Source organism: Streptomyces sp. NPDC050842 (genome assembly GCF_044456565.1).
In the GTDB taxonomy this organism is placed as follows: Bacteria; Actinomycetota; Actinomycetes; order Streptomycetales; family Streptomycetaceae; genus Streptomyces.
The window spans coordinates 169,475-281,619 of sequence record NZ_JBITGA010000009.1 but is presented as its reverse complement, the minus strand read 5'-3'; the positions used below and the strand labels follow the sequence as shown (position 1 = coordinate 281,619).

Here is a 112,145-nt window from a genome sequence, read left to right as displayed (position 1 = left end):
GGCTTCAGCGTGCAGAAGGTCTCCGACATGGAGTGGGTCGTCGAGTCGTACAAGACGGCGATCAAGGAGGCCAAGGCGGTCGGCGACTTCGTCAACGACAACGTCATGGTCACCTCCACCGCGATCTGCGCGGAGACCCACGACAAGGCCGTCGAGATCGCCGTCTCCGGCGGCCTCAACTACCTCCAGTCGCTGCTCTTCCGCTACCACGACACCTTCCCCCGGCCCGAGGGCATCCCCGAGTGGCCCGAGCTGCTCCCCGAGTACTCGGCCGAGATCATCGAACTCCTCATCCAGGAGGAGCTGATGATCTGCGGAGACCCCTCGGAGGTCCTCGCCCAGTGCAAGCGCTGGGAGCAGGCGGGCGCCGACCAGCTGTCCTTCGGGATGCCGATCGGGGTCTCGTACGAGGACACGATGAACTCGATCAAGCTCATCGGCGAGCACGTGATCCCCAAGATCGACACGGACCCGGTCCACCGCACGACCCGCTTCCGCCAGGCCGCGGGCTCCTGACGGCGCGGCGCCAGTCGTACGAACGCGGGGCGGTGTCTTCCCGGATCGCCGCCCCGTACAAGCCCCGGCCGGAGGCCGTTCCGCGGCGGCCCCCGGTCCGGGGCACACCCGCGTCCACGGACAGAAAGGGACCGTCATGCTCGACCACCTGATCACCGGAGCCACCGTCGTGGACGGCACCGGCGCCCCCGCCTTCACCGCCGACGTCGGGATACGCGACGGACGCATCGCCGTCGTCGCCGAACCCGGGACCGTCCGCGAGGAGGCCCGGACCACCGAGGACGCCACCGGCCTCGTCCTCACCCCCGGCTTCGTCGACCCCCACACCCACTACGACGCCCAGCTCTTCTGGGACCCGTACGCCACCCCCTCCATGAACCACGGCGTCACCACCGTCGCCGGCGGCAACTGCGGCTTCACCCTCGCGCCGCTCCACCCGGACCGGCCCGAGGACGCCGACTACACGCGCCGCATGATGTCCAAGGTCGAGGGCATGGCCCTGGCGGCCCTGGAGGAGGGCGTCGACTGGAGCTGGTCCTCCTTCGCCGAGTACCTCGACGCCCTCGAAGGGCGGATCGCCGTCAACGCCGGCTTCATGGTCGGCCACTGCGCGCTGCGCCGGTACGTGATGGGCCCCGACGCCGTCGGCGGCCGGCCCACCCCCGAGCAGCTGGAACAGATGGTCTCCCTCCTCAAGGGGGCCATGGACGCCGGGGCCTGGGGGCTCTCCACCACCCAGTCCTCCACCCACTCCGACGGCGACGGCGCCCCCGTCGCCTCCCGGCACGCCACGCCCGCCGAGCTGATCGCCCTGTCGAAGGCCGTCGGCGAGCACGAGGGCACCCAGCTGGAGGCGATCCTGGCCGGCTGCCTCGACCAGTTCTCGGACGCCGAGATCGAGCTGTTCGTGGAGATGACCGCCGCCGCCGGACGCCCGCTCAACTGGAACGTCCTCACCATCGACGCCGCCGTCCCCGAGCGCGTCCCGCGCCAGCTCACCGCCTCCGAGCGCGCCCGCAAGTCCGGCGGCCGGATCGTCGCCCTCACCATGCCGATCCTCACCCCCATGAACATGTCGCTCGGCACGTTCTGCGCCCTCAACCTCATCCCCGGCTGGGGCGAGATCCTCGCCCTCCCCGTCCCCGAGCGGATCGCGAAGCTCCGCGACCCCGACGTGCGGGCGGAGATGCTGCGGCGCGCCGACTCCAAGGAGGCCGGGGTCTTCCGGCGGCTCGCCCACTTCGGCCGGTACGTCATCGGCGACACGTACAGCGCGGAGAACGAGGGCCTGAGCGGCCGGGTCGTGAAGGACATCGCCGCCGAGCGCGGCCAGGACCCCTTCCAGTGCCTCGTCGAGATCTGCGCCAACGACGACCTGCGGACCGTCCTGTGGCCGATGCCCAGCGACAACGACCCGGCGTCCTGGGCGCTGCGCCGCGAGACCTGGGACCACGAGGACGTGCTGCTCGGCGGCTCGGACGCCGGCGCGCACCTGGACCGGATGTGCGGGGCGCCGTACACGACCCGCTTCCTCGGCGACTGTCTGCGCGGCCGGAAGCTGGTGCCCCTTGAGCGGGCGGTGCGGATGCTGACCGACGAGCCGGCCCGGCTGTTCGGGCTGCGGGAGCGCGGCCGTATAGAGGAGGGCTTCCACGCCGACCTGGTCCTCTTCGACCCGGAGCGGATCGAGGCGGGCCCGGCGACCCTCGTGCACGACCTGCCGGGGGACAGCCCGCGCCTTGACTCGCGCGCGATCGGGATCGTCTCGGTCCGGGTCAACGGCGTGGAGACCATACGGGACGACGAGGTGACCGGCGCGATCCCCGGCAAGGTGCTGCGTTCCGGCCGCGACACGAGGACGGTGGCGACGCGATGAGGACCGAGCGGCTTTTCATCGGCGGGGAGTGGGTCGAGCCCGACGGCGGCCACTACGAGGTGATCGACCCGGCCACGGAGGAGGTCGTCGGTCTGGCGCCCGAGGCGTCGCGCGCCCAGGTGTACGAGGCGGCCGCCGCGGCCCGCGAGGCCTTCGACTCCTGGTCGCGGACGAAGCCGGAGGAGCGGGCGGCGATCCTCGACCGGGCCGCGGACCTCATGGCGCGGGACGCCGAGGAGAACGTCCTGCTCGCGCGGGCCGAGACCGGCGCCACCACCGGCACCGCCCGCGGCATGCAGGTCGCGGTCGGCTCCTCCCGCTTCCGGCGGTACGCCCGGGGCGCGATGGAGCCGGTCGAGCAGGCGCTGCCCCCGCAGATCAACGAGGCAGGGCCGATGGGCAAGGCCGGGGTGTTCGGCGCGGTCGCGGTACGGCGCCCGGTCGGCGTCGTCACCTGCATCACCTCGTACAACAACCCCTGGGCCAACCCGGCGGGGAAGATCGCGCCGGCGCTCGCGATGGGCAACACGGTCCTCGTGAAGCCCGCCCCGCAGGACCCGCTCTCGGTGTACGCGATGACCCGGGCCCTGGCGGAGGCCGGCGTCCCGGCGGGCGTCGTGAACGTCGTCACCGGCTCCTCCGCGGAGTCCGGGCAGGCGGCCGTCGACTCCCCGGACGTCGACATGGTCTCCTTCACCGGCTCCACGGCCGTCGGGCAGGCGATCGGCGAGGTCTGCGGGCGCGGACTGAAGCGGCAGCTGATGGAGCTGGGCGGGAAGGGGGCCGCGGTCGTCTTCGACGACGCGGACCTGGACTCCGCCGTCATGGGCATCGGGACGACCTTCGCCTTCTACAGCGGCCAGATCTGCACGGCCCCGACGCGGGTGCTCGCCCAGCGCGGGATCTACGAGCAGCTGATCGAGAAGCTGACCGGCTTCATGGCCTTCATGAAGGTCGGCGACCCGGCCGTGCAGGGCACGGTGGTCGGCCCGGTGATCTCGGCGGCCCACCGCGACCGGGTGGAGTCGTACGTCGAGCTGGGGCGGAAGGAGGGGGCGCGGGTCGTCGCGGGCGGCGAGCGTCCGGACGTCGCCAAGGGCTTCTACGTGGCCCCGACCCTGCTCGCCGACTGCACGAACGAGATGCGGGTGGTCCGGGAGGAGATCTTCGGCCCGGTCGTCGTGGTCGTCCCCTTCGACGACGAGGAGGAGGGCATCGCGCTCGCCAACGACAGCGACTACGGGCTGATCGACTACGTGTGGTCGGGCGACGTGGCCCGCGCCTTCCGGGTCGCGGCCCGGCTGCGGGCCGGCGGGGTGGGCGTGAACACGATCGGGCGGAACATGGAGGCACCGTTCGGCGGATTCAAGAAGAGCGGGGTCGGACGGGACGTCGGCTCGTACGCGCTGCACGCCTACAGCGAGCTCCAGGCCGTTGTCTGGCCGGGCTGAGGAAGGGTTCGAAAATTCCTCGGGAAAATTTGGAAACGGACATTCAGGGCGCCGCTGCGGTTCCCGCATATCGGACATGGATCGACGGACCTACCAGTTGGTCGGTCCGTTCCGGTCGTCGATCTTTCAATCATTGGCGGGTGTCCGCTTCCACCCGCTCAATGCAAGGCAATGATCGATCAAGTGAGCGGACTTCGATCTTCCGGATATGGAAACCGCAGCATTTAACGTCCTGTTCATGACTCAGGTGGAAGCACGGCCCCAGGCCGGAGACACGGTAAGGCCAGTCGACGCCCAGGGCGGCGCCCAAGCCGTACGCACCAAAGGCCTCGGAGGCAACTCCGTCGGCCTGCTCGGCAGTGCCGTCATCGGCATCTCGACCGTCGCCCCCGTCTACTGCCTGACGTCGACGCTCGGCTCCACGGCCGGCGAAGTCGGCCTGCAGATGCCCGCGATCTTCCTCGCGGGCTTCCTCCCGATGCTCCTCGTCGCCTTCGCGTACCGGGAGCTCAACCGCGTCATGCCCGACTGCGGCACCTCCTTCACCTGGACCGTGAAGGCCTTCGGCCCCAAGATCGGCTGGATGTGCGGCTGGGGCCTCGTCATCGCGACGATCATCGTGCTCTCCAACCTCGCCGGCGTCGCGACCTCCTACTTCTGGCTCCTCGCGGGTGAGATCAGCGGCAGCGAATCCATCGCCGCCCTGGACGACAACAAACTCGTCCACATCGCCACCTGCCTCACGCTCATCGCCGTCGCCACGGCCATCAGCTACCGCGGCATGACCGCCACCAAGGGCATCCAGTACGCCCTCGTAGGCCTCCAGCTCGTCGTCCTCGTCGTCTTCGTGGCGATGGCGCTGTCGAAGGCCGGCGACTTCGAGACCTCGGTCTCCTTCTCCTGGTCCTGGATGAACCCCTTCGCGGTCCAGTCCTTCGCCGCCTTCACCGCCGGCCTCTCGCTCTCGATCTTCATGTACTGGGGCTGGGACGCCTGCATGGCGACCAACGAGGAGACCACCGGCAGCGCGAAGACCCCCGGCCGCGCCGCGCTCATCGCGATGGTCGTGCTCGTCGCCTCGTACCTGGCCACCGGCATCGCCGCGCAGATGGTCGTCGGCTCCGGCGAGGAGGGCCTCGGCCTCGCCAACCCGGAGACCTCCGACAACGTCTTCGCCGCCCTCGCGGGCCCGGTCATGGGCCCCACGCTCGGCATCCTGCTCTTCGTCGCGGTCCTCGCCTCGGCGGCCGCGAGCCTCCAGACGACCTTCATCCCGGTCGCCCGCACGGTGCTCGCCATGTCCACGTACGAGGCGCTGCCGAAGTCCTTCACCAAGGTCCACCCGGTGTTCAAGACCCCCGGCAAGGCCACGATCGTGGCCGGCGTCGCCACCGGCGTCTTCTACACCGTGATGACCCTCGTCAGCGAGAACGTCCTGGTCGACACGATCTACGCACTCGGCCTGATGATCTGCTTCTACTACGCGCTGACGGCCTTCGCCTGCGTCTGGTACTTCCGCGGCGAGCTCTTCCGCTCCGGCCGGGACTTCGCCTACAAGGGCCTCATGCCGCTCCTCGGCGGCCTGATCCTCACGTCCGTCTTCGGCAAGACCCTGTACGACATGTGGGACCCGGCCTACGGCTCCGGCTCCGCCGTCCTCGGCGTCGGCTCGGTCTTCGTCATCGCGGTCGGACTGCTGCTCCTCGGCGTGGTGATCATGCTGGTCATGCAGCGGAAGAGCCCGGCGTTCTTCCGGGGCGAGATCCTCACGAAGGAGACCCCGTTGCTGGTGGTGGCCGACTGACGGCAGCCGTACGTTCCTGAGTCATCCGAAACGCGAAGGTGGCGGCCCGTGGGGGGTCCGCCACCTTCGTCCTCGTTCTCCGGATGATCTCAGTGTCCGGGGAGGAGCCCCTCCACCGCCGCGTTGGCCGGCGGCAGGTCGGGGGTGCCGGCCGGCTTCGCCTTGGGGGCGAGGACGCCGCTGAGTGGGACGACGGAGGGCAGGTTCATGCCGCCGGTGTCGGCGGCGGCGGTCCCGGCGGTGGCGCCCGCGAGACCCGCGGCGGCGAAGGCGGTCAGGGCGGCTGCGGTGAGGATCTTCTTCATGCCGGTCCAACGCGGACGGGACGGATCCGGTTACGACGACCACCCACCGCCCGTGACGCCGACTGCTGGTGCGGGAGGCCGCCCGTACCGTCAGAAGGCCACGCCGGCCGGCTGCCGGACCGTGACGTTGAGCCGGTTGAAGAGGTTCGTGATCGCGACCATCAGCACGATCGACGCGAGCTGCTTCTCGTCGAAGTGATCGGCGGCCGCGTCCCAGATCGCGTCCGGCACGGCGTCCGAGACGTCGGCGAGCCGGGTCGCGGCCTCGGCCAGGGCGAGGGCCGCGCGCTCCTCGTCGGAGAAGTACGGCGCCTCGCGCCAGGCGGCGACGGCGAACAGCTTCTCGTCGCTCACCCCGGCCTTCCTGGCGTTCTTCGCGCCGATGTCGACGCAGAAGCCGCAGCTGTTGATCTGGCTGGCCCGCAGGTGCACGAGCTCCAGGGTCGACTCGGGGACCCCGCCCTGCCGGGCGGCCTTCACCAGGTTCATGATCGCCGGGCCGGCGTCGGGCAGGACGTAGGCGGGGTTGGTCATGCGGGCCTTGGGCTCGTGCAGCATGGTGATCGCTCCTCGGCGTCTCTCGTCGGTCGTTCGTGCGTCGCTTTCACAGCAATGACGGACCGGGCGCCGAGAATGTGACACGGCCGCAGAACTTCTTTCGAAAGAGTCGCTACGCCTCCGCGATGAGGGCGGTCGCGACCGTGCGGAAGCCGAGCCGGCCGTAGAGCCGGGCCACGTCCGCGTCCGACGCCGTCAGGAACACCAGCTCCGCGCCCCGGGCGCGGGCGTCCGCGACGAGCGCGGCGGTCACCGCGAGCCCGAGGCCGCGACGGCGGGCCGCCGGGACGGTGCCGACGCCGACGACCTCGGAGACCGGCCCGACCGGCTGGTGCTGCCCGGCCGAGAGGGCGACGCCGGCGCTGTCGAGGGCCGCCGCGAGCCGGGTGAGACCGGCGCCGATCCGCTCGCCGATCCGCTCGGCGGTGCCGGGCTCCGGCGCCATGCCGAAGGCCGCGTACGGGGCGGCGACGGCGGTCGCCAGGGCGTCGGTGTCGCCGACGTCGACCATCCGGACGGTGACGCCCTCGGGGCCCGGTACGGCGAGGCCGTCGCCCTCCAGGACCATCAGCGGATGCTCGTGCACGGTGAGCCCGCTCGCCTCCACGGCGGCCCGGAGCCCCGGAGTCGTCTCCGCGACCCACTCGAAGGCCTCGGGCACCCCGAGCTCCCGCTGCCGGGCCCGCACCGCCTCCACGGCGTCGAGCGCCACGTCGCCGGAGTGCCCGAGCGTGGGGCGGGCGTAGAAGGGCCAGCCCTCCCCCTCCCGTACGAACAGGGTCAGGGGCCCGTGCGCCTCGGCGCGGGCGGAGGAACGGGGGACGGCGTCGTAGTACGACTCGATTCGGTTCAGCACGCGGACACGGTAGGGGGCGGTGCGGTCGACCGTCTTCGAATATCGGACGGACGGTACGCGCAACCGGTTGTGGCATGAGCCCGTCATCATGGGCGGGAGCGCCAGGGGAACAGCCGAGGGGGAGCCATGAGCCGGACGCACGCCTGCCCGGGATGCGGGCAGGACGACCGGGTGCAGGCCGTGCCCGCCGTGTACCTCGCCGGCCGGGACGCGGTCACCAGCCGCGAGCGGAACCGGGACGGCGACCTGCGGACCGTGAAGCGGACGGTGACCACCGGACTCTCCGACGCGCTCGCGCCGGTGCCCGGGGCACCCGCGCACGCCATCGGCCTGCTCGGCTTCCTCAGCGGATTCGTGTGCGTCGCCGCGTTCCTGGGCTGGGTCTTCGTCGGGGGCGGTCTGGAGTCCGGGCCGGAGCTCGGGCCGGGGTCCGGGGCGGTGTCCGAGCCGGACTTCTCGATGTTCGGGCCTCCGGAGGATCTCGGCCCGGACCTGAGCTACCTGGGCTGGGTCTCGGCCGCCGCCCTCGCCGTCACCCTCCTGGTCCTCTTCGAGGTCCAGCGGCGCCGGACGGCCTTCGCCCACCTGACGCGCGGACGCGCCCGCGCCGAGGAGCTGTGGTCGCAGGGCTGGTACTGCCACCGCTGCGGCACGGTCCACTTCGAGGACGTCCCGGGCGAGGACCGCGCCCCGCTCACGCTCCAGCGCTTCCGCGAGAAGGTCTGGGAGCAGGGAGGCTACGGCGACCTGGCGGCGGAGCGGCGCGCGGTGGACCCGGCCCGTGACCGGGACTGACGACCCGCCCGTGTCGTACCCCTCGGAAAACGGCGCCCCACCCCCTACCGTGCCGCTATGCGGATCTCGACCACGATCTTCCTGACCGACGAGACCATCACCCCCGTGCGGCTCGCGCGCGAGCTGGAGGAGCGCGGCTTCGCCGGGCTGTACCTCCCCGAGCACACCCACATCCCCGTCGACCGGACCACGCCGTACCCGCAGGGCGGCGAGCTGCCCCGGGAGTACGGCCGTCTCCTCGACCCCTTCGTGGCGCTCGGGCAGGCCGCCGCCGTCACCGAACGGCTCGGGCTCGGCACCGGCGTCACGCTGATCGCCGAGCACGACGCGATCGCCCTCGCCAAGCAGATCGCGACCCTCGACCACCTCTCCGGGGGTCGCTTCACCCTCGGTGTCGGCTACGGCTGGAACCGGGAGGAGGCCGCCGACCACGGCGTCGACTGGTCGACCCGCCGGAAGCTCACCCACGACCGGCTGGCCCTGATGCGGGCCCTGTGGGCGCCGGAACCCACGGCGTACGAGGGGGAGTTCGGGCGCTCCGTCCGCGCCTCGCAGGCCTGGCCCAAGCCGCCGCGCGGCGACGCGCCCCGCATCCTGCTGGGCGGCGCGGCGGGCCCGAAGCTCTTCGCGCGGATCGCCGCGGAGGCGGACGGCTGGATGCCGATCGGCGGCCGGGGCCTGACGGAGTCGCTCCCGGTCCTGCGCGAGGCCTGGGAGGCCGCGGGGCGCGACCCGAAGACCCTCCGGCTCGTCCCGTACGCGGTCCTCCCGAACCCCGGCAAGCTCGCCCACTACGCGGAACTGGGCTGCGACGAGGTCGTGCTCCAGCTGCCGCCGGGAGGCGAGACGGAGATCCTGGGGGTCCTGGACGCGTACGCCGCGTACCTCTGAGCGATTGACTTCGGAATACGTTCCGAAGTACTGTCGGTCCATGCTGACCCAGACCGTCTCCTTCTCCGAGCTCTCCAAGAACTCGAAGCGGGTCGCCGAGAGGCTCGACAGCGAGCACCGCCTGCTTGTCACCCGCCGCGACGGGCAGGACCTCTACCTCACCACCGCCGGCTATGACCAGGACCGGGAGGAGACGGCCGACGTCACGGCACGCCTCCTCGCCGCTCTCCTCGCCGCCGACGACGGCGCACGCGTCATAGGGCGCGCCCTCCCCTCGGTCTTCCCCTGGGTGCGGCATCTGTCCGCAGGGGAGCTGCGGGAGTTCGTCCAGGACCTGCTGCACGCGACGCACGACGCCGCACAGCTGGATGTCCACGCGACCCTCCACCGCACGATCGTCGAGTGGCGGGCCACGGCGCGCGTCCTCGCCGACCCGGGCCTCACGGCTCAGCTCACACGGCCGCTCCCCGACGAGGACCACGGCGAGGTGACGGCGCCGTGACGCCGAACGCGGCGACGACGTCGCCCCGCCCCCGGTCGGCCAGGAGTGGCGTCTTCGCTTCGCGACGAACGAGGCCGCCAAGGGCTGGGGCGAACTCGCCGCGGAAGCCCCGGCAACACCCGGCGGTGCTTCGAGGCCCTGCGCGGGAATCCGCTCCGACAGGACGATCCGGACCGGCAGCACAGGCTGCGCGGGCGCCTCGCCACCGCGACCCTCGGCGGGCGGGCCTACCCGCAGTGGGAGTTCGAGGTGACGGCCGGAGGTCGGGTCAGGTACCTCGTCGACGAGCCGCGCAGGACGGTGCACCTGGTGTACGCCGCGCCCCGGCACCCCAAGGACACCGACTGACCGCCCTTCCTACGGGGACCCGAACCCGGCCCGGCGTGCCCGCTCGTATGCTCGGTTCATGACGGATCACCAGGCAGCACGTCCCACCGAGAACGCCATGCGTCGCGCGCTCAAGCGGGCCAGGGACGGGGTCGCGCTCGATGTCACCGAGGCCGCCGTGCTGTTGCAGGCGCGCGGGGAGGACCTGGCGGACCTCGTCGCGTCCGCCGGGCGGGTGCGGGACGCCGGTCTCGAGGCCGCCGGACGGCCCGGGGTCATCACGTACTCGAAGAGCGTGTTCATACCCCTCACCCGACTCTGCCGGGACAAGTGCCACTACTGCACCTTCGTCACCGTGCCCGGCAAGCTGCGCCGGGACGGCCACGGGATGTTCATGTCGCCGGACGAGGTCCTCGACGTCGCCCGGCGCGGGGCCGAGATGGGCTGCAAGGAGGCCCTGATCACCCTCGGCGACAAGCCCGAGGACCGGTGGCCCGAGGCGCGCGAGTGGCTCGACGCGCACGGTTACGACGACACCCTCGCGTACGTACGGGCCATGGCGATCCGCATCCTGGAGGAGACGGGGCTCCTCCCGCACCTCAACCCCGGCGTGCTGTCCTGGACCGACTTCCAGCGCCTCAAGCCCGTCGCGCCGTCCATGGGCATGATGCTGGAGACGACCGCGACCCGGCTGTGGAGCGAGCCCGGCGGGCCCCACTACGGCTCCCCCGACAAGGACCCCGCCGTGCGCCTGCGCGTCCTGGAGGACGCGGGCCGGTCCTCCGTGCCGTTCACGACGGGGCTGCTCCTCGGCATCGGCGAGACCGTCGAGGAGCGCGCCGAGTCGCTCTTCGCGCTGCGGCGCGTGGCGCGCGCGTACCACTCGATCCAGGAACTGATCATCCAGAACTTCCGCGCCAAGCCGGACACGGCCATGCGCGGCATGCCCGACGCCGAACTGGACGACCTGGTCGCCACCGTCGCCGTCGCCCGGCTCATCATGGGCCCCTCCGCCTGCCTCCAGGCACCGCCCAACCTCGTCGACTCCGAGTACGAGCGGCTCATCGCCGCCGGCATCGACGACTGGGGCGGCGTCTCCCCGATCACCATCGACCACGTCAACCCCGAGCGCCCCTGGCCGAGGATCGAGGAGCTGGCCGAGCGGTCCGCCGCCGCCGGCTTCGAGCTGCGCGAACGCCTCTGCGTCTACCCGGAGTTCATCCAGCGCGGCGAACCCTGGCTCGACCCCCGGCTCCTCCCGCACGTCCGCGCCCTCGCCGACCCCGAGACGGGCCTCGCCGCCCCCGACGCGCCCGTCCGCGGCCTGCCCTGGCAGGAGCCCGACGAGGCCTTCACCGCCGCCGGCCGCACCGACCTCCACCGCACCATCGACACCACGGGCCGCACGCACGACCGGCGCGACGACTTCGACGAGGTCTACGGGGACTGGGACGCGCTCCGCGAGGCCGCCGCCCCCGGCATGGTGCCCGAGCGCATCGACACCGACGTCCGCGAGGCCCTCGCCGTCGCCGCCGACGACCCGACGAAGCTCACCGACCCCCAGGCGCTCGCCCTGCTGCACGCCGACGGGCCCGCGCTCGACGCCCTCACCCGGATCGCCGACGACGTCCGTCGGGCGGCCGTCGGCGACGACGTGACCTACATCGTCACGCGGAACATCAACTTCACCAACGTCTGCTACACCGGCTGCCGTTTCTGCGCCTTCGCCCAGCGCCGCACCGACGCCGACGCGTACACCCTCTCCCTCGACCAGGTCGCGGACCGCGCCCAGCAGGCCTGGGAGGTCGGCGCCGTCGAGGTCTGCATGCAGGGCGGCATCCACCCCGACCTGCCCGGCACCGCCTACTTCGACATCGCGCGCGCGGTGAAGGAGCGCGTCCCCGGCATGCACGTGCACGCCTTCTCGCCGATGGAGGTCGTCAACGGCGCGACCCGGACCGGCCTTTCGATCAAGGAGTGGCTGACGGCGGCGAAGGAGGCCGGGCTCGACTCGATCCCCGGCACCGCCGCCGAGATCCTCGACGACGAGGTCCGCTGGGTCCTCACCAAGGGCAAACTGCCCACCGCCACCTGGATCGAGGTCGTCACCACCGCCCACGAGCTGGGCATCCGCTCCAGCTCCACGATGATGTACGGGCACGTGGACCAGCCCCGGCACTGGCTCGGCCACTTCCGGACGCTCTCCCGCATCCAGCAGGAGACGGGCGGCTTCACCGAGTTCGTGACGCTCCCCTTCATCCACACCAACGCGCCCGTCTACCTCGCGGGCATCGCCCGCCCCGGCCCGACCGCCCGCGACAACCGCGCCGTCATCGCCATGGCCCGGCTCCTCCTCCACCCGCACATCCCCAACATCCAGACCAGCTGGGTGAAGCTCGGCACCGAGGGCGCCGCCGAGATGCTCCGCTCGGGCGCCAACGACCTGGGCGGCACCCTGATGGAGGAGACCATCTCCCGGATGGCCGGGTCGAGTTACGGCTCGTACCGCTCGATCCGCGACCTGGAGGCCATCGCGGAGGCGGCGGGCCGCCCGGCGAAGCCGCGGACGACGATGTACGGGGAGGTGCCGGAGGAGCGGCAGCGCACGGCGAGGACGTCGGACGGACACCTCCCGGAACTGCTGCCGGTCCTGCCGAAGGGCTAGACGGTTCAGCCGACCAGCAGGTCCTTCTTCAGCTCCTTGAGCTCCTGCTGGTCGAGGCCGAGGCCCTTCCGCAGGTACGCGCGGAAGGAGCCGTACTCCTCCTCGACCTCGGCGAAGCTCGCGTTGAGGTACGCGGGGCGGACGTCGAGGAGGGGCTTGAAGACGGCCGCCTGCTGGGCCGGGAGGTGGGAGAGGATCGCCTCGTTGGTGGCGGCCCGGTAGGTGTTGCTGGCCAGGTAGTCCGCCATGACCGTCTCCTCGGGGACGCCGAGGGCGGTGAGCAGGGCGGCGTTCGACCAGCCGGTGCGGTCCTTGCCCGCGGTGCAGTGGAAGAGGACGCCCCGGCGGTCGTCGTCGGCGATGCCGTCGTAGACGGCGGTGTAGGCGGTACGGGCGGTGTCGCCGCTCACCATGAAGCGGTTGCCCTCGACCATCATCGCCTCGGCCTCGGCCGGGCTCTTCGGCATAGAGGTGAAGGTGCCGGAGCCCGCGAGGACGTCCGCGACGACATGCGTCGCGCCGGCCGGGACGCGGTCCGGGGCGGCGGTCCGCTCGGACTCCATGCGCAGGTCGAAGACGGTCCGGACATCGAGGCGCTTCAGCTTGGCGAGGTCGGCGTCGGTGAGCTTCTCCAGCGAGTCGGAGCGGTAGACCTCGCCCATCTTCACCCACTGGCCGTCGCGCGTCCGGTAGCCGCCCGCGTCCCGGAAGTTGACGGTGCCCTGGAGGCGTATCAGCCGGTCGGCGAGGCGCAGCGACGTGCCCCGGTCGGGGACGAGGTCGAACCAGCGACGGTCGGCGGCGGCCAGGCCGGAGACGGTGACCGAGCCGGTGGCGCCGCCGCGGGCGACGGTACGGCCGCCGGTGCGGATCGTGACGCCGCGGGTACCGGGGGCGGACCACGTGACGGTGTAGGTGCCGCCGGCGTTCTCGGTGACGGTCGCGGCGGTGAAGGGGATCCGCTGCTGCGCGTGTGCCTGTCCGTGGCGGTGCGCGGAGGCGGCGGGCGCGGTGATGCCGACGAGCAGTGCGGCGGCGAGGGCCGCGGTCGAGAGGGTCTTGACTCGTGTCACGGGGTTCATGCCGTGGATCGTTCAAGCCACGACCGAACCTCGGGTGAACTGCGGTCAAAAGTGGACTGACGGGCGTCCGATCACATAACGCTTCGGCCCCCGAACGCTCGTACCCGGTCGATTACAGTGCGGCAAGGAACCGTCAGCGAACCGCCGACCGGGGGAGGGCACGTCGTGGCCACGACAGCCGCAGCCGTGTGGGGCCGCGCCGAACAGCAGGACTTCCGGGCCCGCGTCAGGGGCTGTCTCCTCGGCGGAGCCGTCGGCGACGCGCTGGGCGCCGGGGCCGACGGCCTGACCCTCGCGGAGACGCGGGAGGCCCACGGACCTGACGGACTGACCGAGCCCGTCCCCGCGTACGGACGGCGCGGCGCCGTCACCGCCGCCACCCAGATGAGCCTGTTCACCGTCGACGGCCTCATCCGCGCGCAGGTCCGCCGCGACACCGGCGCCTGGCACCCGCCGACCGACGTCCACCGGGCGCACCTGCGCTGGGCCGCCACGCAGCGCGACTGGGGCCCCGACGAGCGCCGCAAGGACAACGGCTGGCTCGCCCACGAGGAGTGGCTCTACGCCCGCCGCAACCCGCCCCGCGCCTGCCTCACCGGCCTCGGCGACGAGCTCCTCGGCACCCTCGACAAGCCCAAGAACCCGGAGGCCGCCGACTCCGGTGCGCTCGTCCGCTCGGCGCCCTTCGGGCTCCTCGTCGGCTGGGAGCCGCAGCTCGTCTGCCAGCTCGCGGTGGAGTGCGCGGCGCAGACGCACGGCGCCCCGGCGGCCACCCTCGCGGCGGGCGCCCTCGCGGTCACGGTGCACGGTCTCGCGCGCGGCGCCTCCGTCGAGGCGGCGGTGGCCTCGGCCGTGGAGCAGGTCGCGGAGCGCCCCGGCCACGAGCCGGTGACCGAGGCCCTCACGGGGGCCCTCGGAGCCGTACGGGAAGGGGTGCCGGACGCGGAGCGGGTGGCCGGTCTCGGGGCGGACGAGGACCGGGCCGAGGGGCAGCTGGCGGCGGCCGTCTACTGCGCCCTGGTCGGCGAGGACGTCCGGCACGGGCTGCGGCTGGCCGTGAACCACGACGGGCCCTCGTCGGTCACGGGGGCGCTCACCGGCGCGCTGCTCGGCGCCCTGCACGGCGAGACGGCCCTCCCGCCGGCCTGGCTGGCCGAACTGGAGGGCCGTGCGACGGTCCTTGAGCTGGCGGACGACTTCTCGATGGAGATGACGCAGGGCGCCGCCCTGCACTCCGCCACGGAGGCCTCCCCGGGCTGGCTGGCCCGCTACCCGAGGGGCTGATCCGCGGCCCGCTCGGGCCCGCCCTGCGCCGGTACGGAAGCGGCTCCCGCCCCGTCCTCGTCCCCGTCCGGATCCGTGCCGATCCGGTGCAGGAGCGCGTCCCGCTCCGGGGTGTCCTCCGGCTTGACGAAGCCGATGAGGACGTACAGGACGAGGGAGGTGGCGAGCGGCGAGACGATCTGGATCTGGAGCTCGATGCCGTCGAGGCCGTAGTTGGTGAGCCAGAAGACGAAGAGCCCGGCCGCCCAGGAGACGAGGGCCGCGGTCGGCCCGGACTTCCGGAAGGTCTTCAGCAGGCCCAGCATGAACGGGATGGCGATCGGGCCCATCAGGCCGGCCACCCACTTGATGACGACGGTGATGATGTCCTTGAAGGTGGGGGAGTTGACCTGGGTGGCGACCGCCATCGACAGGGCGAGGAAGGCGATCGTCGACCAGCGCGCGGCGAGCAGCCCGGCCTGCTGGGTCCAGCTCCGCGCGGCCTTGCTGAGGACGGGGGCGATGTCCCGGGTGAAGACGGCCGCGATGGCGTTGGCGTCGGAGGAGCACATGGCCATCGTGTGGGAGAAGAAGCCGACGATGACCAGGCCGAGCAGTCCGTGCGGGAGCAGTTGCTCGGTCATCAGGGCGTAGCTGTCGGAGGCGTCGGGCTTCTTCGGGTCGACGAGCAGCGGCGCGACCCACATGGGGAAGAAGAGGACGAGCGGCCAGACGAACCACAGGACGGCGGAGAGCCGGCCGGAGCGGGTGGCCTCGCGGGCGTTGGGGGTGGCCATGTAGCGCTGGGCCTGGTTCCACATGCCGCCGCTGTACTCGAAGGTCTTGATGAAGAGGTACGCGAGGAGGAAGGTCAGCGTGTACGGGCCTGCGGTGGGCGCCGTGTGCCCCTGGAGCTCGGGCCGGTCCCAGACGTCCCACAGCGCGCTGATCCCGCCGAGCTTGGCGAGGACGGCGACGAGCATGGCGATGCCGGCGAAGAACTGGATGACGAACTGGCCGAGTTCGGTGAGGGCGTCGGCCCACAGGCCGCCGACCGTGCAGTAGATGCCGGTGATGACACCGGTGATGAGGATGCCCTCGTTGAGGGAGATCCCGGTGAAGACGGAGAGCAGGGTGGCGATGGCGGCCCACTTGGCGCCGACGTCGACGATCTTCAGGAGGACGCCGGACCAGGCGAGCGCCTGCTGGGTGGGGAGGTTGTACCGGTTCTTCAGGTATTCCAGCGGGGAGGCCACGTGGAGCCGGGAGCGGAGCCGGTTGAGGCGGGGCGCGAAGAGGTGGGCGCCGATGGCTATGCCGATGGCGATGGGGAAGGACCAGGTGACGTACGAGGTGACGCCGTAGGTGTAGGCGATGCCGGCGTACCCGGTGAACATGACGGCGCTGTAGCCGGACATGTGGTGGGAGATGCCGGAGAGCCACCAGGGCATCTTGCCGCCGGCGGTGAAGAAGTCGGAGACGTTGTCCACGCGCTTGTGGGACCAGACGCCGATCGCGACCATCACGCCGAAGTAGCCGATGAGCACGGTCCAGTCGAGACTGTTCATTGAGCCCCCTCCAAGGGGTCCGGTCCGCCTTGTGAACGCCGTTCATCGTGTGGCGAGTCACAAGGCGGGGACAATGCAATGGAGGGTCAAGGGACAGTAAAATCGTTCTGTTCACTGACCCTTGTTCATATCTATGAATTTATGGAGGGGTGGCGAACGGGCCTCCCGGCCGGTGTCAGCGCATCAACTCCCCGGCGTTGACCAGCAGGGACTGGCCCGTGATGGCCCGCGCGCGGTCCGAGGCGAGGAAGGCCGCGGCCTCCGCCACGTCCCCGTCCGTCGCCAGCTCCGGCAGTGCCATCCGCTCGGTGAGCCGGGCCAGGACCTCCGCCTCCGGCACTCCCTCGGAGTCGGCGGCGAACCGCACGTACGCCTGGACAGGCGGCCCCCACATCCACCCCGGCAGCACGGTGTTGACCCGGATCCGGTGCGGCCCCAGCTCGTGCGCGAGGGAGTACATCGCCGAGGTCAGCGCCCCCTTCGAGGCCGCGTACGCCGCCTGCCGCACCTGCGTGGGGGCGGCGATCGCCGACTGCGTACCGATGAGGACCACGGAGCCGCCACGCTCCTTGAGCGCCGGCAGGCAGGCCCGGGTCATCCGCAGCGTACCGAGCAGATTGACGTCGAGCACGGCCTGCCACGTCGCGAAGTCGGCGTCCTCAAGGCCGCCGAAGTAGGAGTCCCAGGCGGCGACATGGACGACCGCGTCGACCCCGCCGAACCGCTCGACGGCGAGGGAGACGAGGGCCGCGCACTGCTCCTCGTCGGTGATGTCCGTGGCCCGGTACGCGGTACGGCGCCCCTCCGGGTCGATCTCGGCGGCGCACTTGGCGAGGTTCGCCTCGGTGCGTGCGCCGAGCGCCGCGTTGCCACCGTCCCGCACCACCGTCTCGGCGATCCGATGACCTAGCCCGGCCCCGACCCCCGACACGACGACCGTCTTCCCCTGGAGCAGCATCCGGACCCTCCTCGACCCTGGCCAAGCATCTGACGGTCCGTCAGAGTAGGTCTCCGTCACCGACTTGGGAAGGGATACGCGAGTGAGCGATACGAGCGACACGAGCGATGCGTATGCGGAGCTGGCCGCCGTCGGCCCGTACGGCGTGCGCCCCGGCCACGCCCTGATCACGATGGTCGAACCGCACCCGGGCCACGAGTACGCGTACAACCGATGGTACGAAGACGATCACTACATCGCTGGAGCCATGGCCATGCCCTGGATGTACGCGGGGCGGCGCTGGGTCGCCACGCGTGAGCTCCAGGAGCTGCGTCGGCCGGAGAAGTCCGCCGTCGCGCAGCCCGTCACCGCGGGGTGTTACCTCTCCACGTACTGGATCACCGACGGCCGCTACGACGAGCACATGAAGTGGACCGTCGCCATCAACAAGCGGCTCAACCGCGACGCCCGCGTCCACCAGGACCGTACGCACGTCTTCACGGCGTTCCAGGACCACGAGGCGACCGTGTACCGCGACGGAGCGGGCGGCCCGCGCGACTTCCACGCCCTCGACCACCCCTACCAGGGCCTGATCCTCCAGGTCGTCGACACCGAGGGCCCCGAGGCCCGGGCCGCGCTCCTCGACCGGCTGCGCTCGCGGGAGCTGCCCCGGCGGCTGGCCGGCTCGCCGGCGGCGATGGTGACGGTCTTCCGACCGACCCCGCTGCCCGGCGACCGGATGACGTACGTGAAGCAGGTGGAGGGCGTCGACACCCGGCTGACCCTGCTCTGGTTCCTGGAGCGGGACCCGCGCGCGTGCTGGACGGAACACTTCGCCGACCTGGAGACCCTCGCGGGCGCCGGGGGAGACGGGTGCCGGGTGGAACTCGTAGCGCCGTTCATCCCGACGATTCCGGGGACCGACCGGTACGTGGACGAACTGCGCTGACCGAGTCGTCCCGTATCCCCGCCAGGGGGAGGCTTCCCCTTCCCCTTCCCCTCCCCCCCTTCCCCCTTCCCCTGACAGTCTCAAGAGCCGCACATATTGTGGATGTTCGGCCGGAACGACTGCCGCTGCATTGGCTGGGCATGGGGGCGTTGATGGAAGCACAGATGGTGGAACTCGCGCGGGTCGCAGGCACCGCCGTGGTCACACTCATGGCCACGGACGCCTGGGAGCGGACGCGAGACGGGGTCGTGGCGTTGTGGCAGCGCGTCAGCCCGGCCAGGGCCGACGGCGTGGAAGGGGAACTCGAGGCGACCCGGGACGACCTGCTGGCGGCCAGGGAGGACGGGGACGACCTGACCGAACAGGAGCTGCGCGAGGAATGGGTGGGCCGGCTGCGGCGCCTCCTCCGCGAGCAGCCCGAGGTCGCCGACGAGTTGCGCCGGATCCTCGGTGAGCTGGACCCCCGGCCGCAGGACACCGGCGCCGTGACGGTCAAGCTGCGGGCCGAGGCGACAGGCGGCGGCCGCGTCTACCAGGCGGGTCGCGACCAGCACATCACCGAGCGGTGAACGGGCCCGAGCGGGACACCGAGCCGGCGGTGCAGGGCAGGGCGTCGGGCCACGGCCGCGTCTACCAGGCACAGGGCGATCAGTACGTGACCGAGCACCACCACCACTACCCCTCACACGACGCTCCGTCCCTCTTCGGTCCGTCCGTGGGGCGAACCGTCGTCCAGATACCGCAGAGCAGAGGGGGGTCGGGTCCGCCCGCACCGGACTCGGTGCGCATGCCGCTCGTCGGGCGGACCCCGGTGGTGTTGCGAGACCGCCGGGAGCTCACGCGGGATCTCCTGACGGCGGCCGGGGACGAGACCGGGGGAGTGCACGTCCTCCACGGGCTCGGCGGCTGCGGCAAGACGGCGGTCGCGCAGGCCGTCTTCAACGAGGTGACGCGCGGGGGCCGGCGCATAGGCCTGTGGGTCAACGCCTCCGAGCGCTCCACGCTCCGGGCGGGAATGCTGGCCGTCGCCGCGGACCGCGGCGCCGAGGCCGGCGAGCTGGCCGCGGCCCATGGAGGACAGCGCGCGTCGGCCGACCTCGTCTGGCACTACCTCCACTGTTCCTCGGAACCGTGGCTCCTCGTCCTCGACAACGCGGATGATCCGGCCGCGCTGGGGGAAGGCAGTTGGCTGCGGCAGAGTCCGCAGGGCACGGTCATCGTCACCACACGGCAGGCCGGCTCCCCGGTATGGCAAGGAGCGCGCCTGCACCACTTGGGAGTACTGCCGATCGAGGACGCCGCTCTGGTCCTGCGTGACCTCGCGCCGGAAGCGGGATCGACCGAGGACGCGGAGACCGTGGCGCGCAGACTCGACTGTCTCCCTCTCGCGCTCACGCTGGCCGGGTCCTTCCTGTCACGACAACTCCTGGAGAGCTGGTCCATGAGCGACTACAGCCGCCACCTGGACGACAACCCGACGGAACTGATCGACCAGGGAGCGAACCCGGGCAACGCCGAGAGAAACGCCCGGCAACTGGTGGGCCGGACGTGGGAGATCTCGCTCGCCGCCCTCGCGGACGACGGCGTCCCGGAATGCGTCTCGCTGCTGAGGCTGTTGTCCTGCTGGAGCTCCGACCCGGTGCCCCTGTCCCTGATTCGCCCCGCGGCCGTGACGGCGACAGAACTCGGCGCCCTGGACCCGCCGTTGACCGGTCTACGCGTCGAGGCGGCCCTGCGGGGTCTTCTGGACCACTCGCTCGTCTCGCTCGTGAGCCTCGACGTCGCCGGCGAGGCGGTGCGGTGCGTCAAGACCCACGGTGTGGTCCTGGACAGCGTCGCCGCCACCGTCCCGAAGGATCAGCGGGCGCTGCTCGCCACGGCCGCCGCGACGCTGCTCCAGGCCGCCGCCCCTGAAGCCCGTGTCCGGGCGCAGGACGCGTACCCCGTGGGCCACCTGGTGCCCCATGCGGCGAGCCTGCTCGGACGCGTGGAGGAAGCGGGCAGTGCCGGCCACGCGGTGGCCCTCGGTACGCGTCTCGCCGCGCGCCTCTTCGAGGGCGGTGACTTCCGGGCCGCGTTGACTCTGGCGCAAGCCGCCGGGGAGACGGCCGGTCAGTGGCTGGAAGCCGATGATCCGGCGACGCTCCGCGCGGAGCACCGCGCGGCCATGTCGTTGTTCCGGTTGGGCCGCTTCGAGGAGTCGGAAGCGCTGCACCGCCGGGTACTCGACGCCCGGGAAAGGGTGCTGGGGCCCGAGCACGCGGAGACGCTGGAGAGCCGGCAGGACATTCACGAACCGCTCGGCCAACTAAGCCGGACCGAGGAGCGCTTGGCCACCCTGCGGGAGACGGCTGAGATCCGCTCGCGAGTCCTCGGCGCGTACCACCCGGACACGCTTCATACGCGTGCGCTGCTCATCGAAGGCCTCGCGATCGACGAAGCCGTCGACGAGTTCGGCAGGGTGGCGCCGGAGATCGTCGCCGCCTGCGAGGAACACCTGGGCAACGACTCCTTCACCACCGTCACGGCCCGCCACAACTACGCCTTCGGCCTGCATCGCCTCGGCCGCGCGGCGGAGGCGGAAGGGGAGGCCCGTAGGGCGCTGGCGGGCCGCGAGCTCGTGCACGGCCCCGACCACGCGCTCGCCCTCTCCGCGGCCGTCCTGCTGAGTTGGATCCTCGGCGAACTCGGACAGGTCGAGGAGTCCCTCGTACTCGGACGCCGGGTCGTCTCGGGGCAGGAGCAAGCGCTCGGGCGGGAGCACCCGTATCTCCTCACCAACCGCACCGGCCTGGCCGAGGCCTTGGCGGCGGCGGGTGAGACGGCCGAGGCGCAGGCCCTGGCCCGGCAGAACCTGCCGCTGTGCGAGCGGGTGCTGGGGGTGGACGACCCGGTCACGGTCAGGACGCGCGGTCTCGTCGGCTAGCCGCCAGTCGACCAGTCGGCTGGGGGATACAGGACCCCCGGACAGCAACCAGCCCCCTCGGCCGGGACGGCGATCCAGTCGAGAGGGCGTTCCTGGTGGTGCGGTGTGGCGCGGGCGTCAGACGCCGGGGCGGTCGCGCTCGCTGACGTCGAGGACGAACTCCGACCAGGTCTCGGCGGAGAAGCCGAGGCTTGAGCGGGCGACGTCCTTCGAGTCCCGAACGCGGACCAGGAGGTGCCCGTGAGCCTTGACCTCTACGCAGTCGCCATTGACGGCCGAGTACGAGGACTTGGTCCATTCCGTCAGCGCGTCGTGCCGAAACAGCATCGTGACTCCGATGGTTGTGCCAGTGGGGTGGGTGGTGATGCGCGATCCAGCCGCTGCGGCAGCGGCTCTGCCTTCGACGCTACGCTGCAACATCACCGGCGGTGAGACGCGTTCACCCATCCGGATGGCATATTCCATTGAAATCTTTGCGCCGGGGCGCCGGCGGTGTATCGTGCCCGGCCCCGCGGATCCCAATGGTCCCTGCCGGCCCCTCGCGGGTCCCGGCCGGCCCCCGCTAGTCCGACTCCAGCTCCTTGGCCACGCGGAGGATGAACTCCCGGGACTGCTCGGCACTCAGCGCCTTCGCCCTGAGGTGCTCGTACATCACCGCATAGCTCTGGACGTCGTTGGCCTTCTCCAGATAGAGGTCGCTGGTGACGCCCTCCAGGTAGACGACGCTGGCGTCCGTCGCCTCCTGGAACTCCAGGATGGCGAACTTCCCGTACATCCCGGGGTGGGCGCCGACGCCGTACGGCAGCACCTGGAGCGTGACGTGCGGCTTCTCGCTCAACTGGGCGAGATGCCTCAGCTGATCCGCCATGGTCTGGGGATTGCCGACGACGCGGCGCAGCAGGGCCTCGTCGATGACGGCCCAGAACCGCAGCGGGCTGACCGGATCGGACAGGCGGTCCTGGCGCTTCAACCGGATCTGGATGCGCCGGTCGATCTCGCTGGGGGTGGCCTCCGGCCACATCCCCTCGATCACCGCCTGCGCGTACTCACGCGTCTGCAGGAGACCGGGAACGATGAGCGACTCGTACACGCGCAGCGACGCCGCGTCCGTCTCCAGGCCGATGTAGACGCTGTACGGGATGTCGCCGAAGGCGTGCCACCAGCCCTGCTGGCGCGAGTCCTTCGCCATTTGCATGAGCGAGTCGACCATGCGCTCGTCCTCGACCTCGTACACCCCGCAGAGGTCGCGCACGTCGCGCTGGCTGATGGAGCGACGGCCGTTCTCGAGACGGCTGATCTTGGACTGGGAGACGAGAAGGCGCTCGGCGACCTGCTCGGCCGTCATGTTCTTCGCTTCCCGGAGCTTGCGCAGCTCCTGGCCCAAGCGGCGCCGCCTGACAGTGGGGTTGACGTTGGACGCCACGGAAACTGCACCTCCGGCTGCTGTCTGCCTGCGTAGCTGTGAGTATCTACTGCTTGGCAGACTGCCACCAAAGGCCGGGTACGCGCTGGGAAACCGGCACAACGTACGTGTGCGGGGCGGTCGTCACGACCGCCCCGCACACCTGTGCGGCTCCCGGGTGGGGTCCTTCTCGGTTCCTTGCGCGTCGGCTCAGTGAGCCGCCGCGCGGGCCATGGTGCCGCGTGGCTGCGCCGGTACGCCCGCGGTGGGCGCACGGCGCGGCTGTGCCGCCGCACCGTTCTGGACGTCCATCACGGCGTGTGCCACGAGGCCGCCCATCGGGTCGTGCCGGATCAGATCGCGCAGCCGGGACCGCGACGACCGTCCTTCGTTGCCGGGGTACAGGTGCTTCCCGAGACCGACCGCGTGGGCCAGTGCGGCAAGCGCCGCGGTCCGCGGGTCCGGCGGTACGCCGGTGCGGATCGCATTGTCCAGCCGGGAACGGATCTCCCTGCTGATCGCCGTGTCCGTCGCCTGGTAGCGAGTCGTCGGCAACACCCCGCACATCTGGCCCTCCACGGCATGCACCATGCCGCATCGCTCCAGATGCGAGAGATACGTCTGACGGAGCCCCAGTCGGGGTCCGCCGATCCAATGGACGGCCCGAACCGGGCTGCCACGCCTGCGCAGCAGCTCCAGTGCGGAGTCCAAGGTCGGATCTCCGGTCGGCCGTGGCATCACCACGGCGATACGATCCCCGTCTGGGGCTATCCGTCCTGCCAGAGCCAGCTCCACTAGCTGTGCTCCGGCCAGGCCGAGGTCGAGCGACTGCGGCTGCGCTGTGGTACCCGTGGTCGGGTCCAGAGCGAGCAGCAGAAGCTCCTCCGGAATATTTCTGCGGCTCCTGCCCATCCATGCCTCCCCGCGTGGATGAATGACAGGGTGACCCCTCTCACATTCATCTGTCGAGAGTGCCTGGGTGGTTCATCCGGGAACCAGTAGGTATGTCGTTCTCGTCTAGCACGGGAGCCAAGGGGTTCACACAGGACACTGGTAGACGGTTCGGACGTACGCATGACGCATGGAGGAGGCACGGTGGCGGGCGAGTCCCCCGACAAGGCGGAGCAGCAGGGGTCGTCGGAACAGACGGCGGCCTCGGGCGGCGGCGGCCGGGATCCTCGGCTTTCCGTACTCCGTGAGTCAGAGTCGTCCGCGGCCTCGCAGTCGCCGTCGCAGTCGCCGTCGCAGTCGGCGGTTCAGGTGGATCAGCCGACGGCCGTGTTCAAGACGCTGGCTCCCCGGACGTCGGAGGACGACGCACCGAAGCGGGCCGAGTCCCCGAAGCCGGCCGCGTCCCCGTCCACGGATGAGCCCGAGAGCGAGCGCCTGAAGGCGGCTGTGGCGGCGTGGGTCGCCTCGGCGGACGACGGCGACTCCAAGCCCGAGCCCGAGTCCGAGAGCGTCTCTGAGCCCGAGGACGCCGTCGAGACCGAGCCGGAGTCGGACCCGGAGCCGGAGCCGGAGGACGGCGAGTCCGACGCGCCGGCTGACGAGAACGTCGACGAGAGCGCCGGCGAGGAGTCCACCGACGAGGCCGTCGACGAGCCCGTCGAGGACACGGCGCCCGCCGAGTCCTGGTTCGCGGCGCGGAAGCCCAGCGAGGCCGAGAAGCCCGCGGCCGAAGACGAGCCGACTTCCGACGAGCCGACTTCCGACGAGCCGGCTTCCGACGAGCCGACTTCCGGCAAGCCGACTTCCGCCGAGCCGGCCGACGCCGAACCGGTCGACGACGAGCCGGTCGATCAGCCGACCGCCATGTTCAAGATCGTCCGTCCGCCCGTGGCGCCCGCCGTGGACCAGCCGACGACCGCGCTGAAGCTCCCGCCCGGCCTGCGCGAGGATTCCGACAGCGAGCGCACGAGCACCTTCGTGCCGCTGCGCGCGGACATCCCCGCCGAGCGGAAGGCCGAGGAGGCCCAGGCGGCCCAGGCGGCCCCGATGCCCCCCAAGGCGCCCGTGCCCGCCCCCGAGGCCGCGACCGGGTCCCCCACGGCCCCGGCGGCCCCCGTGGCCGCGGAGCCCGCCCCCGCCCCCGTACCGCCCGCGTCTCTCGTCGAGGCGGAGCGGACCCGGCAGCAGCCGCTTCCGCCGCTGCCTCCGCTGGACCTGCTCGCGGAGCTGACGAACACCCCGCCGCCGAAGCCGAACGCCCTGCGGACGACCGCGCGCCGGGTGCGGATCTGGACGCCGCTGGTCGTGCTCCTGCTGATCGTCTTTGCGATCGTGCAGATGGTCCGGCCGCTGCCCGCGCCCGCCCTGACGCTCTCCGCCTCGCCGACCTTCACCTTCGAGGGCGGCGAGCTGAAGATGCCGTGGCCCACCGAGGGCCAGGGCGCCGTCGAGGTCGAGGGCGTCGGCTCCATGGGCCTGTACGGCCCGCAGAAGCCGGCCCCGATCGCGAGCGTCACGAAGACGATGACGGCGTACGTGATCCTCCGCGACCACCCGCTCAAGGGGAGCCAGAAGGGCCCCGAGATCGAGATCGACAAGAAGGCCGCCGAGCAGGGCAAGGCCGAGCACGAGTCGACGGCGGCGGTCCAGGAGGGCCAGACCTACACGGAGAAGGAGCTCCTGGAGCTCCTCATGATCCCGTCCGCGAACAACGTGGCCCGGCTGCTGGCCCGCTGGGACGCCGGTTCGGAGGCCGCGTTCGTCGAGAAGATGAACGCCGCCGCGAAGGACCTGGGCATGACCCAGTCCACGTACACCGACCCGTCCGGTCTGCTCGACAGCACCGTGTCGACCCCGCAGGACCAGCTGAAGCTGGCGAAGGCGGTCATGCAGTACGACGTGTTCCGCGAGATCGTGAACATGCCGAACGTGACGGTCGACGGCATCCCCGGCCGGATCGAGAACAACAACAACATCCTGCTCGAGCCGGGCGTGAGCGGCATCAAGACCGGCTCCTCCACCCCGGCGGGCGGCAATCTGCTCTGGTCGGCGAACACCGTCGTGGACGGTGAGACCCGCCGCATCCTCGGCATCGTGATGGGCGCGAAGGACGCGGACCAGCTCGGCGAGAAGCTCCAGCTCGCCATCGACAACAGCCTGAAGATCATTCAGCAGGCCCAGAAGGACGTCACCTCCGCGGTCGTCGTCGGCAAGGGCCAGGTGCTCGGACACATCGACGACGGGCTCGGCGGCCGGACGCCGGTCGTGGCCACCAAGGAGCTCAAGGCCATCGGCTGGCCGGGCCTCCAGGTGAAGCTGTCGCTCACGAACGGCGGCAAGGCCGTGCCGCACGCCGGCAAGGCGGGCGACATCGTCGGCCAGGTGTCCATCGGTACGGGCGTGGGCAAGGTCAGCGCGCCGGTCGCCCTCCAGGCGGATCTGGTGGAGCCGGGCTTCGACAAGAAGCTCACGCGCGTGGGCTGAGCCGCCACCCGCTCGGCCGGGCGCCCCGGACCTCCGGGGCGCCCGGCTGTTAGCGTTTCCGGGGGACGAGAAGCGAGACGGTACGGGCAGCACGGGAGAGGGCAGCAGTGACCACCGCTGAGCCGACACGCGCGGACCGCGCCGACCACGCCGACGGCGAGGACCACACCGATGAAGCCGACCGAGGAGCGACCCGAGAAGCAGCCCGCACCGATTCCGCCCGCGAATCGCCGGCCTCTTCCCGTTCGCGAATAGTGCTCCCGTCCCAGCGGCCCGCCCCGGAGCCCGAGGCGGCACCACCCGCATCCGCCCCCGCATCCGCCCCCGCATCCGCCCCCGCATCCGCCCCCGCGTCCCCGCCGCCCCGCCGGCGGAAGCGCCGCTACACGGTCATGGCGGCCACCGGGGTCGCGGCCGTCACGCACATCCTCTGGTTCTTCTTCTTCGCGAACAGCGGTGGGGACCTGGCCGCGCAGGACGCGTGGGCCGAGTTCGTCGGACGGCACCCGGACTCCGCGTACAACCTCGCCTGGTACGGCGGGATGCACCCGGTCTCGTACAGCGTCGTCTCGCCGTACCTGATGTCGCTGCTCGGCGTCCGCAGCACGATGATGGTCGCCGGGACGCTGTCGGCCGCGCTGACCGCGCTGATCCTGGTGCGGGTGCCCGCGGTCCGCAATCCGATGGCCTGCTCGCTCGCGGGCGTCTTCGCCTTCCTCTGCAACGCCATGTCGGGGCGGGTGACCTTCGGCCTCGGCATGATGTTCGCGCTCGGCGCGGTCGCCGCCGTCTTCTGCTGGCCGCACCGCTGGCGCCGCAAGCGCTGGGCGAAGGCCGCGGTCGCCGCCCCGCTCGCCGGTCTCGCGACCGCGTGCAGCCCGGTCGCCGGGCTGTTCCTCGGGGTCGCGGCGGCGGCGCTCTTCCTCAACAAGCGGCGCCCGGGCGCGTACGCCCTCGGCCTCGCCCCGGTCGTGGTCGTCGCCCTCTCCTCCTGGCTCTTCCCCTTCTCCGGTACGCAGCCGATGGCGTTCGCCTCGACGGCACTCCCCCTGCTCTTCGGCGTCCTGGTCTTCGTGCTGGTCCCCGGGGACTGGCGGACGGTCCGCACCGCCGCGGCCGTCTACACGGTCGGCACGCTCCTGACCTGGCTGATCGACTCGCAGATCGGCTCGAACATCTCGCGGCTCCCGATGCTCTTCGCGGGTGTGGTGCTGCTCGCCGCCCTGCCGTACACGGCGCCGCGCTCGCGCCGCTGGTACGCGCTGGTGCTCGCCTTCGTCGGGCTGAACTTCTGGATCGGCTTCAAGGGCGTCGACGACGTCATCCGCACCGCCCCGGACGCCTCCTGGGCGCGCGAGCTCGCCCCGCTGGTCAACCAGCTCCAGGTGCGGGACGCGGGCAAGGCGCGGGTCGAGGTCGTGCCGGCCTCCAGCCACCGCGAGTCCTCCGCGCTCAGCCCGTACATCAACCTGGCGAGGGGCTGGAACCGCCAGGCCGACATGGAGCGCAACCCGCTCTTCTACGACGACACCCTGAACGCCGTGAACTACGAGGACTGGCTCCACCGCTGGGCCGTCCACTACGTGGTCCTGCCCACCGGCGCCCCCGACTCGGGCGCGGAGCAGGAGGCGGAGCTGGTCGGCGACGGCCTGCCGTACCTGAAGCAGATCTGGTCGGACGAGAACTGGCGGCTGTACGAGGTCGAGAACCCGACGCCGCTCGCGTCCGCGCCCGCGCGGGTGCTGAGCGCGGAGGAGAACGAGGTCGTGATCCGGGTGGGCAGCCCGGGCCGGGTCCAGATCCGCGTCCCGTACTCGCCGTGGCTCGCGCTCATCGACGAGAACGGCGGCAAGATCGAGGCGCCGCAGGAGACCGAGGCCTCGAAGCTGGCCCGCGAGGAGTCGGAGACGGAGCTCCCGAAGGTCTTCGCCAACGAGGAGGGCTGCCTGTTCAAGGCGGAGGCGGACGCGGAGGGCGACGAGTGGACCGAACTGGTCGCCCCGAAGGCGGGCGTCTACCGCCTGGGTGCCCCGTACGAACTGTCCCGGGGCACGCCCTGCCCGGAGGAACTCCGCTAAAGAGCCATGAACGAGGCGAGCATCCGCCGCATCCCGAAGGCGTGCCCGCCGCTGCCGATGACGAGGAGCCGGTAGAGCCGCCCGGCGACCCCGGGAAAGGCGGCCCGGCTCTCGGCCCGCAGCCGCGCCCGGCCGTCCGTGAGCTCCTCGATCCGGAAGACCAGCGAGTACGCGGAGAACCGGTGCCGCCCCTCAAGGGCCAGCTCCCGCCCCGGCACGACCCGGACCACCCGGAACCCGGGATACGCGGCCCCCTCGACCACCGGCCGAGGCCCACTCGCCACCCGCGGCTCGGCCCGCACGAGCCGCGCGTACGCCCCGAGCCCCCGCTGCGACAGCGAACGCTCCACCCCGTCCCGCATCCGCCGCCACGCCTCTGCGGCCCCGGCCTCGACGATGACGGTGTGCTCGTCGACGTACGGCAGCGTGCTCATGAGCTCTCGTCCCCCCGAGGCGCGAACAAAGCGACGAAGCAACGACCGGAGGCCCTGCCGTCCATCAGGACGACAGGGCCTCCGGCCTGCTACTTCACTGTGCCCCCGGCAGGATTCGAACCTGCGACACCCGCTTTAGGAGAGCGGTGCTCTATCCCCTGAGCTACGAAGGCGCACTGACCGCTGACAGCCTAGCGGATAGGGGTTGCGGAGGTCGCCCCTGTTGCCGCCGGCGGCCGCAGTGCGGTCGTGGGGTGCCCTTTGACGGCGTTCGGGGCGGGGGTCTTCTTCGGCCGTCAGCTTGCTGCAAGGGCGTCTGCAGCAAGCTGACACCGCATGCCGTGGAGTGACCCCTGCCCCGCTGGCATTGTCTTTCTCAGCGGAAACGCAGAGGGAACACGGAAGCGGAACCCAGGGGGAAACAGTGCGGATTCGAATCACTTCAGCGGCTGCGTGTCTGGCTCTGACGATCGCCGGATTCACTGTGGCGGCGGGCAGCGCGGCTGCCGCCGAGCAGAGTGAGGGGCAGAGCGTCGGCCAGGATGCCGGGCTGCACGGCGGGCCGCAGTGGCCCGGGTCGGTGCCGCCGGAGGTCAGCGACCTGATCTGCGAGATCCAGGCCGGCCTGCCGAGCCTGCCGCACATGCCGCACCCGGTTCCGGTCCCGCACTGCAAGCCGGTCAACGGCTGGCAGTAGTTCCCGCCCCTTTCCACGACTGCTGATCCAGAGGGCGAGAGCAGAGATGGTCATGACAAGTCAGCTCCCGAGTGTCACGGAATTCCGGGGAAGTTCGGAAAGCGTTCTCGAAGTCGTCGACCTACGGGTGAGATACGCGGACATCGAGGCGGTGGCGGGGATTTCCTTCTCCGTCGCTCCGGGGGAGATCTTCGGTCTCCTCGGTCGTAACGGAGCCGGCAAGACCAGCACCATCTCGGCCATCGCGGGACTGCGCAGGCCCGATGCGGGTCAGGTCCGCATCCTCGGTGAGGACGCGCTCGCACGGACCGACATCCTGCGCGCCTCCCTCGCCCTCCAGCCCCAACAGGCCAGCCTCTTCCCGAGGCTGAAGGTGCGGGAGACCCTGGAGACCTGGGCCGCGCTGTACCCGGCGCCCCGGGACGTGGACGCCCTGCTCGACGAGATCGGCCTGGCCGAGAAGGCAGGGGCACGCTCCGCCCGGCTCTCCGGCGGTCAGCAGCAGAGGCTGCTGCTCGCCACGGCGCTGGTCGGCGACACTCCCGTCGTCGTCCTCGACGAACCCACCACCGGCCTCGACCCGCACGCCCGGCACGCCGTCTGGGACCTGATCCGCAGGGCCCAGGCCGGCGGCACCACCTTCCTGCTCACGACCCACGCCATGGCCGAGGCCGAGGAGATGTGCGACCGGCTCGCCGTCATGCACGAAGGACGGATGGTCGCGGCCGGCTCCCCGGCGGAGCTGATCGCCCGGCACGCACCGGGCGGCGTCGTCTCCGTACGGACCGGACGGGCCGATCTCGCCGACCGGGTGCGCGCACGTCACGGAGACGCCGTGACAGCTGTCGAGTCGGCCGGTCGCTCGGGCCGTACGCGGTTCGAGGTGACGGCGGACGATCCGCACGCCACCGCCGCGTGGATCACCGGGCTCGACTCCGCGGCCGACGTCCGGCCGCGCCCCGCGACCTTGGAGGACGTGTTCCTCCGCCTCACCGGCACCTCGCTGGAACCGGCATCGGAGCCGGCATCGGAACAGGAGGAGAAGCGATGACCCACATCGGCCTCGGCGCACCACCCGTGTCGACGACGCGCCAGTGGAAGGCGCTCTCCCGGGCCATGACCAGACAGCTCCTGCGCGATCCCGCGGCGCTCTTCTTCACCGTGGTCTTCCCGCTGCTGATGGCGGTGTTCTTCGTCGTCCTCATGCAACTCACCTGGGTACGGGGGCCGTTCGACCTCGCCGTCGTCGGCCCCGCCACCCAGGCGACCGCCCTCCAGGAGGCGCTCGGCGGCGGCAGCACCGCCGTCGCCGTCGCCGAAGCCGGCCCACAGCCGGGCAAGGCGGCGGTCATCGTCCCCGACGCGGCCTCCCGCACCCTGCGGATGGCCGTCGACCCGGACCAGCCCTCGGTGGTCGCCGCCGTGCGCGCCGCGCTGGACGACACCGGCTGGCAGGGCTGGGAGGTCACGGCCGTCGGCAGCGACGGATCCGCGCTCTTCGACCCCATGGCCTTCGTGATCCCCGGCGTCCTCGCCTTCGCGCTGCTGTCGCTCGCCCTGACCGGTACCGCCTCCGCCCTCGTCTCGATGCGGGCCAGCGGCACCCTGCGGCTGCTGTCGACGACACCGGCCCGGCGGTCCGCCGTCCTGCTCTCGCTCCTCCCGGGCCGAGCCCTGCTGGCACTCGCCGTGCTGGCCCTGATGGGAACGGGCGCCGTCGTCGGCGGACTCCTGGAGCCGGCCTCGATGCTGCGGCTGCTGCTGACCACGGCCATCGGCCTGGTCATGCTGCTCGCCCTGGGCTACCTGCTCGGCGGACTGCTCTCCTCACCCGAGGTGACCAACGCGATCTCCGGGCTGCTCACCCCGGTGCTGCTGATGAGCACCGGACTGCTGTTCCCCCTCGAACTCCTCCCCGACTCGGTGGCCGGGCCGCTCTCCTGGACCCCGCTGGCGATGTTCGGAGACGCCCTGCGCCACGACGTGGTCGGCGGGATCACCCGCCACGCCCTGTGGCTCGACTGGACAGTGATGGCGGCGACGGCCGCGGGGCTCACGGCCCTCGCGGCACGGACGTTCCGCTGGGACACGGAGCGTGGATGATGACGCCGTACACGATGACCGGGACCAAGGCCGGGGCCGCGGCCGCCGCGAGCGGTGACAGCGCCGGGCCGGAGCATCCCCCGATACCCGACTCGCTCCTCCGCATCGGTCGACTGGCCTCCTCCTACGGCCTGGTGAACCGGGTGACCCGGCTCCCCGTCGCCGAGGGCGAACCCGACTTCCCGATCTTCACGGCCTCGCTCGGCAACCCCGGCGAAGTGCTCAGCGAGCAGACCGGCTGGGAGCACAACCCCAGCTCCGGGAACTTCGACGGAGCCGGCGGTGACCTCGATCCGGAGCGCGCCGCGCACCTCGCGGTCGCCGAATCGCTGGAACGGTACTCCTCCTGTGCCCGGGACCCCGAGCAGATCGTGTGGGCGACCGCCGCCGAACTCGGCGAGGACGCCATCCCCAGCGACCGCTGGCCCCGGTGCTCGCCGGCCGAACTGGCCGACCCCCGGAGCGGTCTCGTCCCCACCGACCCCGACGGTCCGATGCGCTGGGTCCGCGGCTGGTCCTTCACCCGCAACCGCCCGGTGTACGTGCCGGCCATGCAGGTCTGGCTGAAGAACCCGGTGGAGTCCCGGGCGGAGCGCTACGTCCACCCGGTCTCGACCGGCTGCGCCGCGCACTCCGATCCGGCCGCCGCCGTCGTCAACGGCATCCTGGAGATCGTCGAACGCGACGCCATCGCCCTGACCTGGCTCCAGCGGCTGCGGCTTCCCCGGCTGGAGTTCGACCCGGCCGAACTGGCCCCGGAGTTCCGGGCCTTCGTGGAGCGGGGCAGCAGCGAACGGCTGCGGACCCGGCTCTACGACGCGACGACCGACCTCGGCATCCCGGTGATCTACGGGGTGCAGCTCGCCGACGACGACCGGGTCATCGCCCAGCTCGTCGCGGCGACCGCGGAACTGGACCCCGGCAAGGGGATCGCCAAGCTCTACCGCGAGGCGTCCTCCCTCCGGATCGCGCTCCGCCACATGGCGCGGGCCGCCGAGAAGGACTCCACGGCGCCCGCGGCGGAGGAGGACATCGTCAGCGTCGTCGACGGCGCCCTGCTGTCCGGCCCGCTGTCCCAGCGGCACCGCTTCGACTTCCTGCTGGAGGGCGAACGCCCGGTGCACGGGCTGCGCGACCTTCCCCGGGCCCCGTCCGAGGAGCCGCTGCCGGCCCTGGCCTGGCTGCTGGACCGCCTGCACACCGCGGGCTGCGAGGTCGTCGCCGTCGACCTCACCACCGACGAGGCCGAGCAGGTCGGAGCCACCGTCGTACGGATGCTCGTTCCCCAGCTCATGCCGCTGTCCTTCGTGCACAGGGCCCGCTACCTGGCGCACCCCCGGCTCTACGCGGCACCCGCCGCCATGGGCCACCCGGTACGGGGCGAGGCCGACATCAACCCGCACCCCCAGCCCTTCGCCTGATACCCGACCGTTCCACCCGCCGTGAACGTCCGACGAGGAGTCCGAAGATGACCGATCCGCGCCTGCTGATCCTCGCCGCGGGAGCGTTCGGCGCGGCCGTCGCCGAAGGGCTGGCCGCACGCCACGCCGGGTCGACCGTGCTCGACGTGAACCAGGGCACCCACCCCAGCCTGTGGCCCGACAGCGATCTGATCGTGCTGGCCACGGGAGAGGGCCGGGAGGTGCTGGCCGACATGGTGGACGCCAGCGCCCACGCCTGGAAGCGGCCCTGGTTCCCCGTCCAGGCGGGCCCCCTCGACCTGCGGTGCGGACCGGTGGTCGTCCCCGGCCGCACCGCGTGCCACCGCTGCTACACCCGCCGCCGCGCACAGCACACCGCCCCGACGGCGGACCGGACCCGGGGCGACGGGACCACCGCGCCGCCGGTCTCCGGACACGCCCCGCACCACGTCGCCATCGCCGTGGGCCTCGCGGACCAGGCGGTGCGCGAGGCCCTGGCCGAACCCGGCGAGCCGGGCGCGGCGGAGGGCATCGGCGCCACCGTGCGGATCTTCGGGGTCGTGGAGGGCGCCACGTCCACCTCGGCGGTCGTGGCCGTCGACCGGTGCGGCCGCTGCCGGCCCGCCCGCACGCCCGAGAGCCGCCTGGAGCGGTTCGAGGCGATCGCGGCGGAGCTCGCGGCCCTCCCGGGCCTCCCGGGCCGGTGACCCCGATCCCCGTGCCCGAACCCGTACCGCATCCCGTACGTCCCGCCCACCTCGTACGTCCCGCGCACCTCGTACGTCCCGAACCGGAAAGGAGGCCTCGATGCCGGACCACTCTGTGATCACCGCCGAAGCCATGGCCTCGGCCGCCCTGAACGACCCGCAGTTCCACGTCCCGGCGCGGCCCAGGCTCCGGCGCGGGCTCTCCCTGCACCACACGTCCGAGGCCCTCGTCGTCGAAGGCACCCCCAAGAAGCAGCTGCTGCGCGGCGCCGCCGCCCGGGAACTGCTGCCCCGGCTGCTCCCGCTGCTCGACGGCAGCCGCGGCCACGAAGACGTCGCCGAGGCCCTGGGAATCCCGGCCGGCACCGTCTTCAAGGCCCTCTCCCTCCTCTGGACCTGCGGCCTGATCGAGGAGGCCGCGTCCCCGGCGGCGGCCTCCCGGGCGGCGGCGGTGCCCGAGGACCTCGCCGACTTCCTCTCCCGCATCGGCGACTCCACCGGGGCCAACCACGCCTGGGAGGAGGCCCTGGACCGGCTGGCCCGGGCCCGGGTCGAGGTGTTCGGCACCGGCCCCCTGGCCGCCGCCACCCGCCGCCACCTCGCCGACTCCCTCGTGGACACCCGCACAGGCGGCAGTACCGCGCCGGCACCCGGCACCACCTTCGCGGTCGCCGCCGGACCGGACCCGGCCGCCTCCGCGGCGCTCGCCGCCTCCTGCGCCCGGGCCGGCGTACCGCTGATCCGTCTCGCGCTCACCGGTCGCACCGCCCACCTCGGCCCGTACGTCGACCTCGCCTTCACGCCCTGTCTCGCCTGCCGCACCGCGGAGGACCCGGCGGACGACCGGCCCCCGCTGCCCGGTGACGCCGAACTGGCCGCCGCGCTCTTCGTCCGGGACCTGTTCGCGCTGCTCTCACGGAGCACGCCCAGCCCCCTGCCGTCCCAGTGGCGCACCGTCGACCTGGCGGACCTCTCCCAGCAGCGCCGCTCGGCCGCCACCCGGCCCGGCTGCCCCCACTGCTCGGCGGCACCGGGCGACCCGGTCGCCCCGCCGCTCGCCGCGCGCTACGAGGCGGCGATCGCCTTCCCGCCCCGGGAGTACGCCGACGGCAAGGCCCACCAGGCCCACTACAAGCCCTCGAACATCGCCTTGCAGAACGACGAGAAGACCTGGCCCGTCGCGGCGGCCGTGCCCCTCCCGGCACCCCCGCTGGAGTCCCTGCGCTCCCCGGCGCCCGCCGTCCTCGACGACCGGACCGCCGCACTGCTCCTCGCCGTCACCGCGGGCCGCAGGGCCCTGCTGCCCGGCCGCGTGCAGCGGTGGACGGCGAGCGGCGGCAACATCGGCTCCGTCGTCGCCCACCTCGTGGTCCGCGACGTCCCCGGCCTCGATCCCGGCGTCTACGGCTACGTGGCGTCCGAGCACCGGCTGGCCAGACTCGCCGCCGACCCCCGTGCCGTCTCCGGCGAGGCACCGCTGACGGTCGTCCTCACCGGCGACTTCACCAAGGTCGCCAAGAAGTACGCGGCGTTCGCCCTGCGGATCGTCCTGCTCGACGCCGGCTGCGCCACCGCCACGCTCCGCGCCGCGGCGACCGCGCTGGACCTGCCGTTCGCGATCCGCACCCGCTGGGACGACCTCGCGGTCGCCGCGGCCCTGGGGATCGACCCCGACCTGGAACCGGTCACCACCCTCGTCGACCTGGGAGGAGCCCCGTGAGCGCCCCGCACGAACTGGCCATGGACATGCTGGCGTCCTTCCGCGAGCAGCCCGGCGCCGCCGGGACCACGGCACTCGCCGAACGCCGGCCGCACGCACCGGACCCGGCGGCGCTCGGACCGGCCGTGACGGTCGCCCCGTACACGCACCGGAGCGTGCCCCACGACCTCCTGACCACCCTGGAGAACCGGCGCTCGCTGCGCGGCTTCTCCCCGGAGCCCCTGCCCGCCGGACTGCTGGCCGGCATCATGACCCGAGCCCTGCAGGACGACGAGAACGACGAGGCCGAGACGGACTGCCCGCTCGAACTCACCGTCGTCGCCCACCGGTTGACCGGTGTCACCCCCGCCGTCCACCGCTTCGACGCCGAGGCGTCCACCTTCACCCCGGTGATGGAACTCCCCACCGGAGCGGCCCGCTACGGACTGACGCTGCAGCCGGAGTTCTCCGACGCCGCCGCGATCGTCTCGATCGGAGTGCCGCTGGATGCCGCGGCCCACCGCCACGGCGGGCACGGCTACCGGCTGCTGCTCACCCGCGCCGGCTCCGCCGCGTACGCGATGTGGCTGGACGGCGTCGCCCACGGCCTGGTCGGCAGTGTCTTCGCCGGCTTCATCCCGGCGGCCGTCCGCGGCCCGCTGCTCAGCGACGGAACGAGCCGCCAGCAGATCTTCGCGCTGGCCCTGGGCCTGCCGCCGGCCCCCTGAGACTTCCCGCCCCGACCGGGTGCGGGAGCACCACCCACCGCACGACACCTGAGGAGGTGCCTCGCATGGAGGACATCGAGCTGTACGCCGTCGACGCCGAGGAACTGGCGATCGAGGAGCTGCCCGAGGGCAACGCCCTCGCGAGCTGGGCGTCCGCCGGATCCGCCTCGACCGCGTCCTGCCCGGCGACGTCCGCGTCGTCCGTCAGCAGCGCGTCCACCTACGGGTGATCCGCAGCCCCCGGCCGGCCCGTCCGGCCGTCCGCACCGCACACCGGAAGGAGGTGAACACCATGGAGAACAACCTCGAGCTCTACGTCATCGACGGTGACGAGCTGGCGATCGAGGAGCTTCCGGAGGGCAACGCCCTCGGCTGCTTCTTCTGCGCCGGATCCGCTTCGACCGCGTCCTGCCCCGGTACGTCCGCGGCCACCGCGTCGTCCGCGTCGACGATCGGCTGACCCGGTCGCCACGCACCAGCCCCACGCACCAGCCCCACGCAGAGCAGAAAGGATTCCTCGAATGCAGGACTTCGACGACCTCGAACTGGACCTGTCCGCCGACGAGCTGGCCTCGGACGCGCTCGGTCTCGAGCCCCTGAAGGAGGGCGTCGCCCTCGGCACCTGGGCGACCGCCGGCACCGCCTCGACGGCCTCGTGCCCGACGAGCACCGCCTCCTCCTCCGCGAGCGCCTCCAGCTTCGGCTGAGTCCGTCCGCGGAGCCACCGGCACCACCACACCCACCCGAAAGGAAGCGAACGCCATGAACGAGAACCTCGACAACGAGCTCGAGCTGTGGTCCGAGTCCCTCGACCTGGAGGTCCTCCAGGACGCCGTCAGCCCCGGTTTCACCACCGCGTTCTGCGGCGCCTGCGCCGGCTCGGCCAGCTGCCCCGTCGGCTGTGTCGGCTCGATGAGCAGCGTCTCCAGCCAGGGCGGCTGATCAGCCGCTCGGATCCCTGGGCTCCGGGGTGGTCCTAGTACCCCGGGGCCCAGGGCCCCTGGGGCCTGTCCGGCGGATCATGGCCGGGGCCGCGGGGTCTGGCACGGCACCTCGCCGCGTTGCCGAAACGCCCACATAGCTCCGCTATGAGGACGCTCCGGCGCCTTGCGATGCACCGCGCCAGACCCCGCGACCTATCCGACCCTGATCCGCCGGACAGGCCCCACCCGGTCCGCTTTTCCCGGACCGGACTGAACCACCAGATTAGAGCCAGGCGGCCCGGCACGGTAGCGGACCGGCCGCCGCTGCGGAGGGAGGAACCGCGCCGTGGACACGTGCACCGCACCCAAGCTCCGGGAGGATCTGGAGATCATCCGGGGGATGGACGACCACCCCCTGATGTTCGATCCGAAGGGCGGGACCTACCACCGGCTGACCAAGTCGGCGGCCGCGCTGCTCCGCCAGTTCGACGGAGCCCACTCGCTGGACGAGCTCTCGGCCCTCATGGCCGAGCGCCGGGGCGTACCCGCCGAAGGCGTGCGCGGAGAGCTCGCCGCCTTCGTCGACGAACTGGGCCGCAGCGGCCTCCTCGTCGGCACCGAAGCCGAGCGGGCGCCCAAGAAGCGCGCCGGCGGCCGCTTCGGCACCACCATGCTCATGCCCCGCTTCGTCATCACCCGCTCGCTCCCGACGGTCCTGGAACCGGTGGCCCGGCTGCTGCGCCCCGTGCCGGCCTGGCTGTCGGTCGGCGTCTTCGCCGGCGGCGGCGTCCTCGGCATCCTGCTCGGCCTCTACGCGGTCCTGACCTCGGCCCCGCCGGCCAAGGACCTGCTGGGCACGGGCACCCTCGTCGCCATCGCGCTGATGTTCCTCCAGATCCTGGTGCACGAGAGCGCGCACGCCGTGGTCTGCCAGGTGCTCAAGGTGCCCGTGCGGGGCCTCGGAGTGGCGCTGCTCTTCTACTTCATGCCGCTCGCCTACGTCGACCGCACCGACGCCTACCGCGTCCGCTCCCGAGGCGGCCGGGTCCTGCTCGCCCTCGCGGGCCCGCTCAGCGACGGCTGGTTCACCGGCGCCGCCGCCCTGCTCGTGCTCACCACGGACGGACCGGCCGCGCAGGTGGCCGGGGCGCTGCTGATCTTCCAGATGCTCAACCTGGTCACCAACATCAACCCGATGCTCCCGAGCGACGGTTACGCGGCGCTGGAAGCCGGCTTCGGCCTCGTCGACGCGCGGGGCCGCGCCTTCACCCTGCTGAAGCACCGCCTCCTCGGCCGCCCGCTGCCGGGCTTCCTGGAGCGGATGCCGGCCCGCAGCCGCCGGCTGCACGTCACGTACGGCATCGTGTGCTGCGTCTACACCGTGGCGCTCGGCTACTTCGTCGTCCAGTCGCTGATCTGGTCGTTCGAGCTGGTCGGACGGTCGCTGCCGTGACCGCCCCCGAGATCTCCGGACCGCTCCTGACCCGGGTGGGCGGTCTGCCCACCGAGGCCCTGGACCTCACCGGGTCCGCCACGCGACGGGCCATCGCGGAGGCCGCCGACGCCCACGCGGAACTGGAGCGCAGGCGGCCCGCCGTGGAGGACGCCTGCTTCCCGCTGGTGCCCCTCCTGGACGACGAAGTGCCGCTGCGCCGCCAGGTGCTGGCCGCCAAGCGGGCCGCGCACCGGCTGCGGGCCCTGCCGTGGGGCGAGGAACTGCCGCCTCGCATCGCCGAGTTGGCCGGGCCCGAGGCGACCGCCGGATTCCACGGCTGGCAGACGGCCGTACGGCTGCGTGACGAGGCCGCCCGGCGGCTCGACGTCCTGCTGGCCGAGGACCGTGCGGCGGCCCCGGCGGCACTCGCCGGCCACCTCGCCGATACGGGTTTCGCCCGGGCCGCGGCGCTGGCCGCGCCCGACTGGCTGCGGCACGGCCGCCCGCGCCGCCGCCCCGCCGAGACCCGCAACCTGCGCACGCTCTACTCCTATGTGTCCCGGGCCGCCGTGAAGACCAGCCCGTTCTCCACGCTGACCACTGTCGGAGAGGGCGGCTCGACCGGCGCCGCCGAGGCCGAGGCCCCCGCCGCCCACGCCGACGCGTCCGCCGCCCACGCCGACGCGTCCGCCGTCCACACCGCCGCCCCCGCCGCCCACAGCTACGCCGCCACCGCCCTCGCCCAGCTGGCCCTGCGCTGCCTGGCGCGCGAGGCCGGTACCGCCGGTCTGCTGCGCTACCGGCTCGCGCCGCTCCGGCCCGGTGGTCCCGACGCCCCCGGCGGCCTCGTCCTGCTGCCCGAACCCGTCGCCGACGGCGGTCTGGCCTGGCGGCTCGACCGGGTGGTGGAGGCCGACCACGCGGCGCCCTGGCTGTCGGGCTTCGCGCCCGACGTCGAACACTCCCTGGACGGGCTGCTGTCCGGGCTCGGCGGCCCAGACCCCTTCCGCCGCTTCCGGCGCCTGCTCGACACCGGGCTGATCGCACCCGTACCGCCGTGGCGGCGCGGCGGCGACCCGATGGGCGCCGTGGCGGAGCTGCTCGCGGGACACCCCGAGGACGGGATCGCGGGCGAGGTGCGGGAGGTGAGGGACTCGGCCGCCGCCCTCTCCGCCGCCGGCGAGGACGAACGGACCGAGACGCTCACCCGGGCCCGCCGCACCGCCGGTCGCTGGGCCCGACGGGCCGGTCTCGACCGGTTCGCGTCGGGGGAGGTGCTGTACGAGGACGTCGCGAGCGACCTCGCCCTGCCCCGGGTCCTCGACGTGCCGGAGGTCCGCGCCGACCTGACCGAACTGGGACGCCGCATGCGGCCGTTCGTCTTCCGCTCCCACCTCTACGACGTGCTCGTGGACCGCTTCACGGCCGAGTACGGGCCGGGCGGGACCTGCACCGACGTGCTCGGGTTCCTCATGCGCGTCGCCGTCGACGGTGACGCGCAGCCCGACCTCGACCAGGCCTCCGTCGCCGACCGTGCCGAGCGGGAGACCGCGGGGGCGCGGGCCTGGCTGCCGGTCGGGCCGAGCAGCGCGCCGCCCGCCGCGGCGGTGCTGTTCCAGCTCGCCGCGACCGGCCCGCAGGCCGTGAGCGGCGGCGACTACCGGCTGGTGGTCAACCAGTTCAACCCCGGTACGGGCGGGCTCGTGACCCGCTTCGGGCCGCTGCTCGGCGAAGGCTTCCGCGACCGGCTGCGCGAGCACGTCCGGGCCTGCTGGCCCGGCCGGACCTGCCGGGAACTCGTCCTGTGGACGGAGATCAACACGGCCCAGTCGCGGTCGGCCGGCCTGCTGCCGCCCCTGCTGCTGCCCGGCGAGATCCCGGCCGCCGACGGCCTCGACCTGACCGACACCGTCCTCACGCACGACCCCGGCGACGGCACCCTCGCGCTGCGCGACCGCGCGGGCGACCCGGTCGGCCTCGCCTACCTCGGTCTTGTCCCGCCGCACCTCTTCCCGCCGTTCGCCCGGCTGCTCGCCGTGCTCGCCGACCCGTGGGTCAACGGCTCGCCGCACTCGGACTACGTCCTGCCGTTCGGACTCCAGGAGCAGCGCACCGACGAGGTCGTGCCGACGCCGCGGACCGGCTTCGGCCGCGTCACCGTCTCCCGCGCCTCGTGGGTCGTCCCGGCGGCCGAACTGCCCGTGCCGAGGCCGGGCGAGAGCGACGCCGAGACCGCGCTGCGCGCCGAGGCGTTCCGGCGGGCGCACGGCCTGCCGGAGGAGGTCTTCTGCCACCGGCTGACCGGCTTCGGGCCGGGCGAGCAGGGCACGGACCGCAAGCCCCTGTGGGTCTCGCTGACCTCGCCGCTCTCGCTGTCCGTGCTCGCCCAGTGGGCCGGCCCGGCCACCGGCCACCTGCGCCTGGTCGAGGCGCTGCCGGCCAGGTCCGCGCATCCGCTGCGGGACGCGGCGGGCGGCACGCGGGCCGCCGAGCACATCGCGCTGCTGCGTTGGCGGCGACCGGAGGAGGAAGCATGAGCATGGCGGTTCCCCAGCGGGACTGGTGGTACGTACGGGTCTACCCGGGTGGTCCCCGGATGATGGACGCCGCGGTCCGCACCCTCGTGCCATGGCTGGCCGCACAGGCCGGGAGGCTGGACAGCGAGGAGTGGTTCTTCATCCGGTACTGGGACGCCACCGGCCACCACCTGCGGCTGCGGCTGCGCGCCGGGGCCGACGCGGTGGACGCGCTGGACGCCGTCGCCCGAGAGGAGCTCACCGGTCTGCTGGGCACGCTGGAGGAGCGGCCCGAGGACTCCGTCGGCCTGCTGCCCGGCGCCCTGCCGCCCGGCTCGACGGCCCGTGGCGTCACCCCCGCGCTGTACGCACCGGAGTCGGCCAAGTACGGCGGCCCGGAGGGTGTCGCCGTCGCCGAGCGCATCTTCCACCTGGACAGCGCGTTCTGCGCCGGGCTCGACCTCGCCGCCCTGCCCCGGCGCTTCGAACGGGCCGCGCACGCCGTCTACTTCGCCCGGGCGCTCACCGCGCGGGTGCTGACCGAGGAGGAGCGGGACGTCTTCTGGGTCCGCCATCGCACCCGGTGGGGCTGGCAACTGCGCCTGGCCGCCGGCGGGGAGCAGCTCAGGCCCCTGCTCGGGGGTGTCTCGGCCGGGGTCCGGGAGCAGGGCGTGCCCGCGCCCGGTGCGCGCCAGCGCATCGACGCGCACGCCGACGCGCTGGCCGGACTCCTCCTGCGGGCCCCCGGCTCCCGGGACCATCAGGTGCTCCACCACCTGCACATGGTGATGAACCGGCTGGGCTTCCCGCCCGGCGAGGAAGCGGCGCTCGGCATGCTGGCAGGGCAGACTGCCAGGAAACCGGCGGTTGTTGCCGGTGCGGTGCCCGGATGAGAGGAACACCTGTGACACCTGTGACGACCCTGGCGGGCGACATGATCCTGCTCGCCTTCGACGCGGAGGGCGGCAGGCTTCCGGTCCGGCAGTCCTTGGCTCCGGCGGTGCGCGGTGCGCTGCTCGCCGAACTGCTCGACGGCGGCGCCCTGACGGACGAGGCGGGGACGGCCGGGGCCGTGGGCGAGGCTCCGCAGGACGCCGCGCTCAAGGAGGTGTGGCAGCGGATCGCGGCGGAACCCGGCAGGAAGTGGCTGCACTGGGTCCGCAAGGACGGTCGTGCGTCGATCCACGAGGTGCTGCGGGGCCTGGAGAAGGACGGCCTCCTCGAGCGGAGCACCGGCCGGGTCTTCGGCGTCTTCCCGCTGAACCGGGCCGGCCTCACTCCGTCCGGTCTCACCGCCGCCGGGCAGGTGCGCGCCGCGGTGGCCGCCGCGGTCGAGGACCCGGCGGCCCCCGCCGCCGGCGGCCGCGCCGCGCTCCTCGCCGGACTCGCCCATGCGGGCGGCCAGTTGGGCACGGTCCTGGCCGCCGACCGGCGCCGCGCACTCAAGGACCGGCTGGCGGCCCTGTCCGACGGCGCCGCCCCGGTGTCGGCCGCGGTACGCCGGGCCGTCCAGGACCTCCAGGGCGCGGCCGTCTCGTAAGAGCCGCTCCACGGGTGGGCGGGCCGCGAACGGCCCTCAGATCCAGCCGCGTTCGCGCGCCAGCAGGGCGGCGTGCGGGCGGCTGGACGCGCCCAGGACGCGCAGGAGGTCGGCCACGTGCCGCCGGTAGGTCCGTACCGACATGCCCAGGTCCCGGGCGCCGATCTCGTCCTTGCCGACGTGGCACATGGACTTCAGGACCTGCAGCTCCGTCTCGGCGAGCCCGCCCGGGCAGTCCTGGTCGTCCGCGATGATCGTCGACAGGTCCGTGGCCTGGCACCAGATCTTCTCGAAGAGGGCGAGGATGCCGGCGACGAGGCCGGTCTCCTGGGCCACCAGGGCGCCCCGCGAGGTGTCCTCGGGATCGATCGGGACCAGGGCGGTGCGCCGGTCGTAGACGAGGACGCGCTCCGAGAGGTCGTCCGCCACCCGGATCTCCGCTCCCTTCGCGGTGAGTTCCCGCAGGTAGCCGACGGTCAGTGGGTCGTCGAGGGCCTCCTGGAGGACGACGCTGCGGATCCGGACGCCCCGGCTCAGGCAGCGCAGGTCCAGCGGGCGCGAGTGCGCGATGTTCTCGGGCGTCAGCACCGTGTACGGCTCGACGGACAGGATCTCCTCGCGGGCGAAGAAGGCGAGGTCGTCGATCCGGCTGCGGATCTGCGCCACGTTCTCCATGCGCTCGACGGACTGCGGCGAGGCAAGCGCCGGACTCTGTTCGTCCCGCAGGTCGGCGACCAGGTGCCGGCATCGGGTGACCTCCTGGAGCTCCTGGTGCAGTTCGCGCAGCCGCAGCTCGGTGAGCCGGTCCACGACGATCGCCGGATCGGTCGGGCACACGGTCTGCCGGTCGGTCCCGTACAGCAGGCCGAGTTCGCGCAGCCGGTCCTGGGCGGTGGTCACGGCCTCGCGGTCGGCCCGTAGCAGGAGGTGGATGTCTCCGTCCGTGGTGTCGGGATTCCGCAGGAAGTGTCGGTAGATGCTCTCCTCCAGTGGGGAGAGTCCCAATACGCGCATGCCTGTTACTGCCATGTACGAGCCCCCCGAGCTCTGCTTGCACACCGGCGTCACGTAGCGTCGCTCCGCTGGTCAGGCGGCTGTGGCTACGCGTCCGGATGGTGGGATGGAGAGTAATGCCGGAGTAAACGGACGCCTACCGCAGCGATCATGATGTGACGGGTGTCACGTTGCGGAGAGTGTGGAAGGTGTCGTCGGGATGAGCGGCGTGTAGTCGGCGCGCTGCTCCGGCGCCGCCCGCTGCTCGTGGGTTGACCCCCGTACCGGGGGCGCATAGCGTCGCCGGGCCGGGGTAAGCAAGCGCTCAGGAGGTCTCGTGGTGGTGTCGGGTGGGGTGGAGCGGCTGACCGTCGACGGGGCGCCCTTCGCCGTCGAGGACGGGGTGTACGTGAGCGGGCCGCGGACTCTGCGGGAGTTCGTGGAGGTCGTCTGGGCCTATGGGGACCGGGTGTTCCTCGTGTCCGAGGCCGGACGGACGACCTATCGGGAGTTCTTCGACGCCGCCTGCGGGCTCGCCCGGCGGTTCGTCGGGGAGTACGGGCTGCGCCCCGGGGACCGGGCCGTCGTCGCCATGCGGAACCTTCCCGAGTGGCAGGTCGCCTTCTGGGCCGCCCAGCTCGCCGGGCTCGTCGCCGTACCCCTCAACGCCTGGTGGACCGAGGACGAGTTCACGTACGCCCTGGACGACTGCGCGCCCGCGGTGTTGCTCGTCGACGGGGAGCGCGTCGAGCGGGTGCGGGCCTGGGCGCGGGAGAACCGTGTGCCGGGGATCGTCTTCCAGGGGGAGGCGGAGGAGGGGTTCGTCGCGTACGTCGCCGACCTCGACCCCTATCTCGGGCCGCCGGCCGTCGACGTCCTGCCCGAGCACGACGCCACCGTCATCTACACCTCCGGCACCACCGGCCGGCCCAAGGGCGCCGTCGCCACGCACCTCGCGCAGGCGGGGGCCGCCATGAATCCCCGGTACTTCGCCGCCGCTGCCGCCCTCGCCCGGGGAGAGGTGCCCGGGACCGGGCCCGCGCCCGTCTCGCTGACGACCTTTCCCTTCTTCCACGTCGCCGCGTTCACCTCGTTCTATGCCGTCATGGCGGCCGGCGGGACGCTGGTGATGATGCGGAAGTGGGATGCCGGGCAGGCGCTCGAGCTGATCCGGGAGCATGGCGTCACCCACTACGCCGGGGTGCCCACCACCGCCCTCCAGCTCCTCGATGCCGCCCGCGCCGAGAAGGACGGGCTGGAGAGCCTCGTGCTGCTCAGTACCGGCGGCGCCGCCGCCCCGCCCGGGATCGTCGCCGGGATCACCGCCGCGTACGGTGAGCGCGTCGAGCCCCGCAACGGCTACGGGCTGACCGAGACCTGCGGCGGCGTCCTGTCGAACGTCGGGGCCGAGTACCGCGCCCATCCCGGGAGCGTCGGCCGCCCCTCGCCCGCCACCGAGGTGCGGATCGACCGGCCCGACGAGGACGGTGTGGGGGAGCTGTGGCTGCGGGGGCAGTCGCTTGTCCGTGGGTACTGGGGGAACGAGGACGCCACCCGGGCCGCGTTCACCGGGGACGGGTGGTTCCGGACCGGTGACCTCGCCCGCGTGGACGAGGAGGGGCGCGTCAGTGTCGTCGACCGGCTCACGGACATGGTGATCCGCGGCGGCGAGAACGTGTACTGCGTCGAGGTCGAGGGCGTGCTGCATGAGCATCCGGACGTCCTCGACGCCGCCGTTCTCGGCGTTCCGCATCCCGTGCTCGGCGAGGAGGTCGTGGCCGTCGTGCGGCTGCGGGACGGGGCGGCCGTCGACACCGCCGCCGAGCGGCTGCGGGCGCACGTCGGCGCGCGCCTCGCCGCCTTCAAGGTGCCCGCCCGGGTCCTCGTACGGGAGGAAGAGCTGCCGCGGAATCCGACCGGGAAGCTGCTCAAGCGGGAGCTGAAGGACGCCTTCAGCGGCGGGTGACGCGGATGCGGTACGCGCCGCCCTCGTCCTCGCCGAGGACGCTGATCCGAATGCCCCCGGCCCGGTCCGTGAACGTCTCGCCCGGGCGGTACGGGGCGTCCGACAGCTCCGCGTGGACGTTCGGGCGCCGCGTGCAGCCGCCGCTGGAGCGGTCGCTGTCGGAGACGGTCACCGGGCCGTGGCCGGTGTCGACGTCGGACTCGACCCGGTAGACGAGCACGCCCTGCTCGCAGACCGCCTCGTCGTTGCCCTCCTTGCTGCGCACCTCGATCGCGTACCCCGAGGTGCCGGAGAGCGGGACGAAGGCGAGCTTGGGGCCGCCGGGGACGGCCAGCGGGGTGAGGGTGTAGTCGGTGGAGCCGGGGCCGGACGCGCAGTTGATCTGGTCGTTGTCGAGCCAGCCCAGCTTCCACTTGTGCCAGCCGAGCAGGTCGTTGTTGGCCCCCCAGTCCTCCGACATGATGTCCCAGTGGCCGACGGTGCCGCCGCCGTCCGCGGTGTAGAGGTCGGGCAGGCCGAAGACGTGGCCGTTCTCGTGGGGCAGCACCCGGTAGCCGGTCTCCGCGAAGCTGCCGGAGCCGTCGTCCTGACGGCTGTAGACGAAGGACGTGTTGGCGAGCGGCACGCCGTCGGCGTACGGGGCGTCGTCGTTGCCGGAGAAGGTCACGGACAGGACGGTGTCGAGGGCGGAGGGCCCGGCGTTCGGCGTGACGAGGACGTTGACCAGGTCGTACGCGCTGAAGTCCACCTTCGCGTCGGCGGCCTTCACGATGTCCTCGACGAGGGAGCGGTAGCCCGGCTCGTACGGTGAGCCGCGCTCGATCCCGTACGCGGAGAACGGCCGGGGCATCCGCAGCCAGTCGGTCATCGGGACCTCGGCCTGGTACGTCAGGCGCCCGTACGAGCTGGTGTGGAACCAGTCGGAGGTCTGCGGGAAGAACTCGCGGAAACGGCTCATCGCGGTGCCCTCCCCGACGGCGTCCGTGAAGTCGACCATCAGCGTGAGGGCCTTGATGCGGCCCGTGGAGCGGACGTATCCGGGGGCGGTGGGCAGCCCCTCCGACATCTGCACGCCCAGCGTGGTGGCGATCCGGCACGGCCCGAGCTGCGCGCCGCTCGGCGCGGCGGCCACGGGGCCGGCCGAGGCCGGGGCGGGGTCGGGGAGCGTCGTGCTCGCGGAGGCGAGCAGCGCGAGGGAGAGGGCCGTGGTCGCTGCCAGGGCGACGGGCCTGCGTATCCGTCGGCGGGGGTGCTGCATACGGACGCCTCTCCGGTGGGGGCAGGTCTGTGGCACGGATCTCCTGCGCGGGGAGACGTCCGGGGAGACGTCCGGGGAGACGGACGGAGATCCGTGTCGTGCGATCAGCCTGTGGCGAGTGGGTCGGAGGCGCGCGCCGGGTGGACCGATCGTGTGGGGATCCCCTACGGCGTGTCGGCTGTGACTCACGTCACATCGCGAAGGGGAAATAACCGGGGACCGCGTCCCCGTTTAACCCTGTGTTCCGCGAAGTGGGGAGTCCGTCCCCGGATGTCGATGCGGATGACCGATGACTGTTGTCGAGGAGGTTGTGGCGTGACCCGTACCCCCGTGGCCGGCGCCCCGGACACCGCGCCCGTCCGCCGCGTACCCCGCCCGCGCGCGGACGCCCTGCGCAACCGCGAGCGGATCGTGACGGCGGCCCGCGAGATGTTCGTCGAGTTCGGCCCCCAGGTGCCGTACGACGAGGTGGCGCGCCGCGCCGGCGTCGGGAACGCCACGCTCTACCGCAACTTCCCCGAGCGCACCGACCTCGTCCGCGAGGTCGTCCTCTCCCTCATGGCCCGCGTCACCGAGCTCGCCGAGCGCGCCGCCGAGGAGGAGACCGACACCTTCGCCGCCCTCCGTCGCTTCACCCACGCCGCCGCCGACGAACGCATCGGCGCCCTGTGCCCGATGCTCGACGGGGCCTTCGACAACGACCACCCCGATCTGACCGTCGAGCGCGAGCGCCTGGAGGAGGCCGTCCAGGGCCTCGTCGAGCGGGCGCAGCGCGCCGGCCGACTCCGCTCCGACGTCGGCGTCGGGGACCTGATGGTGGCGGTCTCACAGCTGACCCGCCCGCTGCCGGGCACGCCCTGCGCGAACTTCGACCAGTTCGTCCACCGTCACCTGCAGCTGTTCCTCGACGGCCTGGAGGCGCCCGCGCGCTCCGAGCTGCCCGGGACGGCCGCGACCCTGGAGGACCTGAGACGCGACTCCTGCCGGCGGTCGTGACGACTTCTTAGCGAAGCGCTTCCCCCTTACGTCTTTTACGCCCTTTTTCACCTGTACGCGCCAAGAGGTGGCTACCCCCATGTCCAAAATCCCCGAGAGCCCCGCGAGCCAGGCCGAGGTCGACCCCGGCCGCTGGAAAGCACTCGTCTTCATCGCCCTCGCCCAGCTGATGGTCGTGCTCGACGCGACGATCGTGAACATCGCGCTGCCCTCCGCCCAGCAGGACCTCGGGATCTCGGACGGCAACCGGCAGTGGGTCATCACCGCCTACGCCCTCGCCTTCGGCGGTCTCCTCCTCTTCGGCGGCCGCATCGCCGACCTGTGGGGCCGCAAGCGGACCTTCGTCGTCGGACTGATCGGCTTCGCCGCCGCCTCCGCCCTCGGCGGGGCCGCGAACGGCGAGGCCATGATGCTCGGTGCCCGCGCGCTCCAGGGCGCCTTCGGCGCGCTCCTCGCGCCCGCCGCGCTCTCGCTGCTCGCCGTGACCTTCACCGACGCCAAGGAGCGCGCGAAGGCCTTCGGCATCTACGGCGCGATCGCCGGTGGCGGCGGCGCCGTGGGCCTGATCCTCGGCGGTTTCCTCACCGAGTACCTGAACTGGCGCTGGACGTTCTTCGTCAACATCCCGTTCGCGATCGTCGCCGCCGTCGGCGCGTACTTCGTGATCCGTGAGCCCGCGGGCGGCCGCAACCGCTCCTCGCTCGACATCCCCGGCGTGATCCTCTCCACCCTGGGTCTGGTCGCGCTCGTCTACGGCTTCACGCGCGCCGAGTCCGAGGGCTGGAGCGACGCCGGCACGATCGGCCTCTTCGTCGGCTCCGCCGTCCTGCTCGCGGTGTTCGTGTTCACCGAGTCGCGGGTCAAGTCGCCGCTCCTGCCGCTGCGCGTCCTCACCGACCGCAACCGCGGCGGCGTCTACCTGTCGCTGGGTCTCGCCGTCATCGCGATGTTCGGCCTCTTCCTCTTCCTGACGTACTACCTCCAGATCGTGAAGGGCTACTCGCCCGTCATGACGGGCTTCGCGTTCCTGCCCATGATCGTGGGCATGATCGTCGGTTCGACGCAGATCGGTACGCGGCTGATGACCCGGGTCCCGCCGCGGCTGCTCATGGCCCCGGGCTTCCTCACCGCCGCCGCCGGCATGCTGCTCCTCACGCAGCTGGAGGTCGGCACCTCGTACGCCGGTCTGATCCTGCCCGCGCAGCTGCTGCTCGGTCTGGGCATGGGTACGGCGTTCATGCCGGCCATGTCGCTCGCGACGTTCGGCGTGGACCCGCGGGACGCCGGTGTGGCCTCCGCGATGGTCAACACCTCGCAGCAGGTCGGCGGTGCCATCGGTACGGCCCTGCTGAACACGATCGCTGCCTCGGCGACCACCGCCTACCTGGCCGACCACGCGGCCGGCGCGACCACCCCGGCCGCGCAGAAGCTGGTCCAGCTCCAGGGCATGGTCGAGGGTTACGCCGCGGCCATCTGGTGGGCCGTCGGCATCCTGGTCGTCTCGGCCACGATCGCCTTCGTGCTGATCAACACCGGGAAGCCGGAGATGGGGGTCGTCGCCGGGTCCGGAGCGGGCGCGGACGACGAGGTGAAGGTGCCCGTCATCGCCCACTGACCCCTCGGTGGATTCCGGACCTGCCCTGGCCCCGCGTACTCAGCGGAGCCAGGGCAGGTCCGCGTCCGGGTCCGCCGGTTCGAGGCCCTCGGCCATCACCCGCATGATCGCGCCGAGCTGTTCGACCTGCTCCGGCGCGAGCCGGTCGAAGAGGGCCTGGCGTACGGCCGCCACATGGCCGGGCGCGGTGCGGCGCAGGACGTCCATCCCCTCGTCCGTGAGCCGCGCGAACTGGCCGCGCTTGTCGGAGGGGCAGTTCTCGCGCGTCACCCAGCCGTTCTTCTCCAGCCGGGCGATCGCGTGGGAGAGGCGGGAGCGGGTGATCTTGGCGCTCTTGGCGAGCTCGGTCATCCGGAGCCGCCGGCGGGGCGCCTGGGAGAGCTGGACGAGCAGCCCGTAGTAGATGTGCGGCATCCCGGCGTCCCGCTGCAACTGGCGGTCGAGGTGATCCTCCAGGAGCGTGGTGGCGTGCAGGTACGCGCGCCAGGTGCGCTGTTCCTCGTCGTCGAGCCAGCGCGGTTCGGTCATGTCTCCCATGGGTCCCATCGTACGACTCGTTCTTGAAAGTTGAACTATGTACGTTTACTCTGCAGACATCTAGCTTGAAGTTTCAAGCAAGTTTGAGGTACCACGAGGATGTCGGAGGTCGTCGCCATGGACGCCACGCTGGAACGGATGCCCGCCCTCTACCTGTCCCACGGCGCCCCGCCGCTCGCCGACGACCCCGTCTGGCCCGGCGAGCTCGCCACCTGGTCCGCGGACCTCCCGCGCCCCAAGGCGATCCTCATGGTCTCCGCCCACTGGGAGGAGGCCCCGCTCGCGCTCGGCGCCACCGAGACCGTGCCCCTCGTCTACGACTTCTGGGGCTTCCCCGAGCACTACTACCGGGTCCGGTACGCGGCTCCCGGCGCCCCACAGCTCGCCGAGGCCGTCCGCAAGCTGCTCCGCGGACCCGGCACACCCGTGCAGGACATCCCCGACCGGGGGCTCGACCACGGCGCCTACGTGCCGCTCGTCGAGATGTTCCCGGGCGCCGACATCCCCGTACTCCAGATCTCCATGCCCACCCTCGACCCGCGCCGGCTCATGGACATCGGGCGCAAGCTCGCCCCGCTGCGCGACGAGGGCGTCCTGATCGTCGGCAGCGGCTTCTTCACCCACAACCTCGCCGCCCTCCGCCACACCGGCGGCGGCGTGCCGGGCTGGTCCGCCGAGTTCGACGACTGGGGGCACCGCGCCCTCGCGGCCCGGGACGTCGACGCGCTCCTCGACTTCGAGCGGAAGTCCCCGGCCGGACGCCTCGCCCACCCGCGTACGGAACACTTCGCCCCCCTCTTCGTCACCATGGGCGCGGCGGACGCGGCCGGGGACCTCGACGCCGAGCGGTCCGTGATCGACGGCTTCTGGATGGGGCTCGCCAAGCGGTCCGTCCAGTTCGGCTAGCGGCTACAGGACCGGCGGGTTCAGCTCGATCGAGCGGACGGCGGCGGCCAGCGCGAGCGGGTCGCCGACGTCGAGCGCCGTGTCGGTGAACTTGATCGTGTGGTCGTCGCCGTGCGCCGCCGCCCGCGCGAAGACCTCCTCGGAGGTCAGAACGATCTTCTTGTACGGGAGCGGGTCTCTCGGGGTGTAGGCCGCCGTCACCGCGGCCGCGGCCGCCCAGGCCGCGCCCAGGCTCGGTACCCACAGGTCGCGGGGGAGTGCGGGCAGCGCGCGGAGGACCGCGTTCGGTGCTGTCGCCGCGTGCACGAGCATGATCGGCTCGCCGTGGCCGTGCGTCGCGTACCGATGGGTGGCCGCCGTCACCAGCTCGGTGAGCCGGTCCTTGGCCGTGTCGGGGTCCGGAGCGGTGCCCCAGACGGGGAAGGCCGTCAGCTGGGCGAGTCGGGCACGCATCCCGCCGTCCTGCTCCGGAACCGGCGGTACGGCGTCCAGGGCGGCCGCCGCGCTCGGCGCCACGGCCAGCGGGACGAGCGGCGGCAGCGGCTGGTGGCGGGCCGCCCAGTAGCCGAGGGCGTGCGCCAGCTCGGCGCGGCGCGGCGCCGTCTCGCCGGTCGCCAGCAGCGTCCTTACGGCGTGCCCGGTACGGATGGCGGGGTGCGTCGACCCGGCCGCGATCCCGGGGAGCAGCCGGGGCCACCACTCGGCGAGGACCTCGCGCCACGGGCGGGCCGCGGGGCCGTCGAGCTCCCGCGCGAAGAAGCGCGTCCAGTCGGTGATCCGGGCCGGGTCGCCGAGGGCCTCGCGCCAGTCGTCCACCGTGACAGGGCGGTTCGCGGGCGGGAGCTCCTCCAGCTTGTGCGCGTAGTGGTCGAGCCAGCGGTGCACCGTCTGGGCCTGGCCGTTGCGGACGAGCGCCTCGACGGCCATCGGGGCGTGGTTGGTGAGCCGGCCGTTGCGCTCGGGGCCGGTGGTGTGGAGGCGTTCGAGGGCCTCGTCGAGGATGCCGGTCGTGTCGTGGCCGCTGCCCTCGTGACTCTTGCCGTTCTTGCCGCTCTCGTCGCTCATGGGGACGACGCTAGGGCGGCGCGGGTCGGGGCGTAACGGGCTGGGGACCTAGGCCCCGGGGCTGAGGACGGCGCAGGCAACCTCCACGCCCCCGGCGACGTCTGAAGGGATGGCGCCGCATGTGATCGCGGTCTCACCGACAGTGTGGTCGGAGCCCCCGCGAGCGGCGCCGCATCACCCCCGTGCCCGGTCTGACCTGCGCCTCCGTGGGTTTCCGCAGCATGCCCGAAGGGGCGGCGGCCGCGCAGGATACTGCATGATCGCGAAAATCCATGTGCCGGGTGGGAATTCTGTCCTGATTCCAGTCGTTGTTTCCGTCGGATGCAGGGCACTCGAAAGGGTGTCGCGACCTACTCAGCAAGGGAGCACGCATGGCAACCCGTGCCGTCGCCCGTCGTCAGACCTCCGCCAAGAGCGGGGCAAGCCGGGCCAGCAGCGTTCGCGCCGTGGGCGGGGACATCGCCGACCGCGACCTGGTCGGCATGTACCTCGACGAGATCGCGCGCACACCCCTGCTCGACGCCGCCAAGGAGGTCGAGCTCTCCCAGACGATCGAGGCGGGCGTGTACGCCCAGCAGATCCTGGACGGAGACATAGAGAGCGAGGCGGGCGGCGCGGCCCGTGAGGAGCTCGAAGCGCTGGTCGCCGAGGGCGAGCGTGCCAAGGACCTCTTCATCAAGTCCAATCTGCGGCTGGTGGTCGCCGTCGCGCGGCGCTACCCCCGCAGCGGGCTGCCGCTGCTCGACCTGATCCAGGAGGGGAACGCGGGCCTGGTGCGCGCGGTCGAGAAGTTCGACTACGCGAAGGGCTTCAAGTTCTCCACGTACGCGACGTGGTGGATCCGTCAGGCCATCACCCGGTCGATCGCCGACCAGTCCCGGACGATCCGGCTCCCCGTCCACCTGGTGGAGGAGCTGGGCCGCATCCGCCGCGTGCAGCGCGAGTTCAACCGGGAGCACGGCCGGGAGCCGGAGCCGGCCGAGATCGCGGCGGAGCTGGACACCAAGCCGGAGCGGGTCGTCGACGTCCTCGACTGGGCGCGCGACCCGGTCTCCCTGAACATGGGGGTGGACGACGAGGGCGAGACTCAGTTCGGCGACCTCCTGGAGGACACCTCGGCGATCTCGCCCGAGCAGTCGGTCCTCACGCTGCTGCGCAGCGAGGAGCTCGACGACCTCATCGCCAAGCTCGACCACCGCACGGCCTCGATCATCCGCATGCGGTACGGGATCGAGGACGGCCGTGAGCGGACGCTGACGGAGGTCGGCAAGCAGCACGGCCTGACGCGCGAGCGGATCCGCCAGATCGAGAAGCACGCCCTGCTGGAACTGAAGAAGATGGCCGCCGACACCGGCTTCGACGCGGTGGCCTAGAGCGGCCGGCGACGTAAGGGGCCCGGGGAGTTCCGTCCCCGGGCCCCTTCGCGTGCCGGTGCCCCGGCCCCTACCCCCGTGTGGCCGTCGCCAGGCGGGTCGCCAGCTCGTCCACGTAGCCGTGGAGGGCGGGCGGGCCGTGGATCGTGAAGGGGGCGTCCACCAGGGCCAGGCGGAGCGCCAGCCACTCGACGGAGTCGGTGGAGCGGGTGCGGAGACGGCAGGTCGTGGGGCCCGTCGCCGCCGGGACCAGGTGGGACGGGAGCCTGGCCGTCACGAAGTCGGCCGGGGCCTCGAAGCTGACGTCGAGCTCCAGCTCGGGCTGGGCCCGGGACATGGAGCGGACCAGGAGCTGGGCCGCGTCGCCGGCCGGGAGCTCACGCGGGGTGAAGCGGGCGCCCGTCGCGAGCGGATCGCTCACCCGGTCCACCCGGAAGGTCCGCCAGTCCTCGCGGTCCAGGTCGTACGCGACGAGGTACCAGCGGCGCCCGGTCGAGACCAGCCGGTACGGCTCGACCAGCCGCTTCGACTCGACGCCGTCGCCCGCCCGGTAGCCGAAGCGCAGCTTCTCCCGCCCCGTGACCGTGCCCGCGAGGGTCGTCAGGGTGGCGGGCGCGACCGTGGCGCCGTCGCCCCTGGTCAGCGGGAGCGTCGCGTTCTGGAGGGTGGAGACCCGGTGGCGGAGCCGCGCGGGCAGGACCTGTTCCAGCTTCGCCAGGGCCCGTACGGACGCCTCCTCGATGCCCTCGATGGCATGGCCGGCGCCGGCCCGCAGGCCGACGGCGATCGCGACGGCCTCCTCGTCGTCGAGGAGCAGCGGCGGCATGGCCGTACCGGCGACGAGGCGGTAGCCGCCGACCGCGCCGAGGGTCGCCTCGACCGGATAGCCGAGGTCGCGGAGCCGGTCGATGTCCCGGCGGATGGTGCGCGCGGAGACCGCGAGCCGTTCGGCGAGCTCGCTTCCGGGCCACTCGCGCGGGGTCTGGAGGAGCGACAGCAGATTCAGGAGTCGAACCGGGGTATCTGTCATGTCTCCCAGGATGAGGCCCATCTAGGACATCATTTGACCTAGATGACTTCTATCTTCTTCGTATGAGTTCACACGAAGCCGTCACGGATGCGGCCCCCACGGACACGAGCGACAAGAGGCGGTGGATCGCCCTCGCCATCGTGATGACGGCCGCCTTCATGGATCTGGTCGACGCCACGATCGTCAACATCGCGATCCCCAGCATCGAGCACGACCTCGGCGCTTCCTCCGGGGCCATCCAGTGGATCACCGCCGGTTACGCCCTCGCCTTCGCGACCGGGCTGATCACCGGCGGCCGGCTCGGTGACATCTACGGCCGCAAGCGGCTCTTCCTCATCGGCACCGCCGCCTTCACCATCGCCTCCGCGCTCTGCGGCTTCGCCGCCAACTCGGAGATGCTGGTCGCCTCCCGCCTCCTCCAGGGCGCGGCGGCGGCGATGATGGTGCCGCAGGTCCTCTCGATCATCCACGTCACCTTCCCCGCGCACGAGCGCGGCAAGGTCTTCGGGATGTTCGGCGCGATCATCGGCCTCGGCGCCGTCTCGGGTCCGCTGCTCGGCGCGCTGCTCACGGAGTGGAACATCGCCGGCCTGGAGTGGCGCCCGATCTTCCTGATCAATCTGCCGGTCGGCATCGCCGGTCTGATCCTGGGCCGGAAGTTCATCACCGAGTCGAAGGCGCCGAAGGCGCTCCGCCTCGACATCGTCGGCATGGTCCTGGTGGCGGCGGCGCTGCTGATGCTGATCTACCCGCTGACGCGCGGCCGTGAGCTGGACTGGCCGCTGTGGGGCCATCTGATGATGATCGGCAGCCTGTTCGTGTTCGCCGCGCTCATCGCGTACGAGAAGTACAAGGCGAGGAAGGACGGTTCGCCGCTCGTCGAGCTGTCGCTGTTCAAGGTGAAGAGCTTCGCCGCCGGTATCGCCGTGCAGCTGACCTTCGGTGTCGTGCTCGGCATCTTCTTCCTGGTCTGGACGCTGTACATGCAGATCGGCCTCGGTTGGACCGCCCTGAAGGCGGGTCTCACCGGCGTGCCGTTCTCGGTCGCGGTCTCCGTGGCCGCCGGTCTCTCGGTGCAGAAGCTGGTGCCGCGCTTCGGCCGCAAGGTGCTCCAGGCGGGTGCGCTCACGATGATCGCGGGCGTTCTCCTCTACTTCTTCGTGGCGGGCCGGTACGGGACCGGGATCGAGTCCTGGCAGATGATCCCGCCGCTGGTGGTCATGGGTCTGGGCATGGGCCTGATCGTGGCCCCGCTGACGGACGCGGTCCTCTCCGAGGTGCCGCGTGAGCACGCCGGCTCGGCGTCGGGCCTGATCAACACGACGGGCCAGATGGGCAACGCGCTCGGGCTCGGCCTGGTGTCCGTGGTCTTCTTCGGCGTGGTCGACGACTGGGACCTGGCGAAGGCTCCGGCCGAGGTGGGCGCGGCGTTCACGGACGCCTTCCAGAACTCGCTCGGCTGGGCGGCGGGCGTACTCGCCGCGATCTTCCTGGTGATGTTCGCGCTGCCGGCGAAGCCGAAGCAGCACCTGGAGGGCGGCGACGACGAGGGTGACGGCGACGGCGACGCCGTGATCGAGAAGGAGCCGGTGCTGGCGCACTGAGCCCCTCAGGCGGAAGGGCCCTGGCCCCGGGAATCGTCCCGGGACCAGGGCCCGTCGTCGTATCCGGACAGGACTGACGGTCAGCTGCGGTTGACCACGCCGCCGGTCTTCAGGTCACCCTTGAACGGGATGGCTCGCAGGGCGCCTGGTGTCGGGGTCGACTGCTGGATCCAGGGTTCGTTCCAGACGAAGGTCTGACCCATGATGGCGCCGTGGGTCTGGTACACCTCCCCGGTGGTCGTCACCACCTTGACGAAGGCGTCGTCGCCCTGAGACTCGATGGCGATGCCACAGGCGTTGGCCGGGTAGTTGACGGGGGTGTTCTCGTTGGGCGGGAGGAGCGCGTCGGTGAGGTCGTGCCAGGTGATCGTCCCGCCCGGAACGCTCGCCTTGCCGGCGTAGGCGACCCCGTTCGTGAGGACGGCCTGGAAGTCCTCGGTGGCGGACGGGCTGTACGTGTCGATGTCGGAGCAGGGCCCGGTGGGCCCGGTGGCACCCGTGTCGCCCGTGGCTCCGGTGTCGCCTGTCGCTCCGGTCGTGCCGGTCGCTCCGGTGTCACCCGTCGGGCCGGTGGGGCCGATGTCGCCCGTGGCGCCTGTCGCGCCCGTCGCACCGGTTTCGCCTGTGGCGCCGGTGGTGCCGGTGGTGCCAGTCGCTCCGGTTTCGCCCGTGGCCCCAGTGGCCCCAGTGGCCCCAGTGGCTCCGGTGGCGCCGGTCTCGCCTGTCGCACCCGTGGCTCCGGTCGCACCGGTCGCACCGGTCGCACCTGTGGAGCCGGTAGCGCCCGTCGCGCCCGTCGCGCCCGTGTCTCCCTTCGGGCCGGGCGGTCCGGTCGGGCCAGGCGGGCCTACCTTGCAGTCGTCGCCGCCGGCGGGGACCGCGCGGAGGGCGCGGGGCTCGTAGCCCTCGACCAGGGGCTGGATCTCGTGGTCCAGGAACGCCAGGAGGCCGTCGGCCTCCGGTGCGCCGCCCTGGACGGCGTGGCGCGGGCCGCCCTGGTGCTGCTCCCACGGCGGAGGGCCGTCCTCGTGGTGCGGGGGCGGGCCGTCCGGGTGGTGCGGGGGCCGGTCCTCGCAGTGGTCGCCCGGCGGCGGGCCCGCCGCCGCCCTGCCCGGGGCGTCCCAGGCGGCAGCCGCCGGTGAGGCGAAGCCCGTGAGGACGAGGGCGACGGAGGCGATGGCCCCGCCGACGTGCCACGGGCGGCGTCGGGGCAGGGGACCCAGCGGGGACCTGGTCCTGGCATCAGGACGCATGCATGCTCCTTCTTCCACCGACCGCCCTGCGGCGGCCGGTCCGAGTGATGTCCGGGAAGCCCGTTCGTGCTTCCCAGTCGGATCATCGGATCGCGCTTGCGAAGGCTTGACGGTCTCGCGGCACTCCCAACGGCATGGCGTATCGCTGCTAGCCGAATGGATGCGTACGCGAAGGCGAATCTCGACCCGCCCGTCGGCGTGCCGACACCGCCTCCTCGGTGGGCGCCCGTAGGGTCGCCCACCCCCCGACAGCTCCCCCGTCCCCACTGGAAGTGGTGTTGCCGTGCAGCCGTCCATCTGCCTCTGCATGATCGTCAAGAACGAGGCCAAGGTCATCGAGCGGTGCCTCGCCTCCGTACGCGGTCTCGTGGACACCTGGGTCATCTCGGACACCGGTTCCACCGACGGGACCCAGGAGCTGATCCGTACCGCCCTCGCGGGCATCCCGGGCGAGCTGCGGGAGGAGCCGTGGGTGAACTTCGGCCACAACCGCAGCCTGAACATCGCGCACGCCCGCGGCCGCGCCGACTACCTGCTGCTCCTCGACGCCGACCACGTCCTGCGACAGGACGGCCCGCTGCCGGAGCTGACGGCGGACGCGTACATGATCCGCCACGAGGGATCCCTGGAGTACCGCATCAAGCGCCTGGTCAGGGGCGGTCTGCCGTGGCGGTACGAGGGCGTCACCCACGAATACCTGACCGCCGACCGGAACCACGCGCAGCGGAACCTGGACGCCCTCGTCATCCAGGACTACGCCGACGGCGGGTCCCGCCACGACAAGTTCGAGCGGGACGCCCGTCTGCTGGGCGCCGAGCTCGAACGGGACCCGGCCAACCCCCGTACGGTCTTCTACCTGGCCCAGACCCTGCGGGACATGGGCCGCGCCGACGAGGCCGTCCCCCTCTACGAGCGGCGGGCGGCCATGGGCGGCTGGGGCGAGGAGGTCTACTACTCCCTCCTCCAGTCCGGCGTCCTCCGGGCCGAGTCCGGCGACTGGCCGGCCGCGATGGACGCCCTCTCGCGGGCCTGGGAGTCGCGGCCGGAGCGGCTGGAGGCCTGTTACGAGCTGGCGGCGCGGCTGCGGAAGATGCGCCGCTACCGGGCCGCCCACGCCGTCGTCTCCGCCGTCCGGGACGGGAGGCAGCCGGACGACCTGCTGTTCATGCAGCCGTGGGTGTACCGGTGGGGGCTGCTCTTCGAGTACTCGATCACCGCGTACTGGACGGGCGACCACGCCGCCTCGCTCGCCGCCTGCGACCGGCTGCTCGCCCTGCCGGACCTGCCCCCGGCGTACCGCGAACAGACCCGTGCCAACCGGGCGTTCGCCGTGGGCAAGCTGGCGGAAGCCGGCGTCGACGTCCCCGAGCCCGCCACTCCCGACCCCGGCCCCGACCCCGCGCCCGCGCTCGTCTGAGAAGGCGCGGGAGCGCGGCCGGGGAGCGGGCGTCAGCGGACCCGCGCGCGGGTCTCCATCGCCGCGCGGGCCGAGCGCTCGTCCTCGTACACCTCGCACATGTGCCGGCCGTCCGGGGTCGCCGTGTGCTCGATCTCCCAGAGGCTGATCTCGCTGCCGTCGAGCAGCAGGAACTGGTGCTCGTAGAGGGTGAAGCCGGCGTCCCGGCCCCCCTCCACCGCGCACTGGCGCCCGAAGGCCTGCGTGATGTGGTGGGCGAAGGCCAGGCGGAGCCGCCGGGCCGTCCGCTCGCCCGGCCGGTCCACGTTCTCCGCGCGCCGCAGGACGCGGCGCGCGTGGTCGGCGGAGTTGTCCGGTACGTACATCCGCGGCTGGGCCGGTATGGGGCGGGCGAGCAGGGCGCTCAGGAGCGCCATGTCATCGTCGTCGTCACTGTCGAGGGCGGTGCCGTCGGCGCGCTCCGCGGTCCAGCCCGGCAGCGGTCCGGCGGGCAGGCGTGAGGCCGCGAGGCGGGCCTCCGACTCCTCCGCGTACAGCTCGTGCTGGTCGGTGCCGTCCCGTCCGGTGTTGTGGGTGAGCTCCCACAGGCTGAGCGCGCTGCCGTCGGCGAGCAGGTAGGTGTGGCGGTAGGTGGTCCGGTGCAGCGACGCGCTGTGGTGCGAGGAGTGCAGCGCGCTGGAGTGGGCGAGCGCCGTGCCGAGGCGCTCGACGGTGGAGTCGGGCAGGTCGAAGGAGTTGAGCGCCCTGCCGAGGAGCCGTTCAAGGTGCGTCTCGGTCGTCTCGTACGGATCGTGAGGATCCTGCGGATCGTTCAAGAGGGTCTCCAGGCCGTCGCCGCATGTCACTTGGTGCTTGCTAAACGTAGTCCCTGGGTCTGACATCGTGTCCTGGGTTCAGCAAAACGAAGGGCGCGCACGGGAAGTTCCCGCATGGTCCTGCGTCAACTCCCTTGTGGTTACCGGGAGTACGGTGCGGCTTCGGGTGATTCGTCGGGCAGCTCGCCGTACAGCTCGCCGTACGAGGGGAAGTCGCCGCCCGGGCCGCGCAGCCCGCCCGGGGCCGCGCGCACCGCCCGCACGATCGCCCGGGTCACCAGGTCCGCGCCGGCCGCCAGGATCTCGTTCAGGGCGAGCGGACCGGGCTCCTCCGGCAGCTCCCGCCGCCCGGTGGCGAGCGCGAAGACCGTGTCCCCGTCGTTCATCAGGTGCACCGGACGCACGGCGCGCGCGATGCCGTCGTGCGCCGTGCCCGCGACCTTCTGCGCCTGCGCGCGCGTGAGCACCGCGTCCGTGGCGACGACGGCGAGCGTCGTGTTCAGCGGGGGAGGGGCGCTCGCCGCCCGGGCCTCCGCGAGCCTCCGCAGCGCCGCCTCGTGCACCGCCTCCGCCGGGAAGCGGGGCCTGCCGCCCTCGAACCAGCTCCCGTACGGGACGCCCGTCGCCGGATCGACGGCCGAACCGACCGCGTTCACCACGACCAGGGCGCCGACCGTGATGCCCGACTCCAGGACCGCGCTCGCCGTCCCCACCCCGCCCCGCAGCCCGCCGACGACGGCCCCGGTGCCCGCGCCGACCGCCCCGGTCTCCACGCGCGCGTGGTCCCCGCTCGCGTCGGCCGCCTCCACGGCCGCCCGGCCCGTCGCCGCGTCCGGCCTGGCCGAGAAGTCGCCGCCGCGCCCCAGGTCGAAGACGCACGCGGCGGGCACGACCGGCACCACATGGGACGGGTCGGGACCCACCCGCACACCCCGGTGCCGCTCCTCCAGCCAGGCCATGACCCCGCCGGCCGCGTCCAGCCCGTACGCGCTGCCGCCGGTCAGGACGACCGCGTCGATCCGCTGGACGACGTTCCGCGGGTCGAGCGCGTCCGTCTCCCGCGTGCCCGGCCCGCCGCCCCGCACGTCGACGGCCGCGACGACCCCGCCCACCGGGGCGAGGACGACCGTGGTGCCGCTCAGCGCCCCGGCCCCGGCCACGCGCGCGTGCCCCACGCGCACCCCGCTCACGTCGGTGATCGCGTCCATCTCACGGCCGGGCCTGCTGGTCTCCTCGCGCGGTGTCATGTCTCCTGCCTACCACGCGCTTTGGCCTCTGGCAGGGCCTGTGCCCACGTCACCGAGGCCAGGGTGCATGGGACGGATCGTCGCGCAGGGGGAGGCGGTCCGGGGCTCAGGCGGTCGGTGTCCGGGTCGCCGGGTTCCGGGCGGTCAGGGTCACCCCGGTCGCTACGGTCGCCGCCGCGACGAGGCCCGCGACGAAGACCGCCCAGCGGCCCGCGAACGTACACATCAGGAGGGCCAGCGAGGCCACGGGCAGCACCAGTTGCTGGGCGATGCCGATCTTGAAGTAGCGCGCGTGCAGCAGCCAGACGGAGAGCAGGAAGATCGCCGACGGGATCGTCACGGCGGCGGACGCGGCGAGCGTGGAGATGTGGGCCTCGCCCACGGCCTGTTCGACGGCGATCTCCAGGCCCGCGCCGACGGCGGCGGCCGAGGCGAAGATGACGTAGTGGCCGTAGCCCCACAGGAAGCCCTGGCGGCTGGAGATCAGCCGGTCGTGGGCGGGCACGACGAAGTAGATCCACCAGGCGGCGAAGACCAGGAGCAGGCCGCCGACGGCGATCGGCAGGAGCTCGCCGAGGGCGTCGTTCTCGACGACGCCGGACTTCACGGCGACGGTCGCGGCGGCGACGGTCTCGCCGAGCACGATGATGGTGAACAGGCCGTACCGCTCGGCGATGTGGTGCGGGTGCCAGGTGCTGGGGGCGTCCTTCTCCGCGTACACGGGCACGGCCATCTCCGCCAGCGCCATGACGAGGAAGATCCAGCCGCGGGCCGGCTCGGGGGCGAGGACGAGCGCGAGCCAGCCGATCTGGACGGCGACGACCCCGCCCGCGTACCGCCGGCACATCGTCCGCTCGGCGGGGTCGGTGGCGTGGTGGGCGGCGCGCAGCCACTGGAAGGCGAGCGCGAGCCGCATGACGAGGTAGCCGAGGTAGACGACGAGGAAGTCGTGCTCCTGGAAGGCGCGCGTGATGCCGGCGGCGAGGACGAGCACGCCGGCGATCTGGACGAGCGTGACGACGCGGTAGAGGACGTCGTCGTTGTCGTAGGCCGAGGCGAACCAGGTGAAGTTCATCCACGCCCACCAGATGGCGAAGAAGACCATCGCGTAGTTGAGGATCCCCTCGCCGGCGTGGTTCTCGGCGACCGCGTGCACGAGCTCGGCGCCGGCCTGGGCGACGGCGACGACGAAGCACAGGTCGAAGAAGAGTTCCAGGGGGGTGGCGGCCCGGTGGGACTCCTCGCGGGAGCGGGCGGTGAGGGGGAGGAACGGTTGCGTCATGCGTCCCAGCACAGCAGAGCGCCCCGCCGTATGCCACGCGGTACGGGGAGGGTGTCGCCGTACGGGTGGGAGCGGCGCTTCGTCACGCGACCCGTGCGGCCGGCGCCGTCCCCGTGGTCTTCCCGGCCGGCGCCCCCGCGGAGGCCTGCGCGTACCGCGCCGTCACCAGCTCGGCAAGGCGCGGATGGTCGGCGAGCGGCTCCCCGACCGCCCAGGTGTCCGGGACCGACCAGAGGGCGCGGGTGAAGCGGCCCGGGGCCAGCAGGTGGGCGGCGAGCACGACACGGCGGAAGCCGCAGTGGACGGCACGTACTCGGTGGTGCCGCGCGTCCCCGGCGGCGAGATCACCGCCGAACAGCTCATCGTCATCGGCGAGGTGGCCCGCGACCGCGGCCTCTACAGCAAGATCACCGCCGGTCAGCGGATCGACCTCTTCGGCGCGAGGAAGGAGGAACTGCCCGCCATATGGCGGCGGTTGATCGCCGCCGGATTCGAGTCGGGGCAGGCGTACGGAAAGTCCCTGCGGACGGTCAAGTCCTGCGTCGGGTCCCGGTTCTGCCGCTTCGGACGTCGCCGGCCCCACCGAGCGGACCACCGCCGTGTGGAAGGCCATCACGGACAAGTTCCCGGAGGAGCGCGCCAAGGGCGTCCACGACGTCTCGTACGACATCCCCTCCACCATCACCGCCCACGCCCCCGGCTGGATCGACCGCGACAAGGACCTGATCGTCGGCCTCCAGACCGACGCCCCGCTGAAGCGCGCGATCATGCCGTACGGCGGCTGGCGCATGGTCGCCGGCGCCCTGGAGACCTACGGCTACCCGGTCTCCTCGGACCTGGAGAAGGTCTTCACCGAGTACCGCAAGACCCACAACGCCGGTGTCTTCGACGCGTACACCCCCGAGATCCGCGCCGCCCGCAAGGCCGGCATCGTCACCGGCCTCCCCGACGCCTACGGCCGCGGCCGCATCATCGGCGACTACCGCCGTGTCGCGCTCTACGGCGTCGACCGCCTGATCGCGGTGAAGAAGGAGGAGAAGGAGGAGCTCAACGCCCTCCCCGCGGAGAACCGCTCCATCGAGGAGACCATCCGTCTCCGCGAGGAGCTCTCCGAACAGATCCGCGCCCTCGGTGAACTCAAGGCGATGGCCGCCTCCTACGGCCACGACGTCTCCGCCCCCGCCGGCACGGGCCGCGAGGCGATCCAGTGGCTGTACTTCGCCTATCTCGCCGCCGTGAAGGAGCAGAACGGCGCCGCGATGTCCCTCGGCCGGACGTCGACCTTCCTCGACGTCTACCTCCAGCGCGACATCGAGGCCGGTCTCCTCACCGAGGAGCAGGCCCAGGAGCTCGTCGACGACTTCATCATCAAGCTCCGCATCGTCCGCTTCCTGCGCACCCCCGAGTACGACGAACTGTTCTCCGGCGACCCGACCTGGGTCACCGAGTCCATCGCCGGCATGGGCGAGGACGGCCGGTCGCTCGTCACGAAGACCTCCTTCCGCTACCTCCAGACGCTCTACAACCTCGGCCCGGCCCCCGAGCCGAACATGACGGTCTTCTGGTCGCCGCAGCTCCCGCAGGGCTTCAAGGAGTTCTGCGCGAGGGTCTCCATCGACACCTCCTCCGTCCAGTACGAGTCGGACGAGCTGATGCGCCCGCGCTTCGGCGACGACACCGCCATCGCCTGCTGTGTCTCCGCGATGCCCGTCGGCAAGCAGATGCAGTTCTTCGGCGCCCGCGTGAACCTCGCCAAGACCCTCCTGTACGCGATCAACGGCGGCCGCGACGAGAAGTCCGGCGCCCAGGTCGGCCCCGCCAGCGGCCCCCTCACGGCCGAGGTCCTCGACTACGACGAGGTCATGGCCAGGTTCGACGCGCAGATGGAGTGGCTCGCGAGCGTCTACGTCCACGCCCTGAACGTCATCCACTACATGCACGACCGGTACGCCTACGAGCGCATCGAGATGGCGCTCCACGACCGCGACGTGCGCCGCACCATGGCCTGCGGCATCGCGGGTCTCTCCGTCGCCGCCGACTCCCTCGCCGCCGTCAAGTACGCCAAGGTCGCCCCGGTCCGGGACGAGACCGGTCTCGCGACGGACTACGTCATCGACGGCGAGTACCCGGCGTACGGCAACAACGACGAGCGCGTCGACGAGATCGCCGTCCAGCTGGTCGAGGAGTTCATGCGGAAGGTGCGCAAGCACCCGACGTACCGCGACGCCGAGCACACCCAGTCCGTCCTGACCATCACCTCCAACGTCGTCTACGGCAAGAAGACCGGCAACACCCCCGACGGGCGCCGCGCCGGCGAGCCCTTCTCCCCGGGCGCCAACCCGATGAACGGCCGCGACACCCACGGCTACGTGGCCTCGGCCCTCTCGGTCGCCAAGCTCCCGTACGAGGACGCCGAGGACGGCATCTCGCTCACCAACACCGTCACCCCCGACGGCCTGGGCCGCACCCCCGAGGAGCGGATCAAGAACCTCGCGGGCGTCCTCGACGGCTACATGGCGAGCGACGGCTTCCACATGAACGTCAACGTCCTCAACCGCGACGTGCTGGCGGACGCCATGGAGCACCCGGAGAACTACCCGCAGTTGACCATCCGGGTCTCCGGATACGCGGTCAACTTCGTCCGGCTCACCCGCGAGCAGCAGCTCGACGTCATGAACCGCACCTTCCACGGCTCCCTGTAGCCCCGCCGAAGCACCCGGGGCCGGTGGCCCTCACTCCCGGCCCCGGGGTCGCGCCCGACACCCTCCGAAGGAGGTCCTGCCATGACCGGCCGCACCATCGGACCCGCCACCCCGGCCGCCGCGGCGACCCACCGGCCCTCCGAGGGCTCGGTCCACTCCTGGGACCTGTCCACCGGTGTCGACGGACCCGGCACCCGCTTCGTCACCTTCCTGTCCGGCTGCCCCCTCACCTGTCTCTACTGCCACAACCCCGACACCTGGAGGATGTGCAACGGCAGGCGCACCTCCGCCGACGACGTGATCGCCGAGGCGGGCAAGTACGTCCGCTTCATCGCCGCCTCAGGCGGCGGGGCCCACCATCTCCGGCGGGGAGCCGCTCCTCCAGCCCGCCTTCACCGGCGAGCTCCTGCACCGGATGAAGCACGAGCTCGGCCTCCACACGGCCCTCGACACCTCGGGCTTCCTCGGCGCCCGCGCCACCGACGCCCTGCTGCGCGACACCGACCTGGTCCTGCTCGACATCAAGTCCTGGGCCCCGGACACGTACAAGAAGGTCACCGGGCGGCCGCTGCGGCCGACCCTGGACTTCGCCCGGCGCCTCGCCGACCTCGGCCAGGAGGTCCACGTCCGCTTCGTGCTCGTCCCGGGGCTCACCGACGACCCCGCCAACGTCGAGGGAGTCGCCGCCTTCGCCGCCGGCCTCGGCAACGTCTCCCGCGTGGACATCCTCCCCTTCCACAAGCTCGGCGAAGCCAAGTGGCAAGCACTCGCCAAGCCGTTCACCCTGCACGACACCCCGTCCCCGACGCCGGAGCAGGTCGCCGAGGCCCGCGAGGTCTTCCTCTCCCACGGCCTCCACGCCGTCTGAGCGACGCCCTCACCCTGCCACCTCGCAAAACAGGACGAAACGGTACGTACGCCCTTACCGTGGCCGCGTGACCGAGCCACCGAAGACAGCCGAGCCGAGCCCCGCCCCCGGAGACCCGGCCTCGGCCCCAGGCGACCCCGCCTCCGGCGCCGCCATGCCCGGGGACCCCGCAGCCACCGGACCCGGGCCGCAGACCCCCGCCGACGTGCGCCGCCGCGCGGTCCTCGCGGGCACCGCCGTCTCCGTGCTCCTGATCCTCGCGATCGTCTTCGGCAGCCGCCTGCTCCGCGACTTCGACTCGGCCCTCCTGCCGTACGCCGTCGCCACGGTCTTCCTCGCCTTCGGCGTCGCCTACCGGTACACCGTCTGGGTCTCCGCCCCCGGCGCCCGCCGCCTCTTCAGGCAGGGCTGGCGGTCCTTCTTCTCCGCCGCGAACCTCCGCAAGGCGCCCACCGCCCTGCCCCGGATGATCGCCACCTACCTCGGCTTCCAGAAGTTCCTCGGCGCCCGCTCCCACGCCCGCTGGGCCGCCCACCAGCTCGTCTTCTGGGGCTGTCTGCTGGCCGCCGCGATCACCTTCCCCCTCACCTGGGGCTGGTTCACCTTCACCTCGTCCACCGGCTCGGGGCCCGGCTACGAGATGCGGATCTGGGGATTCAAGGTCGTCGGCTTCGACGCGCTCAGCATCCTCGGCTGGCTCATGTTCCACGGCCTCGACATCGCCGCCGTCCTCGTCATCGCCGGCGCCTCCTACTTCCTCTGGCGCCGCATGAAGGACCGCGCGGCCATCACCGGCCAGCGGTTCGCCTACGACCTGGTGCCCCTCCTCGCCCTCATCGTCATCTCCGTGACGGGGCTCCTGCTCACCTTCTCGTCGATCTTCCTGCACGGCGGCGGCTACGAGTTCCTCGCCATCCTCCACATGGTGTCCGTGGTCTTCACCCTCATCTACATCCCCTTCGGGAAGTTCTTCCACATCGTCCAGCGGCCCGCGGCCGTCGGCATGCAGCTCTTCAAATACACCTCCCGCGGCAAGGGCGGGTCCGACGACACCGTCCTCGCCTGCCGCCGCTGCCAGGAGCCCATCGACACCGCCCCCTACGTCGAGAACCTCCAAGGCACCATGCGCGACCTCGACCTGGGCTTCGACGAATGGGCCGAGTACTGCCCCCGCTGCAAGCGCGTCCTCCGCGGCAACGCCTATCTCGACCACGTGAAGAAGGGCTTCAAGTGACCGCGACCGACCCGACGACCACACCCGGGCAGCCGCTGCCGCTCGACCCCTCCCTCGCCCCGCCCGGCACCCGCGCCTTCCGCGACGCCGGGGGCATCCCCGCCGACCGCTGGCACGCCGACCAGAACGGCGAGACCCTCGTCCCCACCCACTGCTGCTTCTGCGGAGTCCAGTGCGGCATGTACCTCCGCGTCGACCGCGGCGGCAAGGTCTTCGGCGTCGAGCCCCGCAACCACGACATCAACCGCATGCGGCTCTGCCCGAAGGGCATCAACGCCTACCAGCAGGTCAACCACCCCGACCGGCTCACCGCACCCCTCATGCGAGCCCACCGCGACGAGGAGTTCCGCGAGGTCAGCTGGGAAGAGGCCCTCGACCACACCGTCGCCGAGATCCGCCGCATCCAGGGCGAGTACGGCAACGACGCCTTCGGACTCCTCGGCGGCGCCAGCCTCTTCTCCGAGAAGACCTACCTCGTCGGCAAGTTCGCCCGCGTCGCCCTCAAGTCCCGGCACGTCGACTACAACGGCCGCCTCTGCATGGTCTCCGCCGCCGGCGCCAACAAGCTCGCCTTCGGCATCGACCGCGCCGGCAACCCCTTCTCCGACATCCTCCTCACCGACTGTCTGCTCATCGCCGGCTCCAACGTCGGCGAGTGCTTCCCGGTCATGACCCAGTACCTGTGGGGAGCCCGCGACCGGGGCGCCACCCTGATCGTCGTCGACCCCCGCGAGACGGCCATCGCCCGCACCGCCGACGTCCACGTCGCGATCAAGCCCGGCACGGACTCCGCCTTCTTCAACGCCGTCCTCCACGTCGTCGTCGCCGAGGGCCTCACCGACGAGGCCTACCTCGCCGCCCACACCACCGGCTGGGCGGAGGTCAAGAAGACCGTCGCCGACTATCCGCCCTCCCGCTCCGCCACGATCTGCGGCGTACCCGAGGAGCAGATCGTCCAGGTCGCCCGCATGTTCGCGGGCGCGGGCAAGGGCATGGCCTGGCACGCCCGCGGCGTCGAGCACCACTCCCAGGGCGTCGAGAACTGCCTGTCGATCATCAATCTCTGCGTCGCCACCGGGCACATCGGCAGGCCCGGCGCCGGCTACGGCACGATCACCGGCCAGGGCAACGGTCAGGGCGGCCGCGAACACGGCCAGAAGTCCGACCTCCTGCCCGGCGGCCGCTCCATCACCAACCCCGAGCACCGCCGCCAGATCTGCGAGATCTGGGGCGTCGACGAGGCGGAACTCCCGCTCGCCGGCACCTCCATGATGGAGATGGTCTGGCAGATGCAGCGCAAGGAGATCCGCGGCCTCGTCGGCATCTGCAACAACCCCTTCGTCTCCCTCCCGAACTACGCCACCGTCAAGGACGGCTACGACGCCCTCGAATTCCACGCCCAGTTCGACTTCTTCCTCTCCGAGACCGCCGCCAATGCCCACGTCGTCTTCCCGGTCACCGTCTGGGCCGAGGACGAGGGCGTCATGGCCAACGCCGAGGCCAGGGTCGTCAAGCACAACAAGGCCCAGGAACCCCCGGCCGGAGTCCGTACCGACACCTGGGTGATGTGCGAACTCGCCAAACGGCTCGGCGCCGGCGACAAGTTCGCCTTCCCGGACTCCCGCTCCGTCTTCGAGGAGCTCCGCGTCGCCTCCGCCGGCACGGTCAACGACTACTACGGCATCACCTACGAACGCCTGGAGGAGACCGGCGGCATCGCCTGGCCCTGCCCCACCACGGAGCACCCCGGCACCCCGCGTCTCTTCGAGGACGGGACGACCTACCACCCCGACGGCAAGATCCACATGCAGGTCGTCGAATGGCACCCGCCCATGGACCCGTACAGCGAGGAGTACCCCCTCTCGCTCACCACCGGCCGGACCGTCGCCCACTTCCTCTCCGGCAACCAGACCCGCAGGCTCGGCGCCCTCGTCGAACAGACCCCCCGCCCCTGGGTCGAGGTCCACCCCTCCCACGGCTTCCGCAACGGCGATCCCGTCCGCGTCGTCACCCGCCGCGGCAGCGAGGTCTTCCCCGCCCTCGTCACCGAGGCCATCCGCCCCGACACGGTCTTCATCCCCTACCACTGGCCCGTCCCCACCTCGGCGAACGCCCTCACCATCGACGCCCTCGACCCGCGCTCCAAGATCCCGGAGTACAAGGTCTGCGCCGCCCGCATCGAGGCCGCCGAACACGTCGACGACGTCCCCGCGCCGCCCACCGCCCCCGGACAGCAGGCCTACCCCGAGACCCAGGTCTCGCGCCTCGACCCGCTGCCCCCCACCTCCCCCCAGGGCCGCGGCACCGCGGAGAGGAGCTGACCCGCACATGATGGGCCGAACGATCTTCATCGACCCGGGCCGCTGCATCGGCTGCCAGGCCTGCGTCTCCGCCTGCCGCGAATGCGACTCCCACCGCGGCAAGTCGATGATCCACCTCGACTACCCCGACGAAGGCCACTCCGTCGCCTCCCTCCCCACCGTCTGCATGCACTGCGAGGACCCTGTCGCCCCCTGCGCCGAGGTCTGCCCCGCCGACGCGATCCTCGTCACCGCCGACGGCGTCGTGCAGCAGGCCGACACCACCCGCTGCATCGGCTGCGCCAACTGCGTCAACGCCTGCCCCTTCGGCGTCCCCAAGATCGACCTCCAGGCGAAGCTCCAGATGAAGTGCAACCTCTGCTACGACCGCACCGCCTACGGCCTCGCCCCCATGTGCGCCACCGTCTGCCCCACCGGCGCCCTCTTCTACGGAACCCTCGAAGAGCTCCAGGCGGAACGCCCCGGCGTCCAGGTCGCCGACTCCTTCACCTTCGGCACGACCACCGTCACCACCGGCGTCGCGATGGTCGTCCCCGCCGACAAGGTCCAGTGGCCGGTCCCGGGAGGTCTGCCCGTCGTCGAGATCAATGGAGTGGACGTGAGCGAAGCGAACTCGAACAAGGGTGGCGGCGGGCGACGGGAGGGAGTCCGATGAGCGTCACCGACCCCCAGCCGCCCGCGCCGGACCCCCGCGCCGACGCGGCCCAGGAGGCGCTCCGCGACCGGATCGCCGCCGACTCCCTCACCACCCGCCGCGACTACCTGCGGATCGTCGCCACCGTCTCCGGCGGCCTGGCCGTCGGCGGCATCGCCGTCGCCTCCGGCATCCTGCACCGCCACGGCGACAGCGACGGGGCCCCCGAGATCAAGAAGGTCGCCGACCGGATCGAGCCGGGGGAGTCGCTCGCCTTCCGCTACCCGGGAGACGAGGACCGGGCCATCGCCGTCCGCATGGACGACGGCACCCTCACCGGCTACTCCGCCGTCTGCACCCACCTCGCCTGCGCCGTGCTGTGGCGCAAGGAGCGGGGGAGCGAGGGAGAGCTGTACTGCCCCTGCCACGAGGGGATCTTCGACGCCCGTACGGGAGAGGTCACCGCCGGCCCGCCGCCGAGGGGCCTGCCGAAGGTGATCCTGATCGAGCAGGTCGACGGCAGTGTCTGGGCGATCGGCACGGCCCGCTCGGGCGAGAGCGCCGTCGAGGGCTTCTGCCGCCAGAACGGCGAGGACCGTCCGGGCTGCCCCGGCTTCGGCGCGGAAGGCCCGGCCGCCCCGGCCGCCCCGGCCGCCCCGACGGCCCCGGGCCGGAAGACGGCCGAGAGGAGTGAGCGGACATGAGCGAGACCCCGTTCCCGAGGGACCCCGGGGCGCCCGAACCCCCGCCGCCGCCCGCGTACACCCCCGGCAGTGCCCAGCCGCGCCTGAACCGGCCGGTGCACGAGCGCTATCCGCAGATCCGGCCCACCAGCGGCTACGGCGACCCCCGGATCCGGCACACCGGTCCGGGCCCGGGAGCCGGCACGGAGCAGGAGCCGGAGCGCTCCTCGAAGCTGTCCGCGCGTCTCGCGCTGGCACTCACGGTCGTCATCGGCCAGCTCTGGGGGCTGACGATCGTGGTGGACGAGTGGATGACGGGCGACACCGGCACCGCGTGGTGGGGCGCAGGCTTCCTCGTCCTGTCGTTCCTGGTCGTGCTCGGCATCTGGCTCATCGACCCGAAGGACCGCTGACCGAAGGCCCCCTGGCCAAAGGACCGTTGGTCAGAGGAGCATGAGGCGGGGTACGGGCCGGGGGGAGCGGCGTACCCTGAAGGTATGAGCACCGCCCCCGCCCACGGACCGCGAGACGCGAAGCGAACCGGCTCCCGACCCACCCCCGAGAACACACCGAAGCCGGTACTCGTCTTCGACGATCCGCTGGACCAGCAGTCCGCGGACGACACGGACCGCGGGTGGGGCGAGCGGCCTCCGGCCGCCAGCGACAGCGCCGCCGACCTCGCGCGCTTCCTCGACGAGAAGCCGCCGCACCACCTCTGAGCCCGGCACGCAGTGCCGGTCAGGAGGTGGAGTGCGTCCCCGAGGTCGTACCGGAGCCCGACCCGTTGGAGCTCGGTGTGGCGTTCGTGCCCGCACCCACGAACGGGCCGCGCTGCGCGACGAGGTGGTCGCGGATCTCCTTGAGCACCTCCAGCTCGCTGATCTCCATGGTCTCCGCGATCCCTTCCTTCGCCTTGTCGTGCGCGGCACGCTTGGCGAGGACCTTGGCCATCGGCAGGACCATCAGGAAGTAGACGACGCCCGCGGTGATCAGGAAACTCAGGACCGAGCTGAGGACCAGGCCCCACTGGAGCTGGACGCCCTGCACCTCGCCGTTGACCACCGCGCAGGTGCCCTTGATGCAGGACGCGTAGCTCTCCAGGTCCTTCGTGCCGAAGGCACCGACCACCGGGTTGATGAGGCCCTTGACCATCGAGTTCACAATGTTGGTGAACGCGGCGCCGATCACGACCGCGACCGCCAGGTCGATCACGTTGCCGCGCATCAAGAAGGCCTTGAAGCCTCCGAGCAAGCTTTCCTTCTTCTCGGCCACCAAGGTGCCTTTCGTTCTCGTCATGTGTGCTGCGTGCGGAGCCATTACGCCGTGAACGGCGCAGAGGCGTCCAATCCGTACACACGGACCGGTGACTTGACAGTGAGTGCGTGCGAATCAGCACAACGTCACCGCCAGTTGGGACGTGACACCGGCACCTGCCAGCGCCGCGGCGGTGGACCGTGGCACGGACAGGACGACGAGTGCCCCTCCGTCCGAACGAGTTTCGCCCGAGCGCGGAACTTCGGCCACTCGGGCGCCCGTCGCCACCACGCGGGCCTCACCACCGCCGCCCATCGGGGAGTTGGGCGCGGCGATCACGTCGACCCGGTCGCCGGCGCGCAGCAGCCGTACGGTCTCGGCGTCGGCGATCCGTACCGGCGCGGACACCAGCCGGACGGCGACCGGGGCGGGCGGCCGCGCCCGAGGTGTCACGGCGGCCCCGGCCGGCGAGGCCCCCGAGCCCGAGCCTGAACCCCAGCTCGCCGCCACCAGGGCGGCGACCGTCAAGGCGAGCAGCGCCAGGGGAGCGCGCCACCCCCGCCGCAGGGCCCTGAACGGCCCGCGCCGCGCGCCGCGGCCCCGTACCGGCTCGAAGACCGGCACGACGCACGGCGCCGGAACGGAGGAGGGGGAGGAAGGGAAGGAAGGGGAGGAAGGGGAGGAAGGGGAGGAAGGGGAGGGGAGAGTCGTCGTCATCGCGGGTACCGCCTGTCCTGGTCGGGAGTAGGGCCACGCCCCACTCTCCCGGCCCCGCCGCATCCCCGCTCCGGCCTGGGGATCACCCGCCGACTGTGGACAACTCCCTCACCCCCGAGGGTGGTTTGGCAGGCCCCGCAGGGCGCCTACGGCAGCTCGATCCCCAGATCCCAGCCGTCGTGCGCCTCCGTGCACAGGCAGTCCCGGTCGACCGTCGCCGGGAGGGCGCCGACCGCGTCGAACAGCACCTCCCGCAGCCGTCCCACGTTCTCGCCGAACACCCGCAGCACCTCGGTGTGGGAGACGCCCTCGCCGGTCTCGGCGCCCGCGTCCAGGTCCGTGACCAGCGCCAGTGAGGTGTAGCAGAGGCCCAGCTCGCGGGCGAGGACCGCCTCGGGGTGGCCGGTCATGCCGACGACCGACCAGCCGGCGGCGGCGTGCCACCGCGACTCGGCGCGGGTGGAGAAGCGGGGCCCCTCGACCACGACCATCGTGCCGCCGTCCACGGGCTCCCAGGCCCGCCCCCGGGCGGCCTTGACCGCGACCCGCCGCCCGTCGGGGCAGTACGGGTCGGCGAAGGTCACGTGCACGACGTTCGGGACGGCTCCGTCGGCCCGCCGCTCCCCGTCGAAGTACGTCTGCGCCCGGGTCTTCGTCCGGTCGACGAGCTGGTCCGGTACGACGAGGGTGCCCGGCCCGTACTCCTCGCGGAGCCCGCCGACGGCGCACGGCCCGAGGACCTGTCGTACGCCCACGGAGCGCAGCGCCCAGAGGTTGGCGCGGTAGTTGATGCCGTGCGGCGGGACGGAGTGGCTCCGGCCGTGACGGGGGAGGAACGCGACCTGCCGGCCGGCGATCTCGCCGAGGAAGAGGGAGTCGCTGGGGCTGCCGTACGGGGTGTCCACCGGCACCTCCGTGACGTCCTCCAGGAAGGAGTAGAAGCCCGAGCCGCCGATCACGCCGATGTCCGCGTACGCACCATGGGTCGCCATGGCGATCACCCTATGGGCGGGCGCGGGGAAACACCGAGGGCCCCGTCGCGTACAAGCGACGGGGCCCTCGGTGAAGAGAACGGATCAGGCAGCCGAGGACGAGCTTCCGGCGCTCGACGACGACGAAGAAGACGACGAAGACGACGCGGAAGCGGTCGAGGACGACGACGCGGCCGGCTTCGAGTCCGACGTCGAGGACGACGAGGACGAAGGCGACGGGGTCGTGGACTTCGACGCCGGCGAGCTGCTGGACGACGAGCCGCGGCTGTCGTTCCGGTAGAAGCCGGAGCCCTTGAAGACGATGCCGACGGCCGAGAACACCTTCTTCAGGCGTCCTGCACAGCTGGGGCACTCGGTCAGCGCGTCATCGGTGAACTTCTGGACCGCCTCAAGGCCCTCGCCACACTCGGTGCACTGGTACTGGTAGGTCGGCACGTGACTTCCTCCTGGCACTCACACTCATCGAGTGCTAACGACGATCCATCTTGACGTATTCCGTGGGATCAGTCCACCGCCACCGGCACGCGGTGACCGATACCACGTGCCGCGACCCGGCTGGTCTCGCGCGGCTTCAGCCGCGACCGGAGGGCGACGAGCGTGCCCAGGGCGAGGACGGTGCCCACGGCCGGCACCAGGAATCCGGCGCTCGATCCCTGCGAGTCGGCCAGGCGGCCGGCGATCGTGACGGCCGCGGCCTGACCGAGCGCGACGGCGCCGGTGAGCCAGGTGAAGGCCTCGGTACGGGCCGTCGCCGGGATCAGGGTCTCGACGATGGTGTAGCCGGTGATCAGGGCGGGGGCGATGCACAGACCCACGACCAGGCCCAGGGCGCCGAGGAGGAGCACCGAGTGCGCGGTCCACAGCAGGGAGGCCGCGATCGTGAGGCCGGTGTAGCCGAGGATCAGACGGCGGCGGGGGCCGACCTTCCAGGCGACGGCGCCCATCGCGATGCCCGCGAGCATGTTGCCGGCGGCGAAGATCCCGTACAGCAGGCCGTTGGCACCGGGGTTGCCGATCTCCTCGGTGAAGGCGGTCAGGGAGACCTGCATGCCGCCGAAGACGGCGCCGATGCCGAGGAAGGCGACGATCAGGACGCGGACGCCGGGGATGGAGAGGGCCGAGCGGGGCGGGCCGGCGGTGGTGGCCGCGGCGATGCCGTACGCGGGCTGGGTGGCGCGCTGCGCGGCGAAGAACAGGCCGCCGACGAGGGTGAGGGCGGCCTCGGCGATCAGGCCCGCGGCCGGGTGGATGCCGGTGCACAGGGCGGTCGCGAGGACAGGGCCGACGACGAAGGTGAACTCGTCGGTCACGGACTCGAAGGCCGCGGCCGTCGGCATCAGCGGCGTGCCGTCGAGCTTGGCCGCCCACCGGGCCCGGACCATCGGTCCGACCTGGGGCACGGAGGCACCGGCGGGCACGGCGGCCAGGAACAGCGCCCACAGCGGGGCGCCGGACAGGGCGAGCACCACGAGCAGGATGACGGACGCGGTGTGGACGAGGACACCGGGGATGAGGACGGCGCGCTGGCCGAAGCGGTCGGCGAGCTTGCCGCTCTGCGGGGCGAAGATCGCCATGGAGACGCCGGTGACGGCGGCGACCGCGCCCGCGCTGCCGAACGAGCCGGTGGTGTGCTGGACGAGCAGGACGATGCCGATGGTCAGCATCGCGAAGGGCTGCCGGGCGGCGAAGCCGGGGAGCAGGAAGGACAGCGCACCGGGGGTGCGCAGGAGCTGCCCGTAGCCGGGTCGCTTGTCCGAGATGACCGTGGACGCCACGGTCCTGGCCTTTCTGCCGCCTGGTAGCGCGCCCCGGCACGGTGGTGCGGGTGTCGCCGAGAGCTGTCCTCATGCGCGTTACTGCGGTAGATACCGGGCCGGCCCCACTACGGAGGGGCGCCTCGGCCGCCATACGGTCGCGCCAGCTCTGCTTCAGGCAGAGTTGGTTCGATCAGGTGTGCCTTCAGGGTACAGGGAAGAGCGTCTTCCCGCCTGGGAAAACGCTCTCGCACCTGAATTAATGCCTGGGATTAACCGGATGTTTTCTTGTCGGGGCCCTGCGAGAGGCCGCGCGAGGAGCCCTGCGAGGTCCCGCGGGAGGAGCCGCGCGAACGGTGCTCGTGGCTCCCGCCGTGCCCGCCCGGCAGGTGGAAGCGCGTCGCCGTTCCCGCGTGCGAGGTGACCTCCACGCCGCCCGTACCGAGCCACCCGGCGAGCTTGCCGCCCTGTCCGACCGCCCGCAGGCGCCGCTCCGTGGCGTCCCGCACCGGGTCGGTCGCGACGACGAGGAGCTCGTCGCCGCGGCGCAGGACGGTCGCGGGACCGGGCACGAAGCTCTTCTCCTCGCGTACGACGAGGGTGACCGCCGCTCCGGCCGGGAGCCGCAGTTCCCCGACCTCGACGCCGTGCATGCGCGAGGCCTTGGGGATGGCGACGGAGAGCAGGTGCCCGCGCAGTCGCTCCAGGGGCGCGGACTCGACGCCGAGGTCGGCGGCCTCGGCGTCGTCGCCCAGCTTCAGCGCCTTCGCCAGCCAGGGCAGGGTCGGCCCCTGGACCAGGGTGTAGACGACGACGAGCACGAAGACGATGTTGAAGATCCGCTCGCTGCCCTCGATCTGCGCCACCATCGGAATGGTGGCGAGGATGATGGGGACGGCTCCGCGCAGGCCGGCCCAGGACATGAGGGCCTGCTCCTGCCACGGGATCCGGAACGGCGCCAGGCTGACCAGGACCTCCATCGGCCGCGCGACCACCGTCAGGACGAGGCCGATGACGACGGCGGGCCAGAAGTCGTGGACGAGCTCGTGCGGGGTGACGAGCAGGCCGAGCAGGACGAACATGCCGATCTGGGCGATCCAGCCGAGCCCCTCGGCGAAGCCGCGGTTGGCGGGCGCGTGCGGCAGCTTGGCGTTGCCGAGGACCATCGCCGCCAGGTAGACGGCGAGGAAGCCGGAGCCGTGGGCCAGGGCGCCGGCCGCGTACGCCACCACCGCGATGGCCATGACGGCGATCGGGTAGAGGCCGGAGGCGGGCAGGGCCACGTGCCGGAGGCCGTACGCGCCGAGGAAGCCGACGGCGAGACCGACCGCGACGCCGATGGCGAGCTCCAGGGCGATCGTGCCGACGAGGAGGTACCAGGCGTCGACGGGTCCCGCGGTGGAGAAGGCGACGACGAGGATGACGACGGGGGCGTCGTTGAAGCCGGACTCGGCCTCCAGGACACCGGTGACCCGGGAGGGCAGCGGCACCTTGCGCAGCACGGAGAAGACCGCGGCGGCGTCGGTGGAGGAGACGACGGCGCCGATGATCAGCGCCTGCCGCCAGTCGAGGCCGACGAGGTAGTGGGCGGCCGTGGCCGTGATGCCGACGCTGACGGCGACCCCGACGGTGGAGAGGACGACGGCGGCGGGCAGTGCCGGCTTGATCTCCTTCCACTTCGTGCCGAGGCCACCCTCGGCGAGGATCACGACGAGGGCGGCGTAGCCGATGACCTGGGTCAGTTCGGCGTTGTCGAAGGCGACGTTGCCGATGCCGTCCTGCCCTATCGCGACGCCGATCCCGAGGTAGAGCAGCAGGCTGGGGAGCCCGCTCCGGGACGAGATCCGCACGGCCGCGACGGCGATCAGCAACACGAGGGAGCAGATGAGCAGGAGTTCGTTGAGCTGGTGGACAGTCAGTGGCCGATCCTTCCCCTCGCATGCAGCTGGATCGTTCCTCCAGCGGCCGACACTTCGTTACCTTACCTAATCTTTAACGTTTTCTTGACGCCTCCTTTGCATCGGGCCGCTCATCAGTACGGTTCTCTTCCTGACACCGAGTCCGGGCCGTCCGGACGCTGCACCTAAGGTTGCTCCCGTACTCCAGGACCACCCTGCCCCTCGAAGGACAGCGATGCCCTCCAACACGACCGCGCCCCCCGCCAAGAAGAAAGGGCGGCGCGTCCGCCTGCTCCTCCTCGTCCTGGTCCTTGCGCTGGTCGCGGGCATCGGATTCGGCGGGTACTGGGGTGTCACCACCGTCCGGGCCTCGTTCCCGCAGACCACCGGCGAGATCCGGCTCGACAGCCTCTCCGCCGACGTCACGGTCAAGCGGGACGCGAACGGCGTCCCGCAGATCTACGCGGACAACGAGACGGACCTCTTCCGCGCCCAGGGCTACGTCCAGGCGCAGGACCGCTTCTACGAGATGGACGTCCGCCGGCACGTGACGGCGGGCCGCCTCTCCGAGATGTTCGGCGAGAGCCAGGTCGAGACCGACTCCTTCCTGCGCACGCTCGGCTGGCGCCGGGTCGCGCAGCAGGAGTACGACAAGGTCCTCTCGGCCGAGACGAAGAAGTACCTCCAGGCCTACGCGGAGGGCGTCAACGCCTACCTCGAGGACCGGGACCCGGCGGACATCTCCGTCGAGTACGCGGCCCTGGGCTTCACCAACGACTACGCGATCGAGCCGTGGACCCCGGTCGACTCGGTGGCCTGGCTCAAGGCGATGGCCTGGGACCTGCGCGGCAACATGCAGGACGAGATCGACCGCTCGCTGATGACGAGCCGGCTGAGCGCGAGCCAGATCAAGCAGCTCTACCCGGAGTACCCGTACGCGCTCCACCAGCCGATCGTCGACAAGGGCGCGGTCGACGAGACGACCGGTTCCTTCGATCCGTCGGCCGAGGCCGGCGGGGGCGACGGGAGCGGCGAGGGCGACGGGTCGACGACGGGCGACACCCCGGGCACCAACCCCACCGGCCCCGGCAGCTCCACCGGTTCCTCCCAGGGCGGCGTGGACGCCCAGCTCGGCGCGCTCTCCGAGGTCCTGGACGGCATCCCGGCCCTCCTCGGCCCCAACGGCAACGGCATCGGCTCGAACTCGTGGGTCGTGTCCGGCGCGAAGACGACCTCGGGCAAGCCGCTCCTCGCCAACGACCCGCACCTCGCGCCGCAGCTGCCGTCGCTCTGGTACCAGATGGGTCTGCACTGCCGCTCGGTCTCGGCCACGTGCCGCTACGACGTCGCCGGCTACACCTTCTCCGGCATGCCCGGTGTGATCATCGGTCATAACGACAAGATCGCCTGGGGTCTCACCAACCTCGGCGCCGACGTCACCGACCTCTACCTGGAGAAGATCGGCCCGGACGGCTACCTCGTCGACGGCAAGGTCAAGCCGTTCACGGTCCGCGACGAGGTCATCAAGGTGGCCGGCGGGAACGACCGGAAGATCACCGTCCGATCCACCGACCGCGGCCCGCTCGTCTCCGACCGCTCCTCCGAGCTGGAGAAGGTCGGCCAGAAGGCCCCCGTCGGCAACGCCGCCCCCGACCGAGGCACCGGCTACGGCGTCTCCCTCCAGTGGACGGCGCTCCAGCCCGGCAAGTCGATGGACGCGATCTTCGCGCTCGACCGCGCCAAGGACTTCACCACCTTCCGGGCGGCGGCCAAGAACTTCGAGGTCCCGTCCCAGAACCTGATCTACGCCGACACCGAGGGCAACATCGGCTACCAGTCCCCGGGCAAGATCCCGCAGCGCACCAAGGGCGACGGCGCCCTCCCGGCGCCGGGCTGGGACTCCGCGTACCGGTGGAAGGGCTACATCCCCTTCGCGCAGCTGCCGTACGAGTACAACCCGGACCGCGGCTACATCGTCACCGCCAACCAGGCCGTGATCGACGAGAAGACGTACCCGGACCTGCTCACCAAGGACTGGGGCTACGGCTCGCGCAGCCAGCGGATCAACGACCTCATCGAGTCGAAGACCAAGGACGGCGGAAAGATCTCGCCGGACGACATGCGGACCATGCAGACGGACAACCGCAGCGAGATCGCGACGCTGCTCAACCCGCTGCTGCTGAAGGTCGACATCTCGGACCCGTACGTCCGCGAGGCGCAGAAGCTCCTGGAGGGCTGGGACTACACCCAGGAGCCCGACTCGGCCGCAGCCGCCTACTTCAACGCGGTCTGGCGCAACGTCCTCAAGCTCGCCTTCGGCGACAAGCTGCCCAAGGAACTGCGGGCCGAGGGCGACTGCATCACCGTCCGCCCGGCCGACGCCACCGGCCCGGTCGACGAGCAGAACAAGCTCGTCCGGGAGTGCGGCCAGCGCGACCCCGACTCGGCGCAGCCGGACGGCGGCGACCGCTGGTACGAGGTGGTCCGCCCGCTCCTCAAGCAGGAGGAGAGCGAGTGGTGGACGACCCCGGGCAACCGCACGGACGCGGCCACCGAGACCCGTGACCAGCTGCTCGCCCGGGCCATGAAGGACGCCCGCTGGGAGCTGACCGCCAAGCTCGGCAAGGACATCTCCACCTGGAGCTGGGGCCGGCTGCACCAGCTGACCCTGAAGAACCAGACCCTCGGCACCGCCGGTCCCGGCGTCGTGCAGCAGCTCCTCAACCGCGGCCCGTGGAACCTGGGCGGTGGCGAGGCGGCGGTCGACGCGACCGGCTGGAACGCGGCCGGCGGCTACGAGGTCATCTGGGTGCCGTCGATGCGGATGGTGGTCAACGTCGGCGACTGGGACAAGTCCCGGTGGGTCAACCTGACCGGGTCCTCGGGCCACGCCTTCCACGACCACTACACCGACCAGACGGACACGTGGGCGAAGGGCGAGCTCTACGACTGGGCCTACGGCAAGGCGGCGGTGGACGCGTCGACGAAGGACACGCTGGTCCTCAAGCCGTAGGGGTCGTACGGAATCGGATGACCCCCTTCGGGGTCACCACCGCGTGCACGGGGTGGTCGTGCGGTTCCTCCGGGACCCGGGCGACCACCTCGTCCGCGTACAGGAGCACGACCAGGGCCGGGTCGGTGCCCGCCCGCACGAGCCGGGCGAGGACCCGGTCGTACGAGCCGCCGCCCCGGCCGAGCCGCATCCCTCGCGCGTCGACCGCGAGGCCCGGCAACAGGACGGCGTCGGCGGCGCATACGGCCTCCGGCCCGAGGCGGGGCCCGACCGGTTCGAGGAGTCCGCGGCCGGCCTTCGCGAGCTGCTCCGGACCTTCGTACGAAGCCCAGTCCAGGTCGTTGTCGGGGAGCAGTACGGGGAGCAGGACCCGCACCCCGCGCGTGTGCAGCGCGTCGAGCAGCGCGCGGGTGCCCGGCTCGCGGCCCACGGAGACGTAGGCGGCGACGGTGGACGCCTCGGCGAGTTCGGCCAGTTCCACTCCCTGGCGGGCGAGGGATTCGGCCGCGTCCGCGAGGGAGTCGGCGCTCAGCGCGGCTCGGGCGGCCAGAAGTCGCTTGCGCAGCAGGGTCTTTTCGGACAACTCGGGTGTCTCGGGTGTCATGACGGCCTCATCTGAATTCACGAAACTCTCGTAACTGTCTTTATGTGGATGAAGTTAATCGAAGCCACATCTTTCTCTCATTCCGAACGACTAAGGTGCAGTTCATGAATCAGTCGCTCCCCAGGCTCGGCCGGATCAGCAAGGCTGTCATCCCGGCCGCGGGCCTCGGCACCCGCTTCCTTCCGGCGACCAAGGCGACGCCGAAGGAGATGCTGCCGGTCGTCGACAAACCGGCGATCCAGTACGTCGTCGAGGAGGCCGTCGCGGCCGGTCTTTCGGACGTTCTGATGATCACCGGTCGCAACAAGCGTCCCCTTGAGGACCACTTCGACCGGAACTACGAGCTGGAGGAAGCTCTGATCCGGAAGGGCGACGACGAGCGCCTCTCCAAGGTCCAGGAGTCCAGCGACCTCGCCACCATGCACTACGTGCGCCAGGGCGCCCCGCGCGGTCTCGGCCACGCGGTGCTGTGCGCGGCCCCGCACGTCGGCGACCAGCCCTTCGCGGTGCTCCTCGGCGACGACCTGATCGACCCGCGCGACCCGCTCCTCTCGCGGATGGTGGAGGTCCAGGAGCGTGAGGGCGGCAGCGTGATCGCGCTGATGGAGGTCGAGCCCTCGCAGATCCATCTGTACGGCTGCGCGGCCGTCGAGGCGACCGCCGACCCGGACATCGTGAAGGTGACGGATCTGGTCGAGAAGCCGGAGCCGGCAGAGGCGCCCAGCAACTACGCGATCATCGGCCGCTATGTGCTGGATCCGGCCGTCTTCGGGATGCTGCGGGAGACCGAGCCGGGCCGCGGCGGGGAGATCCAGCTGACCGACGCCCTGCAGAAACTCGCCTCCGACGAGAAGATCGGCGGCCCGGTGCACGGTGTGGTCTTCAAGGGCCGCCGCTATGACACCGGTGACCGCGGGGACTATCTGCGTGCCATTGTCAGACTCGCGTGCGAACGTGAAGATCTGGGACCGGACTTCCGGGCCTGGCTCCGGAGATACGTCAGCGAGGAGATGTAGGACCTTGAGCAGCAGCGCGGCACCGTCGCCGTCCGACGAGCACCCGTCCGGCGAGCACGGCCACGAGCACGGCCCGGCGGACCCCTGCGCGGGCGCGGCCCGCGGTCTGTGGTCGGTGGACGAGCACCTGGCCGACATCCTCGCGACGGTCGGCCCGCTCGAACCCATCGAGCTCCAACTCCTCGACGCGCAGGGCTGTGTCCTCGTCGAGGACGTGACGGTGCCGGTCGCGCTGCCGCCGTTCGACAACAGCTCCATGGACGGGTACGCGGTGCGGGTCGCCGATGTCGCCGGTGCCACCGAGGAGTTCCCCGCGGTCCTCACGGTCATCGGCGACGTCGCGGCCGGTGACGGCGGGCTGCCGACCGTCGGCCCCGGGCAGGCCGCCCGGATCATGACGGGCGCCCCGCTGCCGCCCGGCGCCGAGGCCGTCGTCCCCGTCGAGTGGACCGACGGCGGTACGGGCGGGGGCGCGGCCACCGGCATGCGCGCCGCCAGCGCCGCCCCGGAGGGCGCGGGCGGCGAGGTGCGGGTGCACCGGTCCGCCGAGGCCCGCGCGCACGTCCGCGCGCGCGGCAGCGACGTACGGGCCGGGGAGCTGGCCCTCGCGGCCGGCACCGTCCTCGGTCCGCCGCAGATCGGACTCCTCGCGGCGATCGGCCGGGGCACGGTCCGCGTGCGGCCCCGCCCGAGGGTCGTGGTCATCTCCACCGGCAGCGAGCTCGTCCAGCCCGGCGAGCCGCTGGGCGAGGGCCAGATCCACGACTCCAACAGCTTCGCGCTGGCCGCGGCCGCGCGGGACGCCGGCGCCCTCGCCTACCGGGTGGGCGCCGTCACCGACGAGGCCGAGACGCTGCGGGCCACGATCGAGGACCAGCTCATCCGGGCGGACCTGATCGTGACGACGGGCGGGGTGAGCGTCGGCGCGTACGACGTGGTGAAGGAGGCGCTGAGCGCCGACGGGCAGGTCGACTTCCGGAAGCTGGCGATGCAGCCGGGCAAGCCGCAGGGCTTCGGTGCGATCGGCGCCGAGCAGATCCCGCTGCTCGCGCTGCCGGGCAACCCGGTGTCCTCGTACGTCTCCTTCGAGCTGTTCGTCCGGCCGGCGATCCGGTCCCTGATGGGCGTCGAGGACCTGCACAGACCCACGGTCCGGGCGGTGCTCGCCGCCGACAAGGCGCTCTCGTCCCCGGCGGGCCGCCGTCAGTTCCTGCGGGGCACGTACGACCCGGAGGCGGGCACCGTCACTCCGGTGGGCGGTGCCGGCTCGCACCTCATCGCGGCCCTCGCGCACGCGGACTGCCTGCTCGTGGTCCCGGAGGAGACGGACAGCGTCGAGCCGGGCAGCGAGCTGGAAGTGGTCCTCCTCGGCTGAGGGGGCGAGGGTGGGGGTACGGTGTCGTCCCCATACAGCGACCGGGAGTGTCACGGCCATGAGCACGCAGCAAGGTCTCACCCACATCGACGAGGCGGGTGCGGCCCGCATGGTCGACGTCTCCGCGAAGGACGTCACGGCCCGCACCGCGCGGGCCAGCGGACGGGTCCTCGTCTCGCCGCGCGTGATCGAGCTGCTGCGCGGCGAGGGCGTCCCGAAGGGCGACGCGCTGGCGACGGCCCGTATCGCCGGGATCATGGGGGCGAAGAAGACCCCCGACCTGATCCCGCTCTGCCACCCGCTCGCCGTCTCGGGCGTCACCCTGGACCTGGCGGTCACGGACGAGGCGGTCGAGATCCTGGCGACGGTGAAGACCACGGACCGCACGGGCGTCGAGATGGAGGCCCTGACGGCGGTCTCGGTGGCGGCGCTGACGGTCGTCGACATGGTGAAGGCGGTCGACAAGGGCGCGGTCATCTCCGACGTACGGGTGGAGGAGAAGACGGGCGGCAAGTCGGGCCACTGGACGCGGAGCGAGTCGTGACGCGCGGGGGCCGGGTGACGGGCGTACACGAGCACGACGCCTCGGCCGCGCCGTACAGGGCGCTGGTCGTCACCGCCTCGAACCGGGCGTCGGCCGGGGTGTACGAGGACAAGGGCGGTCCGCTGATCGCCGAGGGCCTGACCCGGATGGGCTTCGCCGTGGACGGCCCGCAGATCGTCCCGGACGGGGCGCCGGTCGAGGCCGCGCTGCGGGCCGGGGTCGAGGCGGGGTACGACGCGATCGTCACCACCGGCGGTACGGGCATCTCGCCCACCGACGAGACCCCGGAGGCGACGCGCCGGGTCCTGGACCGCGACATCCCCGGCATCCCGGAGGCCATTCGCGCGTACGGCCGGGAGAAGGTGCCGACGGCGGCGCTCTCGCGCGGGCTCGCGGGGGTCGCGGGCGGCACGCTGATCGTGAACCTGCCGGGGTCTCCGGGCGGGGTACGGGACGGGCTGGCGGTCCTGGAGCCGATCCTCCGGCACGCCGTCGACCAGATCCGCGGTGGCGACCACCCGAGAACGTCATGATCCCGCCCTGGCCCGTGGTCCTGGTGGACGGGGACGTCGTCCTCCGCCCGATAAAGATGGGCGACCAGCGGGCCTGGCGCGAGGTGAACCGGCGCAACCGCGAGTGGCTGCGGCCCTGGGAGGCGACGGTTCCGCCCCCGGCGCCGGGCGGCCCGGTCGCGCAGCGGCCGACGTACCGTCAGATGGTCCGCCATCTGCGGGCGGAGGCGAAGGCGGGCCGGATGCTGCCGTTCGTCATCGAGTACCAGGGGCTTCTCGTCGGGCAGTTGACCGTGGCCGGGATCACCTGGGGCTCGATGTGCTCGGGGCACGTGGGCTACTGGGTGGACAGCGAGGTGGCCGGGCGCGGGGTGATGCCGACGGCGGTCGCGCTCGCCGTCGACCACTGCTTCCGCGCGGTCGGACTGCACCGGATGGAGGTGTGCATCCGGCCGGAGAACGGCCCTTCGCGCCGCGTCGTGGAGAAACTCGGCTTCCGCGAGGAGGGGATGCGGCCCCGCTATCTCCACATCGACGGCGCGTGGCGGGACCATCTGATCTTCGCGCTGACGGTGGAGGAGGTGCCGGAGGGATTGCTGCGACGCTGGCGCCAAACAAGAATGGCATAAACGTTCGAATTTAATCGGTAGTTGGCACGCAAACGATCTGAACAATCACAAAAAAGTTCAGTGATATCAGCCAGATCGTGCGACACACCGGGCCAATTGGCCGATGCCCTCCCGCGAACCCCTCTACCGTGTGAGGCGTGAGCAGCAGCGGCCTCATCTACGCAGTCATCGTCGGGGCCTGGGCCGCCTACTTGGTGCCGATGTGGCTCCGCAGGCAGGACGAGCTGAACGAAGCCCGTCCGACGGAACGCTTCAGCACCGCCATCCGGCTGCTGTCCGGACGGGCGGGAATGGAGCGCCGGTACGCCAAGGAGCTCAAGGAGCGGGACCGTACGGCGGAGGGTCCGACGCCCGACGTGGACCCGGACGCGGCGACCGAGCATCTGAGCTCGGTCGACGTCCGGGCCTTTTCCGCGCCCGCGGCCAGGACCGAGGCGCGCCTCGAACTCCCGGAACCCGAGCCGGAACCCACGCCGGAACCCGCCCCCGCACCAGCCCCCGCGCGCCCCTCCACGGGCGGCGCGGCGGCCGAGCGGGCCCGCCGGGGCAAGGTCCTCGCGCGGCGCCGGCGCACCACGACGCTCCTCTTCGCCGGGTTCACCCTCGGCGCGGTCGTCGCGGCCGTCGGCGGCATCGGCTTCCTGTGGGCGCCCGCCGTCCCGGCGCTGCTCCTCAGCGCGTACATCGTGCACCTGCGGGTCCAGGAGCGACGCCGCTTCGTGTACGTGATGGACCGGCGCCGCGCGGAAGCGGCGGCGGCCCGGCTGCGGGAGAGCAGGCGGCCCACCCCGACCCCCGAGCCGGAGGCCGAACAGGCGCCGGTCTCGACGTCGCCCGTGTCCCCGCAGGAGGCGGGGCGCCGCGCCCTCGTCGAGCAGACGGACCACGCGGAGTGGGTGGACCAGCAGCGCGAGCGCGGCCCGGCCCGCGGTGACAGCTGGGAGCCGGTCCCGGTCCCGCTCCCCACGTACGTCACGGCGCCGGTCGCGCCGCGCGCGTCGAGCGGCGTCGACATCACGGACCCGGAGACCTGGAGCGCGGCCCGCTCCTCCACGGTGGCGGACCCGGCCCCGGCCCCCGCCCCGGCGCCCCGCCGCCGCACGACCCCGCCCCGCCGCGGCCGCGACAGCGGCCGCACCCCCCTCTTCGACCAGTACGCGGAGGACGACCGCCCCCGGGCGGCCAACGAATGACCCCCGCCGGGGGCCCACGACGGCCCCCGGTGACCTGCGGCGGAACGGATTTTTGCGTGAGCCGGTAGGGATGCTAATGTTTCACACGTCGCAAGGGCCTGTGGCGCAGTCTGGTAGCGCACCTCGTTCGCATCGAGGGGGTCTGGGGTTCAAATCCCCACAGGTCCACAAACGACAGTTCGCGAGTAGCTCTCGGGAACAGTGACGAGATCCCGTCCGATCGAAAGATCGGGCGGGATCTTCGTCGTTTCCCGGGGGTTCGGTCGATCGCCCCCTGTGGCCGGGGGTGCGTCCGGCCGCAGCGGGCGGGTGGGTCAGGCGCCTGCGGCCACGGTCGTCAGCCAGGCGTTCCAGTCGCTCTCGTAGTCCAGCGAGGTGAGGAAGGAACGCGCGGCGGCCCAGTTTCCGGTGCGGTAGTGGCCGAGGACGGTGGCGACGTCGGCCGGGTGCTTCTCGACCATGTAGCGGGCGGCGAGGTAGCCCCAGTTGTAGGTGCGGTTGACGTCGCTGTTGGCGTAGGTGGTGTCGAACAGCGTGCGCAGGGAGTACGTGTGCTTGCCGGCCTCGGCCACCGCGTTGGCGTAGGTGACGCCGCGGTAGGAGTAGGAGACGTACTCCGCGATGCCCTCGCCCCACCACACCGTGGGGGTGGTCTGGCCGGCGCCGAAGTCGCCGTACAGGTTGTAGCGGCCGTCGAGGTAGTGCGTGTACTCGTGGTTGAGGTTCCAGATCTGCCAGCCGGGGCTCACGTCGGTGCGCTCGTAACAGATGAACCGCGGCTGGTTGCCCGTCACGGACGGGTCTCCCTCCAGGTACATGCCGCCGTTGTTGGTGTCGATGCCGTAGATCTTCCTCGCGTAGGCCTTGTAGTCGGCGCTCGAGTTGAAGACATCGACCTCGAGGGTGGTGTTGTAGTCGTTCGCGACCGGCCCCGAGTCCTTGACCACGTTGTGGAAGTACGCGTCCTGGTCGGCCAGGCTCGCGCAGGTCGCCGTCAGCTGGGCGGCGGTCATCTCCTGGGCCCGGATCCGCAGCGACGGGCTGCAGTTGTGGACGATCGGCAGGATGCGCGCTTCCAGCCCGCCGCCGGCGGTGGCGCCGGGCGCGCCCTTGGTGTTGCCGTGGGCCGGGCGCTGGCCCGGGTCCGCGAAGACGTGGTCCGGCTTGGGCTCGTCCTGGACGGCCCGGGCGGCCTGGACGGCCTGGGCGGGAGCGGCCGCGAAGGCCGATATGAGCAGGGCGGTGGCGATGGCCATGGCGCGCAAGATTCGCTCCTGGGGATGGGAGGAAGGGGCCCGTCCGTAACGGCTGCGCTGTAAAATGGCACATGTCACATGTCTTTTCAATGCTGTTCACAGGATGCGTCGAGCCCGCTCGTCGTCTGCCGGGCGCGAGTCGGTGCGAACCGGCGACCCGCATGCCTCTCGGGCTTCGGTCGTCCCGGTGGTGTCGGCGCCGGATCAGGCGGGTCCGTGCCTCGGGGGCGTCGAGGGCGGGGTCCGTCCGGGCCGAGTCCGGGAGTTCCGTCGCGCGGGCGAGCAGGCGGGACCAGGCGGCGAACGGGAAGTCGTCCGAATCCGGCGGCCTCGGCAATCGGAGGGGCCCCTGGGAGCGTCAGGTCAGCGGCTTCGCGAAGCAGCGGCTGGTGTCGTAGCTGCGGTAGTGGCCGAACTTGGCGCAGGGCTCGTAGCCGCTGGACGCGTAGAGGGCTATCGCCTCCGGCTGGGCCGTGCCCGTCTCCAGGACCATGCGGGTGCGGCCGGCCGTGCGGGCGTCGGCTTCGAGGGTGGCGAGGATGCGGCGGGCCAGGCCCAGGCCGCGGGCCTCGGGGACCACGTACATGCGCTTCAGTTCGGCGTCCCCGTCCGCGTAACCCTCGTCGTTCGTGTCCTGGGCGCGCCAGCCGCCGGTGGCGACGGGGCGGCCCTCGTCGTCGTAGGCGAGGAGGTAGAGGCCGTGCGGGGGCGCGAACATCGCGGGGTCCAGCGGTGTGGCGTCGCCCTCACTGTCGTAGCGGGCGGCGTATTCCAGCTGGACCGCGTCGTTGAGTTTCACGGCGTCGGGGTGATCGAAAGGAGTGGGGTGGATGTTCATGCGGGGGAGTGTATATGCATGCGGAAAGTGAGTGTCGGTATTCTCCCGGGATGCTCACTGTCACCACCGTCAATGTCAATGGTCTCCGCGCCGCAGCCAAGAAGGGCTTCGTCGAGTGGCTGGCCGGCACCTCCGCCGACGCCGTCTGCCTGCAGGAGGTCCGCGCCGAGGAGGCCCAGCTGCCCGCCGAGGTCCGGGCGCCCGAGGGCTGGTTCACGGCCCACGCGCCCGCCGCCGCCAAGGGCCGCGCCGGCGTCTCCCTCTACACGCGCCGCGAGCCCGACGCCGTGCGCGTCGGCTTCGGGTCGAGCGAGTTCGACGGCAGCGGGCGGTACATCGAGGCCGACCTGCCCGGTGTGACCGTCGCCAGCCTCTACCTGCCCTCCGGCGAGGTCGGCACCGAGCGCCAGGACGAGAAGCTGCGGTTCATGGGCGAGTTCCTGCCGTACCTGAAGGAGCTCAGGAGCCGGGCCGCCGCCGACGGGCGCGAGGTCGTCGTCTGCGGCGACTGGAACATCGCCCACCGCGAGGCCGACCTCAAGAACTGGAAGGCCAACAAGAAGAACGCCGGCTTCCTGCCCGAGGAGCGGGAGTGGCTCGGCCGCGTCCTCGACGAGGGCGACGGCGCGTACGTCGACGTCGTGCGGGCCCTGCACCCCGAGCAGGAAGGGCCCTACTCCTGGTGGTCCTACCGCGGCCGCGCCTTCGACAACGACAGCGGCTGGCGCATCGACTACCAGGTCGCCACCCCCGGCCTCGCCGCCAAGGCCGTCAAGGCCTACGTCGAGCGCGCCGCCACCCACGCCGAGCGGTGGAGCGACCACGCCCCCGTGACCGCCGTCTACGAGCTGTAGGCAGACCCCCGGGCGGTAGCGTGCGGGGGAACGCAGGGGATTCAGGGGGATTCCCTCGACCTTGGTCCGTTCGACGAGGGTCGCGCGGGTGACGGCGACCGTGGAGCCCGCCCGGGGCGGGGCGGCCGGCGTCTCGTCGTCCCCGCCGCCGAGGCCGAGCGCGCCGACGGAGGCGATCGTCCCGACCACGACGACGGCCGCGGCGAGGAGGACGGTAAGGCTCCGGCGCCGGCCGCGAGCGGTGGGTGGCCCGACCGTAGGACCGGGGTCATGAAGAACTTTTGAAGAACCTGTCAGGCGGTCGTGATCAGGTGTTCTCGGGGCGAAGGCGCCGGTCGAGGGCCATCGACAGCTCCGCCTCGACGACGCTCTTCGCGAGCGGGCGCAGCCGCCACAGGTCGTCCTCGGCCGCGTGCGCGCGGAGCAGGTCGGTGAAGAGCTCCGCGAGGGCGTCGGCGTGTTCGCGGACGCGGGCGCCCGCCTTGAGGACCTCGGCGAGCGGGACGCCCTCCCGGACGAGCGCGGCGGAGACGTCGAGCAGGCGGCGGCTGATGTGGACGATCTCCTCGCCGTCGGTGACGAGGTAGCCGAGGTCGAGGGCGGCCGCGAGGTTCTCGGGGGTGACCTCGCCGGCGAAGTGGTCGGCGAGCTCCTCGGGGGTGAGCCGGACGGGCTCCTCCTCGGTGGGGGAGCCGAGGGCGAGGACCTCGCGGACGTTCCGGCCGCTCTCGAAGGCGGTGGTGAGGTCGGCGATGCCGTTGAGGGTGTGGCCGCGCTCCAGGAGGGCGGCTATGGTGCGCAGCCGGGCGAGGTGGTGCTCGTCGTACCAGGCGATGCGGCCCTCGCGGCGGGGCGGCGGGATCAGTCCGCGCTCGCGGTAGAAGCGCAGGGTGCGCACGGTGATGCCGGCGGCCGTCGCCAGCTCCTCCATGCGGTACTCGCGTACGGCTTCGTGTGCGCCCGTGTCGGGTCCTGATCCTTCTGCCACACACGCCAGCCTATGTTGTACCGCCGGTAACTTTCCCTCGCCGTACCCCTACCGCTCGGTATGGAGCTGCTCTACAGTCCCGACTGTGCCAGTGATTGCTGGCGTGATCTGCCGGGCGTTCGGGAGGCGGCATGGCGAAGCACGAGCACGTACGGGTGGCGGTGATCGGATCGGGATTCGGTGGCCTGGGGGCCGCCGTCCGACTGCGCCGCGAGGGAATCACCGACTTCGTCGTCCTGGAGCGGGCCGACTCCGTGGGCGGCACATGGCGCGACAACAGCTACCCCGGCTGTGCCTGCGACGTGCCCTCGCACCTCTACTCCTTCTCCTTCGCGCCCAACCCCGACTGGCCGCGGACCTTCTCCGGACAGCGCCACATCCGCGCCTACCTGGAGCATGTCACGGACACCTTCGGGATCCGCCCCCACCTGCGCCTGAACCACGAGGTGCGGCGGATGGCCTGGGACACGGAGGCGCTCCGCTGGGAGATCGAGACGAGCCAGGGCTCCTTCAGCGCCGAGGTCGTCGTCTCCGCGACCGGGCCGCTCTCCGACCCCAAGATCCCCGACATCCCGGGGCTCGCCGACTTCCCCGGCAAGGTCTTCCACTCCGCCCGCTGGGACCACGACTACGACCTCACCGGCAAGCGCGTCGCCATGATCGGCACCGGCGCCTCCGCCATCCAGATCGTGCCCGCCATCCAGCCACTGGTCGGGAAGCTGACGCTCTTCCAGCGCACGCCCCCGTGGGTCATGCGCCGCATGGACCGCGCCATCAGCGGCCCCGAGCGCTGGCTCCACCGCGCCGTGCCCGCCACCGGCACCCTGCGCCGCGGCCTGCTCTGGGGCATCCGCGAACTCCAGGTCGGCGCCTTCACCAAGCACCCGGGCGAACTCGGGCTCATCGAGAAGCTCGCCAAGGCCAACATCGCCAAGGCGATCAAGGACCCGGAGCTGCGCGCCAAGCTGACGCCCTCGTACCGCATCGGCTGCAAGCGCATCCTGCTCTCCAGCACGTACTACCCGGCGGTCGCCCAGCCGAACGTGGACGTCGTCGCCTCCGGGCTGCGCGAGGTCCGCGGCTCGACCGTCGTCGCCGCCGACGGCACCGAGACCGAGGTCGACGCCATCGTCTTCGGCACCGGCTTCCACGTCACCGACATGCCGATCGCCGAGCGGGTCGTCGGCGCGGAGGGGCAGACGCTCGCCGAGGCCTGGAAGGGCGGCATGGAGGCGCTGCGCGGCGCCACCGCCGCCGGCTTCCCCAACTTCATGACGGTCATCGGCCCCAACACCGGCCTCGGCAACTCCTCGATGATCCTGATGATCGAGTCCCAGCTGAACTACATGGCCGACTACCTGCGCCAGCTGAACATGCTGGGCGGGCGCGCCGCGCTCGCCGTCCGCCCCTCCGCCGTCGGCGCCTGGAACCGCAAGGTGCAGACCCGGATGGAGCGGACCGTCTGGAAGGCCGGCGGCTGCGAGAGCTGGTACCTCGACGCCAACGGCCGCAACACGACCCTGTGGCCGGGGACGACGGGCGAGTTCCGCAAGGAGACCCGGCAGGTCGACCTCTCCGAGTACGAGGTCCTGCGCGCGCCCAAGACGGCCCCGACGGCCCCGACGGCCCCGACGGCCCCGACGGCCACGATGGCCACGACGGACCCGGCGACCCCTGAGGCGAGGAACCGTCCCTCCCGCAAGAAGGAGGCCGCCCAGTGAGCCGCCGACCGATCCCGCTGCCCGCGTCCCGGGAGCTGACCGTCGTCTCCGCCGACGGTTCCCCGATCCACGTCGAGGTGTACGGCCCCGAGAGCGCCCCCGTCGTCGTCCTCGCCCACGGCTGGACCTGCTCCATAGCCTTCTGGGCCGAGCAGATACGGGCCCTCGCCGCCGACCACCGGGTCATCGCCTACGACCAGCGCGGCCACGGCCGCTCCCCGGCCCCCGCCGGACCCTCCGGATACTCGGTCCGGGCGCTCGCCGACGACCTCGAAGCCGTCCTCGCGGCCACCCTCGCCCCCGGCGAGAAGGCCGTCGTCGCCGGCCACTCCATGGGCGGCATGACCGTGATGGCGGCGGCGTCCCGCCCCGGCTTCCGGGAGCACGCGGCGGCCGTACTGCTCTGCTCCACCGGGCCCTCGCGGCTGACCGCCGAGGCCACCGTCGTACCGCTGCGTCCGAGCGACCGGCGCACCCGGCTCACCCGGACCGTCCTCGGGGCGAAGGCCCCGCTCGGGCCGGTCACTCCCGTCTCGAAGAAGATCCTCAAGTACGCGACGATGGGACCGGGGTCGGCTTCCGAGCGGGTCGACACCTGCGCCCGGATCGTGCACGCCTGCCCGCGCGGGGCCCGCGTCGGCTGGTCCCGCGTCCTCTCCGAGATCGACGTCGAAGCGGGCGTACGGGAGCTGGACCTGCCGGTGGCCGTCCTCGTCGGCACCGCCGACCGGCTCACCCCGCCCGTCCACTCCCGGGCCATGGCCGAGGCGCTCCCGCAGTGCGTGGGGCTCCTCGAAGTCACCGGCGCCGGCCACATGACGCCGGTGGAGGCCCCCGAGGCCGTCACCGCCCGGATCCGCGAACTGGCGGACACCTACGTGGAAGTGAAGGAGAAGGCATGAGCCGGGTGAGCCTGGAAGGGCAGGTCGCGGTCGTCACCGGAGGGGCCCGCGGCGTCGGCGAACTCCTCGCCCGCAAGCTCTCCGCGCGCGGCGCGAAGATCGCGCTCGTCGGCCTGGAGCCCGAGCAGCTCAAGGACGTCGCCGGGCGACTGCACACCGAGGCCGACTGGTGGCACGCCGACGTCACCGACCACGAGGCCATGGCGAAGGTCGCGGCCGAGGTCAAGGAGCGGTTCGGGAAGGTCGACATCGTCGTCGCCAATGCCGGTGTCGCGGCCGGCGGTCCGTTCGTCGAGTCCGACCCCGACGCCTGGCGGCGGGTCATCGAGGTCAACCTGATCGGCGGCGCCGTGACCGGCCGGGCGTTCCTGCCCGTCCTCATGGAGTCCCGGGGGTACTTCCTCCAGATCGCCTCGCTCGCGGCGCTCACCCCGGCCCCGATGATGACGGCGTACTGCGCCTCGAAGTCGGGCGTCGAGGCCTTCGCGCACAGCCTGCGCGCCGAGGTCGCGTACAAGGGCGTGAAGGTCGGCGTCGGCTATCTGTCCTGGACCGACACCGACATGGTCCGGGGCGCCGACCAGGACGACGTGATGCGCGAGCTCCGGTCCCGGCTGCCGTGGCCCGCGAACCGCACGTACCCCCTCGGCCCGGCCGTCGACCGGATCGTCGCCGGCATCGAGCGGCGCTCCTCCCACGTGTACGCGCAGTGGTGGCTGCGCGGGATGCAGTCGGTCCGGGGCTATCTGCCCGGGATGATCGCGACGGTCGGACAGCGCGAGATGCGGCGGTTCGAGCCGCGCCTCGGCTCCGTCTCCAAGGGGCTCGTGGGCGCGGGCGGCGCGGCCGACGAGCAGGCGCGCGCGGGGGACGCGACCCGCCGGTGACGAAGGCTCCGTAACGAAGGCTCCGTAACGAAGGCTCCGTAACGGAGTCCGTAACGGAGGTCCGTGACGGAGGTCCGTGACCAAGGTCCGTGACGGAGGTCCGTGACGGGGGCTCGGTGACGGGGAGTGAGGGGGACGGGCTGATCGAAATGCGTGGGATGTGTGCCCGTGCAACGCTGGTCGAGCCCGACGGGGCACGACGCCCCGTCCCCACCTCACACCCTTCTAGGAGTGACTCTTCATGGGCATGAAGGACCAGTTCAGCGACAAGGCGGACGAGCTCAAGCAGCGGGCCAAGCAGGCCGCGGGCAAGAAGGACGAGGCGTCCGAACGTGCTTCCCAGGGCCGCGAGCGCTCCGACGACGAGACGCGCAAGGCCCAGCAGGAGGCCCAGGACCGTTTCGACCAGGACTACGACGCCTGACGTCCGGCCGGCCCACGGCCGACTGAGGAAGGCGCACCCGGGACGCCGGGTGCGCCTTCGCGCGTGTTCAAGGCTCCGGCGGGCGGGGAGTACGGGGCGTGATCGAGAAGGTCCGGTCGAGGAGGACGCTCTCGGCACGGTCCTGGAGGCGGCGCGCGAGCGGCTTGAGGTCGGCGGTCCGGGCGGCCGGGATCGACAGTGCCAGGGCCGCCGCGGAGGAGCCGACCGTGATGGGGACGGCGGCGCAGACGGTGCCGAGGGCGTACTCCTCGTACTCGAGGAGGGGCCGGCCCCGCCGCTGGGAGGCGAGGCGACGCTCGATCGCGGTGCGGCCCGCCACGGTGTGCCGGGTCAGCGGCGTCGCGGGGTTCCGGTCGAGGTGGTCGGCGCGCTCCTCGTCGCTGAGCTGGGTGAGGAGCGACTGGCCGGCGGCGTGCGCGTGGCCGGTGAGACCGAACTCCGCCCATTCGGTGACGGGTGGGCAATCGGGGTTCCGGGAGACGGCCGTGACCCGTATCTCGCCCTCGCGGTAGATGACGAAGTAGACGGCGGCGTCGAGTTCCAGACTGAGGGCGTCCGCCCACTCCTGGGTGGGGAGCCCCTCGGGCGGGGACGTCTGAGGGACGGCGAGGCCGGCCGGGTCCGCGAGGGCGTATCCGTGGCGGTCCTTGCTCACCAGTCCCTCGTGGCAGAGGGTCCGCAGCAGGTGGTACGCGGTGGGAAGCGGCAGGTCCGTGTCGCGCGCGAGCTGCTTGGCGCTCGCGCTGCCGCCCCGGTGATTCAGCGCGCGCAGCAGATGGACGGCGCGCTGGACCGACTGGATGAGGGTCTGGCCGGTCGGGGGTCGATCGGGCATGCGTGTTCCTGTTCTGCATCTGCTGCATCCTGGACGGCGTGCTCCGCCCGGCGGGATCCCGCCGTGACCGGCCCCTGGCCGCAGGATATTAGGGCGCCCTTTCCCGGGCGAGCGCATACCGTGCCCCCCATGCCTGAACTGCAGCGACTGCGCCCCGACCACGCGCCCGCCCTGCTCGCGTTCGAGCGGGCCAACAGGGCCTACTTCGCCGCCTCCGTGCCGGACCGGGGCGACGCCTTCTTCGAGGAGTTCGAGGACCGGCACCGGGCGCTCCTGGAGGAGCAGGAGACCGGTGCGATCCACTTCCACGTCCTGGTGGGGGAGGACGGGGAGATAATCGGCCGCTTCAACCTCGTGGACGCCGTCGACGGGGCCGCCGAGCTCGGCTACCGGGTCGCCGAGAAGGCGACCGGGCGGGGCGTGGCGACGGCCGGGGTGCGCGAGGTGTGCCGGCTGGCGCGGGAGGTGTACGGGCTGACCCGGCTGACCGCCGCCACGACCCTCGACAACACGGGGTCGAGGGCCGTGCTCGGGCGGGTCGGTTTCGGCGCCGTCGGGAGCGTGACGCTGGACGGAGAGCCCGGCACCTCCTACGAGCTGGACCTCGGCGCGGCGTACGCGTAGTTCCTCTGCATACCTCTACGGGGCGGACCTCGGCGGCAGTTTCGGGCGGGAGCGGTCGGGGACGGCCTCGTACCCCGGGGGGCTGGCCGGCGGGGTCTCCGCGAGGAGCGAGAGGGCGACGTGCACGGCGTCGTCGAGCTGCGCGTGCCGCCCCTCGGCCCAGTCGAGGGGCGTGCGCAGGACCGCGAGGTCGGGTTCGACGCCGTGGTTCTCCAGGGACCAGCCGTACTCGGGGAACCAGGCCGCGTTCATCGGGACCGTGATCTGGGTGCCGTCGCCGAGCCGGTGGCGGCCGGTCATGCCGACGACCCCGCCCCAGGTGCGCTGGCCGACGACGGGCCCGAGGCCGAGGAGCTTGAAGGCGGCGGTGATCATGTCGCCGTCGGAGGAGGTGGCCTCGTCGGCGAGGGCGACGACGGGGCCGCGGGGGGCGTTCGAGGCGTACGAGACGGGCTGGGCGTTCCGGGTCAGGTCCCAGCCGAGGATCCTGCGGGTGAGTTTCTCTATGACGAGCTCGCTGATGTTGCCGCCGGCGTTGCCGCGGACGTCGACGATGAGCGCGGGCCGGGAGACCTCCATGCGCAGGTCGCGGTTGAACTGGGCCCAGCCGGAGCCGCCCATGTCGGGGATGTGGAGGTAGCCGCAGCGGCCGCCGCTGAGCTCCCGGACCACGGCCCGGCGTTTGGCGACCCAGTCCTGGTAGCGCAGCGGCCGTTCGTCGACGAGCGGGACGACGGCGACGCGGCGGGAGGGGCCCTCGCCCTCGGCGGGGGCGAAGGTGAGCTCGACGGTGGTGCCGCCGGTGCCGGAGAGCCGGGGGTAGGGGCCCGTGACCGGGTCGACGGGCCGGCCGTCGACGTGGGTGAGGACGGCGCCCTCGCGGATGCCGGTGCCGGCGAGCGGGGAGCGGGCCTTGGAGTCGGAGGACTCGCCGGGCAGGATCCGCTTCACCGTCCAGCCGGCCTCCCGGGGCACGAGGTTGGCGCCGAGGAGGCCCATGGCCCGCTGGTAGTGCGGCGGGCCCTCGTTGCGGCGGGCGGGGGTGACGTACGCGTGGGAGGTGCCCAGTTCGCCGACGACCTCGCGGAGCAGGTCGGCGAACTCGTCGGGGGACGCGACCCGTTCGACGAGCGGCCGGTACTGGTCGAGGATCGCCGACCAGTCGACGCCGCCCATGCCGGGCTCCCAGAAGTAGGCGCGGACGATCCGGCCGGCCTCGTCGAAGGCCTGGCGCCACTCGGCGCCGGGGTCGACCTCGTGGAGGATGCGCCGCAGGTCCAGGTAGACGGTGGAGTCGCCGTCGCCGGACTCGGTGGCGGGCACGGCCCGCAGCTCGCCCTCGTCGGCGACGACGAGCCGGGTGCCGTCGCCGCTGACCGCGAACCAGTCGAGGTCCTTGGCGAGTTCGGTCTTGCGGGCCTTGGTGATGGTGAAGTGTTCGAGGGAGGGGCGGCCGGAGGTGTCGGCCGGATTGGCGAAGGTCTCGCCGAGCGCGCCCGAGATGGGCCAGCGCAGCCAGACCAGGCCGCCGCCGCTGACGGGGTGCAGCGCGGAGTACTTGGAGGCGGTGACCGGGATGGGGGTGACCCGGTCGGGGAGCCCCTCGATCTCGACCGTGACGGTGCCGTCGCCGGTGTCCGTGTCGTCGTCGGCGGGGTCGAGGCCGCCGGCCGCCGGGCGCCCGTCGGGGAGCAGCGCGAAGGGGGAGGGCGTGGCGGAGGAGAGCGGTACGAGGTAGGGGCGGCAGCCGAGCGGGAAGGAGAGGTCGCCGGTGTGGACGTCGTACACCGGGTCGAAGCCGCGCCAGGAGAGGAAGGCGAGGTAGCGGCCGTCCCGGGTGAAGACCGGGTTCTCGTCCTCGAAGCGGCCGTTGGTGACGTCGATGACGGTCCGGGCGCCGGGGCCGGAGATACGGGCCAGCTTGATGGAGCGCAGGGAGCGGCCGATGCCGGGGTGGGACCAGGTGAGCCAGTCGCCGTCGGGGGAGAAGGCGAGGTCGCGGACGGGTCCGTTCACCGACCGGATCAGCTCGGTGACCTGGCCTCCGCCAGAGCCTTCGGCCGGGGAGGTACCCCCGGAGCCTTCGGCCTGGGAGGTGTCCCCGGAGTCCTCCGTCGTGTCGAGGAGCAGGAGCCGCCCGTCGTGGGAGGCGATGGCGAGCCGTTCGCCTTCCGGGTCGGAGATGAGCTCCTCGACCCGGCCGAGGCCGCCCGAGGCGAGCCGGCGCGGCGGCCGGTCGCCGCTGGCGCGCGGCAGGTAGGCGACCTCGACGGCGTCCTCGCCCTCGGCGTCGGTGACGTACGCGACCTGCCCGCCGCTGCCGAGCATCTCGGGCAGCCGGACGCGGACGCCCGGCGAGTCGATGATCGTGCGGGCCGGGCCGTCGCGGTGCGTGAGCCAGTACAGGCTGCCGCGTACGGAGACGGCGCTGGCCCGGCCGGTCTCGTCGACGGAGACCGCGTCGACGTGGTGGGCGGCGGGCACCTGGTAGGGGCGGCGGCCGACGCGCTGCCCGCCGAGCCGGACCTCCAGCTTCCGGGGGCGGGAGTGGGGGGTGAGCGCGTCGACGATCCACAGCTCGCCCGCGCACTGGTAGACGACCCGGCGCCCGTCGGTGGAGGCGTGCCGGGCGTAGAAGGCGTCGTGGTCGGTGTGGCGGCGCAGGTCGGTGCCGTCGGGCAGGCAGGAGTAGAGGTTCCCGACGCCCTCGTGGTCGGAGAGGAAGGCGATCCGGCCGTCGACGGCCATGGCGCAGTCCAGGTGGCCGCCGATGTCGGGAAGGAGTCGTTCGCCGTGCAGCCAGAGCCGTCCGGTGGCGCCGCCGAGGTACCGCTTCCAGGCGGCCGGCTCGTGCGGCGGCTTCCCGGTGAGGAGGAGGGTCCGGCGCTCGCCGCCGTGGCCGGCGCGGGCGGTGTCACCGGTGCGGGCGCTGTCACCGGTGAGGATGCTGTCACCGGTGTGGACGCTGTCGCCGGTGATGGCGGTGTCGTCGGTGACGGCGATGTCGGAGACCGGGCCCCAGGGCATGCGCATGCCGGGGGAGCCGTCGGTGGGGACGGTGTAGGCCCAGGAGTAGTACGAGAAGGGCTGCCCGTGCGAGGAGACGGCGAGGATGTCCGAGCGGCCGTCCCGGTCGGGGTCGGGGGGCGTCCAGCCGCAGACCCGGGTGTCCGTGGAGCCCCAGTAGGTGAGGCGCCGGGCGGATCCGCCGTCGATGGGGACGAGATGGATCTCCGGATCGAGGCTGCGCCAGTTCGTGTACGCGATGTGGCGGCCGTCCGGCGAGAAGCGCGGGTGGCCGACCCGGGTGCGGTCGACGGTCAGCCGCCAGGCCCGGCCGGGGCGGTGGCCCTCGGGGGCGAGGGGGGCGATCCAGAGATCGTCCTCGGCCGCGAAGCACAGCAGGTCGTCGTGGAGGTGCGGAAACCGGAGATACGCGACGTCGTCACTCACCTGTACATGCTTTCCGCGCGGAGGGGGTGCGGCAACTCGTACGTGTGTACCGGTTCGCGGGGCCGCGGTGTGGGCCAGGACACGTACGAAACGGTTTCGTTTCGCTGAGGGCGTGGGTATCTTCGTACTGTACGAAACCGTTTCGTTCGCACAGTCCGATCGGAGGAGCCGTTCATGGCTCGCAGCAGACTCACTCCCGAGCGGGAGTCCGAGCTGTACACAGCCGTGCTCGACCTTCTCCGCGAGGTCGGCTACGACGCCCTCACCATGGACGCCGTCGCCGCCCGCACCCACTCCAGCAAGGCCACCCTCTACCGCCAGTGGGGGAGCAAGCCCGAACTGGTCGCCCGGGCGCTGCGCGACAACAAGCCCGCCGATCTCGCCGAGATCGACACCGGCTCGCTGCGCGGCGACTTCCACGTGCTCCTGGAGCGGACCGACGACTGCCAGATGGAGAAGGACTCCGCGCTGATGCGGGGTCTGGCCCATGCCGTCCACACCAACCCCGAACTGCACCGGGCGCTGCGCGAGCTGCTCATCGAACCCGAGATGAACGGCCTGGACGAACTGCTGCGCCGAGCGGTCCGCAGGGGAGAGGTCGCCGCCGACAACCCGGCGCTGAAGCTCCTTCCCCACATGTTGATCGGTGCGTTCATCGCCCGGCCGCTGATCGAGGATCAGCCGGTCGACCGCGCCTTCCTCAGTGCCTACGTCGACGCCGTCGTGCTCCCCTCACTCGGCGTCTGACCCACCCGCGTCACCCGCACCAACCGACCGCGCACCGCTCACGCCGTCGGGCCGGCTCCCCATGTCCTGTCCCGCCCCACAATGGGAGTACGCCCCCGTGGCCACGTTCCTCTACAAGCTGGGCCGTTCCGCCTTCCGGCGCCGACGGCTCGTCGCCCTCCTCTGGGTGGCGCTCCTGGCGGTCGCCGGTATCGGCGCCGCCACCGCGCCAGCCCCCACCTCCGGTTCCTTCTCGATCCCGGGCACCGAGGCCCAGCGCGCCTTCGACCTGCTCGAAGAGCGCTTCCCCGGTGCCGGCGCCGACGGGGCCACCGCCCGTGTCGTCTTCAAGGCCCCCGAGGGCCAGAAGGTGACCGACACGGCCCACAAGGCCGTCGTCGAGGAGACCGTCGCCGCGCTGAAGTCCGGCTCGGACCAGATCGTCTCGGTCGCCGACCCGTACACCGCGCACGCCGTCTCGCAGGACGGCTCCACGGCCTACGTCTCCGTCGCCTACAAGGTCAACGCGATGGAGCTGACCGACGAGACCCGCGAGGCGCTCACCCAGGCCGGTCACAACGCGCAGGGCAAGGGGCTGACCGTCGAGGTCGGCGGCGACGCCCTCCAGACCATGCCCGCGACCGGCGCCGGCGAGATCGTCGGCGTGATCATCGCCGGCATCGTCCTCGTCATCACCTTCGGCTCGCTCGTCGCGGCGGGGCTCCCGCTGCTGACCGCGATCATCGGCGTCGGCATCGGCGTCTCCTCGATCGCGGCCCTCGCGAACGTCCTCGACCTGGGCTCCACCACCTCCACCCTCGCGATGATGATCGGCCTCGCGGTCGGTATCGACTACGCCCTCTTCATCGTCTCGCGCTACCGCGCGGAGCTCGCCGACGGGCGCGAGAAGGAGGAGGCCGCGGGCCGCGCGGTCGGCACGGCGGGCTCGGCGGTCGTCTTCGCCGGACTCACCGTCGTCATCGCCCTGGTCGGCCTGGCCGTCGTCAACATCCCGATGCTGACGAAGATGGGCTTCGCCGCCGCCGGCACGGTCGTCATCGCCGTACTGATCGCCCTCACCCTCATCCCGGCGCTGCTGGGCTTCGCCGGGGACAAGGTCGTCGGCCGCAAGCAGCGCAAGGGCACGGCGAAGGCGAGCGACAAGCCGAACGGCGGCACCCGCTGGGCCCGGTTCGTCATCCGCCGCCCCGTCATGGTGCTGCTCATCGGTGTCCTCGGACTCGGCGCGATCGCCCTGCCCGCCGCCTCCCTGGAGATGGGCCTGCCCGACGACGGCGTGAAGCCGACCTCCACCACGGAGCGCCGGGCGTACGACACGCTGTCGGACGGCTTCGGCCCCGGCTTCAACGGCCCGCTGCTCGTCGTCGTCGACGGCGACAAGGCCACCGCGGACAAGACGGTCTCCACGATCAAGGGCCTCGAAGGCTGGGCGGCGGTCACCCCGGCGACCCCGAACAAGGCCGGCGACGCCGCGATGATCACGGTGGTCCCGAAGGACCGCCCGTCCTCCGTCGCCACCGAGGACCTGGTCCACGACATCCGGGACGCCACCGGCGACGAGGTCCTCGTCACCGGCGCCACCGCGATGAACATCGACTTCTCGCAGAAGATGAACGACGCGCTCGTGCCCTACCTGGCACTCGTCGTCGGCCTCGCCTTCCTGCTCCTGACGGTGGTCTTCCGGTCGATCCTGGTCCCGCTCAAGGCGGCCCTCGGCTTCCTGCTCTCGGTCGTCGCGGCCCTCGGCGCGGTCGTCGCGGTCTTCCAGTGGGGCTGGCTCGGCAGCCTGTTCGGGGTCGAGCAGACCGGCCCGATCATGTCGATGATGCCGATCTTCATGGTGGGCGTCGTCTTCGGTCTCGCGATGGACTACGAGGTCTTCCTCGTGACCCGGATGCGCGAGGCGTACGTCCACGGGGAGCGGCCCGGCGAGGCGATCGTGACCGGCTTCCGGCACAGCGCCCGGGTGGTCGTCGCCGCGGCGGTCATCATGATCGCGGTCTTCTCCGGCTTCATCGGCATGACGGACCAGATGATCAAGATGATCGGCTTCGGTCTCGCCGTCGCGGTCCTCTTCGACGCCTTCGTGGTCCGGATGGCGATCGTCCCGGCCGTGCTCGCGCTCCTCGGCCACAAGGCCTGGTGGCTGCCGAAGTGGCTCGACCGGATCCTGCCGAACGTGGACGTGGAGGGCGAGAGCCTCGCCGCGTCGACGGGTGAGGACACGCCCGCGAAGCCGGACCTCGTGAAGGCCTGACCTTCGGTTCCACTCGTTACGCCGTCAGTGTGTCGTCAACGACGCGCTGACGGCGTCGGCGTACCCGCGGCGTACGTGTGGCGGAGGAACCGGAGCAGGGCGGCGGTGTCGAACTGGACGACCTCGACCCCGTCTTCCTTGTGGAACTCGACGACCGTCTGCACCCGGCCGCAGGGCCACACCTCGATGTCGCCGCGGCGGGTCGGGGTGCGCAGACCGGTCTCGAGGAGCGTGCGGGGGAAGGACCACTCGACCTCGCCGGGGAAGACGAAGTGGACGGTCGCGGGGGAGTGGTCGGCGTCGAAGTGGAGGGTCACGGGGACCGGCCGGGAGAGGGGGGCGTCGCTGATGATCCGCCCCTTGGCATGGTCGTCGACTGCGTGGTCGGCTACGGCGGCCATCGCGGGCTCCTCACGTTTTGTCCTGCTATCAGTCAATGTGTCACTTCTTCCCGTCCGGTGCGAGGGCCATGCGTGGTCCACCCTGTGATCTGTGACCCATGCGCTCTTGCAAGTGGTTCGCAAGAAGGCTCATCATTCGGGACGTGCATGTACCTGACGGATTCATCAACGCCCCCGTATCGGCCGTGGCCGGTGTCGTCGCCGCCGGCGCCGTCGCCGTGAGCCTGCGCGGGGCCCGCCGCGAGTTTGGGGGCACCTCCCGTGCCGGAGGCTACGGGGGAGAGAGGACGGCGCCGCTCGCCGGGCTCGTCGCGGCCTTCATCTTCGCCGTGCAGATGCTGAACTTCCCGGTCGCCGCCGGGACCAGCGGACACCTGCTCGGCGGCGCGCTCGCCGCGATACTCGTCGGCCCGTGGACCGGCGTCCTGTGCATCGCCGTCGTCCTGCTGATGCAGGGCATCCTCTTCGCCGACGGAGGCCTCACCGCCCTCGGTGTGAACATCACCGTCATGGGCGTCGTCACGGTCGTCGTCTCGTACGCGCTCTTCCGCGGCCTCGTCCTCGTGCTGCCGCGCACCCGCCGCTCGGTGACCGTGGCCTCGTTCGTCGCCGCGCTCGTCTCCGTACCGGCCTCGGCCGCCGCCTTCACCCTGATCTACGCGATCGGCGGCACCACCGACGTGCCGCTCGGCAAGGTCCTCACCGCCATGGTCGGCGTGCACGTCCTCATCGGCATCGGCGAGGCCGTCATCACCATGCTGACCGTCGGCGCGGTCGTCGCCGTCCGCCCCGACCTGGTCTACGGCGCCCGCGGCCTGACCGCCCCGCTGAAGCTCCGGGTCGACGGCGAGCTGGTCGACGCGGATAGCCCGGCCGCCGTTCCGGTGGCCGCCGGATCTCCGAAGAAGGTGTGGATCGGCGGTGTCGTCACCGCGCTCGTCCTCGCCGGCTTCGTCTCCTTCTACGCCTCCGCCAGCCCCGACGGCCTGGAGAAGGTCGCCGCCGACAAGGGCTTCGACGCCAAGGTCGAGGAGCACGCCGCCGCCGGATCGCCGCTCGCCGACTACGGCGTCAAGGACGTCGACAACGCCCGCCTCTCCGGCGGCCTGGCCGGCACGATCGGCGTGGGCGTGACCCTCGCCGTCGGCACCGGCGCCTTCTGGGTCGTGCGCCGACGTCGTACCGCGGTACCGGAAACCGTCTGACATGGGGTCCGGTGGGGGTACCTCCCGTGCCGGAGGCCACGGGGGAGCACACAAGCTCTACCGGCACGCGCACTCGCCGGTCCACGCGCTGCCCCCGCACACCAAGCTCGCGGCCGTCCTCGGCTTCGTGGTGGTCGTCGTCTCGACGCCCCGCGAAGCCGTCTGGGCCTTCGCCCTCTACGCCCTGCTCCTCGCGGTCGTGGCGGCGAAGGCCCGGATCCCGGCCGGTTTCCTGCTGAAGCGGCTGCTCATCGAGGTGCCGTTCGTCGCGTTCGCGCTGCTCATGCCGTTCGTCGTGCCCGGCGAGCAGAGAGAGGTCCTCGGGGTGTCGCTGAGCGTCCCCGGCCTGTGGGGCGCCTGGAACGTCCTGGCCAAGGGCACCCTCGGCGTCGCCGCCTCGGTGATCCTCGCCTCCACGACCGAGCTGCGCGCCCTGCTCCTCGGCCTCCAGCGGCTGAGGCTGCCCCCGATGCTCGTCCAGATCGCCTCGTTCATGATCCGGTACGGCGACGTCATCACCGACGAGATGCGCCGCATGTCCGTCGCCCGCCGCTCGCGCGGCTTCGAGGCGAGGGGCGTCCGCCAGTGGGGCGTCCTCGCGAAGTCCGCGGGCGCGCTCTTCATCCGCTCGTACGAGCGCGGGGAACGGGTCCACCTGGCCATGGTGAGCCGCGGCTACACGGGCACCATGCCGGTCATCGACGAGGCGACCGCCACCCGCGCCCAGTGGACGTACGCCGCCGCCCTGCCGCTCACCGCACTGCTGATCTGCCTCCTCGGATGGACGCTATGACGACTCCCCCCTCGCTCGAGGTCCGTGGCCTCGCGTACGCCTACCCCGACGGCCACCAGGCCCTCTTCGGTGTGGACCTGACCGTCGGGCGCGGCGAGCGGGTCGCGCTCCTCGGCCCCAACGGCGCCGGCAAGACCACCCTCGTCCTCCACCTCAACGGCATCCTCACCGGCGGCGCGGGCACGGTCACCGTCGCCGGGCTCCCGGTCGGCAAGAAGCACCTCGCGGAGATCAGGCGGAAGGTCGGGATCGTCTTCCAGGACCCCGACGACCAGCTCTTCATGCCGACCGTCCGCGAGGACGTGGCCTTCGGCCCGGCCGCGGCGGGCCTCCGGGGCGCGGAGCTCGACGCCGTGGTCGCGGCCGCCCTGGAGCGCGTCGGCATGGCGGAGTACGCGGACCGGCCGCCGCACCACCTCTCCTTCGGGCAGCGGCGCCGGGTCGCCGTGGCCACCGTCCTCGCCATGGAGCCGGAGATCCTCGTCCTCGACGAGCCGTCCTCCAACCTGGACCCGGCCTCGCGCCGCGAGCTCGCCGACATCCTCCGCTCCCTCGACGTCACCGTCCTCATGGTCACCCACGACCTGCCGTACGCCCTGGAGCTCTGCCCGCGCGCGGTCATCCTCAGCGAGGGCGCCATCGCCGCCGACGGACCGACCGGCGACATCCTCACCGACGAGGAGCTCATGGCCCGGCACCGACTGGAGCTGCCCTTCGGCTTCGTGCCGAGCTCCGTGGCCTGACCCCGTCTCCTGACCCGTCCCCTGACCCCGGAATCCGTCCCTCGCGGCCCGCGTTGCACCATGGGAGCCGGTCGTACAAAAGGGAGAGTGGGTCGGGTGGACGTCCAGGGCACGGTGGCGGCGGGCTGGGAGCCGGTCAGGGACGCGTTCCTGCGCAACTTCGAGCAGCGCGGCGAGCGCGGGGCGGCCCTCGCCGTCCACCGCGACGGCGAGCGGGTCGTCGACCTGTGGGCGGGCAGCCGCGATGTGGACGGCACGGACCCGTGGACGGCGGACACCGCCCAGGTCGTCCGCTCGGCCACGAAGGGCGTCGCCGCCGCCGTACCGCTGCTCCTGCACCAGCGCGGGCTGCTCGACCTGGACGCCCCCGTCGCCACGTACTGGCCGGAGTTCAAGGCGGCCGGCAAGGACCGGGTGACCGTACGGCAGCTCCTCGCGCACCGGGCCGGCGTCCCCGTCCTGGACCGGCCGCTCACCCTCGCCGAGGCGATCGACCTGCCGACGGCGACCGGCGCGATCGCCGCCCAGGCCCCCGTCTGGGAGCCCGGCACCGCCCACGGCTACCACGCCCACACCTTCAGCTGGCTGCTCTCCGGGCTCGTCCACCGCGTCACCGGCCGCACCATCGGCCGCTGGGTCGCCGAGGAGATCACCGGCCCGCTCGGCCTCGACCTGTGGATCGGGCTCCCGGCGGCGGAGGCCCACCGGGTCGGCCGCCTCGGCCCCGTCGAGGAGATCGACCCGCCCGGCGGCGGCGCGCTGAAGCTCCGCCCCAAGCGCTCGGTCTCCGAGGCGTACAAGGACCCGGACTCCCTCACCCGCCGCGCCTTCGGCGTCATCGAGCCCAAGCCCGACGAGAACGACCCCGTCTACCGGGCCGCCGAGCTGCCCGGCTCGGCGGGCGTCGCCACCGCCCGCGCGCTCGCCCGCTTCTACGCCGCGACCCTCGGCCCCGTCGACGGCGCCGAGCGACTCTTCGCCCCGGCGACGCTCACTCTGGCCCGTACGGAGGAGTCGGCGGGACCGGACGAGGTGCTGCTCGTCGGCACCCGCTTCGGGCTCGGTCACATGCTGCACGGACCGGCCTCCCCGCTCCTCGGCCCGTCGTCCTTCGGCCACCCCGGCCGCGGCGGCTCCCTCGGCTTCGCCGACCCCGAGTCGGGGATCGCCTTCGGGTACGTCACCAACGGCATGCGGAAGACGGTCACGGCCGATCCCCGCGCCCAGGCCCTGGTTCGGGCGGTGCGGTCGGTCGTGGACCTGACATTCTGAGCCTTCGCCCGGCGGGTGCGGGGGTGCGTGGCCAGTACCGTGTGCGGGCCCACTGACCGGTGGGCAGGCACGGGGGTGCAGGTGAGCGAGATTCCGTCGCGACCATCCGACTGCGCGATGAACGGCGTCACGAACGGCGTCACGAACGGCGTGACGAACGGCGTGACGAACGGCGTGACGAACGGCGTCGCGAACAGCGTCGCGAACGGCGTCACGAACGACGTCACGAGCGGCGTGACGGTTCGGATCGCGAGCAGCCGGCTCTGGGAGATCCACGGCAGCGTCGGGCTGCTCTCGGCCCACCGGGGCATGGTCCCCTGGCCGTACGCGAACTGGGCCAAGGCCGCCCGCCGTTCGCTGAGCCGCTCCGACGTGACCATCCCGGGCTGGCTCGTCCACCTCTTCCGGACCGGCGGCGGGACCCTTCCGCCGTTCCTCCTCGCCGTCCCGCCCGCGGACGGACCGGACCTGAGCGAGGAGCTCGCACACCTCGCGGCGGTCGACCCGTCCCGGGTCCGCGCGGAGCTAGAACAGCGCTACCCGCACGGCGTGCCCGCCGAGGTCCGCCCGCTGTACGCGGACCCGGCGGCCCGCGTCGCCGAACTCCGCGCCTTCCTCCCGCGGTACTGGCGGGCAGCGCTCGCCCCGTACGCGGCGACCCTGCGGGCGGCGACGGAGGAGGACATCCTGCGCCGCGCCCGCACGCTCGCCACCCAGGGCCCGGAGGCGCTCCTGGACGCGGTGGGCGGGATCGCGGTACCCGGCGGGGTCGCGGTGCCCGGCGTGATGGCGGTCTCGGGCGTCTCCCGACTCGTCCTCGTACCCCTGCTGTTCGGCCGCGGCACGCCCTTCTGCGCCTCGGCCCCGGACGGCTCCGAGGCCGCCCTGTCCTACCCGGTCGAAGGGTCCGCCGTCCTCGTCGGGGAGGCCCCGCCCGAGCGGCGCCCCGACGCCGACGCGCCCGTGCGCGGCGACCGGCTGGAGATCCTGATCGGCCGCAGCCGGGCCGGCGTGGTCCGGGCCCTCGTGGCGCCCACGACGACCTCGGATCTCGCGGCGGCGCTCGGCCTCGCCCCGAGCACGGTCTCCCAGCACCTGACGGCGCTGGTCGCGGCGGGCGTGGTGCGGCGGCGCAGGGCGGGCGTACGCGTGCTGTACGAACTGGACCGCCCGGGCGTCGTGCTGCTCAGGCACCTGGACCACGCGCGCGGGCTCCCGGTGACCCGCTGACCGGCCAGTAGGGTCGACTCGCCGTACAACTCGCCGTACCCGTACATCGGTTGTCACACGAAAGAAGAGAACGCATGTCCCAGGAAACGTACGAGAAGCTGGTCGCCCTGCTCGACGAGCGTGGCGCCGCCTACCGGGTGATCGAGCACGCGCCCGAGGGCGCCACCGAGGCGGTCAGCACCCTGCGGGGACACGCACTCGCCCAGGCGGCCAAGTGCATCATCGCGATGGTCAAGATCGGCAAGAAGGAGAAGCGGTTCGCGCTGGTCGTCGTCCCCGGCGACAAGCGGATCGACCTGGCGGCGGTGAAGGCGCTGTACGGCGGCACGTACGTCTCCTTCGCGTCCCCGGAGATCGCCGAGGAGCTCGCGGGCTCGGAGAGCGGCACCATCCTGCCGTTCTCCTTCGACGAGCGCCTCGAACTCCTCGTCGACCCGGACCTGCTGACGCACGAGGAGTTCTATTTCAACGCGGCGCGCCTGGACCGCTCGATCGCGCTCTCCGCCGCGGACTACCGGTCGGTCGCCGAGCCGCGCGTGGAGCGGGTCTCGACCGACTGAGCCACGCCGCGGCTGTCGCGCCACGGACGGGGTCAGGATGGACGGGGTCAGGCTACGGGCGGGGTCAGGCCATGGACGGGGTCAGGCCATGGACGGGGTCAGCGCGAGGACCATCCCGAGCCCGACGAGCACCGTCCCGATCACCTTGTTCAGCACGGTCTGTCGCTGGAGCAGCCGGGTGCGCAGGCTCTGCTGGGAGAAGAGGAGCGCGGCGAGCGCGAACCAGACCAGGTGGGCGAAGGACATGAAGAGGCCGTAGCCGACCTGCTGGAAGACGGGGGTGTCGGCGCTGACGACCTGCGTGTACGTGCTCAGCACGAAGAGCATCGTCTTCGGGTTGAGCGCGTTCGTCAGGAAGCCGGTGCGCAGCGCGCCCGCCTTCGAAAGGCCGTCGCCGCTCGACAGGTCGACGTCCACCTGGGTCTTCGTGACGAACGTCTTGTACCCGATGTACACCAGATAGGCGGCGCCGATCAGTTTCATCGCCGTGAAAAGCATCGGACTCCTGGAAACCAGGAGTCCCACGCCCAGCATGGTGTACGTGACGTGGACGAGAACGCCCAGCGCAATTCCGACGGCGGCGAGAACACCGGCGGTCCGCCCGTACAGATAACTGTTGCGGACGGTCATCGCGAAATCCGCGCCGGGGCTGATCACAGCCAGAATGGTGATGACCGCCACGGCGATGAGCTGACCCATGTACCCGTCTTCCCGTCTTTCACTCAAGGGGTACGCGGGTGGGGGGCGGCGCGCCTTCGCGGACGCCGGCCCCCGCACCCGCGTCTGACATCAGGGCTTGTGACGGTAGGTCACGACCAGCACGTCGCGCGAGGCCGGGGCTGCGGAATCGATCTGCTCGATCGGCGTGACGCCGTGGTAGACCCGCTCGTCGTTGACGAGCGCCAGGTCGAGGGGGTCGGCCAGGGCGAACTTCTCCACCGGCTCCTTGTCCAGGTTGAAGACGGTGCTCTCGCCGCCGGTGGCGTTGGAGCGGCCGACCATCGCCATCAGGACGAAGGTGACGCCGTCGCGGTGGACGCCCTCGGGCGTGGGCAGGCCGACCTCTTCGCCGTCGACCTCGATGCGGAACTGGTGGGCCTCGATGTGCCACGCGGAGTACGGGGCGAGCCGGCCGAAGATGTCGCAGCCGAGCGTGACCAGGCTGTTCATCGTGGCGCCGCGCAGGATCCGGTCCTCGAACGCCTCGTAGTGCCGGGCCACGCCGCCGTTGAGGGTGTTGTAGTCGAGCCCCTGGTAGTGGGGCTGGTGGGCCTCGACGCGGTAGTCGGCGCTCGCCCGGGGCGCGCTGAGCGTGGCGTGCCGGCGGCGGCGGTAGCGCCCGCCGTCCGCCATGTAGCTGTCGAGCGGCATCCCGCCCCAGCTGTCGCGGAAGGGCTCCAGGTCGTCGAGCGCGTTCTCGGAGCGCTGGAGGAGAAGCTGCCTGACCTTCTCGCCGGAGCGAAGGTCAAAGCTCCGCGAGGAAAGGGACTCGCATATTTGCTCTACTCCGGATTCGTACGTCGAAGACATTGTTCCCCCTGTGTCCACATGGTCATCGGCGGAGTCGATCGTGGTATTCGGGGAGGGTGTGTGTCAAAGCCTTTCGGTCATGGCCGAATTGTCAGGGCTCCCTTTTCTCCGCTTTCCTCCCGCGCCTTTTGTTAACGGAATGTTGCGGCCGGGTGGGGTGATGGGTAGGAGCAGCCCATGGATCTCAACGAACGCCCGGAACCCCCGCGACGCTTCGACGGATACGCGGCACTGATCACGGGCGCGGCGCGCGGCATCGGCGCGGCCACCGCGCGGCGCCTCGCGGCGGAGGGCGCGCGGGTGCTGGTCACGGACATCGACGAGGACGAGGCCGTACGGACCGCCGCCGAGCTGCCCGGGGCGGTGGGCCTGCGCTGCGACGTCGGGGACCGGGACTCGGTGGAGGCGGCCGTCGCGTACGCGGTGGAGACCTTCGGTGGTCTCGACGTCCTCGTCAACAACGCCCTCGCGCCCGTCGCCCCCGACCGGGACCGTTTCGAGGACGAACCGGACGGGGGCTGGGCGGGCCAGCTCGACGTGACGCTGATGGGCGCGGTCCGCTGCTCCCGGGCGGCGCTGCCGCACCTTGCGGCTGCGGGCGGGCGCGGGGCGATCGTCACGATCGGCTCGGTCAACGCCGAGGTGGACTTCGGCAACCACGCCTACAGCGCGGCCAAGGCGGGTCTCGCCTCGCTCACCCGGACGCTGGCGGGCGACGCGGCGCCGCGCGGCGTCCGCGTCAACCAGATCAACCCGGGGACGATCGCGACGACGGCCTGGGCGGGCAAGGAGGCCGAACTCGCGGCCCTGGCGGACCGCGTCTACCCGCTGGGCCGCGTGGGCACGCCGGAGGACGTGGCCGCCGCCGTCGCGTTCCTCGCGTCGCGCGACGCGTCCTGGATCACGGGCACGGTCCTGCGGGTCGACGGCGGCCTGCTGGCGGTGAACTCGCACTTCGCGGAGGTCCTGGCGGACTGAGGGCCGGAGAGCTCCTTCGCCGGAGAACTCCTTCGCCCGAGAACTTCTTCGAACGACGACGCAACCTCGGGAGGTGCCACACGTCTGGTGGGTTGAAGGCGCCCTTCACCGCACGTCCCTCATCCCACCTCCTGACCTGGAGAACGTCATGAACCGCAACCCCCGCCGCATCCTGGGTGCCGTCGCCGGCGCCGCGCTGCTCCTGGGCGGTGTCTTCACCGCGCAGGCCGTCGCCGACTCCGGCGCCACCCCGGCGCCGAAGGTCGTCACGCCCGCCGAGTCGGGGCCGAAGGGCGTCACGCCGGGCGAGTCGACCCCGAAGCCGGCGTCGAAGCCGGTCGTGGTGAAGCCGGGCACGGCCGGGACCGACGCCGCCAAGAAGGGCGTCCCGACCATGAAGTCGGTGCCCGCGGAGAACGCGCCCCGCGTGATCACCCCGGGCAAGTAACCCCGGAGCAAGGGCGGGCCGACCCACCAAAGGGCCGGCCCGCCCCCCCTACCCCCCACCCCGCAACGGATCGAGCGACACATGCAGTACGCGATGGCCGCGGCGCCGCCCTGGTGGTCCCGTCTGCTCGCCCGCGTGTCCGGCACGGAGGGCAGGGCGGTGGTACGGGAACTCCGCCCGCGCGCGCGGGTCACGCCGTACGAAGAGCGCCCGCCCACGCTGACCGACCTGTACAAGGCCCGGCGGCTCGACATGGTGAGACTGGCGCTCTTCCTCGTCGACGACCTGCACACGGCCGAGGACGTCGTCCAGGACGCGTTCGCGGCCGTGTGCAGGGCCTACGGCACGTCCCTCGACGGCCTCCAGGACCCGGGCGCGTACCTGCACACCGCCGTGGTCAACGCGGCCCGCTCCGTACTGCGCCGCCGCCGCACGGCCCGCGGCTACACCCCGCCCCACCAGCCGGCGAGCGCCCCGGTCGACGAGGGACTCCTCCTCGCGGAGGAACACCGCACGGTCCTCGACGCGCTGACCCGGCTCACCGACCGCCAGCGCGAGGTCCTGGTCCTGCGCTACTGGTCGGAACTGACCGAGGCACAGATCGCCCAGACCCTCGGCCTGTCCCGTGGCACGGTGAAGTCCACGGCGAGCAGGGCCCTGGACGCCCTGGAGAAGAACCTGGAGGCGTCCCGATGACCACCACCCCACCCACCGAAGACCGCCACGCCACGACGGAGACCCGCCTCAGAGCGGCCCTGACGGCCCGCGCGGCCCTGGTCACCCACCGGGACCTCCGCCGCGAGGACCCCCCGCGGGGCCGCGCCTGGACGATCCGCGCCCTGCGCGGCCCCGGCCTCGCCGCACTGGCCGCGGCGGCCATGGTGGCGGCCGTCTGCCTCCTGTACCTGCTCCCGGGCAGCCCCCTGGCCCCGGCCCCGGTCCAGCCGGCCCGCTCCCCGGGCATCAGCGACCCGGCACCGCCCACCCCTCCCGTGACGACCCCGTCGTCCGCCGGGACACCCAGCGTCGTACGGCCCTCGGACTGACGGGCTCGGCCGGAGCCGGGTGAGTCCGCCTGTCCCTCAAGCGGGTTCGGGCAGACTCACCGGGGGCTTCCCCTCGTCCACGTTCTCGCTGTCACGTGGGTGTCTGCGAACGCCTCGGTGCGGGAAAGCTGGTGTGGGCTGAGCTTGCCGTGGAGGGGGAGTCTGATGCGTCGTGAGGGAATCGCGGTCGGTCGGGTGGCCGGGCCGTATCACCGGGGGGCGCGGCGGCCGAAGCTCTGGGCGTTACGGGCCGACCGCTCCGGGAGCGGGCTGATCACCGAGGCCGAGTGCACCACCTGCCTGGACGGTTCCGGCGCGGCGGACGACGGGCGCGGGCCCGCCGTCTGGTGTCTGGCCCACGCCGAGGAGACCGGGCACACCGGCTTCCGGCGCATCCGGACCGACTTCTTCCGTGCCTCCTGCGACGGCCCCTGAGCCGAGGG

Annotated in this window: 103 protein-coding genes, 2 tRNA genes and 4 pseudogenes (1 of these 109 cut by a window edge); 74 read left to right on the top strand and 35 right to left on the bottom strand. The window is 72.1% G+C overall.

Annotated features, from left to right (window positions below):
* The 4 genes from ACIBG6_RS29285 to ACIBG6_RS29270 all read left to right on the top strand — a co-directional run.
* A protein-coding gene (locus ACIBG6_RS29285) for an LLM class flavin-dependent oxidoreductase (protein ID WP_399225788.1) crosses the window boundary here: on the top strand, positions 1-516 show its 3' end. Its footprint begins 609 nt before the window's first position; the window shows 516 of its 1,125 coding nt (coding positions 610-1,125); the start codon falls outside the window, past its left edge; the stop codon is at positions 514-516.
* Positions 517-652: 136 nt separating this feature from the next.
* Positions 653-2,392: an amidohydrolase family protein gene (locus ACIBG6_RS29280; protein ID WP_399225665.1), complete on the top strand. Its 1,740-nt coding sequence runs from the start codon at positions 653-655 to the stop codon at positions 2,390-2,392.
* Entirely contained in the window at positions 2,389-3,843 is a 1,455-nt protein-coding gene (locus tag ACIBG6_RS29275; RefSeq protein WP_399225664.1) for an aldehyde dehydrogenase family protein, read from the top strand. Before ACIBG6_RS29280 ends, ACIBG6_RS29275 begins: the two co-directional genes overlap by 4 nt.
* 238 nt (positions 3,844-4,081) lie before the next feature.
* Positions 4,082-5,647 carry an APC family permease gene (locus ACIBG6_RS29270; protein WP_399225663.1) on the top strand — a complete coding sequence of 522 codons (1,566 nt, stop codon included), beginning with the start codon at positions 4,082-4,084 and terminating at the stop codon, positions 5,645-5,647.
* A gap of 89 nt (positions 5,648-5,736) precedes the next feature.
* Here ACIBG6_RS29270 and ACIBG6_RS29265 read toward each other — a convergent pair whose 3' ends face one another.
* The 3 genes from ACIBG6_RS29265 to ACIBG6_RS29255 form a co-directional block, all read right to left on the bottom strand.
* Complete coding sequence (locus tag ACIBG6_RS29265) at positions 5,737-5,952, bottom strand: hypothetical protein (protein ID WP_399225662.1); 216 nt, start codon at positions 5,950-5,952, stop codon at positions 5,737-5,739.
* Positions 5,953-6,042: 90 nt separating this feature from the next.
* Positions 6,043-6,510, bottom strand: a complete 468-nt coding sequence (locus tag ACIBG6_RS29260) for a carboxymuconolactone decarboxylase family protein (protein ID WP_399225661.1) — start codon at positions 6,508-6,510, stop codon at positions 6,043-6,045.
* 112 nt (positions 6,511-6,622) lie between these two features.
* Positions 6,623-7,366 carry a GNAT family N-acetyltransferase gene (locus ACIBG6_RS29255; protein ID WP_399225660.1) on the bottom strand — a complete coding sequence of 248 codons (744 nt, stop codon included), beginning with the start codon at positions 7,364-7,366 and terminating at the stop codon, positions 6,623-6,625.
* A gap of 126 nt (positions 7,367-7,492) precedes the next feature.
* Here ACIBG6_RS29255 and ACIBG6_RS29250 point away from each other — a divergent pair, with 126 nt between their 5' ends.
* The 5 genes from ACIBG6_RS29250 to ACIBG6_RS29230 are packed head-to-tail and all read left to right on the top strand — an operon-like array spanning position 7,493 to position 12,546.
* Positions 7,493-8,161, top strand: coding sequence for a hypothetical protein (locus ACIBG6_RS29250; protein WP_399225659.1), 669 nt, complete (start codon positions 7,493-7,495; stop codon positions 8,159-8,161).
* Positions 8,162-8,218: 57 nt separating this feature from the next.
* Positions 8,219-9,052: an LLM class F420-dependent oxidoreductase gene (locus tag ACIBG6_RS29245; protein WP_399225658.1), complete on the top strand. Its 834-nt coding sequence runs from the start codon at positions 8,219-8,221 to the stop codon at positions 9,050-9,052.
* 40 nt (positions 9,053-9,092) lie between these two features.
* The gene (locus ACIBG6_RS29240; RefSeq protein ID WP_399225657.1) at positions 9,093-9,554 is read left to right on the top strand and encodes a prevent-host-death family protein; all 462 of its coding nucleotides are present in this window, start codon (positions 9,093-9,095) and stop codon (positions 9,552-9,554) included.
* A gap of 45 nt (positions 9,555-9,599) precedes the next feature.
* Positions 9,600-9,902 (top strand): hypothetical protein, encoded by a 303-nt coding sequence (locus ACIBG6_RS29235; protein WP_399225656.1) that lies wholly within the window; start codon positions 9,600-9,602, stop codon positions 9,900-9,902.
* A gap of 58 nt (positions 9,903-9,960) precedes the next feature.
* Positions 9,961-12,546, top strand: a complete 2,586-nt coding sequence (locus tag ACIBG6_RS29230) for a bifunctional FO biosynthesis protein CofGH (protein WP_399225655.1) — start codon at positions 9,961-9,963, stop codon at positions 12,544-12,546.
* A gap of 5 nt (positions 12,547-12,551) precedes the next feature.
* On the opposite strand, the gene ACIBG6_RS29225 is transcribed toward ACIBG6_RS29230, so the two are convergent.
* Positions 12,552-13,628 carry a tyrosine-protein phosphatase gene (locus ACIBG6_RS29225; RefSeq protein WP_399225653.1) on the bottom strand — a complete coding sequence of 359 codons (1,077 nt, stop codon included), beginning with the start codon at positions 13,626-13,628 and terminating at the stop codon, positions 12,552-12,554.
* 165 nt (positions 13,629-13,793) lie between these two features.
* On the opposite strand from ACIBG6_RS29225, the gene ACIBG6_RS29220 reads away from it, so the two are divergent.
* Positions 13,794-14,912 (top strand): ADP-ribosylglycohydrolase family protein, encoded by a 1,119-nt coding sequence (locus ACIBG6_RS29220; RefSeq protein ID WP_399225652.1) that lies wholly within the window; start codon positions 13,794-13,796, stop codon positions 14,910-14,912.
* On the opposite strand, the gene ACIBG6_RS29215 is transcribed toward ACIBG6_RS29220, so the two are convergent.
* Complete coding sequence (locus tag ACIBG6_RS29215) at positions 14,897-16,459, bottom strand: sodium:solute symporter family protein (protein ID WP_399225651.1); 1,563 nt, start codon at positions 16,457-16,459, stop codon at positions 14,897-14,899. The genes ACIBG6_RS29220 and ACIBG6_RS29215 overlap by 16 nt on opposite strands.
* Before the next feature lie 175 nt (positions 16,460-16,634).
* The gene (locus ACIBG6_RS29210; protein ID WP_399225650.1) at positions 16,635-17,417 is read right to left on the bottom strand and encodes an SDR family oxidoreductase; all 783 of its coding nucleotides are present in this window, start codon (positions 17,415-17,417) and stop codon (positions 16,635-16,637) included.
* A gap of 82 nt (positions 17,418-17,499) precedes the next feature.
* Here ACIBG6_RS29210 and ACIBG6_RS29205 point away from each other — a divergent pair, with 82 nt between their 5' ends.
* The 3 genes from ACIBG6_RS29205 (at position 17,500) to ACIBG6_RS29195 (ending at position 21,271) form a co-directional block, all read left to right on the top strand.
* Complete coding sequence (locus tag ACIBG6_RS29205) at positions 17,500-18,345, top strand: hypothetical protein (RefSeq protein WP_399225649.1); 846 nt, start codon at positions 17,500-17,502, stop codon at positions 18,343-18,345.
* A gap of 152 nt (positions 18,346-18,497) precedes the next feature.
* Positions 18,498-18,914 carry a hypothetical protein gene (locus ACIBG6_RS29200; protein ID WP_399225647.1) on the top strand — a complete coding sequence of 139 codons (417 nt, stop codon included), beginning with the start codon at positions 18,498-18,500 and terminating at the stop codon, positions 18,912-18,914.
* Entirely contained in the window at positions 18,911-21,271 is a 2,361-nt protein-coding gene (locus tag ACIBG6_RS29195) for a tetratricopeptide repeat protein (protein WP_399225645.1), read from the top strand. Before ACIBG6_RS29200 ends, ACIBG6_RS29195 begins: the two co-directional genes overlap by 4 nt.
* 117 nt (positions 21,272-21,388) lie before the next feature.
* Here the strand turns inward: ACIBG6_RS29195 and ACIBG6_RS29190 are convergent, their stop codons facing one another.
* From ACIBG6_RS29190 to ACIBG6_RS29180, 3 genes are all read right to left on the bottom strand, one after another.
* Positions 21,389-21,598: a DUF397 domain-containing protein gene (locus ACIBG6_RS29190; protein WP_399225643.1), complete on the bottom strand. Its 210-nt coding sequence runs from the start codon at positions 21,596-21,598 to the stop codon at positions 21,389-21,391.
* 235 nt (positions 21,599-21,833) lie between these two features.
* The gene (locus ACIBG6_RS29185; RefSeq protein ID WP_399225641.1) at positions 21,834-22,694 is read right to left on the bottom strand and encodes a helix-turn-helix domain-containing protein; all 861 of its coding nucleotides are present in this window, start codon (positions 22,692-22,694) and stop codon (positions 21,834-21,836) included.
* Between the two features lie 189 nt (positions 22,695-22,883).
* Positions 22,884-23,585 (bottom strand): GPP34 family phosphoprotein, encoded by a 702-nt coding sequence (locus tag ACIBG6_RS29180; RefSeq protein ID WP_399225640.1) that lies wholly within the window; start codon positions 23,583-23,585, stop codon positions 22,884-22,886.
* 722 nt (positions 23,586-24,307) lie between these two features.
* Between ACIBG6_RS29180 and ACIBG6_RS29175 the strand changes: the two are divergent.
* The 3 genes and pseudogenes from ACIBG6_RS29175 to ACIBG6_RS29165 form a co-directional block, all read left to right on the top strand.
* Positions 24,308-24,400 (top strand): annotated as a pseudogene (locus ACIBG6_RS29175) (hypothetical protein); the annotation flags it as partial.
* An 88-nt stretch (positions 24,401-24,488) separates the two neighbouring features.
* The gene (locus ACIBG6_RS29170; protein ID WP_399225786.1) at positions 24,489-26,108 is read left to right on the top strand and encodes a D-alanyl-D-alanine carboxypeptidase family protein; all 1,620 of its coding nucleotides are present in this window, start codon (positions 24,489-24,491) and stop codon (positions 26,106-26,108) included.
* A 392-nt stretch (positions 26,109-26,500) separates the two neighbouring features.
* Positions 26,501-28,186, top strand: coding sequence for an MFS transporter (locus ACIBG6_RS29165; RefSeq protein ID WP_399225785.1), 1,686 nt, complete (start codon positions 26,501-26,503; stop codon positions 28,184-28,186).
* On the opposite strand, the gene ACIBG6_RS29160 is transcribed toward ACIBG6_RS29165, so the two are convergent.
* Together ACIBG6_RS29160 and ACIBG6_RS29155 are read right to left on the bottom strand one after the other, a co-directional pair.
* Positions 28,183-28,620, bottom strand: coding sequence for a hypothetical protein (locus tag ACIBG6_RS29160; RefSeq protein ID WP_399225639.1), 438 nt, complete (start codon positions 28,618-28,620; stop codon positions 28,183-28,185). The genes ACIBG6_RS29165 and ACIBG6_RS29160 overlap by 4 nt on opposite strands.
* Before the next feature lie 100 nt (positions 28,621-28,720).
* Positions 28,721-28,793 (bottom strand) — tRNA-Arg (locus ACIBG6_RS29155).
* A 311-nt stretch (positions 28,794-29,104) separates the two neighbouring features.
* On the opposite strand from ACIBG6_RS29155, the gene ACIBG6_RS29150 reads away from it, so the two are divergent.
* The 15 genes from ACIBG6_RS29150 (at position 29,105) to ACIBG6_RS29080 (ending at position 42,389) form a co-directional block, all read left to right on the top strand.
* Entirely contained in the window at positions 29,105-29,317 is a 213-nt protein-coding gene (locus ACIBG6_RS29150; protein WP_399225638.1) for a hypothetical protein, read from the top strand.
* A 127-nt stretch (positions 29,318-29,444) separates the two neighbouring features.
* Positions 29,445-30,368 (top strand): ABC transporter ATP-binding protein, encoded by a 924-nt coding sequence (locus ACIBG6_RS29145; protein ID WP_399225637.1) that lies wholly within the window; start codon positions 29,445-29,447, stop codon positions 30,366-30,368.
* A complete protein-coding gene (locus ACIBG6_RS29140) occupies positions 30,365-31,420 on the top strand; it encodes an ABC transporter permease (RefSeq protein ID WP_399225635.1) in 1,056 nt (351 codons plus the stop codon). Before ACIBG6_RS29145 ends, ACIBG6_RS29140 begins: the two co-directional genes overlap by 4 nt.
* Positions 31,417-32,841, top strand: a complete 1,425-nt coding sequence (locus tag ACIBG6_RS29135) for a YcaO-like family protein (protein WP_399225634.1) — start codon at positions 31,417-31,419, stop codon at positions 32,839-32,841. The genes ACIBG6_RS29140 and ACIBG6_RS29135 overlap by 4 nt, the downstream gene beginning before the upstream one ends.
* A gap of 47 nt (positions 32,842-32,888) precedes the next feature.
* Positions 32,889-33,548 carry a TOMM precursor leader peptide-binding protein gene (locus tag ACIBG6_RS29130; protein WP_399225632.1) on the top strand — a complete coding sequence of 220 codons (660 nt, stop codon included), beginning with the start codon at positions 32,889-32,891 and terminating at the stop codon, positions 33,546-33,548.
* A gap of 100 nt (positions 33,549-33,648) precedes the next feature.
* Positions 33,649-35,268 (top strand): tpaE, encoded by a 1,620-nt coding sequence (locus ACIBG6_RS29125; RefSeq protein ID WP_399225631.1) that lies wholly within the window; start codon positions 33,649-33,651, stop codon positions 35,266-35,268.
* Positions 35,265-35,975 carry a hypothetical protein gene (locus ACIBG6_RS29120; protein WP_399225629.1) on the top strand — a complete coding sequence of 237 codons (711 nt, stop codon included), beginning with the start codon at positions 35,265-35,267 and terminating at the stop codon, positions 35,973-35,975. Before ACIBG6_RS29125 ends, ACIBG6_RS29120 begins: the two co-directional genes overlap by 4 nt.
* A gap of 65 nt (positions 35,976-36,040) precedes the next feature.
* Positions 36,041-36,205, top strand: a complete 165-nt coding sequence (locus tag ACIBG6_RS29115) for a thiocillin family RiPP (RefSeq protein ID WP_107105427.1) — start codon at positions 36,041-36,043, stop codon at positions 36,203-36,205.
* A 62-nt stretch (positions 36,206-36,267) separates the two neighbouring features.
* Entirely contained in the window at positions 36,268-36,435 is a 168-nt protein-coding gene (locus ACIBG6_RS29110; protein ID WP_141302866.1) for a thiocillin family RiPP, read from the top strand.
* A gap of 61 nt (positions 36,436-36,496) precedes the next feature.
* Positions 36,497-36,682, top strand: a complete 186-nt coding sequence (locus ACIBG6_RS29105; protein WP_260615470.1) for a thiocillin family RiPP — start codon at positions 36,497-36,499, stop codon at positions 36,680-36,682.
* 55 nt (positions 36,683-36,737) lie between these two features.
* A complete protein-coding gene (locus ACIBG6_RS29100; protein ID WP_055642953.1) occupies positions 36,738-36,917 on the top strand; it encodes a thiocillin family RiPP in 180 nt (59 codons plus the stop codon).
* A 327-nt stretch (positions 36,918-37,244) separates the two neighbouring features.
* Positions 37,245-38,351 (top strand): PqqD family peptide modification chaperone, encoded by a 1,107-nt coding sequence (locus ACIBG6_RS29095; RefSeq protein WP_399225628.1) that lies wholly within the window; start codon positions 37,245-37,247, stop codon positions 38,349-38,351.
* On the top strand, positions 38,348-40,870 hold the full coding sequence (locus ACIBG6_RS29090; protein ID WP_399225627.1) for a lantibiotic dehydratase: 2,523 nt from the start codon (positions 38,348-38,350) through the stop codon (positions 40,868-40,870). Before ACIBG6_RS29095 ends, ACIBG6_RS29090 begins: the two co-directional genes overlap by 4 nt.
* Entirely contained in the window at positions 40,867-41,742 is an 876-nt protein-coding gene (locus ACIBG6_RS29085; RefSeq protein WP_399225626.1) for a lantibiotic dehydratase C-terminal domain-containing protein, read from the top strand. Before ACIBG6_RS29090 ends, ACIBG6_RS29085 begins: the two co-directional genes overlap by 4 nt.
* 11 nt (positions 41,743-41,753) lie before the next feature.
* Positions 41,754-42,389 (top strand): GPP34 family phosphoprotein, encoded by a 636-nt coding sequence (locus ACIBG6_RS29080; protein WP_399225625.1) that lies wholly within the window; start codon positions 41,754-41,756, stop codon positions 42,387-42,389.
* Between the two features lie 36 nt (positions 42,390-42,425).
* Here ACIBG6_RS29080 and ACIBG6_RS29075 read toward each other — a convergent pair whose 3' ends face one another.
* Positions 42,426-43,418, bottom strand: a complete 993-nt coding sequence (locus tag ACIBG6_RS29075) for a helix-turn-helix transcriptional regulator (protein WP_399225624.1) — start codon at positions 43,416-43,418, stop codon at positions 42,426-42,428.
* 301 nt (positions 43,419-43,719) lie between these two features.
* Between ACIBG6_RS29075 and ACIBG6_RS29070 the strand changes: the two genes are divergently transcribed.
* Positions 43,720-45,348, top strand: coding sequence for a class I adenylate-forming enzyme family protein (locus tag ACIBG6_RS29070; RefSeq protein WP_399225623.1), 1,629 nt, complete (start codon positions 43,720-43,722; stop codon positions 45,346-45,348).
* Here the strand turns inward: ACIBG6_RS29070 and ACIBG6_RS29065 are convergent.
* Complete coding sequence (locus tag ACIBG6_RS29065; RefSeq protein ID WP_399225622.1) at positions 45,335-46,606, bottom strand: M6 family metalloprotease domain-containing protein; 1,272 nt, start codon at positions 46,604-46,606, stop codon at positions 45,335-45,337. The two genes, ACIBG6_RS29070 and ACIBG6_RS29065, sit on opposite strands and share 14 nt — an antisense overlap.
* A gap of 315 nt (positions 46,607-46,921) precedes the next feature.
* Between ACIBG6_RS29065 and ACIBG6_RS29060 the strand changes: the two genes are divergently transcribed.
* Both ACIBG6_RS29060 and ACIBG6_RS29055 read left to right on the top strand, forming a co-directional pair.
* Positions 46,922-47,602 (top strand): TetR/AcrR family transcriptional regulator, encoded by a 681-nt coding sequence (locus tag ACIBG6_RS29060; protein WP_399225621.1) that lies wholly within the window; start codon positions 46,922-46,924, stop codon positions 47,600-47,602.
* A gap of 79 nt (positions 47,603-47,681) precedes the next feature.
* On the top strand, positions 47,682-49,217 hold the full coding sequence (locus ACIBG6_RS29055) for an MFS transporter (protein ID WP_399225620.1): 1,536 nt from the start codon (positions 47,682-47,684) through the stop codon (positions 49,215-49,217).
* A gap of 39 nt (positions 49,218-49,256) precedes the next feature.
* Here the strand turns inward: ACIBG6_RS29055 and ACIBG6_RS29050 are convergent, their stop codons facing one another.
* Positions 49,257-49,763 (bottom strand): MarR family transcriptional regulator, encoded by a 507-nt coding sequence (locus tag ACIBG6_RS29050; protein ID WP_329622876.1) that lies wholly within the window; start codon positions 49,761-49,763, stop codon positions 49,257-49,259.
* A 108-nt stretch (positions 49,764-49,871) separates the two neighbouring features.
* On the opposite strand from ACIBG6_RS29050, the gene ACIBG6_RS29045 reads away from it, so the two are divergent.
* Positions 49,872-50,660: a dioxygenase gene (locus ACIBG6_RS29045; protein ID WP_399225784.1), complete on the top strand. Its 789-nt coding sequence runs from the start codon at positions 49,872-49,874 to the stop codon at positions 50,658-50,660.
* 3 nt (positions 50,661-50,663) lie between these two features.
* On the opposite strand, the gene ACIBG6_RS29040 is transcribed toward ACIBG6_RS29045, so the two are convergent.
* A complete protein-coding gene (locus ACIBG6_RS29040; RefSeq protein ID WP_399225619.1) occupies positions 50,664-51,725 on the bottom strand; it encodes a questin oxidase family protein in 1,062 nt (353 codons plus the stop codon).
* 371 nt (positions 51,726-52,096) lie between these two features.
* Between ACIBG6_RS29040 and ACIBG6_RS29035 the strand changes: the two genes are divergently transcribed.
* Positions 52,097-53,098 carry an RNA polymerase sigma factor RpoD/SigA gene (locus ACIBG6_RS29035; protein WP_399225618.1) on the top strand — a complete coding sequence of 334 codons (1,002 nt, stop codon included), beginning with the start codon at positions 52,097-52,099 and terminating at the stop codon, positions 53,096-53,098.
* A 70-nt stretch (positions 53,099-53,168) separates the two neighbouring features.
* On the opposite strand, the gene ACIBG6_RS29030 is transcribed toward ACIBG6_RS29035, so the two are convergent.
* Positions 53,169-54,128 carry a helix-turn-helix transcriptional regulator gene (locus tag ACIBG6_RS29030; protein ID WP_399225617.1) on the bottom strand — a complete coding sequence of 320 codons (960 nt, stop codon included), beginning with the start codon at positions 54,126-54,128 and terminating at the stop codon, positions 53,169-53,171.
* Between the two features lie 62 nt (positions 54,129-54,190).
* Between ACIBG6_RS29030 and ACIBG6_RS29025 the strand changes: the two genes are divergently transcribed.
* Positions 54,191-55,732 carry an MFS transporter gene (locus tag ACIBG6_RS29025; protein WP_399225615.1) on the top strand — a complete coding sequence of 514 codons (1,542 nt, stop codon included), beginning with the start codon at positions 54,191-54,193 and terminating at the stop codon, positions 55,730-55,732.
* Between the two features lie 80 nt (positions 55,733-55,812).
* Here ACIBG6_RS29025 and ACIBG6_RS29020 read toward each other — a convergent pair whose 3' ends face one another.
* Entirely contained in the window at positions 55,813-56,985 is a 1,173-nt protein-coding gene (locus ACIBG6_RS29020; RefSeq protein ID WP_399225614.1) for a hypothetical protein, read from the bottom strand.
* A gap of 283 nt (positions 56,986-57,268) precedes the next feature.
* Here ACIBG6_RS29020 and ACIBG6_RS29015 point away from each other — a divergent pair, with 283 nt between their 5' ends.
* Positions 57,269-58,402 (top strand): glycosyltransferase, encoded by a 1,134-nt coding sequence (locus ACIBG6_RS29015; protein WP_399225613.1) that lies wholly within the window; start codon positions 57,269-57,271, stop codon positions 58,400-58,402.
* A 32-nt stretch (positions 58,403-58,434) separates the two neighbouring features.
* Here the strand turns inward: ACIBG6_RS29015 and ACIBG6_RS29010 are convergent, their stop codons facing one another.
* The 3 genes from ACIBG6_RS29010 to ACIBG6_RS29000 form a co-directional block, all read right to left on the bottom strand.
* Positions 58,435-59,283: a DUF6227 family protein gene (locus ACIBG6_RS29010; protein WP_399225612.1), complete on the bottom strand. Its 849-nt coding sequence runs from the start codon at positions 59,281-59,283 to the stop codon at positions 58,435-58,437.
* Positions 59,284-59,357: 74 nt separating this feature from the next.
* Complete coding sequence (locus ACIBG6_RS29005; protein ID WP_399225611.1) at positions 59,358-60,464, bottom strand: P1 family peptidase; 1,107 nt, start codon at positions 60,462-60,464, stop codon at positions 59,358-59,360.
* 106 nt (positions 60,465-60,570) lie between these two features.
* On the bottom strand, positions 60,571-61,746 hold the full coding sequence (locus tag ACIBG6_RS29000) for a low temperature requirement protein A (protein ID WP_399225610.1): 1,176 nt from the start codon (positions 61,744-61,746) through the stop codon (positions 60,571-60,573).
* Positions 61,747-62,050: 304 nt separating this feature from the next.
* Here ACIBG6_RS29000 and ACIBG6_RS28995 point away from each other — a divergent pair.
* The 9 genes and pseudogenes from ACIBG6_RS28995 to ACIBG6_RS28955 form a co-directional block, all read left to right on the top strand.
* Positions 62,051-62,314, top strand: a pseudogene (locus ACIBG6_RS28995) (nitrite reductase (NAD(P)H)); the annotation flags it as partial.
* A gap of 31 nt (positions 62,315-62,345) precedes the next feature.
* Positions 62,346-64,448, top strand: coding sequence for a formate C-acetyltransferase (gene pflB, locus ACIBG6_RS28990; protein WP_399225609.1), 2,103 nt, complete (start codon positions 62,346-62,348; stop codon positions 64,446-64,448).
* Positions 64,449-64,529: 81 nt separating this feature from the next.
* Positions 64,530-65,316, top strand: a pseudogene (gene pflA, locus ACIBG6_RS28985) (pyruvate formate-lyase-activating protein).
* Between the two features lie 154 nt (positions 65,317-65,470).
* Positions 65,471-66,550, top strand: a complete 1,080-nt coding sequence (locus tag ACIBG6_RS28980) for an MFS transporter (RefSeq protein WP_399225783.1) — start codon at positions 65,471-65,473, stop codon at positions 66,548-66,550.
* The gene (locus ACIBG6_RS28975; protein ID WP_399225608.1) at positions 66,547-68,871 is read left to right on the top strand and encodes a molybdopterin oxidoreductase family protein; all 2,325 of its coding nucleotides are present in this window, start codon (positions 66,547-66,549) and stop codon (positions 68,869-68,871) included. Before ACIBG6_RS28980 ends, ACIBG6_RS28975 begins: the two co-directional genes overlap by 4 nt.
* 7 nt (positions 68,872-68,878) lie before the next feature.
* Positions 68,879-69,526 carry a 4Fe-4S dicluster domain-containing protein gene (locus ACIBG6_RS28970; RefSeq protein WP_024754784.1) on the top strand — a complete coding sequence of 216 codons (648 nt, stop codon included), beginning with the start codon at positions 68,879-68,881 and terminating at the stop codon, positions 69,524-69,526.
* Positions 69,523-70,209: a ubiquinol-cytochrome c reductase iron-sulfur subunit gene (locus ACIBG6_RS28965; RefSeq protein WP_399225607.1), complete on the top strand. Its 687-nt coding sequence runs from the start codon at positions 69,523-69,525 to the stop codon at positions 70,207-70,209. Before ACIBG6_RS28970 ends, ACIBG6_RS28965 begins: the two co-directional genes overlap by 4 nt.
* A complete protein-coding gene (locus ACIBG6_RS28960; protein WP_356676258.1) occupies positions 70,206-70,601 on the top strand; it encodes a hypothetical protein in 396 nt (131 codons plus the stop codon). Before ACIBG6_RS28965 ends, ACIBG6_RS28960 begins: the two co-directional genes overlap by 4 nt.
* An 84-nt stretch (positions 70,602-70,685) precedes the next feature.
* Entirely contained in the window at positions 70,686-70,907 is a 222-nt protein-coding gene (locus ACIBG6_RS28955; protein ID WP_399225605.1) for a hypothetical protein, read from the top strand.
* A gap of 19 nt (positions 70,908-70,926) precedes the next feature.
* Here the strand turns inward: ACIBG6_RS28955 and mscL are convergent, their stop codons facing one another.
* From mscL to ACIBG6_RS28925, 6 genes are all read right to left on the bottom strand, one after another.
* Positions 70,927-71,484 (bottom strand): large conductance mechanosensitive channel protein MscL, encoded by a 558-nt coding sequence (gene mscL, locus ACIBG6_RS28950; protein ID WP_399225604.1) that lies wholly within the window; start codon positions 71,482-71,484, stop codon positions 70,927-70,929.
* A 93-nt stretch (positions 71,485-71,577) separates the two neighbouring features.
* A complete protein-coding gene (locus tag ACIBG6_RS28945) occupies positions 71,578-72,066 on the bottom strand; it encodes a hypothetical protein (RefSeq protein WP_399225602.1) in 489 nt (162 codons plus the stop codon).
* Positions 72,067-72,305: 239 nt separating this feature from the next.
* Positions 72,306-73,151, bottom strand: a complete 846-nt coding sequence (locus ACIBG6_RS28940; RefSeq protein ID WP_399225601.1) for an S-methyl-5'-thioadenosine phosphorylase — start codon at positions 73,149-73,151, stop codon at positions 72,306-72,308.
* A gap of 84 nt (positions 73,152-73,235) precedes the next feature.
* On the bottom strand, positions 73,236-73,586 hold the full coding sequence (locus ACIBG6_RS28935) for an FmdB family zinc ribbon protein (protein ID WP_399225599.1): 351 nt from the start codon (positions 73,584-73,586) through the stop codon (positions 73,236-73,238).
* A gap of 68 nt (positions 73,587-73,654) precedes the next feature.
* The gene (locus ACIBG6_RS28930) at positions 73,655-74,926 is read right to left on the bottom strand and encodes an MFS transporter (RefSeq protein WP_399225598.1); all 1,272 of its coding nucleotides are present in this window, start codon (positions 74,924-74,926) and stop codon (positions 73,655-73,657) included.
* 251 nt (positions 74,927-75,177) lie between these two features.
* On the bottom strand, positions 75,178-76,779 hold the full coding sequence (locus ACIBG6_RS28925; protein ID WP_399225597.1) for a potassium/proton antiporter: 1,602 nt from the start codon (positions 76,777-76,779) through the stop codon (positions 75,178-75,180).
* A 259-nt stretch (positions 76,780-77,038) separates the two neighbouring features.
* Between ACIBG6_RS28925 and ACIBG6_RS28920 the strand changes: the two genes are divergently transcribed.
* Entirely contained in the window at positions 77,039-79,816 is a 2,778-nt protein-coding gene (locus ACIBG6_RS28920) for a penicillin acylase family protein (protein WP_399225596.1), read from the top strand.
* Here ACIBG6_RS28920 and ACIBG6_RS28915 read toward each other — a convergent pair.
* The gene (locus tag ACIBG6_RS28915) at positions 79,806-80,420 is read right to left on the bottom strand and encodes a 5-formyltetrahydrofolate cyclo-ligase (protein WP_399225595.1); all 615 of its coding nucleotides are present in this window, start codon (positions 80,418-80,420) and stop codon (positions 79,806-79,808) included. The two genes, ACIBG6_RS28920 and ACIBG6_RS28915, sit on opposite strands and share 11 nt — an antisense overlap.
* Before the next feature lie 104 nt (positions 80,421-80,524).
* Here ACIBG6_RS28915 and galU point away from each other — a divergent pair, with 104 nt between their 5' ends.
* The 7 genes from galU to ACIBG6_RS28880 all read left to right on the top strand — a co-directional run bounded on the left by galU (position 80,525) and on the right by ACIBG6_RS28880 (position 85,857).
* Complete coding sequence (gene galU, locus ACIBG6_RS28910) at positions 80,525-81,436, top strand: UTP--glucose-1-phosphate uridylyltransferase GalU (protein WP_399225594.1); 912 nt, start codon at positions 80,525-80,527, stop codon at positions 81,434-81,436.
* A gap of 106 nt (positions 81,437-81,542) precedes the next feature.
* Positions 81,543-82,811, top strand: a complete 1,269-nt coding sequence (gene glp / locus ACIBG6_RS28905; protein ID WP_399225782.1) for a gephyrin-like molybdotransferase Glp — start codon at positions 81,543-81,545, stop codon at positions 82,809-82,811.
* 58 nt (positions 82,812-82,869) lie between these two features.
* Complete coding sequence (moaC, locus tag ACIBG6_RS28900; protein ID WP_399225593.1) at positions 82,870-83,355, top strand: cyclic pyranopterin monophosphate synthase MoaC; 486 nt, start codon at positions 82,870-82,872, stop codon at positions 83,353-83,355.
* Complete coding sequence (locus ACIBG6_RS28895) at positions 83,352-83,888, top strand: molybdenum cofactor biosynthesis protein B (protein WP_399225592.1); 537 nt, start codon at positions 83,352-83,354, stop codon at positions 83,886-83,888. The genes moaC and ACIBG6_RS28895 overlap by 4 nt, the downstream gene beginning before the upstream one ends.
* Positions 83,885-84,496, top strand: coding sequence for a GNAT family N-acetyltransferase (locus ACIBG6_RS28890; RefSeq protein ID WP_399225590.1), 612 nt, complete (start codon positions 83,885-83,887; stop codon positions 84,494-84,496). Before ACIBG6_RS28895 ends, ACIBG6_RS28890 begins: the two co-directional genes overlap by 4 nt.
* 137 nt (positions 84,497-84,633) lie before the next feature.
* Positions 84,634-85,689: a gephyrin-like molybdotransferase receptor GlpR gene (gene glpR, locus ACIBG6_RS28885; RefSeq protein WP_399225589.1), complete on the top strand. Its 1,056-nt coding sequence runs from the start codon at positions 84,634-84,636 to the stop codon at positions 85,687-85,689.
* Between the two features lie 94 nt (positions 85,690-85,783).
* Positions 85,784-85,857, top strand: a tRNA-Ala gene (locus ACIBG6_RS28880).
* A gap of 152 nt (positions 85,858-86,009) precedes the next feature.
* Here ACIBG6_RS28880 and ACIBG6_RS28875 read toward each other — a convergent pair.
* Positions 86,010-86,768 (bottom strand): annotated as a pseudogene (locus ACIBG6_RS28875) (collagenase); the annotation flags it as partial.
* A gap of 535 nt (positions 86,769-87,303) precedes the next feature.
* Positions 87,304-87,783 carry a GNAT family N-acetyltransferase gene (locus ACIBG6_RS28870; RefSeq protein WP_399225588.1) on the bottom strand — a complete coding sequence of 160 codons (480 nt, stop codon included), beginning with the start codon at positions 87,781-87,783 and terminating at the stop codon, positions 87,304-87,306.
* A gap of 50 nt (positions 87,784-87,833) precedes the next feature.
* Between ACIBG6_RS28870 and ACIBG6_RS28865 the strand changes: the two genes are divergently transcribed.
* Entirely contained in the window at positions 87,834-88,637 is an 804-nt protein-coding gene (locus ACIBG6_RS28865) for an exodeoxyribonuclease III (protein ID WP_399225587.1), read from the top strand.
* Positions 88,638-88,944: 307 nt separating this feature from the next.
* On the opposite strand, the gene ACIBG6_RS28860 is transcribed toward ACIBG6_RS28865, so the two are convergent.
* Complete coding sequence (locus ACIBG6_RS28860; protein ID WP_399225781.1) at positions 88,945-89,568, bottom strand: MerR family transcriptional regulator; 624 nt, start codon at positions 89,566-89,568, stop codon at positions 88,945-88,947.
* Positions 89,569-89,756: 188 nt separating this feature from the next.
* Here ACIBG6_RS28860 and ACIBG6_RS28855 point away from each other — a divergent pair, with 188 nt between their 5' ends.
* From ACIBG6_RS28855 to ACIBG6_RS28840, 4 genes are all read left to right on the top strand, one after another.
* Positions 89,757-91,346, top strand: a complete 1,590-nt coding sequence (locus ACIBG6_RS28855) for a flavin-containing monooxygenase (protein ID WP_399225586.1) — start codon at positions 89,757-89,759, stop codon at positions 91,344-91,346.
* Complete coding sequence (locus ACIBG6_RS28850) at positions 91,343-92,248, top strand: alpha/beta fold hydrolase (RefSeq protein ID WP_399225585.1); 906 nt, start codon at positions 91,343-91,345, stop codon at positions 92,246-92,248. The genes ACIBG6_RS28855 and ACIBG6_RS28850 overlap by 4 nt, the downstream gene beginning before the upstream one ends.
* Positions 92,245-93,135, top strand: a complete 891-nt coding sequence (locus ACIBG6_RS28845; RefSeq protein ID WP_399225583.1) for an SDR family oxidoreductase — start codon at positions 92,245-92,247, stop codon at positions 93,133-93,135. Before ACIBG6_RS28850 ends, ACIBG6_RS28845 begins: the two co-directional genes overlap by 4 nt.
* 241 nt (positions 93,136-93,376) lie before the next feature.
* Positions 93,377-93,559 (top strand): hypothetical protein, encoded by a 183-nt coding sequence (locus tag ACIBG6_RS28840; RefSeq protein WP_399225582.1) that lies wholly within the window; start codon positions 93,377-93,379, stop codon positions 93,557-93,559.
* 67 nt (positions 93,560-93,626) lie between these two features.
* Here the strand turns inward: ACIBG6_RS28840 and ACIBG6_RS28835 are convergent, their stop codons facing one another.
* Entirely contained in the window at positions 93,627-94,415 is a 789-nt protein-coding gene (locus ACIBG6_RS28835) for an IclR family transcriptional regulator (protein ID WP_399225580.1), read from the bottom strand.
* Positions 94,416-94,544: 129 nt separating this feature from the next.
* Between ACIBG6_RS28835 and ACIBG6_RS28830 the strand changes: the two genes are divergently transcribed.
* Entirely contained in the window at positions 94,545-95,039 is a 495-nt protein-coding gene (locus ACIBG6_RS28830) for a GNAT family N-acetyltransferase (RefSeq protein ID WP_399225579.1), read from the top strand.
* A gap of 15 nt (positions 95,040-95,054) precedes the next feature.
* Here ACIBG6_RS28830 and ACIBG6_RS28825 read toward each other — a convergent pair whose 3' ends face one another.
* Positions 95,055-98,492 carry a S41 family peptidase gene (locus ACIBG6_RS28825; RefSeq protein WP_399225578.1) on the bottom strand — a complete coding sequence of 1,146 codons (3,438 nt, stop codon included), beginning with the start codon at positions 98,490-98,492 and terminating at the stop codon, positions 95,055-95,057.
* Positions 98,493-98,666: 174 nt separating this feature from the next.
* Here ACIBG6_RS28825 and ACIBG6_RS28820 point away from each other — a divergent pair, with 174 nt between their 5' ends.
* Positions 98,667-99,239 carry a TetR/AcrR family transcriptional regulator gene (locus ACIBG6_RS28820; RefSeq protein ID WP_399225577.1) on the top strand — a complete coding sequence of 191 codons (573 nt, stop codon included), beginning with the start codon at positions 98,667-98,669 and terminating at the stop codon, positions 99,237-99,239.
* 97 nt (positions 99,240-99,336) lie between these two features.
* A complete protein-coding gene (locus ACIBG6_RS28815; protein ID WP_399225576.1) occupies positions 99,337-101,496 on the top strand; it encodes an MMPL family transporter in 2,160 nt (719 codons plus the stop codon).
* Positions 101,497-101,531: 35 nt separating this feature from the next.
* On the opposite strand, the gene ACIBG6_RS28810 is transcribed toward ACIBG6_RS28815, so the two are convergent.
* Positions 101,532-101,897: an SsgA family sporulation/cell division regulator gene (locus tag ACIBG6_RS28810; RefSeq protein WP_399225574.1), complete on the bottom strand. Its 366-nt coding sequence runs from the start codon at positions 101,895-101,897 to the stop codon at positions 101,532-101,534.
* 143 nt (positions 101,898-102,040) lie between these two features.
* Here ACIBG6_RS28810 and ACIBG6_RS28805 point away from each other — a divergent pair, with 143 nt between their 5' ends.
* The 6 genes from ACIBG6_RS28805 (at position 102,041) to ACIBG6_RS28780 (ending at position 107,700) form a co-directional block, all read left to right on the top strand.
* On the top strand, positions 102,041-103,102 hold the full coding sequence (locus ACIBG6_RS28805; RefSeq protein WP_399225573.1) for an energy-coupling factor ABC transporter permease: 1,062 nt from the start codon (positions 102,041-102,043) through the stop codon (positions 103,100-103,102).
* A gap of 1 nt (position 103,103) precedes the next feature.
* Positions 103,104-103,895, top strand: a complete 792-nt coding sequence (cbiQ, locus tag ACIBG6_RS28800) for a cobalt ECF transporter T component CbiQ (protein WP_399225572.1) — start codon at positions 103,104-103,106, stop codon at positions 103,893-103,895.
* Positions 103,892-104,638: an energy-coupling factor ABC transporter ATP-binding protein gene (locus ACIBG6_RS28795; RefSeq protein ID WP_399225571.1), complete on the top strand. Its 747-nt coding sequence runs from the start codon at positions 103,892-103,894 to the stop codon at positions 104,636-104,638. The genes cbiQ and ACIBG6_RS28795 overlap by 4 nt, the downstream gene beginning before the upstream one ends.
* Before the next feature lie 60 nt (positions 104,639-104,698).
* Complete coding sequence (locus tag ACIBG6_RS28790) at positions 104,699-105,910, top strand: serine hydrolase domain-containing protein (protein ID WP_399225570.1); 1,212 nt, start codon at positions 104,699-104,701, stop codon at positions 105,908-105,910.
* Positions 105,911-106,027: 117 nt separating this feature from the next.
* On the top strand, positions 106,028-107,140 hold the full coding sequence (locus tag ACIBG6_RS28785) for a helix-turn-helix domain-containing protein (RefSeq protein WP_399225569.1): 1,113 nt from the start codon (positions 106,028-106,030) through the stop codon (positions 107,138-107,140).
* A 74-nt stretch (positions 107,141-107,214) separates the two neighbouring features.
* Entirely contained in the window at positions 107,215-107,700 is a 486-nt protein-coding gene (locus ACIBG6_RS28780; RefSeq protein WP_399225568.1) for a YbaK/EbsC family protein, read from the top strand.
* Between the two features lie 81 nt (positions 107,701-107,781).
* Here the strand turns inward: ACIBG6_RS28780 and ACIBG6_RS28775 are convergent, their stop codons facing one another.
* A complete protein-coding gene (locus tag ACIBG6_RS28775; RefSeq protein WP_399225567.1) occupies positions 107,782-108,399 on the bottom strand; it encodes a LysE family translocator in 618 nt (205 codons plus the stop codon).
* Positions 108,400-108,489: 90 nt separating this feature from the next.
* The gene (locus ACIBG6_RS28770; RefSeq protein ID WP_399225566.1) at positions 108,490-109,230 is read right to left on the bottom strand and encodes a 2OG-Fe dioxygenase family protein; all 741 of its coding nucleotides are present in this window, start codon (positions 109,228-109,230) and stop codon (positions 108,490-108,492) included.
* A 177-nt stretch (positions 109,231-109,407) separates the two neighbouring features.
* On the opposite strand from ACIBG6_RS28770, the gene ACIBG6_RS28765 reads away from it, so the two are divergent.
* The 5 genes from ACIBG6_RS28765 to ACIBG6_RS28745 all read left to right on the top strand — a co-directional run bounded on the left by ACIBG6_RS28765 (position 109,408) and on the right by ACIBG6_RS28745 (position 112,137).
* Complete coding sequence (locus ACIBG6_RS28765; RefSeq protein WP_399225565.1) at positions 109,408-110,208, top strand: SDR family NAD(P)-dependent oxidoreductase; 801 nt, start codon at positions 109,408-109,410, stop codon at positions 110,206-110,208.
* 148 nt (positions 110,209-110,356) lie between these two features.
* The gene (locus ACIBG6_RS28760; protein WP_399225564.1) at positions 110,357-110,656 is read left to right on the top strand and encodes a hypothetical protein; all 300 of its coding nucleotides are present in this window, start codon (positions 110,357-110,359) and stop codon (positions 110,654-110,656) included.
* An 81-nt stretch (positions 110,657-110,737) separates the two neighbouring features.
* A complete protein-coding gene (locus ACIBG6_RS28755) occupies positions 110,738-111,352 on the top strand; it encodes an RNA polymerase sigma factor (RefSeq protein ID WP_399225563.1) in 615 nt (204 codons plus the stop codon).
* Positions 111,349-111,702 (top strand): hypothetical protein, encoded by a 354-nt coding sequence (locus tag ACIBG6_RS28750; RefSeq protein WP_399225561.1) that lies wholly within the window; start codon positions 111,349-111,351, stop codon positions 111,700-111,702. Before ACIBG6_RS28755 ends, ACIBG6_RS28750 begins: the two co-directional genes overlap by 4 nt.
* Positions 111,703-111,867: 165 nt before the next feature.
* The gene (locus tag ACIBG6_RS28745; RefSeq protein WP_384148708.1) at positions 111,868-112,137 is read left to right on the top strand and encodes a hypothetical protein; all 270 of its coding nucleotides are present in this window, start codon (positions 111,868-111,870) and stop codon (positions 112,135-112,137) included.
* Positions 112,138-112,145 lie beyond the last annotated feature (8 nt).

Bases quoted from the DNA above. Each gene is read 5' to 3' on its own strand.
- ACIBG6_RS29280 (WP_399225665.1), top strand. From the start codon at position 653: ATGCTCGACCACCTGATCACCGGAGCCACCGTCGTGGACGGCACCGGC.
- ACIBG6_RS29275 (WP_399225664.1), top strand. From the start codon at position 2,389: ATGAGGACCGAGCGGCTTTTCATCGGCGGGGAGTGGGTCGAGCCCGAC.
- ACIBG6_RS29270 (WP_399225663.1), top strand. From the start codon at position 4,082: ATGACTCAGGTGGAAGCACGGCCCCAGGCCGGAGACACGGTAAGGCCA.
- ACIBG6_RS29265 (WP_399225662.1), bottom strand. From the start codon at position 5,952: ATGAAGAAGATCCTCACCGCAGCCGCCCTGACCGCCTTCGCCGCCGCG.
- ACIBG6_RS29260 (WP_399225661.1), bottom strand. From the start codon at position 6,510: ATGCTGCACGAGCCCAAGGCCCGCATGACCAACCCCGCCTACGTCCTG.
- ACIBG6_RS29250 (WP_399225659.1), top strand. From the start codon at position 7,493: ATGAGCCGGACGCACGCCTGCCCGGGATGCGGGCAGGACGACCGGGTG.
- ACIBG6_RS29245 (WP_399225658.1), top strand. From the start codon at position 8,219: ATGCGGATCTCGACCACGATCTTCCTGACCGACGAGACCATCACCCCC.
- ACIBG6_RS29240 (WP_399225657.1), top strand. From the start codon at position 9,093: ATGCTGACCCAGACCGTCTCCTTCTCCGAGCTCTCCAAGAACTCGAAG.
- ACIBG6_RS29230 (WP_399225655.1), top strand. From the start codon at position 9,961: ATGACGGATCACCAGGCAGCACGTCCCACCGAGAACGCCATGCGTCGC.
- ACIBG6_RS29225 (WP_399225653.1), bottom strand. From the start codon at position 13,628: ATGAACCCCGTGACACGAGTCAAGACCCTCTCGACCGCGGCCCTCGCC.
- ACIBG6_RS29215 (WP_399225651.1), bottom strand. From the start codon at position 16,459: ATGAACAGTCTCGACTGGACCGTGCTCATCGGCTACTTCGGCGTGATG.
- ACIBG6_RS29210 (WP_399225650.1), bottom strand. From the start codon at position 17,417: ATGCTGCTCCAGGGGAAGACGGTCGTCGTGTCGGGGGTCGGGGCCGGG.
- ACIBG6_RS29200 (WP_399225647.1), top strand. From the start codon at position 18,498: ATGGAAGCACAGATGGTGGAACTCGCGCGGGTCGCAGGCACCGCCGTG.
- ACIBG6_RS29190 (WP_399225643.1), bottom strand. From the start codon at position 21,598: ATGCTGTTTCGGCACGACGCGCTGACGGAATGGACCAAGTCCTCGTAC.
- ACIBG6_RS29180 (WP_399225640.1), bottom strand. From the start codon at position 23,585: ATGGGCAGGAGCCGCAGAAATATTCCGGAGGAGCTTCTGCTGCTCGCT.
- ACIBG6_RS29170 (WP_399225786.1), top strand. From the start codon at position 24,489: ATGTTCAAGATCGTCCGTCCGCCCGTGGCGCCCGCCGTGGACCAGCCG.
- ACIBG6_RS29165 (WP_399225785.1), top strand. From the start codon at position 26,501: ATGGCGGCCACCGGGGTCGCGGCCGTCACGCACATCCTCTGGTTCTTC.
- ACIBG6_RS29160 (WP_399225639.1), bottom strand. From the start codon at position 28,620: ATGAGCACGCTGCCGTACGTCGACGAGCACACCGTCATCGTCGAGGCC.
- ACIBG6_RS29140 (WP_399225635.1), top strand. From the start codon at position 30,365: ATGACCCACATCGGCCTCGGCGCACCACCCGTGTCGACGACGCGCCAG.
- ACIBG6_RS29135 (WP_399225634.1), top strand. From the start codon at position 31,417: ATGATGACGCCGTACACGATGACCGGGACCAAGGCCGGGGCCGCGGCC.
- ACIBG6_RS29130 (WP_399225632.1), top strand. From the start codon at position 32,889: ATGACCGATCCGCGCCTGCTGATCCTCGCCGCGGGAGCGTTCGGCGCG.
- ACIBG6_RS29125 (WP_399225631.1), top strand. From the start codon at position 33,649: ATGCCGGACCACTCTGTGATCACCGCCGAAGCCATGGCCTCGGCCGCC.
- ACIBG6_RS29115 (WP_107105427.1), top strand. From the start codon at position 36,041: ATGGAGGACATCGAGCTGTACGCCGTCGACGCCGAGGAACTGGCGATC.
- ACIBG6_RS29110 (WP_141302866.1), top strand. From the start codon at position 36,268: ATGGAGAACAACCTCGAGCTCTACGTCATCGACGGTGACGAGCTGGCG.
- ACIBG6_RS29105 (WP_260615470.1), top strand. From the start codon at position 36,497: ATGCAGGACTTCGACGACCTCGAACTGGACCTGTCCGCCGACGAGCTG.
- ACIBG6_RS29100 (WP_055642953.1), top strand. From the start codon at position 36,738: ATGAACGAGAACCTCGACAACGAGCTCGAGCTGTGGTCCGAGTCCCTC.
- ACIBG6_RS29085 (WP_399225626.1), top strand. From the start codon at position 40,867: ATGAGCATGGCGGTTCCCCAGCGGGACTGGTGGTACGTACGGGTCTAC.
- ACIBG6_RS29075 (WP_399225624.1), bottom strand. From the start codon at position 43,418: ATGGCAGTAACAGGCATGCGCGTATTGGGACTCTCCCCACTGGAGGAG.
- ACIBG6_RS29065 (WP_399225622.1), bottom strand. From the start codon at position 46,606: ATGCAGCACCCCCGCCGACGGATACGCAGGCCCGTCGCCCTGGCAGCG.
- ACIBG6_RS29055 (WP_399225620.1), top strand. From the start codon at position 47,682: ATGTCCAAAATCCCCGAGAGCCCCGCGAGCCAGGCCGAGGTCGACCCC.
- ACIBG6_RS29050 (WP_329622876.1), bottom strand. From the start codon at position 49,763: ATGGGACCCATGGGAGACATGACCGAACCGCGCTGGCTCGACGACGAG.
- ACIBG6_RS29045 (WP_399225784.1), top strand. From the start codon at position 49,872: ATGGACGCCACGCTGGAACGGATGCCCGCCCTCTACCTGTCCCACGGC.
- ACIBG6_RS29040 (WP_399225619.1), bottom strand. From the start codon at position 51,725: ATGAGCGACGAGAGCGGCAAGAACGGCAAGAGTCACGAGGGCAGCGGC.
- ACIBG6_RS29035 (WP_399225618.1), top strand. From the start codon at position 52,097: ATGGCAACCCGTGCCGTCGCCCGTCGTCAGACCTCCGCCAAGAGCGGG.
- ACIBG6_RS29030 (WP_399225617.1), bottom strand. From the start codon at position 54,128: ATGACAGATACCCCGGTTCGACTCCTGAATCTGCTGTCGCTCCTCCAG.
- ACIBG6_RS29025 (WP_399225615.1), top strand. From the start codon at position 54,191: ATGAGTTCACACGAAGCCGTCACGGATGCGGCCCCCACGGACACGAGC.
- ACIBG6_RS29020 (WP_399225614.1), bottom strand. From the start codon at position 56,985: ATGCGTCCTGATGCCAGGACCAGGTCCCCGCTGGGTCCCCTGCCCCGA.
- ACIBG6_RS29010 (WP_399225612.1), bottom strand. From the start codon at position 59,283: ATGTCAGACCCAGGGACTACGTTTAGCAAGCACCAAGTGACATGCGGC.
- ACIBG6_RS29005 (WP_399225611.1), bottom strand. From the start codon at position 60,464: ATGACACCGCGCGAGGAGACCAGCAGGCCCGGCCGTGAGATGGACGCG.
- ACIBG6_RS29000 (WP_399225610.1), bottom strand. From the start codon at position 61,746: ATGACGCAACCGTTCCTCCCCCTCACCGCCCGCTCCCGCGAGGAGTCC.
- ACIBG6_RS28980 (WP_399225783.1), top strand. From the start codon at position 65,471: ATGCCCGGGGACCCCGCAGCCACCGGACCCGGGCCGCAGACCCCCGCC.
- ACIBG6_RS28970 (WP_024754784.1), top strand. From the start codon at position 68,879: ATGATGGGCCGAACGATCTTCATCGACCCGGGCCGCTGCATCGGCTGC.
- ACIBG6_RS28965 (WP_399225607.1), top strand. From the start codon at position 69,523: ATGAGCGTCACCGACCCCCAGCCGCCCGCGCCGGACCCCCGCGCCGAC.
- ACIBG6_RS28960 (WP_356676258.1), top strand. From the start codon at position 70,206: ATGAGCGAGACCCCGTTCCCGAGGGACCCCGGGGCGCCCGAACCCCCG.
- ACIBG6_RS28955 (WP_399225605.1), top strand. From the start codon at position 70,686: ATGAGCACCGCCCCCGCCCACGGACCGCGAGACGCGAAGCGAACCGGC.
- mscL (WP_399225604.1), bottom strand. From the start codon at position 71,484: ATGACGAGAACGAAAGGCACCTTGGTGGCCGAGAAGAAGGAAAGCTTG.
- ACIBG6_RS28940 (WP_399225601.1), bottom strand. From the start codon at position 73,151: ATGGCGACCCATGGTGCGTACGCGGACATCGGCGTGATCGGCGGCTCG.
- ACIBG6_RS28920 (WP_399225596.1), top strand. From the start codon at position 77,039: ATGCCCTCCAACACGACCGCGCCCCCCGCCAAGAAGAAAGGGCGGCGC.
- ACIBG6_RS28915 (WP_399225595.1), bottom strand. From the start codon at position 80,420: ATGACACCCGAGACACCCGAGTTGTCCGAAAAGACCCTGCTGCGCAAG.
- galU (WP_399225594.1), top strand. From the start codon at position 80,525: ATGAATCAGTCGCTCCCCAGGCTCGGCCGGATCAGCAAGGCTGTCATC.
- moaC (WP_399225593.1), top strand. From the start codon at position 82,870: ATGAGCACGCAGCAAGGTCTCACCCACATCGACGAGGCGGGTGCGGCC.
- ACIBG6_RS28890 (WP_399225590.1), top strand. From the start codon at position 83,885: ATGATCCCGCCCTGGCCCGTGGTCCTGGTGGACGGGGACGTCGTCCTC.
- ACIBG6_RS28870 (WP_399225588.1), bottom strand. From the start codon at position 87,783: ATGAACATCCACCCCACTCCTTTCGATCACCCCGACGCCGTGAAACTC.
- ACIBG6_RS28865 (WP_399225587.1), top strand. From the start codon at position 87,834: ATGCTCACTGTCACCACCGTCAATGTCAATGGTCTCCGCGCCGCAGCC.
- ACIBG6_RS28860 (WP_399225781.1), bottom strand. From the start codon at position 89,568: ATGGAGGAGCTGGCGACGGCCGCCGGCATCACCGTGCGCACCCTGCGC.
- ACIBG6_RS28855 (WP_399225586.1), top strand. From the start codon at position 89,757: ATGGCGAAGCACGAGCACGTACGGGTGGCGGTGATCGGATCGGGATTC.
- ACIBG6_RS28845 (WP_399225583.1), top strand. From the start codon at position 92,245: ATGAGCCGGGTGAGCCTGGAAGGGCAGGTCGCGGTCGTCACCGGAGGG.
- ACIBG6_RS28840 (WP_399225582.1), top strand. From the start codon at position 93,377: ATGGGCATGAAGGACCAGTTCAGCGACAAGGCGGACGAGCTCAAGCAG.
- ACIBG6_RS28835 (WP_399225580.1), bottom strand. From the start codon at position 94,415: ATGCCCGATCGACCCCCGACCGGCCAGACCCTCATCCAGTCGGTCCAG.
- ACIBG6_RS28830 (WP_399225579.1), top strand. From the start codon at position 94,545: ATGCCTGAACTGCAGCGACTGCGCCCCGACCACGCGCCCGCCCTGCTC.
- ACIBG6_RS28820 (WP_399225577.1), top strand. From the start codon at position 98,667: ATGGCTCGCAGCAGACTCACTCCCGAGCGGGAGTCCGAGCTGTACACA.
- ACIBG6_RS28810 (WP_399225574.1), bottom strand. From the start codon at position 101,897: ATGGCCGCCGTAGCCGACCACGCAGTCGACGACCATGCCAAGGGGCGG.
- cbiQ (WP_399225572.1), top strand. From the start codon at position 103,104: ATGGGGTCCGGTGGGGGTACCTCCCGTGCCGGAGGCCACGGGGGAGCA.
- ACIBG6_RS28795 (WP_399225571.1), top strand. From the start codon at position 103,892: ATGACGACTCCCCCCTCGCTCGAGGTCCGTGGCCTCGCGTACGCCTAC.
- ACIBG6_RS28790 (WP_399225570.1), top strand. From the start codon at position 104,699: ATGGGAGCCGGTCGTACAAAAGGGAGAGTGGGTCGGGTGGACGTCCAG.
- ACIBG6_RS28785 (WP_399225569.1), top strand. From the start codon at position 106,028: ATGAACGGCGTCACGAACGGCGTCACGAACGGCGTGACGAACGGCGTG.
- ACIBG6_RS28780 (WP_399225568.1), top strand. From the start codon at position 107,215: ATGTCCCAGGAAACGTACGAGAAGCTGGTCGCCCTGCTCGACGAGCGT.
- ACIBG6_RS28775 (WP_399225567.1), bottom strand. From the start codon at position 108,399: ATGGGTCAGCTCATCGCCGTGGCGGTCATCACCATTCTGGCTGTGATC.
- ACIBG6_RS28770 (WP_399225566.1), bottom strand. From the start codon at position 109,230: ATGTCTTCGACGTACGAATCCGGAGTAGAGCAAATATGCGAGTCCCTT.
- ACIBG6_RS28765 (WP_399225565.1), top strand. From the start codon at position 109,408: ATGGATCTCAACGAACGCCCGGAACCCCCGCGACGCTTCGACGGATAC.
- ACIBG6_RS28760 (WP_399225564.1), top strand. From the start codon at position 110,357: ATGAACCGCAACCCCCGCCGCATCCTGGGTGCCGTCGCCGGCGCCGCG.
- ACIBG6_RS28755 (WP_399225563.1), top strand. From the start codon at position 110,738: ATGCAGTACGCGATGGCCGCGGCGCCGCCCTGGTGGTCCCGTCTGCTC.
- ACIBG6_RS28750 (WP_399225561.1), top strand. From the start codon at position 111,349: ATGACCACCACCCCACCCACCGAAGACCGCCACGCCACGACGGAGACC.
- ACIBG6_RS28745 (WP_384148708.1), top strand. From the start codon at position 111,868: ATGCGTCGTGAGGGAATCGCGGTCGGTCGGGTGGCCGGGCCGTATCAC.